The 115,343-nt window shown below is 68.8% G+C and carries 93 protein-coding genes and 1 pseudogene (2 of these 94 only partly in view); 67 read left to right on the top strand and 27 right to left on the bottom strand.

What is annotated here, in order from left to right; translation table 11 throughout:
• Together ACQHI0_RS18770 and ACQHI0_RS18765 are read left to right on the top strand one after the other, a co-directional pair.
• On the top strand, positions 1-767 hold the 3' portion of the coding sequence (locus tag ACQHI0_RS18770; RefSeq protein ID WP_427903164.1) for a LuxR C-terminal-related transcriptional regulator. 349 nt of this gene lie to the left of the window's left edge; the window shows 767 of its 1,116 coding nt (coding positions 350-1,116); its start codon lies beyond the left edge, outside the window; it ends in the stop codon at positions 765-767.
• 198 nt (positions 768-965) lie between these two features.
• A complete protein-coding gene (locus ACQHI0_RS18765; RefSeq protein ID WP_427903163.1) occupies positions 966-1,808 on the top strand; it encodes a hypothetical protein in 843 nt (280 codons plus the stop codon).
• Positions 1,809-1,829: 21 nt separating this feature from the next.
• Here ACQHI0_RS18765 and ACQHI0_RS18760 read toward each other — a convergent pair whose 3' ends face one another.
• Entirely contained in the window at positions 1,830-2,591 is a 762-nt protein-coding gene (locus tag ACQHI0_RS18760; protein WP_427903162.1) for a metal-dependent transcriptional regulator, read from the bottom strand.
• A 94-nt stretch (positions 2,592-2,685) separates the two neighbouring features.
• On the opposite strand from ACQHI0_RS18760, the gene ACQHI0_RS18755 reads away from it, so the two are divergent.
• From ACQHI0_RS18755 to ACQHI0_RS18735, 5 genes are all read left to right on the top strand, one after another.
• Positions 2,686-3,654 carry a bifunctional riboflavin kinase/FAD synthetase gene (locus tag ACQHI0_RS18755; protein ID WP_427903161.1) on the top strand — a complete coding sequence of 323 codons (969 nt, stop codon included), beginning with the start codon at positions 2,686-2,688 and terminating at the stop codon, positions 3,652-3,654.
• A gap of 127 nt (positions 3,655-3,781) precedes the next feature.
• Positions 3,782-4,051 carry a 30S ribosomal protein S15 gene (gene rpsO / locus ACQHI0_RS18750; protein ID WP_056811493.1) on the top strand — a complete coding sequence of 90 codons (270 nt, stop codon included), beginning with the start codon at positions 3,782-3,784 and terminating at the stop codon, positions 4,049-4,051.
• 429 nt (positions 4,052-4,480) lie between these two features.
• Positions 4,481-6,754, top strand: a complete 2,274-nt coding sequence (locus ACQHI0_RS18745) for a polyribonucleotide nucleotidyltransferase (RefSeq protein ID WP_427903160.1) — start codon at positions 4,481-4,483, stop codon at positions 6,752-6,754.
• Positions 6,755-7,234: 480 nt separating this feature from the next.
• Entirely contained in the window at positions 7,235-30,244 is a 23,010-nt protein-coding gene (locus tag ACQHI0_RS18740; RefSeq protein ID WP_427903159.1) for a non-ribosomal peptide synthase/polyketide synthase, read from the top strand.
• Positions 30,245-30,443: 199 nt separating this feature from the next.
• A complete protein-coding gene (locus ACQHI0_RS18735; protein ID WP_427909218.1) occupies positions 30,444-31,775 on the top strand; it encodes a M16 family metallopeptidase in 1,332 nt (443 codons plus the stop codon).
• Between the two features lie 28 nt (positions 31,776-31,803).
• On the opposite strand, the gene ACQHI0_RS18730 is transcribed toward ACQHI0_RS18735, so the two are convergent.
• A complete protein-coding gene (locus ACQHI0_RS18730; RefSeq protein WP_427903158.1) occupies positions 31,804-32,190 on the bottom strand; it encodes an ArsR/SmtB family transcription factor in 387 nt (128 codons plus the stop codon).
• Between the two features lie 107 nt (positions 32,191-32,297).
• Between ACQHI0_RS18730 and ACQHI0_RS18725 the strand changes: the two genes are divergently transcribed.
• On the top strand, positions 32,298-33,491 hold the full coding sequence (locus ACQHI0_RS18725) for an MFS transporter (RefSeq protein ID WP_427909217.1): 1,194 nt from the start codon (positions 32,298-32,300) through the stop codon (positions 33,489-33,491).
• Between the two features lie 40 nt (positions 33,492-33,531).
• Here ACQHI0_RS18725 and ACQHI0_RS18720 read toward each other — a convergent pair whose 3' ends face one another.
• Positions 33,532-33,927, bottom strand: a complete 396-nt coding sequence (locus ACQHI0_RS18720; protein WP_427909216.1) for a VOC family protein — start codon at positions 33,925-33,927, stop codon at positions 33,532-33,534.
• Between the two features lie 134 nt (positions 33,928-34,061).
• On the opposite strand from ACQHI0_RS18720, the gene ACQHI0_RS18715 reads away from it, so the two are divergent.
• Entirely contained in the window at positions 34,062-35,168 is a 1,107-nt protein-coding gene (locus tag ACQHI0_RS18715; protein ID WP_427903157.1) for an alcohol dehydrogenase catalytic domain-containing protein, read from the top strand.
• Positions 35,169-35,197: 29 nt separating this feature from the next.
• Here ACQHI0_RS18715 and ACQHI0_RS18710 read toward each other — a convergent pair whose 3' ends face one another.
• Positions 35,198-36,412 carry an MFS transporter gene (locus tag ACQHI0_RS18710; protein WP_427903156.1) on the bottom strand — a complete coding sequence of 405 codons (1,215 nt, stop codon included), beginning with the start codon at positions 36,410-36,412 and terminating at the stop codon, positions 35,198-35,200.
• 55 nt (positions 36,413-36,467) lie between these two features.
• Here ACQHI0_RS18710 and ACQHI0_RS18705 point away from each other — a divergent pair, with 55 nt between their 5' ends.
• The 8 genes from ACQHI0_RS18705 (at position 36,468) to ACQHI0_RS18670 (ending at position 43,316) form a co-directional block, all read left to right on the top strand.
• Entirely contained in the window at positions 36,468-37,211 is a 744-nt protein-coding gene (locus ACQHI0_RS18705) for an AraC family transcriptional regulator (RefSeq protein ID WP_427903155.1), read from the top strand.
• Positions 37,212-37,352: 141 nt separating this feature from the next.
• Positions 37,353-38,099: a 4-hydroxy-tetrahydrodipicolinate reductase gene (gene dapB, locus ACQHI0_RS18700; RefSeq protein WP_427903154.1), complete on the top strand. Its 747-nt coding sequence runs from the start codon at positions 37,353-37,355 to the stop codon at positions 38,097-38,099.
• 35 nt (positions 38,100-38,134) lie between these two features.
• Positions 38,135-38,593, top strand: a complete 459-nt coding sequence (locus tag ACQHI0_RS18695) for a hypothetical protein (protein ID WP_427909215.1) — start codon at positions 38,135-38,137, stop codon at positions 38,591-38,593.
• A 5-nt stretch (positions 38,594-38,598) separates the two neighbouring features.
• Positions 38,599-39,051 (top strand): flavodoxin family protein, encoded by a 453-nt coding sequence (locus ACQHI0_RS18690; RefSeq protein ID WP_427903153.1) that lies wholly within the window; start codon positions 38,599-38,601, stop codon positions 39,049-39,051.
• 115 nt (positions 39,052-39,166) lie between these two features.
• Positions 39,167-39,841 (top strand): response regulator, encoded by a 675-nt coding sequence (locus ACQHI0_RS18685; RefSeq protein ID WP_427903152.1) that lies wholly within the window; start codon positions 39,167-39,169, stop codon positions 39,839-39,841.
• Positions 39,838-41,052: a sensor histidine kinase gene (locus ACQHI0_RS18680; protein ID WP_427903151.1), complete on the top strand. Its 1,215-nt coding sequence runs from the start codon at positions 39,838-39,840 to the stop codon at positions 41,050-41,052. The genes ACQHI0_RS18685 and ACQHI0_RS18680 overlap by 4 nt, the downstream gene beginning before the upstream one ends.
• On the top strand, positions 41,052-42,077 hold the full coding sequence (locus ACQHI0_RS18675) for a hypothetical protein (protein WP_427903150.1): 1,026 nt from the start codon (positions 41,052-41,054) through the stop codon (positions 42,075-42,077). Before ACQHI0_RS18680 ends, ACQHI0_RS18675 begins: the two co-directional genes overlap by 1 nt.
• Before the next feature lie 39 nt (positions 42,078-42,116).
• Positions 42,117-43,316, top strand: coding sequence for a winged helix-turn-helix domain-containing protein (locus tag ACQHI0_RS18670; protein ID WP_427903149.1), 1,200 nt, complete (start codon positions 42,117-42,119; stop codon positions 43,314-43,316).
• Position 43,317: 1 nt separating this feature from the next.
• Here ACQHI0_RS18670 and ACQHI0_RS18665 read toward each other — a convergent pair whose 3' ends face one another.
• Positions 43,318-43,764 carry a hypothetical protein gene (locus tag ACQHI0_RS18665; RefSeq protein ID WP_427903148.1) on the bottom strand — a complete coding sequence of 149 codons (447 nt, stop codon included), beginning with the start codon at positions 43,762-43,764 and terminating at the stop codon, positions 43,318-43,320.
• A gap of 114 nt (positions 43,765-43,878) precedes the next feature.
• Here ACQHI0_RS18665 and dapA point away from each other — a divergent pair, with 114 nt between their 5' ends.
• Both dapA and ACQHI0_RS18655 read left to right on the top strand, forming a co-directional pair.
• Positions 43,879-44,787, top strand: coding sequence for a 4-hydroxy-tetrahydrodipicolinate synthase (gene dapA / locus ACQHI0_RS18660; RefSeq protein WP_427903147.1), 909 nt, complete (start codon positions 43,879-43,881; stop codon positions 44,785-44,787).
• On the top strand, positions 44,784-46,880 hold the full coding sequence (locus tag ACQHI0_RS18655) for an RNase J family beta-CASP ribonuclease (protein WP_427903146.1): 2,097 nt from the start codon (positions 44,784-44,786) through the stop codon (positions 46,878-46,880). Before dapA ends, ACQHI0_RS18655 begins: the two co-directional genes overlap by 4 nt.
• Positions 46,881-46,936: 56 nt before the next feature.
• Here the strand turns inward: ACQHI0_RS18655 and ACQHI0_RS18650 are convergent, their stop codons facing one another.
• Both ACQHI0_RS18650 and ACQHI0_RS18645 read right to left on the bottom strand, forming a co-directional pair.
• Positions 46,937-47,473 (bottom strand): hypothetical protein, encoded by a 537-nt coding sequence (locus tag ACQHI0_RS18650; RefSeq protein WP_427903145.1) that lies wholly within the window; start codon positions 47,471-47,473, stop codon positions 46,937-46,939.
• A gap of 68 nt (positions 47,474-47,541) precedes the next feature.
• Positions 47,542-47,934, bottom strand: a complete 393-nt coding sequence (locus ACQHI0_RS18645) for a DUF4189 domain-containing protein (protein ID WP_427903144.1) — start codon at positions 47,932-47,934, stop codon at positions 47,542-47,544.
• Between the two features lie 286 nt (positions 47,935-48,220).
• Here ACQHI0_RS18645 and ACQHI0_RS18640 point away from each other — a divergent pair, with 286 nt between their 5' ends.
• The 5 genes from ACQHI0_RS18640 to ACQHI0_RS18620 all read left to right on the top strand — a co-directional run bounded on the left by ACQHI0_RS18640 (position 48,221) and on the right by ACQHI0_RS18620 (position 56,005).
• Positions 48,221-50,788, top strand: a complete 2,568-nt coding sequence (locus tag ACQHI0_RS18640; protein WP_427903143.1) for a DNA translocase FtsK — start codon at positions 48,221-48,223, stop codon at positions 50,786-50,788.
• A 105-nt stretch (positions 50,789-50,893) separates the two neighbouring features.
• Positions 50,894-51,706 carry an ABC transporter ATP-binding protein gene (locus ACQHI0_RS18635; protein ID WP_427903142.1) on the top strand — a complete coding sequence of 271 codons (813 nt, stop codon included), beginning with the start codon at positions 50,894-50,896 and terminating at the stop codon, positions 51,704-51,706.
• 54 nt (positions 51,707-51,760) lie between these two features.
• On the top strand, positions 51,761-52,756 hold the full coding sequence (locus tag ACQHI0_RS18630) for an ABC transporter substrate-binding protein (RefSeq protein WP_427903141.1): 996 nt from the start codon (positions 51,761-51,763) through the stop codon (positions 52,754-52,756).
• A complete protein-coding gene (locus tag ACQHI0_RS18625; RefSeq protein WP_427903140.1) occupies positions 52,756-54,828 on the top strand; it encodes an iron ABC transporter permease in 2,073 nt (690 codons plus the stop codon). Before ACQHI0_RS18630 ends, ACQHI0_RS18625 begins: the two co-directional genes overlap by 1 nt.
• Positions 54,829-55,027: 199 nt before the next feature.
• Positions 55,028-56,005 (top strand): TerC family protein, encoded by a 978-nt coding sequence (locus ACQHI0_RS18620; RefSeq protein ID WP_427903139.1) that lies wholly within the window; start codon positions 55,028-55,030, stop codon positions 56,003-56,005.
• 55 nt (positions 56,006-56,060) lie between these two features.
• Here ACQHI0_RS18620 and ACQHI0_RS18615 read toward each other — a convergent pair whose 3' ends face one another.
• Together ACQHI0_RS18615 and ACQHI0_RS18610 are read right to left on the bottom strand one after the other, a co-directional pair.
• A complete protein-coding gene (locus tag ACQHI0_RS18615) occupies positions 56,061-56,345 on the bottom strand; it encodes a YciI family protein (RefSeq protein ID WP_427903138.1) in 285 nt (94 codons plus the stop codon).
• 27 nt (positions 56,346-56,372) lie between these two features.
• Positions 56,373-56,939, bottom strand: a complete 567-nt coding sequence (locus ACQHI0_RS18610; protein WP_427903137.1) for an amino-acid N-acetyltransferase — start codon at positions 56,937-56,939, stop codon at positions 56,373-56,375.
• A gap of 255 nt (positions 56,940-57,194) precedes the next feature.
• Here ACQHI0_RS18610 and pgsA point away from each other — a divergent pair, with 255 nt between their 5' ends.
• The 5 genes from pgsA to pspM all read left to right on the top strand — a co-directional run bounded on the left by pgsA (position 57,195) and on the right by pspM (position 60,964).
• A complete protein-coding gene (gene pgsA / locus ACQHI0_RS18605; RefSeq protein WP_427903136.1) occupies positions 57,195-57,830 on the top strand; it encodes a CDP-diacylglycerol--glycerol-3-phosphate 3-phosphatidyltransferase in 636 nt (211 codons plus the stop codon).
• Positions 57,827-58,333, top strand: coding sequence for a CinA family protein (locus ACQHI0_RS18600; protein WP_427903135.1), 507 nt, complete (start codon positions 57,827-57,829; stop codon positions 58,331-58,333). The genes pgsA and ACQHI0_RS18600 overlap by 4 nt, the downstream gene beginning before the upstream one ends.
• Before the next feature lie 91 nt (positions 58,334-58,424).
• Entirely contained in the window at positions 58,425-58,865 is a 441-nt protein-coding gene (locus ACQHI0_RS18595) for a helix-turn-helix domain-containing protein (RefSeq protein WP_427903134.1), read from the top strand.
• 197 nt (positions 58,866-59,062) lie between these two features.
• A complete protein-coding gene (gene pspA / locus ACQHI0_RS18590) occupies positions 59,063-59,881 on the top strand; it encodes a phage shock protein PspA (protein ID WP_427903133.1) in 819 nt (272 codons plus the stop codon).
• Between the two features lie 216 nt (positions 59,882-60,097).
• Positions 60,098-60,964 carry a phage shock envelope stress response protein PspM gene (gene pspM, locus ACQHI0_RS18585; protein WP_427903132.1) on the top strand — a complete coding sequence of 289 codons (867 nt, stop codon included), beginning with the start codon at positions 60,098-60,100 and terminating at the stop codon, positions 60,962-60,964.
• A 173-nt stretch (positions 60,965-61,137) separates the two neighbouring features.
• Here the strand turns inward: pspM and ACQHI0_RS18580 are convergent, their stop codons facing one another.
• Entirely contained in the window at positions 61,138-62,625 is a 1,488-nt protein-coding gene (locus ACQHI0_RS18580) for a carboxylesterase/lipase family protein (protein ID WP_427903131.1), read from the bottom strand.
• A 67-nt stretch (positions 62,626-62,692) separates the two neighbouring features.
• The gene (locus tag ACQHI0_RS18575) at positions 62,693-63,388 is read right to left on the bottom strand and encodes a maleylpyruvate isomerase family mycothiol-dependent enzyme (protein ID WP_427903130.1); all 696 of its coding nucleotides are present in this window, start codon (positions 63,386-63,388) and stop codon (positions 62,693-62,695) included.
• Positions 63,389-63,543: 155 nt separating this feature from the next.
• Here ACQHI0_RS18575 and ACQHI0_RS18570 point away from each other — a divergent pair, with 155 nt between their 5' ends.
• On the top strand, positions 63,544-63,711 hold the full coding sequence (locus ACQHI0_RS18570) for a hypothetical protein (RefSeq protein WP_427903129.1): 168 nt from the start codon (positions 63,544-63,546) through the stop codon (positions 63,709-63,711).
• A 24-nt stretch (positions 63,712-63,735) separates the two neighbouring features.
• Complete coding sequence (locus ACQHI0_RS18565; RefSeq protein ID WP_427903128.1) at positions 63,736-64,446, top strand: PIG-L deacetylase family protein; 711 nt, start codon at positions 63,736-63,738, stop codon at positions 64,444-64,446.
• A gap of 11 nt (positions 64,447-64,457) precedes the next feature.
• On the opposite strand, the gene ACQHI0_RS18560 is transcribed toward ACQHI0_RS18565, so the two are convergent.
• On the bottom strand, positions 64,458-65,150 hold the full coding sequence (locus ACQHI0_RS18560; RefSeq protein ID WP_427903127.1) for an HD domain-containing protein: 693 nt from the start codon (positions 65,148-65,150) through the stop codon (positions 64,458-64,460).
• A 115-nt stretch (positions 65,151-65,265) separates the two neighbouring features.
• Between ACQHI0_RS18560 and ACQHI0_RS18555 the strand changes: the two genes are divergently transcribed.
• From ACQHI0_RS18555 to ACQHI0_RS18545, 3 genes are all read left to right on the top strand, one after another.
• Positions 65,266-66,417: a glycosyltransferase gene (locus ACQHI0_RS18555; RefSeq protein ID WP_427903126.1), complete on the top strand. Its 1,152-nt coding sequence runs from the start codon at positions 65,266-65,268 to the stop codon at positions 66,415-66,417.
• Positions 66,418-66,706: 289 nt separating this feature from the next.
• Positions 66,707-66,898, top strand: coding sequence for a DUF3046 domain-containing protein (locus ACQHI0_RS18550; RefSeq protein WP_378920194.1), 192 nt, complete (start codon positions 66,707-66,709; stop codon positions 66,896-66,898).
• A gap of 7 nt (positions 66,899-66,905) precedes the next feature.
• Entirely contained in the window at positions 66,906-68,126 is a 1,221-nt protein-coding gene (locus ACQHI0_RS18545; protein WP_427903125.1) for a tetratricopeptide repeat protein, read from the top strand.
• Between the two features lie 7 nt (positions 68,127-68,133).
• Here ACQHI0_RS18545 and ACQHI0_RS18540 read toward each other — a convergent pair whose 3' ends face one another.
• On the bottom strand, positions 68,134-68,649 hold the full coding sequence (locus tag ACQHI0_RS18540; protein ID WP_427909214.1) for a CGNR zinc finger domain-containing protein: 516 nt from the start codon (positions 68,647-68,649) through the stop codon (positions 68,134-68,136).
• A gap of 129 nt (positions 68,650-68,778) precedes the next feature.
• On the opposite strand from ACQHI0_RS18540, the gene ACQHI0_RS18535 reads away from it, so the two are divergent.
• From ACQHI0_RS18535 to ACQHI0_RS18480, 12 genes and pseudogenes are all read left to right on the top strand, one after another.
• Positions 68,779-69,240 carry a VOC family protein gene (locus ACQHI0_RS18535; protein ID WP_427903124.1) on the top strand — a complete coding sequence of 154 codons (462 nt, stop codon included), beginning with the start codon at positions 68,779-68,781 and terminating at the stop codon, positions 69,238-69,240.
• Between the two features lie 45 nt (positions 69,241-69,285).
• Entirely contained in the window at positions 69,286-70,167 is an 882-nt protein-coding gene (locus ACQHI0_RS18530) for a pyridoxamine 5'-phosphate oxidase family protein (RefSeq protein WP_427903123.1), read from the top strand.
• A gap of 21 nt (positions 70,168-70,188) precedes the next feature.
• Positions 70,189-70,638: a nuclear transport factor 2 family protein gene (locus tag ACQHI0_RS18525; protein ID WP_427903122.1), complete on the top strand. Its 450-nt coding sequence runs from the start codon at positions 70,189-70,191 to the stop codon at positions 70,636-70,638.
• Between the two features lie 172 nt (positions 70,639-70,810).
• On the top strand, positions 70,811-71,848 hold the full coding sequence (recA, locus tag ACQHI0_RS18520; RefSeq protein ID WP_427903121.1) for a recombinase RecA: 1,038 nt from the start codon (positions 70,811-70,813) through the stop codon (positions 71,846-71,848).
• Positions 71,849-72,272: 424 nt separating this feature from the next.
• Positions 72,273-72,821 (top strand): annotated as a pseudogene (locus ACQHI0_RS18515) (regulatory protein RecX); the annotation flags it as partial.
• Positions 72,801-73,184: a hypothetical protein gene (locus ACQHI0_RS18510; RefSeq protein WP_427909213.1), complete on the top strand. Its 384-nt coding sequence runs from the start codon at positions 72,801-72,803 to the stop codon at positions 73,182-73,184. The pseudogene ACQHI0_RS18515 and the gene ACQHI0_RS18510, both read left to right, overlap by 21 nt.
• Positions 73,185-73,452: 268 nt before the next feature.
• The gene (locus ACQHI0_RS18505; protein ID WP_427909212.1) at positions 73,453-74,103 is read left to right on the top strand and encodes an ABC transporter permease; all 651 of its coding nucleotides are present in this window, start codon (positions 73,453-73,455) and stop codon (positions 74,101-74,103) included.
• Positions 74,096-75,265: an ABC transporter ATP-binding protein gene (locus ACQHI0_RS18500; RefSeq protein WP_427903120.1), complete on the top strand. Its 1,170-nt coding sequence runs from the start codon at positions 74,096-74,098 to the stop codon at positions 75,263-75,265. Before ACQHI0_RS18505 ends, ACQHI0_RS18500 begins: the two co-directional genes overlap by 8 nt.
• A 145-nt stretch (positions 75,266-75,410) precedes the next feature.
• Complete coding sequence (locus tag ACQHI0_RS18495; protein ID WP_427909211.1) at positions 75,411-76,184, top strand: ABC transporter permease; 774 nt, start codon at positions 75,411-75,413, stop codon at positions 76,182-76,184.
• On the top strand, positions 76,181-77,161 hold the full coding sequence (locus ACQHI0_RS18490; protein ID WP_427903119.1) for a glycine betaine ABC transporter substrate-binding protein: 981 nt from the start codon (positions 76,181-76,183) through the stop codon (positions 77,159-77,161). The genes ACQHI0_RS18495 and ACQHI0_RS18490 overlap by 4 nt, the downstream gene beginning before the upstream one ends.
• A 173-nt stretch (positions 77,162-77,334) precedes the next feature.
• Positions 77,335-78,195, top strand: coding sequence for a 3-hydroxyacyl-CoA dehydrogenase (locus ACQHI0_RS18485; RefSeq protein ID WP_427903118.1), 861 nt, complete (start codon positions 77,335-77,337; stop codon positions 78,193-78,195).
• Positions 78,196-78,232: 37 nt separating this feature from the next.
• Positions 78,233-79,996, top strand: a complete 1,764-nt coding sequence (locus tag ACQHI0_RS18480; RefSeq protein WP_427903117.1) for an oleate hydratase — start codon at positions 78,233-78,235, stop codon at positions 79,994-79,996.
• A gap of 58 nt (positions 79,997-80,054) precedes the next feature.
• On the opposite strand, the gene ACQHI0_RS18475 is transcribed toward ACQHI0_RS18480, so the two are convergent.
• The 4 genes from ACQHI0_RS18475 to ACQHI0_RS18460 all read right to left on the bottom strand — a co-directional run bounded on the left by ACQHI0_RS18475 (position 80,055) and on the right by ACQHI0_RS18460 (position 83,303).
• A complete protein-coding gene (locus ACQHI0_RS18475; RefSeq protein WP_427903116.1) occupies positions 80,055-80,945 on the bottom strand; it encodes an amino acid ABC transporter permease in 891 nt (296 codons plus the stop codon).
• Positions 80,942-81,613: an amino acid ABC transporter permease gene (locus tag ACQHI0_RS18470; RefSeq protein WP_427903115.1), complete on the bottom strand. Its 672-nt coding sequence runs from the start codon at positions 81,611-81,613 to the stop codon at positions 80,942-80,944. Before ACQHI0_RS18470 ends, ACQHI0_RS18475 begins: the two co-directional genes overlap by 4 nt.
• An 88-nt stretch (positions 81,614-81,701) precedes the next feature.
• Positions 81,702-82,538 (bottom strand): glutamate ABC transporter substrate-binding protein, encoded by an 837-nt coding sequence (locus ACQHI0_RS18465; RefSeq protein WP_427903114.1) that lies wholly within the window; start codon positions 82,536-82,538, stop codon positions 81,702-81,704.
• Positions 82,539-82,574: 36 nt separating this feature from the next.
• A complete protein-coding gene (locus ACQHI0_RS18460; protein ID WP_427909210.1) occupies positions 82,575-83,303 on the bottom strand; it encodes an amino acid ABC transporter ATP-binding protein in 729 nt (242 codons plus the stop codon).
• Between the two features lie 292 nt (positions 83,304-83,595).
• On the opposite strand from ACQHI0_RS18460, the gene miaB reads away from it, so the two are divergent.
• Together miaB and ACQHI0_RS18450 are read left to right on the top strand one after the other, a co-directional pair.
• Positions 83,596-85,101 carry a tRNA (N6-isopentenyl adenosine(37)-C2)-methylthiotransferase MiaB gene (gene miaB, locus ACQHI0_RS18455; RefSeq protein WP_427909209.1) on the top strand — a complete coding sequence of 502 codons (1,506 nt, stop codon included), beginning with the start codon at positions 83,596-83,598 and terminating at the stop codon, positions 85,099-85,101.
• 83 nt (positions 85,102-85,184) lie between these two features.
• A complete protein-coding gene (locus tag ACQHI0_RS18450) occupies positions 85,185-85,784 on the top strand; it encodes a hypothetical protein (RefSeq protein ID WP_427903113.1) in 600 nt (199 codons plus the stop codon).
• Positions 85,785-85,842: 58 nt separating this feature from the next.
• Here the strand turns inward: ACQHI0_RS18450 and ACQHI0_RS18445 are convergent, their stop codons facing one another.
• A complete protein-coding gene (locus ACQHI0_RS18445; RefSeq protein WP_427903112.1) occupies positions 85,843-87,222 on the bottom strand; it encodes a DUF349 domain-containing protein in 1,380 nt (459 codons plus the stop codon).
• Between the two features lie 263 nt (positions 87,223-87,485).
• Between ACQHI0_RS18445 and ACQHI0_RS18440 the strand changes: the two genes are divergently transcribed.
• The 7 genes from ACQHI0_RS18440 (at position 87,486) to ACQHI0_RS18410 (ending at position 94,402) form a co-directional block, all read left to right on the top strand.
• On the top strand, positions 87,486-88,247 hold the full coding sequence (locus ACQHI0_RS18440; RefSeq protein WP_427903111.1) for a hypothetical protein: 762 nt from the start codon (positions 87,486-87,488) through the stop codon (positions 88,245-88,247).
• A gap of 3 nt (positions 88,248-88,250) precedes the next feature.
• Complete coding sequence (gene miaA, locus ACQHI0_RS18435) at positions 88,251-89,189, top strand: tRNA (adenosine(37)-N6)-dimethylallyltransferase MiaA (protein WP_427903110.1); 939 nt, start codon at positions 88,251-88,253, stop codon at positions 89,187-89,189.
• Complete coding sequence (locus tag ACQHI0_RS18430; RefSeq protein WP_427903109.1) at positions 89,186-90,022, top strand: TrmH family RNA methyltransferase; 837 nt, start codon at positions 89,186-89,188, stop codon at positions 90,020-90,022. The genes miaA and ACQHI0_RS18430 overlap by 4 nt, the downstream gene beginning before the upstream one ends.
• Before the next feature lie 44 nt (positions 90,023-90,066).
• On the top strand, positions 90,067-90,948 hold the full coding sequence (dapF, locus tag ACQHI0_RS18425; protein ID WP_427909208.1) for a diaminopimelate epimerase: 882 nt from the start codon (positions 90,067-90,069) through the stop codon (positions 90,946-90,948).
• Positions 90,949-91,120: 172 nt separating this feature from the next.
• A complete protein-coding gene (hflX, locus tag ACQHI0_RS18420; protein ID WP_427909207.1) occupies positions 91,121-92,554 on the top strand; it encodes a GTPase HflX in 1,434 nt (477 codons plus the stop codon).
• A gap of 127 nt (positions 92,555-92,681) precedes the next feature.
• Positions 92,682-93,545 carry a lysophospholipid acyltransferase family protein gene (locus ACQHI0_RS18415; protein WP_427903108.1) on the top strand — a complete coding sequence of 288 codons (864 nt, stop codon included), beginning with the start codon at positions 92,682-92,684 and terminating at the stop codon, positions 93,543-93,545.
• A 110-nt stretch (positions 93,546-93,655) separates the two neighbouring features.
• Positions 93,656-94,402, top strand: a complete 747-nt coding sequence (locus ACQHI0_RS18410) for a pirin family protein (RefSeq protein ID WP_427903107.1) — start codon at positions 93,656-93,658, stop codon at positions 94,400-94,402.
• On the opposite strand, the gene lexA is transcribed toward ACQHI0_RS18410, so the two are convergent.
• Complete coding sequence (lexA, locus tag ACQHI0_RS18405) at positions 94,399-95,037, bottom strand: transcriptional repressor LexA (RefSeq protein WP_266295581.1); 639 nt, start codon at positions 95,035-95,037, stop codon at positions 94,399-94,401. The two genes, ACQHI0_RS18410 and lexA, sit on opposite strands and share 4 nt — an antisense overlap.
• 308 nt (positions 95,038-95,345) lie before the next feature.
• Here lexA and ACQHI0_RS18400 point away from each other — a divergent pair, with 308 nt between their 5' ends.
• The 3 genes from ACQHI0_RS18400 (at position 95,346) to nrdR (ending at position 97,950) form a co-directional block, all read left to right on the top strand.
• Positions 95,346-96,032 (top strand): hypothetical protein, encoded by a 687-nt coding sequence (locus ACQHI0_RS18400; protein WP_427903106.1) that lies wholly within the window; start codon positions 95,346-95,348, stop codon positions 96,030-96,032.
• A gap of 193 nt (positions 96,033-96,225) precedes the next feature.
• Positions 96,226-97,419: a hypothetical protein gene (locus ACQHI0_RS18395; protein WP_427903105.1), complete on the top strand. Its 1,194-nt coding sequence runs from the start codon at positions 96,226-96,228 to the stop codon at positions 97,417-97,419.
• Positions 97,420-97,476: 57 nt separating this feature from the next.
• On the top strand, positions 97,477-97,950 hold the full coding sequence (gene nrdR / locus ACQHI0_RS18390; protein WP_101466624.1) for a transcriptional regulator NrdR: 474 nt from the start codon (positions 97,477-97,479) through the stop codon (positions 97,948-97,950).
• Positions 97,951-98,060: 110 nt separating this feature from the next.
• Here the strand turns inward: nrdR and hrpA are convergent, their stop codons facing one another.
• Positions 98,061-102,293, bottom strand: a complete 4,233-nt coding sequence (gene hrpA / locus ACQHI0_RS18385; protein WP_427903104.1) for an ATP-dependent RNA helicase HrpA — start codon at positions 102,291-102,293, stop codon at positions 98,061-98,063.
• A gap of 316 nt (positions 102,294-102,609) precedes the next feature.
• Here hrpA and ACQHI0_RS18380 point away from each other — a divergent pair, with 316 nt between their 5' ends.
• Both ACQHI0_RS18380 and ACQHI0_RS18375 read left to right on the top strand, forming a co-directional pair.
• Positions 102,610-103,251 carry a Pr6Pr family membrane protein gene (locus ACQHI0_RS18380; protein WP_427903103.1) on the top strand — a complete coding sequence of 214 codons (642 nt, stop codon included), beginning with the start codon at positions 102,610-102,612 and terminating at the stop codon, positions 103,249-103,251.
• Between the two features lie 54 nt (positions 103,252-103,305).
• A complete protein-coding gene (locus ACQHI0_RS18375; protein WP_427903102.1) occupies positions 103,306-104,529 on the top strand; it encodes an aspartate aminotransferase family protein in 1,224 nt (407 codons plus the stop codon).
• A 123-nt stretch (positions 104,530-104,652) separates the two neighbouring features.
• Here ACQHI0_RS18375 and ACQHI0_RS18370 read toward each other — a convergent pair whose 3' ends face one another.
• On the bottom strand, positions 104,653-105,369 hold the full coding sequence (locus ACQHI0_RS18370; protein ID WP_427903101.1) for an RNA polymerase sigma factor: 717 nt from the start codon (positions 105,367-105,369) through the stop codon (positions 104,653-104,655).
• A 290-nt stretch (positions 105,370-105,659) separates the two neighbouring features.
• Between ACQHI0_RS18370 and ACQHI0_RS18365 the strand changes: the two genes are divergently transcribed.
• A complete protein-coding gene (locus tag ACQHI0_RS18365; protein WP_427903100.1) occupies positions 105,660-106,565 on the top strand; it encodes an IS5 family transposase in 906 nt (301 codons plus the stop codon).
• 130 nt (positions 106,566-106,695) lie between these two features.
• Here ACQHI0_RS18365 and ACQHI0_RS18360 read toward each other — a convergent pair whose 3' ends face one another.
• Together ACQHI0_RS18360 and ACQHI0_RS18355 are read right to left on the bottom strand one after the other, a co-directional pair.
• On the bottom strand, positions 106,696-107,070 hold the full coding sequence (locus tag ACQHI0_RS18360) for a YciI family protein (protein ID WP_427903099.1): 375 nt from the start codon (positions 107,068-107,070) through the stop codon (positions 106,696-106,698).
• Positions 107,071-107,160: 90 nt separating this feature from the next.
• Positions 107,161-107,658 carry a GNAT family N-acetyltransferase gene (locus tag ACQHI0_RS18355; protein WP_427903098.1) on the bottom strand — a complete coding sequence of 166 codons (498 nt, stop codon included), beginning with the start codon at positions 107,656-107,658 and terminating at the stop codon, positions 107,161-107,163.
• Positions 107,659-107,853: 195 nt separating this feature from the next.
• Here ACQHI0_RS18355 and ACQHI0_RS18350 point away from each other — a divergent pair, with 195 nt between their 5' ends.
• On the top strand, positions 107,854-108,462 hold the full coding sequence (locus tag ACQHI0_RS18350; RefSeq protein WP_427903097.1) for a DUF5134 domain-containing protein: 609 nt from the start codon (positions 107,854-107,856) through the stop codon (positions 108,460-108,462).
• 58 nt (positions 108,463-108,520) lie between these two features.
• Positions 108,521-109,870 (top strand): RskA family anti-sigma factor, encoded by a 1,350-nt coding sequence (locus tag ACQHI0_RS18345; protein ID WP_427903096.1) that lies wholly within the window; start codon positions 108,521-108,523, stop codon positions 109,868-109,870.
• Positions 109,871-109,886: 16 nt separating this feature from the next.
• Here ACQHI0_RS18345 and ACQHI0_RS18340 read toward each other — a convergent pair whose 3' ends face one another.
• The 3 genes from ACQHI0_RS18340 to ACQHI0_RS18330 form a co-directional block, all read right to left on the bottom strand.
• Entirely contained in the window at positions 109,887-110,588 is a 702-nt protein-coding gene (locus ACQHI0_RS18340; protein WP_427903095.1) for a PhzF family phenazine biosynthesis protein, read from the bottom strand.
• Between the two features lie 150 nt (positions 110,589-110,738).
• Positions 110,739-111,278 carry a carboxymuconolactone decarboxylase family protein gene (locus tag ACQHI0_RS18335; protein ID WP_427903094.1) on the bottom strand — a complete coding sequence of 180 codons (540 nt, stop codon included), beginning with the start codon at positions 111,276-111,278 and terminating at the stop codon, positions 110,739-110,741.
• A 44-nt stretch (positions 111,279-111,322) separates the two neighbouring features.
• Positions 111,323-111,910, bottom strand: a complete 588-nt coding sequence (locus tag ACQHI0_RS18330) for a peroxiredoxin (protein WP_427903093.1) — start codon at positions 111,908-111,910, stop codon at positions 111,323-111,325.
• Between the two features lie 80 nt (positions 111,911-111,990).
• On the opposite strand from ACQHI0_RS18330, the gene ACQHI0_RS18325 reads away from it, so the two are divergent.
• The 3 genes from ACQHI0_RS18325 to ACQHI0_RS18315 all read left to right on the top strand — a co-directional run bounded on the left by ACQHI0_RS18325 (position 111,991) and on the right by ACQHI0_RS18315 (position 113,963).
• Positions 111,991-112,899: a hydrogen peroxide-inducible genes activator gene (locus ACQHI0_RS18325; RefSeq protein WP_427903092.1), complete on the top strand. Its 909-nt coding sequence runs from the start codon at positions 111,991-111,993 to the stop codon at positions 112,897-112,899.
• Between the two features lie 114 nt (positions 112,900-113,013).
• Positions 113,014-113,244 carry a hypothetical protein gene (locus ACQHI0_RS18320; protein WP_427903091.1) on the top strand — a complete coding sequence of 77 codons (231 nt, stop codon included), beginning with the start codon at positions 113,014-113,016 and terminating at the stop codon, positions 113,242-113,244.
• Positions 113,245-113,354: 110 nt separating this feature from the next.
• A complete protein-coding gene (locus ACQHI0_RS18315; RefSeq protein WP_427909206.1) occupies positions 113,355-113,963 on the top strand; it encodes a serine protease in 609 nt (202 codons plus the stop codon).
• A gap of 11 nt (positions 113,964-113,974) precedes the next feature.
• On the opposite strand, the gene ACQHI0_RS18310 is transcribed toward ACQHI0_RS18315, so the two are convergent.
• Entirely contained in the window at positions 113,975-115,063 is a 1,089-nt protein-coding gene (locus ACQHI0_RS18310) for a helix-turn-helix transcriptional regulator (RefSeq protein WP_427903090.1), read from the bottom strand.
• A gap of 186 nt (positions 115,064-115,249) precedes the next feature.
• Here ACQHI0_RS18310 and ACQHI0_RS18305 point away from each other — a divergent pair, with 186 nt between their 5' ends.
• A protein-coding gene (locus ACQHI0_RS18305) for a biotin transporter BioY (protein ID WP_427903089.1) crosses the window boundary here: on the top strand, positions 115,250-115,343 show its start. 509 nt of this gene lie beyond the right edge of the window; the window shows 94 of its 603 coding nt (coding positions 1-94); it begins with the start codon at positions 115,250-115,252; its stop codon lies beyond the right edge, outside the window.

Raw genomic sequence — 115,343 nt, 5'->3', positions numbered from 1 at the left:
CGCGCGGTTTCGGTGACGAGCTGCGGGCCGTGCTGCGGGTGGACGGGCAGGGCTGGGGCCAGGTCAGTCTGTTCCGGGAACGCGGCAGGGCGGCGTTCGCCGCGGCTGATATCGCTGTGCTGCAAACACTCTCGGCCCCGATGGCCCGCCGCCTGCGCGGTTTCGCCCGCCCTTCGACCGCGAGCTCGGAGGGCAACCACGCACCCGGTCTGCTCCTGTTCGGCGCCGATGGCACACTGCTCTCGGTGAACGACGAGGCCCGTGAGCTGCTCGCGCTGATGCCGCCTGGCCCGTCCACCACCACCGCCGCCGGTCTCGCATTGCCCTTGCCTGTCTGGATTCTCAGTACCGCCGGACGCGCACGCCTCACCGGCGACAGCGCCCGCATTCGCATCCGCACCCTGACCGGGCAGTGGCTCGTCTGCCACGCCTCGTGCCTGCGCGACGCGAACGGCGAACCGAGTACGACGGCGCTGGTGATCGAACACGCGACCCCGTCGGACGTCGCCGCACTCGTGGTCGCGGCCTATGAACTGACCCGCCGCGAACTCGAGGTCACCGAACTGATCGCGGCGGGGCTGTCCACCGCCGCCATCGCCGGGCACCTGCTCGTCTCCGCGCACACCGTGCGCGACCACGTGAAATCCATCTTCGACAAAACGGGTGTCACCAGCCGTGGCGAGCTCGTCGCGGCCCTGTTCACCGAATACCGGCAACCGGCGGCCGAATCGGTCACGCTCCGTGTCCTCGACGGCCGCGCGAGCTGAGCTCCTGGCGTCGGACCCCACCGAATCGAACAGGGCGCCACGTCGGGGTACCCGGCATCATCCGGCCTGCCAGATGCCGAGTCACCGGATTGCGGTGGCGGAACCGGCCGGGTGTCAGGGGTGGTGGACGCAGAGTTAACGACCTGCTCGGATCGGGCGATAGCGAGGTTGTACAGCTTGCGCGTCGGAGGGCAGACCATGACCGCGATCGGGAAGACCTGGATCGGCGTCGTCGCCGGTGCGACGCTGTTGCTCGCGGCCTGCGGGGGCGGTGATCCGCAGACGTCGGCACCGAGTTCGGTGCGCCCGACGATCGCGAGTTCCGCACCGATATCGGTCGCCACTCCCAGCGCGGCTCCGGCCGTTGTACCCGGCGGTCCGCCGTCCGGTACTTCTGCCGGCGGCCAGTCGAATTCCGCGCTTGCCTCCACCACTCCGGCGGCCACCGCCCGGCCGCCGGAACTCGCGACCGGTACGGTCGTCCTGAACACCGTGACCCTGTCCGGGATTCCCGTTCCCGGTGTGCCGGTACACCTTTCGCTGCAGCAGCCGTGTGATCCGGCGAGCAACGACATCCCCGTCGGCGAGACGGTGGAAACGCTGCGTCGCGACGGTGTCACCGATGAGCAAGGCCGGGCGGCTTTCGTCACCGAAATCGGTTGCTATCGCTTCGGGATGAGCGCGCCCTTGGGAACGAATCCTGTTCCCGAAGGGATGCACACGTTGTTCCTGCTCACCCCGGGCGGCACCGCTACCGGTCAACTCCGCTTCCAGGACACCACCCCCGAACCGGCTCCCGCCTGCGCCGAATCCACGATCGAAACCGAACTCGGCGTCGATCCCGGACCCGCCGCCACCATCCCCGACTGCGACGGGCAATGGGCCGTCATCCGCTGGGACACCCCGGGCGACAACCAGCGCGTCATCACCCGCACAGCGGGAACCTGGACCACCTACGTCCGGTTTCCCCACGACACCTGCTGGTCGAGTGCCTCCGCCGATGGCGTACCGGACCGCCTCCGCGCCTACTTCAACTGCTGATCCGGAACCACCTCGCGTGAGCTATGCGGTGAGCCAAATAGCTTCGGCGGCAAGGGTTCCGAGTTCGGTGGGGGAGTCCGCCGAGGCGATGCGCACGGCGATGGTGCCGGCGAAATCGCGGCGCTCCTCGACGGCGATGGCGGTGTCGAGGGCGATCCCGACGGAGTCGAAATAGCGCAGCATGGCGGGGTCGGAGTCGGAGATGCGGGCCACCCGGCCGGATTCGCCCGCGGCGAAGTCGCTGAGCTGGCGGGCGGGCGGAGTGGGAACGGCACCGTCGACCGACGGGATGGGATCGCCGTGGGGGTCGCGGTCGGGATGGCCGAGTTTCGCGTCGATGCGGGACATGAGCAGGTCCGAGACGGCGTGTTCGAGGACCTCTGCCTCGTCGTGGACCTCGTCCCAGCCGTAGCCGAGTTCGTTCACCAGGAACGTCTCGATCAGCCGGTGGCGGCGCACCATCGCGACCGCGGCGCGCCGGCCGTGTTCGGTCAGGGTGATCGCGCCGTAGCGGGCGTGCTCGACCAGCCCCTGGTCGGTGAGCTTGCGGACCGCTTCCGACACCGTCGACGCCGACACGCCGATCCGCTCGGCCAGCAGTTTCGTCGACACCTTCTCCTGCGACCACTCCTGGGCGGTCCAGATGACCTTCAGATAATCCTGTGCCACCGCCGACAGTTCCGGGGCGATCGTGGGGCTGAGTTCGGCCTGCTCGGCGGGCTGCGTCAGCGCGCTACGGGTCGCGACATCTCGTTTGGCTGGCACATCACCAATGTTAGGCATCCCTGGCCCGAATGACACATCGACGAACGGCGCACCGGCGATCCGCCTCACACCGGAATTCTGTTCGCGCACCGCTTTGCGTAGGCTTCGCTCTGTGCAGAGATGGCGAAGTCTCGACGACGTGCCCGCGGACTGGGGGCGTTGCGTTCTCACGATCGGCGTGTTCGACGGGGTACATCGGGGGCACGCGCAGCTGATCAGCCGCGCGGTCGCCGCGGCGGACAAGCGTGGCGTTCCCTCGGTCCTGATGACCTTCGATCCGCACCCCATGGAAGTGGTGCGACCCGGTTCGCATCCCGCACAGCTGACCACCCTGACCCGCCGCGCGGAGCTGGCCGAGGAACTCGGGATCGACGTCTTCTGCGTGATGCCGTTCACCCAGGAATTCATGAAGCTCACCCCGGGCGAATACGTCCACAACCTGCTGGTCGAGCGCCTGCACGTCACCGAGGTCGTGGTCGGCGACAACTTCACCTTCGGCAAGAAGGCCGCAGGCACCGTCGACACGATGCGCGACCTCGGCGAGCGGTTCGGCTTCGAGGTCGACGGGGTGACCCTGCTCGGCGAACACGCCGTCACTTTCTCCTCCACCTATATCCGCGCCTGTGTCGACGCGGGGGATATGGCCGCCGCCGCCGAGGCGCTCGGGCGCCCCCATCGCGTCGAAGGTGTCGTCGTGCACGGTGACGGGCGTGGTCGCGGGCTCGGTTTCCCGACCGCCAACGTCGCCCCGCCGATGCACGCCGCGATCCCGGCCGACGGGGTGTACGCGGGGTGGTTCACCGTGCTCGGCGCGGGCCCGACGATCGGTCAGGCCGCCCCCGGCGAGCGCGCGATGGCCGCGATCTCGGTCGGCACCAACCCCACGTTCTCCGGTCGCTCACGGACCGTCGAAGCGTTCGTCCTCGACGGCGAGGCCGACCTCTACGGCCAGCACGTCGGTGTCGATTTCGTCGAACAACTGCGCGGGATGCGCAAATTCGACACCATCGACGATCTGGTCGAGGCGATGGGCCGCGATGTCGAGGCCGCGCGCAAGGTACTCACCGCCGCCGATGCCTAAGGCCGATTCGGTAGCGCGTTCGAGCGTCCGGTAAAGTGGCTCCTCGGGTTTGCTGCGGTCCGCGGTGGCGCCCATCCCGGGTAACCGGACCTTCGAGCGCGGAACTGAAAAATAGGAGTCGAGCCACATGGCGCTGACCACTGAGCAGAAGTCGGCAATCCTCGCCGAGTACGGCCTGCACCCCACCGACACCGGCTCGCCGGAGGCGCAGATCGCGCTGCTGTCGAAGCGGATCTCGGACCTGACCGAGCACCTGAAGCAGCACAAGCACGATCACCACACCCGCCACGGCCTGCTGGCCCTGATCGGTCGTCGTCGTCGCCTGTCGAAGTACCTGCAGGCCAACGACATCAACCGCTACCGTTCGCTCATCGAGCGCTTGGGTCTGCGTCGCTGATCTGAATCAGACACGCCTCCTCGTAGAGGCGGTCGACACCTGGCCAACGAGAAGAAGTACACTTCTTCTCGTTGGCTATTCGTGTATTCGGGGACCATCGGGTTCCCGGCTGCATTACAACATGTGACAGCCGTATGCATCCGTCCGCGTGGCGTCGGTCTTCGGTAGTGGCCTTTCGGCAGGCGTTGTTCTCGCCGCCGTCGGGCTTCGATCGATGATCGCCTCCGCGTTGCCCTATTTGTGGAATGTTCCAGCGTGGAATGTTTCAGCCAAGGGGACACGGCCGGGTGCTGCGCGTGGACGCCAGGAGGGTTTCCACGTGTCCGTGTCCGGTACGGCTGACGACAGCTGGGTTCGCGCCCACCAGGGGAAAAGTACGCCTGGAAACGGCAGCGCGACCAGCGAGACGAGAGGTCGAGAGAAGAAAATATGACGCAGACAACTGAACGCCCTTCGACTGCGGTCGAGGTCGAGCCCGGAGTTTTCGAATCGGTCGCGCTGATCGACAACGGTAGCTTCGGCACCCGCACCATCCGCTTCGAGACCGGCCGTCTGGCCAAGCAGGCCGCGGGTTCCGTGGCCGCCTACCTGGACGACGAGACCATGCTGCTGTCGGCGACCACCGCGGGCAAGCACCCCAAGGACCAGTTCGACTTCTTCCCGCTGACGGTCGACGTCGAAGAGCGCATGTACGCCGCGGGCCGCATCCCCGGCTCGTTCTTCCGTCGCGAGGGCCGCCCCTCCACCGACGCGATCCTGACCTGCCGCCTGATCGACCGGCCGCTGCGCCCGACCTTCATCGACGGTCTGCGCAACGAGATCCAGGTCGTCGTCACGGTCCTGAGCCTGAATCCGGCCGACCTCTACGACGTGGTGGCCATCAACGCCGCCTCGGCGTCGACTCAGCTCTCGGGCATCCCGTTCTCCGGCCCGATCGGTGGCGTCCGCGTCGCCCTCATCGGTGGCCAGTGGGTCGCGTTCCCGACCGTCGAGCAGCTCGAAGGCGCCGTGTTCGACATGGTCGTCGCGGGCCGCGTCACCGACACCGGCGACGTCGCCATCATGATGGTCGAGGCCGAGGCCACCGACAAGGTCATCGCGCTGATCGAAGACGGTGCGCAGGCCCCGACCGAGGCCGTGGTGGCCGAGGGTCTGGAAGCCGCCAAGCCGTTCATCGCGCGCCTGGTCCGCGCCCAGGCCGACCTGGCCGCGCTGGCCGCGAAGCCGACCCAGGAGTTCCCGCTCTTCCCGCCGTACGGTCCCGACGTGTTCGAGGCTGTCGAGGGCACCTCGAAGGTCGAGCTGAACCAGGCGCTGAGCATCGCCGACAAGCAGGCCCGCGAAACCAAGATCGACGAGATCAAGGCCGAGGTGCTCTCCCGTCTGGGTGAGGACTTCACCGGTCGCGAGAAGGAGCTGGGTGCCGCGTTCCGCTCGGTCACCAAGAAGCTGGTTCGCCAGCGCATCCTCACCGACGGTTTCCGCATCGACGGTCGCGGCCTGGCCGATATCCGCCAGCTGTCGGCCGAGGTCGACGTGATCCCGCGCGCCCACGGTTCGGCGATCTTCGAGCGCGGCGAGACCCAGATCATGGGCGTCACCACCCTCGACATGGTGAAGATGGCGCAGCAGGTCGACTCGCTCGGCCCGGAGACCTCCAAGCGCTACATGCACCACTACAACTTCCCGCCGTTCTCCACCGGCGAGACCGGTCGCGTCGGTTCGCCGAAGCGTCGCGAGATCGGCCACGGCGCGCTCGCCGAGCGTGCGCTGATGCCGGTGCTGCCCTCGCAGGAGGAGTTCCCCTACGCCATCCGTCAGGTCTCGGAGGCGCTGTCCTCCAACGGCTCCACCTCGATGGGTTCGGTCTGTGCCTCGACGCTGTCGCTGCTCAACGCCGGTGTGCCGCTGAAGGCGCCGGTCGCGGGTATCGCCATGGGCCTGGTCTCCGACACCATCACCAACGACAAGGGTGAGGACGAGGTCCGCTACGTCGCGCTCACCGACATCCTCGGCGCCGAGGATGCCTTCGGCGACATGGACTTCAAGGTTGCCGGCACCCGTGACTTCGTCACCGCCCTGCAGCTGGACACCAAGCTCGACGGCATCCCCTCGCAGGTGCTCGCCGGTGCGCTGAACCAGGCGCACGACGCCCGCACCACCATCCTGGACGTGATGGCCGAGGCCATCACCGATCCCGACGAGATGAGCCCCTACGCCCCGCGCGTGACGGCCATCAAGATCCCGGTCGACAAGATCGGTGAGGTCATCGGGCCCAAGGGCAAGATGATCAACCAGATCACCGAGGAAACCGGCGCCAACATCTCCATCGAAGATGACGGCACTGTGTTCGTCGGTGCGACCGATGGGCCCTCGGCCCAGGCCGCGATCGACATGATCAACGCCATCGCCAACCCGCAGCTGCCCAAGGTCGGCGAGCGCTTCCTCGGCACGGTCGTCAAGACCACCGCCTTCGGTGCGTTCGTGTCGCTCCTGCCGGGCCGCGACGGTCTGGTGCACATCTCCAAGCTGGGCAACGGCAAGCGCGTGGCCAAGGTCGAAGACGTGGTCAACGTCGGCGACAAGCTGCGCGTGGAGATCGCCGATATCGACAACCGCGGCAAGATCTCGCTCGTCCCGGTCGAAGACGAGGCCGCCGCCGAGCCGGCTGCCGTCGAGGAGACCACCCCCGACGCCGAGTAAGCGTCGCCGCTCCACCTGACTGCCGAAGCCCCCGCCGTTCGCACGGCGGGGGCTTCGTCGTCTCCGGACTTCTCGTGACCTGGGTCACGTTGATGCAACGTTGGTGCAACGTTATTTCACATAGTGTGGTCGGACACAGTAAATACTCGCCGGTATCGAGATTTTGACTGAATCTGGTCCGGTTTATTATCGAAACGAATACGCTTCTCATCGTCTACGGACGCGTTTGGTGTCGGGGTTGACGATGGAGGTCGGGAGATAACCGAGTCATTGCTGGTTGCGTGGCGGCGAGCCGGATTGCCGCGATCGTGTCATAGCCGATCGCGCTGAATCCGGTGTGAGCGGGTGGATTTCGGGCAGGGTGCCCGAGGTTGGCCACCCCGCGCCGATCCACCCCACCCCGGTCGCGAGCCGGGGAGTTCCGAGTGTATGTGCGGTCGCGTGGCGTTACCCGCGGCCGGTAATGGAAGGCAGTGTGCGATGACCAACCCCACTCCGGCGCGCGCCGAAACAGAACAGCTGGCAGCGCTGGTGGCGACGGTCGCGGCGATGGATCCGGCGCGGATCGCGGTCGAGTTCGACGGTGCCGCGGTGTCCTATGCCGAGCTCGATGCCCAGCTCACGCTGATGGCCGAGCTCACCGGTGGGGCGCTGGACGCGGACTCGCTCGTACAGGTGGTGCTCGCCGAGTTGTTCCCCGGCGTGGTCGATGCGGCCGAGGGGACCTTCGGGGTGCTGCTGGATTCGCTCGCGGGTGATGCGATGGCGGCGCTGGGGATGGAGGAGGTGGCGGCAGCGACGCTGGTCGACCGGTTGGCCGCGCAGGTGGCGCGGACGCCGGATGCTGTCGCGGTGCAGTTCGGTGACGTGGTGCTGACCTACGCGGAGTTCGATGCCAGGGTGCGGGTGCTGGCGGCGCGGTTGGTCGAGTTGGGCGTCGGGCCCGAGGCATTGGTCGGGTTGGCCGTGCGGCGCGGTGTGGAGTTGATCGTCGCGGTGCACGCGATCGTGCGCGCGGGTGGCGCGTATGTGCCGCTGGATCCGGATCATCCGGTGGAGCGGTTGCGCTATGTGCTCGAGGTGGCGCGGCCGGTGGTGGTCGTGACGCGTGCGTGTGATGAGCCCGATCTCGGCGATGTGCCGGTGCTGCGTACCGATGACCTCGATTGGTCGGCGGCGTCCGGCGAGGTGGATTCGGGGGTGCGGGCGGGTAATACGGCCTACGTCATCTTCACCTCCGGTTCCACGGGCCGGCCGAAGGGTGTGGCGGTGACCCACGGGGCGATCGTGGCGAACCTGGATTGGCGGCAGCGTAGGTACGGCATGACCGATGCCGATGTGGTGGTGCAGAAGACGCCCTTCACCTTCGATGTGTCGGTGTGGGAACTGTTCTGGCCCTTGCAGATCGGGGCTCGGCTCGTTGTGGCCGAACCGGGACGCCACGGTGATCCCGGGTATCTGGCGGCGTTGATCGCGCGGCATCGGGTCACCGTGACGCACTTCGTGCCGTCGATGCTGGCCGCGTTCGTCGGTGAACTGGGTCCCGACGTGGATCTGTCGTCGCTGCGGATGGTGTTCGCTTCGGGTGAGGCGCTGCCCGGCGCCACCGCCGCGCGGCTGCGGGCGTTGTCGTCGACCGCGTTGCACAACCTGTACGGGCCCACCGAGGCGGCTGTCGATGTCACCGCGCACGAGGTGACCGCGGCGGACGAGGTGTCGGTGCCGATCGGTGGCCCGGCCGACGACACCGGGCTGTTGGTGCTCGACGAGAATCTCGATCAGGTGCCCGTGGGGGTTGTCGGCGAGCTGTACCTGTCGGGTGTCCAGTTGGCGCGCGGCTATGTGGCGCGGCCAGGGTTGACCGCTGACCGGTTCGTCGCCAATCCCTACGGCGTGGCCGGTGAGCGCATGTATCGCACCGGTGATCTGGTGCGGGAATCGCGCGGTGAGCTGGAATATTTGGGGCGCACCGACTTTCAGGTGAAGCTGCGCGGGCTGCGGATCGAGCTGGGGGAGATCGAGGCCGTGCTGGCCGCGCATCCTCGGGTGGGTAACGCGGCGGTGGTGCTGCATCGGCATGCCGCCGGCGAGGCGCTGGTCGGTTATGTGGTGAGCGTCGACGGTGCGGTGCTCGACGAAGCCGAGTTGGTCGAGCACGTCAAGGCGTCGATGCCGGAGTACATGGTGCCTTCGCTGCTGACGCAGCTGGACGCGATGCCGATCAATGCCAGTGGCAAGCTGGATCGGAAAGCATTGCCGGAGCCCGACTTCCGGGTCTCCACCGTCGAGTACCGGGAGCCGCGCACGGCGACCGAGCGTGCTGTCGCCGCGTTGTTCGCCGAGCTGCTCGAGGTGGATGCCGTCGGCCTGGACGACGACTTCTTCCGGCTCGGCGGCAACTCGCTGATCGCCACCCGTGCCATCGGCCGCCTGCAGGCGAATTTCGGTGTGCGGGTCGATGTTCGTGACTTCTTCGACAGCCCTACTGTCGCGGTGCTCGCGAAGCTCGTCGAGGGTGGGGTGGTCGATGATCGGCCCGCACTCGTCGCGGGGCCGCGCCCGGCAGTGGTGCCGTTGTCGCCGGCGCAGCAGCGGATGTGGTTCCTGAACCGGTTCGATCCGGCGACCGGGGCGTACAACATTCCGATCGCGGTGCGGTTGTCCGGCGCGCTGGATCATGCGGCGTTGCGGGTGGCGGTCAGTGACCTCATCGCGCGGCACGAGGTGCTGCGTACGATGTACCCCGAGGTCGACGGGGTGGGGACGCAGCGGGTGCTCACGCCTGCCGAAGCACTCGAATGGCTTGTTGCCGAATCGGACTCGGAGGCCATCGCCGGTGGTGCCGATGGCATCGGTCGGTCGGTCGGCGTCGATGGTTCTCTCGCGGCTGGGAGTGCGGGCGTCGGGATCGGTACGGCTGACGCGCGTCGGCAGGGCCACAGCGGGGTGAGCGACTCGAATCCGCCGAGGGCGTCGATGCTGCTCGAACCCATCCGCGTTGGTGCCCAGGAACTTCCGGACGCTGTGGCCGCCGTGATCCTGCGTGGGTTCGATGTCACTGCAGCTCCACCGGTGCGCGCGAGACTGTTCGAGGTCGACGGCGATCACGTGCTGGTGCTGGTGGTGCATCACATCGCCTCCGACGGTTGGTCGGCGGGGCCGCTGGTGCGCGACACGATGGCCGCCTACTACGCGCGCACCGAAGGGGTTGCGCCGCAGTGGACTCCGCTGCCGGTGCAGTACGCCGACTACACCCTGTGGCAGCGGGCGGTCCTCGGCGCGGAAGGCGACGTCACTTCGCAGGCCGGGCGTGAGATCGCGTTCTGGCGTGCGGCTTTGGCCGGGCTGCCGGATGAGTCGAGCCTGCCGACCGACCGACCGCGCCCGGCCACCGCGTCGATGCACGGCCGCAGGGTCGAGTTCGAGCTCGAACCGGATATCGTCGCGGCGCTGAATACTGTTGCCGCGGAACAGGGTGCGACGCTGTTCATGGTGTTGCACGCGGCGCTGTCGGTGCTGATCGCGCGGCTGTCGGGCAATACCGATGTGGCGATCGGCAGTCCGGTCGCCGGCCGTGGCGCCGCGGAACTCGACGATGTCATCGGCATGTTCGTCAACACCGCGGTCCTGCGTACCCAGGTGCGCGGCGCCGAGCCGTTCACCGACCTGCTCGGCCGCGTCCGCACCGCGGATCTGGCCGCCTTCGACCACACCACGCTGCCGTTCGAGCGGCTCGTCGAGGTGCTCGCGCCGCCGCGTTCGGCCGGTCGCCACCCGCTGTTCCAAGTGGCGCTGTCACTGCAGAACCTGCCGCCGACGAGCTTCGAACTGCCCGGTCTGCGCGCTGCCGCCGTCGACCTGCCCTATGACATCGAGAAGTTCGATCTCTCACTGACCCTGCGTGATTCCGCTGCCACGGGCTTGTCCGGCGAATTCTCCTACGCCACAGATCTGTTCGACGAGCAGACCGTCACGCGCATGGTGGCCCGTTTCACCGGGCTGCTCGCCGCGATCGCCGCCGCTCCGCAGACCCCGGTCGCGGATCTGCCGCTGCTGATCGACACCGAACTCGCCGAGCTGACCGCCCGCACCGGCGGCCCGTCGAACCCCGCCCCGCTCCTGCCGCAGGTGCTTTCCCGTGCCGCCGCCGACCTCACCGCGATCGCGATCCGCGACGGCGCCCGCACGCTGACCTACGGCGAGCTCGACGCCACGTCCACGCACTTGGCCGCGCGGCTCGCCGATCTCGGTATCGGCGCGGGTGACCTTGTCGCCGTGAGTATTCCGCGTTCGGCCGACTCGATCACCGCGATCTGGGCGGTCGTGAAGTCCGGCGCGGGATTCCTCCCGGTCGACCCGAACTACCCCGCCGACCGTATCGCCCACATGCTCTCCGATTCCGGTGCGGCAGCGGGTATTACGACGGAGGCTGTGTCGGCGGATCTGCCTACCTCGGTGAATTGGCTCCTGCTCGACCACACAGCACCCACGGTAGGTGATGCGGCGCAGGCGCGCCTCGGTGCCTCCGCACGTCCCGGTGACAGCGCCGTCGGTACCGGTGGTGGCAACAGCGCCGGCACCCCTCCACATGCCGACGTAGCGGATTCCCGTACGGGCGGCGCAGCACGTGGCCGCGCGGCGGGTGGGCGGGCGGTGGATCCGCTGGATCCCGCGTACGTCATCTACACCTCCGGCACCACCGGGCTGCCCAAGGGCGTGGTGATTCCGCACGGTGCGGTAGCGGCGTATCTGCCGGTGCAGGCGGGGCGGTACCTGGCGTCGGCGGATGCGCGGGTGCTGCATGTGGCATCGCCCTCGTTCGATATCTCGGTGGCCGAGCTGCTGCTGACCGTGACCGAGGGGGCGACGATGGTTGTCGCGCCCGCCGGGGTGTTCGGTGGGGCCGAGCTGGGCGAGTTGCTGCGGGTGGAGCGGGTGACCCATGTGGTCATCACGCCGTCGGCGTTGGCGACCGTGAACCCGCGGGGGCTAGACGAGTTGCGGGTGGTGGTGGTCGGTGGCGAGGCGTGCCCGCCGGAACTGGTGGCGCGGTGGACTGCCGCGATTCCGGGGCTGGTCTTCCGTAACGGTTACGGGCCGACGGAGACCACCATCGTCACCAATATCAGCGAACCGCTCGGTGCGACAACAGCTGTCACCCTCGGCGCACCGGTGGAGGGCACGACCGAACTGGTGCTCGACGAGCGGCTGCGGCCGGTGCCCGCCGGGGTCGTCGGCGAGCTGTACATCGCCGGTGCGCAGCTGGCGCGCGGCTACCACCGCAGGCCCGCGCTGACGGCGGGACGGTTCGTCACCAATCCCTACGGCGCACCCGGCGAACGGATGTACCGCACCGGCGACACCGTGCGCTGGGTCCGGCGTGACGGCTCGTTCGATCTGGAGTACCTGGGCCGCAACGACTTCCAGGTGAAGGTGCGCGGGTTCCGGATCGAACTCGGCGAGATCGACGCGGTCCTCGCCCGTCATCGGACGGTGGATTTTGCCGCCACCATCGGGCACCGCACCGATGCCGGTGCGACCCTGTTGGTCTCCTATGTGGTGCCCGTCTCGGGTGCCGTGATCGACACCGCGACACTCATCGCGCACACGGCCGCGCATCTGCCCTCGCACATGGTGCCCGCCGCGGTCGTCACCCTCGACGCCGTGCCGCTGACCCCCGTCGGCAAGCTCGACCGGACCGCACTGCCCGTGCCCGTCTTCGAAGCCGCCGCCTACCGGGCGCCCGAAACCGCTGCCGAGCAGGTGGTTGCCGCGGCCTTCGTCGAGGTCCTCGGCCTGGACCGGGTCGGCCGCGACGACGACTTCTTCGATCTGGGCGGAAACTCGCTGCTGGCCACCCGGTTGATGGCGCGCATCGGCACCGACCTCGATATCCGCATTCCCGTCCGCCAACTCTTCGACACCACCACGGTGCTGACGCTGGCGGCGGCCGCCGGCCGTCTGCGTGGCACGGGCGCCGGCCCCGCGCTGGTGGCCGGTCCGCGGCCCGATCCGGTCCCGCTCTCACCGGCCCAGCAGCGCATGTGGTTCCTCAACCGTTTCGACCCCGGTTCGGCCACCGACAACATCCCGATGGCCGTCCACCTCACCGGCGACCTCGACATCACCGCACTCCAGGCGGCGATCGTCGACGTACTCGGCCGCCACGAAGTCTTGCGCACCCGCTACCCGGAACTCGACGGCAACGCCGTCGCCGAGATCCTTCCGGCGACCGGCCTGCTTCCCGACGTGCACCCGCGCATCACGGAGACGGCCGACCTGTCCGACGCCGTTCGCACCTTCGCCGCCACCGGTTTCGATCTCACCGTCGACGTTCCGATCCGTGCGGCCTTGTTCCGCGTTGCCGCGAATACCGATGCGGCACATGATGGGTCGGCCGGACCCGGCATCGACCGTGCGAGCCACGGTCGGCCGGCGACAGCCCTCGGTGCCGTGGAACAAGTCGACGCGACGGACCCGACCGGGTCCGCTGCGGAATACGTGCTGGTCATCGTGTTGCATCACATCGCGGCTGACGGGTTCTCGTTCGGGCCGTTGATCCGGGACGTGCTCACCGCGTACGGGTCGCGGGCCGCTGGGGTGGCGCCGCAGTGGGCGCCGTTGGACGTGCAGTACGCCGACTACGCCGTCTGGCAGCACGCGGTGCTCGGCGATGCGGCCGATCCGGAATCGATGGCGGCGAAGCAGCTCTCGTATTGGCGCGACGCCCTGACCGGGGTGCCCGAGCAGTTGGAGCTGCCGACCGATCGGGTCCGGCCTGCGGTCGCTTCGCGGCGTGGTGCGACGCACGGGATCGAGATCGATGCCCAAACACACCACGCGCTGACGGAATTCGCTCGTGCGCACGGCATCACGGTGTTCATGGCGGCGCACGCGGTGTTCGCGGTGCTCCTGGCACGACTGTCGGCGACCACCGATATCGCGATCGGCACACCGGTGTCGGGCCGTGGTGAACGCGCACTCGACGATCTCGTCGGCATGTTCGTCAACACCCTCGTCCTGCGCACCGAGGTGAGGCCCGCGACCCCGTTCAGCACACTGATCGCCCAGGTCCGCGACACCGACCTCGCGGCATTCGGGCACGCCGACGTGCCGTTCGAGCGCCTGGTCGAGATCCTCGATCCGGTCCGCTCCACCGCCCGCAACCCCCTGTTCCAGGTGATGCTGTCCCTCAACGAGGACACCCCGGGCAACCTCGTCCTCCCCGGCCTCACGGTCGCGGGCTTCGACCTGCCCACCGGCGTCGCGAAGTTCGACCTCGAACTGACCCTCACCGAACATCACGACGGCAACGGCACTCCCACAGGCATGTCCGGTGCGTTCCTCTACGCTACCGACCTGTTCGATGCCGCCACCGTCGCCGATTTCGCCACCCGCCTCGAGCGCCTGCTCGCCGCGGTCCTGGCCGACCCGAACCGCCCCGTGGGCGACATCGAAATCCTCGACCACACCGAGCAGACCCAGTTGCTGACCACCTGGAACGACACCACCGCCGACCGCGACCACACCGCGACGCTCGCCTCCCTCTTCGCCGACCGGGTGGCCGCCGCACCGCAGGCGATCGCGGTGGTCGTCGACACGGATTCGTCGAGCGCGATTTCCCGGCTCGAACTCGCGGCAGCCGATGCGATCGCCGCGCACCGCGTCGGGTCCGCGGCGCACGAGGTGCCCGGCGGTGGCGCTGTCGATTCCTCGGCAGCGGTGGAGCTTTCGTACGAGGAGTTCGGTGGGCGAGTCGCACGGCTGGCCCGCCATCTGATCGGGCTCGGGACCGGTCCTGGCTCGCTGGTCGCGGTGGCGATGCGCCGTGGTGTGGAGCAGTTGGTCGCTGTCCACGCGGTGCTGGCGGCCGGTGCCGCGTATGTGCCGGTGGATCCGGATCACCCAGCCGAGCGGACCGCCTTCGTGCTGGCGCAGACGGCACCGGCCTGCGTACTGACCGTCACCGGAAGCGTTGCGGCGGTGGGGAAGCCGGTGCTGAAGATCGATGCGCTCGACCTGTCGGAACTGTCCGGCGACCCGATCACCGATGACGAGCGGACGGCACCGCTGCGTCCCGAGCATCTCGCGTACGTGCTGTTCACCTCGGGCTCGACCGGCCGGCCCAAGGGCGTGGCCGTGCCGCACAAGGCCGCGGTGAACCAGCTGCAGTGGCTGCAGCGGCAATACCGGCTCGGCGCCGACGACGTGGTGCTGCAGAAGACGCCGTTCACCTTCGACGCGTCCGTGTGGGAACTGCTGTGGCCCTTGCAGGTCGGTGCGCGGCTGGTGCTCGCCACCGCCGACGGGCATCGTGACCCGGCATACCTGGCGGCGGCCACCGTGCGTCATCGGGTGAGCGTTGTCCAGTACGTGCCGTCGGTGCTCGCCGCCGTGCTCGCTGAACCGGTGTCAGCGCAGGCGGATTCGCTGCGATTGGTTTTCGCGGGCGGTGAAGCGCTGACGACCGACCTGGCACGTCGCGTCCGTGCGAGCACCGGCGCGACGGTGGTGAACCTGTACGGCCCCACCGAGACCGCCATCCAGGTCACGACGCACCAGGTAGGCGACGAGCGGGGAGCATCGGTGCCGATCGGTGTACCCGTTGCCGATTCCCGCGTATACGTGCTGGATTCGCGCCTGCACCCGGTTCCGGCCGGTGTCCCGGGTGAGTTGTATGTGGCGGGCGCGCAGCTCGCCGACGGCTATCACGGCCGCGCCGACCTCACCGCCGAACGTTTCGTCGCCAACCCCTTCGCCACCGGCGAACGCCTGTACCGCACCGGCGACCTCGTCACCTGGCGGACCGGCGCCGACGGCCCCGCCCTGCAGTACCTCGGCCGCACCGACTTCCAGGTGAAGCTGCGCGGCCTGCGCATCGAACCGGCCGAAATCGAAGCCGCGATCGCCGCTGTTCCCGGTGTGCGTCGCGTCGCCGTCATGGTCCGCTCGGACGAAGGCCGACCCGATCAGCTCGTCGCCTACGTGGTCCGTGCTGCCGGTGCGTCCCCGGTCGCGGGAACGGGCAGTGCTGTATCCGCCGACCTGGATGCCGCGATCGCCGCGGCGCTGCCCTCCTACATGGTCCCGGGCGCCTATGTATTCCTCGACGAGTTGCCCGTCAACGCCTCCGGCAAGCTCGATCGCCGGGCACTGCCCGCGCCGCGATCGCGGCAGCTCGACTACCGGGAGCCCGCCACCGTCACCGAGCGGATCGTCGCCGCGACCTTTGCCGGGGTGCTCGATCTCGACCGGGTCGGCGCGGGTGACGACTTCTTCGCGCTCGGCGGCAACTCCCTGCTGGCCACCCAGGTGGCGGCGCGACTCGGTGCCGCGCTCGATGCTCGGGTGCCGGTGCGGGAACTGTTCGAGGCGAGCACCGTCGACGGACTCGCGCGGCGGCTGGATGCGCTGCGTGGCACCGGTAGCAGGCGCGGGCCGGTGGCGGGTCGACGCCCGCGACGGATTCCGCTCTCGCCTGCGCAGCAGCGGATGTGGTTCCTGCACCGCTTCGACCCGGACTCCGCCGCGTACCACATTCCGGTCGCGATCCGGCTCAGCGGCGAGCTCGACGCGCGAGCGCTGCGTGGTGCGCTGGGTGACCTGATCGCCCGGCACGAGACATTGCGCACCACCTATCCCGAATTCGACGGGCAGGCAACGCAACTCGTCGGCCCGGCGTTCGTGCCCGGCCTCGCCGTCACCGATGTCGATGATGTGGCGGCGGCGGTGGTCGCGGTGCTGGCCGGCGGTTTCGACATCACGACCGAGGTGCCGGTGCGCGCCGCGCTGCTTCGGGTCGCGGCGACCGAACATGTGCTGGTGCTCGTCGTGCATCACATCGCGGCCGACGGCTGGTCGATGGGCCCGCTGACCCGGGATCTGGTGGCGGCCTATGCCGCTCGCGCGGCGGGGGCGCAGCCGCGGCTGCCCGCGTTGGCCGTGCATTACGCCGACTATGCGCTGTGGCAGACCGAGGGGCTCGGCCGTGCCGACGACCCGGACGCGCCACTGGCCCGCCAGCTCGGCTACTGGACGGATCGACTCGCTGGCTTGCCCGACGTCTTGACGTTGCCCGCCGACCGGCGCAGGCCGCTGATCGCCACCAACCGGGGCGCCACCTTCACCTCCACCCTCGGCGCCGATCTGCATCGCGGGATCGAGGAGCTGGCTCGCGCGCACCGCGCCACCCCGTTCATGGTCCTGCACGCGGGGCTCTCGGTGTTGCTTGCGCGGCTCTCGGCCGGTGCCGACATCGTCGTCGGTACACCTGTGGCCGGGCGCGGTCATCGCGAGCTCGACGACATCGTCGGCATGTTCGTCAACACCCTCGTGTTGCGGGCGCGGGTCCACCCCGATGTTCGCTTCGCCGATCTGCTCGACGAGGTTCGCGCGGGTGATCTCGATGCCTTCGACAATGCCGACGTGCCGTTCGAGAGCCTGGTCGACGCGCTGAATCCGGCGCGCTCCCAAGGATATTCACCGCTGTACCAGATCTCCCTGGCATTGCAGAACCAGCGCAGGACCGCGTTCGAACTGCCCGGCCTCACGCTGTCGGGGCTGCCCCTGCCCGACGCGCCGATCGAAGTGGATCTGGACTTCACCTTCGTCGACCGTTTCGCGCCCGACGGCGCGCCCGCCGGTCTCGACCTCGAACTGCGCTACGCCACCGACCTTTTCGATGCCGACACCGTGGCGGCGATGGTCGCAATGCTCGAGCGGGTGTTGCGGGACGCGGTCACCGCCCCCGAGACCGCGGTCGGCGACCTGCGGTTGCTCGCCGCTGCCGACGAGGCCACGCTGCTGGCGGGCCCGCACGGTGCGGTGGTTCCACTCGACAGCGCACTGGCCGAACTGGGCGTGCGCGCCCCACTCGCCGCTCACCTGCTCGACGCCGCGGCCGCACGCGATCCGCGGGCAGCGGCGGCGATCTTCGAAGGTGCCGAGATCACCTACGGTGCGCTCGCGGCCAGGGCCAACCGGCTCGCGCGCAGATTGATCGACTGCGGCGTCGGGCCGGAAACGCCGGTGGCCGTCGCGGTTCCGCGCAGCATCGAACTGCTGGTGGTGCTGCACGGCGTGCTCGCGGCCGGTGGTGTGTACGTGCCGATCGACGCGGCCCAGCCGGCCGAACGCATCGGGCAGGTGCTGGCGACTGCCACGCCACGCCTCGTCGTGGTCGCGTCGGCCGGTGATCTCGATCATGTGGACAGCGGTATCCGATCCGCTACGGCCTCAGTGCATTTCGCCGCCGCGTCGCGTTCCGGATTCCCGGTGCTCACCGTCGCACAGCTCGAGGACCCGACGCAGGAGACCGTCGCGGGTGGCCCGCTCACCGATGCCGAACGTCTCGCGCCGCTGCACCCGGAGCACCCGGCTTATGTGCTGTTCACCTCCGGCTCCACCGGCACGCCGAAGGGTGTGCTGATCTCGCATCGCGCCGTTGTCAACGAAATCGCTTGGCTGCGTGGCGAATACGCGATGACCGCAGCGGATCGCTTTCTGCAGCGCGCGCCGCTCACCTTCGACGTCTCGCTCTGGGAACTCCTGGCTCCCGCGCTGCTCGGTGCCCCGCTGGTGCTGTTGCGTCCCGGCGGCCATCTCGACCTGGCCTATCAGGCGCGAACGGTACGTGAGCAGGGCGTCACCATCATGGAGATCGTGCCGTCGGTGCTGGCCGCGATGCTCGCCGAAGGGCTCGGCGAGGCGCTGAGCGGGCTGCGGATGCTGCACGTGGGCGGCGAGGAACTGCCCGCCCCGCTGGCGGCCGCTGTGCTCGCCGCGATTCCCGGCGAGCTGCACAACACCTACGGCCCGACCGAAGTGGCTATCACCAGTACTTTTCAGCAGATCACGGCACCGGTCGAGCAGACCGAGCTGCCCATCGGCAGGCCGACCTGGAACGTGCGCGCGTATGTGCTCGACGAGCGTTTGCACCCGGTGCCCAGTGGCGTCGCGGGAGAGCTGTACCTCGCGGGTGCGCAGCTGGCCCGGGGCTACCTCGGCAGGCCCGATCTGACGGCCGACCGCTTCGTCGCCGATCCGTACGGTGCCGACGGCGGGCGAATGTACCGCACCGGCGACCTCGTTCGGCGCGATCGCGCGGGAGCGCTGATCTACCTGGGCCGCAACGACTTCCAGGTTAAGATCCGCGGGCTGCGAATCGAGCTGGGCGAGATCGAGGCCGCGCTCGGCGACGCACGCGGCGTCACCCACGCGACCGTACTTCCTGCCACCGACGACGCCGGACGTCAGTGCCTGGTCGGCTACGTCGCCGGCGCTGTCGACACCGTGGCTGTGCGTGCGCATGTCGCGGGCCGGGTGCCCGCGTACATGGTCCCCACGCACCTGGTCGTGCTCGATACCGTGCCGCTCAACTCGGCGGGCAAACTCGACCGGACCGCGCTGCCTGCCGCCGACCTGTCCACCACCACCGAGTACGTGGCGCCGCGACCGGGTGCGCAGACCGCGCTCGCCGGTGTGATCGGCGAGCTACTCGGGGTGGGGCGCATCGGCGCCAACGACGACTTCTTCGCGGTCGGTGGCAATTCGCTGCTCGCGATGCGTCTGGTCGCCCGCGTCAACGCGGCCCTCGGCAGTGCGCTGGACGTGCGCGATGTGTTCGACGCCCCGACCGTCGCCGGACTTGCCGAGCGCGCGGGCACCGGCCGCGAACAGTTGCCGCCGCTGACCGCCGTGCGCCCGCGCCCGGAACGAATCCCGTTGTCACTGGCCCAGACTCGGCTGTGGTTGCTGAATCGCATCGATCCCGAATCCGCCGTCTACACGCTGCCGATCGCGTTGCGCCTGACCGGCGACCTCGACACCGACGCCCTGTGGGCGGCGCTCGCCGATGTGCTCGACCGACACGAATCGCTACGCACCATCTTCCCGGAAGACGCCGACGGCCCGACCCAGATCGTGCTCCCGGCCGACCAGATGACGCCCGAACCCATCGTCGCTACTGTCGCCGAGACCGATCTGGCAGAGGCCGTGCGCGCCGTCGTCGGCGCGGGTTTCGACCTCACGGCCCAGCCGCCGCTGCGCGCCGCGCTGCTCCGTCGAGAGCCGAAGGACCGGTCGGAATCCGGGTCCGACCTGCGCGATGAGCTCGCAATGGGGAGCCGGGTGACCGGTGGGGCCGAAGTCATCGCTACGGCTATCGCCGCACCCGGGCGTGGTGCCATGGCGGGCGAGGTCGAGCATGTTCTGGTGCTCGCGGTGCATCACATCGCCGCCGATGGTGTGTCGACCACGCCGCTGGCGCGCGACCTGATCGGCGCCTACGCCGCGCGCGCGGCGGGACTCGCTCCGGTGTGGGAGCCGTTGCCGGTGCAGTATCCGGACTTCACCCTGTGGCAGCACGCCGTGCTCGGCGATGCGGCCGATCCGGAGTCGCCGCTGGCGCGGCAGCTGGCGCACTGGCGTGACGAATTGGCCGGGGCCGCACCGGTTCTCGACCTGGCGACGGACCGGCCTCGGTCCGCCGTGCGCACGGGTGTGGGTGGGGCCGTCGGGTTCGATGTGCCCGCCGAGGTGGTGGCGGGGATCGAGGCGCTGGCTCGTCGCCATGGGGTGTCCACCTTCATGGTGGTGCACGCGGCGTTCGCGGTGTTGCTGTCCCGTCACGGTGCTGGTGCGGATGTTCTGGTCGGCACTCCGGTTGCCGGGCGGGCCGACGCGGCGCTCGACGATCTGGTCGGCATGTTCGTCAACACTCTCGTGTTGCGGACCGCGGTCGACGGCGGCGCCGGATTCGGTGAGCTGCTCGCCGAGGTACGGGCCGCCGATCTGCGGGCTTTCGCGCATGCGGATCTGCCCTTCGAGCGGCTCGTCGACGAGCTGAATCCGGTTCGCTCCACGTCGTATTCGCCGATCGTGCAGGTGATGCTGGCATTCGAGCATCGCGACGACACCATCATCGAGCTGCCGGGGCTGCGGATCGACGAGTTCGCTCTGCCCGCGGCGACAACCCAATTCGACCTGTCGCTGGCGATCGACGAGATCGTCGATGCCGCAGGGGAACCCGGGATGCGCGGCTGGCTGCGCTACGCCACCGATCTGTTCGACGCCGACACCGTGGCTGCGTTCGGTGCGCGGTTCGTGCGGGTGCTGAGCGCTGTTGTCGCCGATGACGCCATCGCGGTCGGCGAGATCGATCTCATGGATGCCGCGCAGACCGCCCAGCTCGTGGCGTGGAATGACACCGCCGCCCCGCTCGACACCGACGCGACCCTGGTCTCGCTGTTCGCCGCGCAGGCCGCGCGCACCCCCGACGCGAGTGCCCTCGAGTTCGAGGGAGAGCGGGTTACTTACGGCGAGTTCGCGGTTCGTGTCGCCCGCCTGGCGCGATGGCTGATCGCCGAGCAGGTCGGTCCCGGCGCCGTCGTCGGTATCGGGCTGCGGCGCGGCATCGAGCTGCTGGTTGCCGTCTACGCGGTCCAGGCGGCAGGCGCCGCCTATCTACCGCTGGACCCCGACCACCCGGCGGACCGAATCGCCGACATCCTGGCGACCGCGGCCCCGGTCTACGTGCTGGCCGCCGCCGACTTCCCCGATACCGAGCCCGGCACGCGCATTGTCGAACCCGGCACGCTCGACCTGTCCGGGTTCGCTCCTGACCCGGTGACCGATGCCGACCGGATCCGGCCGTTGCGTGGCGCGGACTTGGCGTATGTGCTGTTCACCTCCGGCTCTACCGGTAAGCCCAAGGGGGTCGCGGTTACCCACACCGCGATCGTCAACCGGTTGGTCTGGATGCAGGACGCCTACCGGCTCGGTAACGCTGACACCGTGCTGCAGAAGACGCCGATCACCTTCGACGTGTCGGTGTGGGAGCTGTTCTGGCCCTTGCAGATCGGCGCGACCCTGGTGATCGCGCGCCCCGACGGGCACCGTGACCCGGCCTACCTGGCCGAGGTCATCACCCGCACGGGTGTCGGCGTGGCGCACTTCGTGCCGTCGATGCTGGCGGCCTTTCTCGCCGAACCGGCTGCCGCCGGCTGTGTTTCGCTGCGGCAGGTGTTCGCTTCCGGTGAGGCGCTGCCCGCGGCCGATGCTCAGCGCCTGCGCGCGCTCATTCCCGGTGTCGCCGTGCACAACCTGTACGGGCCGACCGAGGCCGCGGTCGACGTGAGCTTCCACGAGGTCACCGACGCCGACACGGTCACGGTGCCGATCGGCGCCCCGGTCGCCAACACCGCCCTGCACGTGCTCGACGCCCGGCTGCGTCCCGTTCCCGTCGGCACACCGGGTGAGCTGTATCTGGCCGGTGTCCAACTGGCGCGCGGTTACCTCGCCCGGCCCGACCTGTCCGCCGACCGCTTCGTCGCCAACCCGCTCGGTGCCCCGGGTGAGCGCATGTACCGCACCGGCGACCTCGTGGTCCGCACCCGCTCGGGCGAACTGGAATACCTGGGCCGTACCGACTTCCAGGTGAAGCTGCGCGGCCTGCGCATCGAACTGGGCGAAATCGAAGCGGTCCTCAGCGGTCTCGACACCATCGACCGAGCGGTGGTCACCGTCCGCGACGACGGCGTCGGCGCCTATCTCGCCGCCTACCTCGTCCCCGCGGTCGGCGCTGCGCTCGACCTCGATGTCGTGAAAGCTGCGCTACAGCAGGCGCTTCCGGCCTACATGGTGCCGAGCGCGTTCGTAGTTCTCGGTGAGTTCCCGGTCAATGCCTCCGGCAAGCTCGATCGGCGGGCACTCCCCGCGCCGGAGCTGGTCGCCCGTGAATTCCGTACCCCGGCGACGCCGTCGGAGCAGTTGGTGGCGGGGATCGTCGCCGAGGTGCTCGGTGCCGAACTGGTGGGTGCCGATGACGACTTCTTCGATCTGGGTGGGAACTCGCTGATCGCGACCAGGGTCGCCGCGCGGCTCGGGGCGGCGTTGAACCGGCAGGTGCCGGTGGCGCGGATCTTCGAGACACCGGTGGTGTCCGCGTTGGCCGCCGGGCTCGATGCCGAGGGTGGTGTGGCGCGCGTGGCGCTGGTGGCGGGGGAGCGGCCTGCTTCGATTCCGCTGTCGCCCGCGCAGCAGCGGATGTGGTTCCTCAATCGGTTCGATCCGGATTCGGCCGGGTACAACGTGCCGATCGCGGTGCGGCTCAGCGGCGTGCTCGATCTCGACGCGCTCACCGCCGCGGTGGACGACCTCGTCGGTCGGCACGAAGTGCTGCGTACCTACTACCCCGAGACCGCCGACGGTCCGGTACAGCGGATCCTGCCCGTCGCCGAAGCCGGTGTGGCACTGCGGATCCAGGACATCGCCGCCGAGGAGATCGTCGATGTGGTGACGGCGCTGGCCGCCACGACCTTCGATGCCACGGCGGGTGTGCCGTGGCAGGTGGTGCTGTATCGGATCAGCGCCGACGACGCTGTGCTGGCCATGGTCGTACACCACATCAGCGCCGACGGGTCGTCGATGCCGCCACTGGTGCGTGACCTGATGACGGCCTACCTCGCCCGCCGCGACGGTGCCGCACCACCGTGGGCGCCACTGCCGATCCAGTACGCCGACTACGCGCTGTGGCAGCGGGCGGTGCTCGGTGACGAAGCCGATCCCGATTCGGTGGCCGCCCGCCAGCTCGACTTCTGGCGCGGCGAACTCGCCGACCTGCCCGATGAACTCGCGTTGCCGCTGGACCGGCCGCGTCCGGCGGTGCGGACCCTCGCCGGTGGCACCGTGCCGGTGCGCCTGGACGCCGGCACGCACGCCCGACTCAGCGCGCTGGCCAGGGAGTCCGGTGCCACACTGTTCATGGTCGTGCACACCGCGTTCGCGGCGTTGCTCGGTCGCCTCTCCGGCAGTGCTGACATCACCGTCGGTACGCCGGTCGCCGGGCGCGGTGAGGCCGCACTCGAAGACCTGATCGGCATGTTCGTCAACACGCTGGTGTTCCGGACCCGCCTGCGTGCGGGGGAGTCGTTCCAGCAGTTGCTGATTCGTCAGCGCACCACTGATCTGGCCGTGTACGCCAATGCCGAGGTGCCGTTCGAACGCCTCGTCGAGGTGCTCGATCCGACGCGCTCCACCGCACGGCATCCGCTGTTCCAGGTCGGCTTCTCGTTCCAGAACTTCGAGCGTGCCGAACTGGCGCTGCCCGGGATCACCGTGTCGGGACTGGACACCGAGAACACGCTGTCGCAGTTCGATCTGCACCTCATCGTCAGCGACGAGTACGCCGACGGTACGGCCGCGGGCGTCACCGGCGTACTCACCTACGCCCACGACGTGTTCGACACCGAGACCGCGCTGTCGATCGCCCGACGGCTGGAACGGCTGCTCACCGCGGTAGCCGCGTCGCCGCACACACCGCTGGACGCCGTGGATGTACTCGAACCCGCGGAGCGGACCCGCATCCTCACCGAGTGGAATGCCACCTCCCACGAAACCGGCAGCGGAACAACACTGCTCACTCCGTTCCGTGCGCGGGTCCGGGCGAATCCCGATGCGACAGCGGTCGTGTTCGAGCACGCCGCACCGACCTACGCGGAACTCGACATCCGGGTCAATCGCCTGGCCAGGCACCTGATCGCCGAAGGCGTCGGGCCCGACGTGCTGGTGGCGCTGGCCATCCGGCGCTCGATCGACTTGGTCGTCGCCATGTACGCCGTACTCACCGCGGGTGGTGCCTACGTGCCGATCGACCCGGACCACCCAGCCGACCGCATCGCCCAGGTCCTCGACACCGCGCGCCCGCACCTGGTCCTCACCACCGCAAGGGACCGCTACGACGGGTCGGCGCCGACCGGCACCTCGCTCGCCGGATCGGCATCGACGGCCGGCGCCGAATCCGATGCGTCGTTTGCCGCCGCAACCGCTGGGACATCGTTGCGCGCGACCGGGAGTAATGGGGGATCGTCGGCTCCGGGTGCCGCCGACAACGCCACGACGGATGCTTCGCCGAGCAGAATCATCGTGCTCGACAGCGTGGACCTCGCTCGCTACCCGGGTCATCCGGTCCTGGAGACCGAACTCCGCACCCCCCTGCGGGATTCGAACCTCGCCTACGTCCTGTTCACGTCCGGCTCGACCGGCAAGCCCAAGGGTGTGGCGGTGAGCCGTGCCGCGGTGCGCAACCAGATCGCGTGGCTGATCGAGCACTACGAACTCGACGGCGACGACGTGTACCTGCAGAAGTCGGGGGCCGGATTCGACCTGTCGGTATGGGGGTACTTCGCTCCGCTCGCGGCGGGGTCGACACTGGTGCTCGCCACACCTGATGGGCACCGTGACCCGCTGTATCTCGCCGAACTTGTTGCCGCGCACCGGATCACCGTCGTCGACTTCGTGCCGTCGATGCTGGCGATCTTCGCCGCGCACGCCGACGCTCAGCAGTTGACGAGTCTGCGGCTGGTCCTCGCGATCGGTGAGGCGCTCACTCCGGAGACGGTCGGCGCGCTGCGTGCGAAATCGTCGGCGGCGGTGCACAACCTGTACGGGCCGACCGAGGCCGCCGTGTCGGTGACGGCGTGGCCCGCCGAAGGTGCGACGGGCCAGACGGTGCCGATCGGTGTGCCCGCGTGGAATTCGCGCGTGTATGTGCTCGACGAGCGGCTGCGCCCGGTCGCACCGGGCGTCGCCGGTGAGTTGTACCTGGCGGGTGAACAGCTCGCGCGCGGGTACCTCGGCCGCGCCGACCTCACGGCGGACAGGTTCGTCGCGGATCCGTTCGCCGGTGCGGACTCGGGTCTCGATCTGGCACGGGCCGGCGCGGACTCGTGCCTGGGCGGCGCGCGTTCCGTCGGTGCCGGCGGCGACAACGGTCGCCGGGGTGGGCGCATGTATCGCACCGGGGACCTGGTGAAGTGGACTCGCGACGGCGTGCTGGTCTATCTGGCGCGCATCGACTTCCAGGTGAAGTTCCGTGGCCAGCGCATCGAGCTCGGTGAGATCGAAACCACGTTGCAGGGGGTGGATGGCGTCAGTCAGGCGGCGGTAGTCGTCTCGGCGAGCGCGACCGGCGATCGGCTCGTCGGCTACGCGGTGCCCACACCGGGCGCCGAGCTGGATCCGGCGGCGCTGCGGTCGGCTGTGGGCGCGGTGTTGCCGTCGTACATGGTGCCGTCGGCGATCGTGGTGCTCGACGCGTTCCCGCTCAACACCTCGGGCAAGCTCGACCGAAAAGCCCTGCCCACACCGGAATTCGTGGCGCGACCGTTCCGGGCGCCGATCAGTGCGGCGCAGCGGGCGGTGGCCGAGGTGTTCGGCGACGTGCTCGGGCGCGAGCGGGTCGGCCTCGACGACGACTTCTTCGAACTCGGCGGCAACTCGCTCATCGCCACCCGGGTCGCCGCCCGCCTCGGCGCGGCATTGTCGACCCGGGTGCCGGTACGGACCTTGTTCGAAGCGACCACCGTGGCCGACCTGGCGGCCGTGCTCGCGGTGCGGGCGGGCAGTGGTGCGGGGATCGCGCTGACAGCAGGCGAACGACCGGCACGGATTCCGCTGTCGGCGGCCCAGCAGCGCATGTGGCTGCTCAACCGCCTCGATCCCGCGTCCGCCGCCTACAACATCCCGATCGCGGTGCGGCTCACCGGCGATATCGATGCGGCAGCGCTGGCCGCCGCGGTCACCGATGTGCTCGACCGGCACGAGGTGCTGCGCACGGCCTATCCGGCGATCGACGGGATCGGGCACCAGGCGGTGTGGGAATTCGTGCCTACGCCGGTGGTGGAGACTGTCGATCCGATCGCGGTACCGGCGATCGTCGCGGCCGAGATCGGGCGCGGATTCGACGTCACCGTCGCACCGCCCGTGCGGGTACGCGTATTGCGCTGTGCGGCTGACGAAGTCGTGTTGGTGGTGGTGATCCATCACATCGGTGCCGACGGGTTCTCCGCCGGGCCGCTGCTGCGCGACACCACCGCCGCCTATCTCGCCCGCCGCCAGGGGGGCGAACCCGGTTGGGCGCCACTGGAAGTCCAGTACGCCGACTACACGCTGTGGCAGCGGGCGGTGCTCGGCAGCGAGGACGACGCCGAGGCGGTCGCCGCACGGCAACTGCGATTCTGGCGTAGCGAACTGGCCGGGCTGCCCGGGCTGCTCGAACTGCCCGCCGACCGGCCACGTCCGGCCGTCGCCTCGCATCGCGGTGCGAGTATCGAAAGGGTTGTGCCGCAGTCGGTATGGCAACGGGCCGGTCAGCTGGCACGGCGCGCCGACGTCAGCGAGTTCATGGTCGCCCACGCCGCGCTGGCGGCATTGCTCGCACGGCTCAGTGGCACCGGCGACATCGCGATCGGCACCCCGGTGGCCGGTCGCGGTGAGCGGGCCCTCGACGATCTCGTCGGCATGTTCGTCAACACGCTGGTGCTGCGCACCGGCGTCGACCCCGCCGCCTCGTTCACCGCGCTGCTGCGGGAGACCAGGCGAGTGGACCTGGACGCTTTCGAGAACGCGGAGGTGCCCTTCGAGCGGCTCGTCGACGTGCTCGACCCGACCCGTTCGACCGCGCACAGCCCGCTGTTCCAGGTGATGCTGGCCTTCCAGAACCTGGCCACGAGCCCGGTCCAGGTGGTGCTGCCCGATCTCACGGTGACCGGACTCGACGCCGACGCGGCCGTCGCCAAGTTCGATTTGGACCTGGTTCTCGCCGGCACCGCCGACGGTGGTTGCGCGGTGAGCCTGACCTACGCCACCGACCTGTTCGACGCCGCGACGGCGGCCCGCATCGCCGACGGCTACGTTCGCATGCTCGACGCGGTCACTGCCGATCCGGCGAACGCGGTCGGCGATGTCGACCTGCTGACCGACGCCGACCGTCGACTGCTCGGCAGTTGGGGTGACACTGCCTCTCCGCTCGGCGGAGCGGGTATCTCCGAGGCGTTCGACCGCCAGGTCGCGGCGACACCGGACGCCGTCGCGCTCATCGACGGTCACACCGTCCTCACCTACGCCGAGTTCGCGGCACGGGTGAACCGGCTCGCCCGGCAGCTGATCGAACACGGTGTCGGGCCGGATCATGCGGTGGCGGTGGGAGTCCGGCGCTCGGCCGACCTGCTGGTCGGCGTGTACGCGGTGCTGGCGGCGGGTGGCACCTACGTGCCGATCGATCCCGATCATCCGGCCGAGCGGATCACCCGCATCCTGCGGATCGCGCAACCGGTCTGCGTGCTCACCACCAGCCGCGACGCCCCCGATCTCGTGCTGCGCGGCCATGATGTGATCACGCTCGACACGGTCGATCTCGAGCGCTTCCCGGTCGGGCCGATCGCCGACGCCGAGCGGGTGTCGCCGTTGTCGCCGGAGCACACCGCGTATGTGATCTTCACGTCCGGTTCGACCGGCCTACCCAAGGGCGTCGGTGTTGCGCATCGCGCGATCGTCAACCAACTCGACTGGCTGGCACAGTGTTTCGAGTTCGCCCCCGGTGACACCGTGCTGCACAAGACACCGACGACCTTCGACGCCTCGATCTGGGAATTGCTGCTGCCGCAACGGGTGGGCGCCCGCACGGTCATCGCCAGGCCCGGTGGACACGGGGACCCCGCCTACCTCGCCGCGCTGATCGCCGAACATCACATCGACACAGTGCAATTCGCACCCACGCTGCTCGCGGCCTACGTGGCGCACCTGCGGGAGTCGGCCGCTGATGGCAACGGCGTCGCGGGCGGGTCGCCGCGGCGGGTGTTCGCGGGCGGCGAAGCCTTGCCCGCCGCGCTGGCACAGCAGGTGCGCGTGCTGACCGGTGCGCAGGTGGTGAACCTGTACGGGCCGACCGAGACCGCGGTGCAGGTGAGCTCGCACGTGGTGACAGCGGACGACGTCGTGACAGTGCCGATCGGTGCGCCGGTGTCGAATACGGGGCTCTATGTGCTCGATGCCCGGTTGCGGCCGGTGATCCCCGGGGCGACCGGCGAACTGTACGTCGGTGGTGCGCAACTCGCACACGGGTACGTGGGCTCGGCCGCGCTGACCGCGCAGCGGTTCGTGCCGGATCCGTTCGGTGCGTCCGGTGCGCGGATGTATCGCACCGGCGACCTCGTTCGGATGCGTGGAAGTGGCACTCCCGCACTGGAATACGTCGGTCGTGGCGATTTGCAGGCGAAGCTCAACGGTCAGCGCATCGAACTGGGCGAAGTCGAAGCCGCGCTGCAGCGCAGGCCGGGGGTCGCGCAGGCTGCGGCCGCCGTGATGTCCGGGGTGGGCGCGGATCGGCTGGTCGCCTACGTCGTCGCCGCGCGTGACCAGGAGTTCGATCCCGGTGCGGCCGGCGCCGACAGCGTTGCTGACGCAACTGCGCAGCAGGGTGGTTCGCGCTTCGATGCCGCCGCCCTGCGGGTGGCCTTGGCGGCGGACCTGCCCGGTTATCTGGTGCCCGCGGTGGTGCTCGAGCTGGATGCGTTGCCGGTCAACACCTCCGGCAAACTCGACCGAGGCGCACTCCCGAGACCGGAACTGCGCCAAGCTACCTACCGGGCGCCGATCACCGAGACCGAGCAGCTCGTGGCGGGTGCGTTCGCTCGGGTGCTCGGCCTCGAGCGAATCGGCATGGACGACAACTTCTTCGACCTCGGCGGGAACTCGCTCACCGCGGTCCAGCTGTCCTCGCGACTGAGCGAGGCGCTGGGCGGCACGGTGCCGGTGGCGTGGTTCTTCACCGACCCCACGCCGGCTGTCGTCGTGGAACGCATTCGGGCCGAGGACAACACGGCTGACGACGCGTTCGCGGTCCTGCTACCGCTGCGCGCGAGCGGCACCGGCGCACCGCTGTTCTGCATCCACCCGGTGGGCGGGGTGTCCTGGTCGTTCGCCGGGCTGACCCGCCACCTCGACCCGCAGCGCCCGATCTACGGGTTGCAGTCGCCGGCCCTCACCGCCCATGAACCGCTGCCCGCCACCATCGACGCCTGGGCACGGCGCTACCTCGCGGCCATCCGCGAAGTACAACCGGAAGGGCCGTATCACCTGCTCGGCTGGTCGCTGGGTGGGCTGCTGGCCCACGCCGTCGCCACCGCCCTGCAGGCCGACGGCGCGCAGGTCGCGCGGCTGGCCATGATGGACAGCTGGCTCGGCGACGGACCCGGACACACCCCGATGCCCACCGTCGGCGACCTGCTCGGCGGCCTCGCCGGTGACGATCTCGCGTTCGACGCCGACGGTCTCGCCGCCGCGGCCGCGGGCATCGGCGGACCACTGGCCGCACTCGACCGTGCCCGCATCGCCCGCATCATCGAAGCCGCCACGGCCTCGATGCGGATGGTCGACGACTACCGGCCGCGCACCTTCGACGGCGACCTCGTCTACTTCGCGGCCACCGTCGACGACCCGACGGGATCGCGCGGAGCGGCGAGCTGGGCAGGCGCGATCGGCGGCACCGTGCACCGGCACGGCATCGACGCCACGCACTGGGCGATGGCGGGCGAGGCGGCGCTGGCCCGGATCGCGGACGTCCTCGACGGGACCGAATCCGACGCACCCGGGTTGGCGAGCGAGGGCCCGACGACGAGGGCCGATGCGCGGGCGGGGGCGGTGGGAGCATAGAATCGCGGAGCTGGCCGTCGTGCCCGCTGCCGGCACAACGAGGCATGACGCGCACGTCGCCAGTACCCGTTTCGAGAGGTTGAGGAACCATGCCAGCACAGCCGTCCGGTGGGATCGGGTGACGAGGTCCAAGCACACCGGGTCGGATACCAACTCTGATGAGGACACCGCAATTGGGGATCGGGTGACGAAACCGAAGTTGACCGAGTCGAGTACCGAACCCGCTGACGATGTCTCCACCAACGGTGGGGTGCGTCGCACCGTGCTACCCGGTGGCCTGCGCGTGGTCACCGAACACGTGCCCGGCGTGCGCTCGGCGTCCATCGGGGTGTGGGTCGGCGTCGGTTCGCGCGACGAAGGCCCGACCGTGGCCGGCGCCGCGCACTTCCTCGAACACCTGCTGTTCAAGGCGACGCCGACGCGAACCGCCCTCGATATCGCCCAGGCCATGGACGCGGTCGGCGGCGAACTCAACGCCTTCACCGCCAAAGAACAGACCTGCTATTACGCCCACGTCATCGACGAAGATCTGCCGCTGGCCGTCGACCTCGTCTCCGACGTGGTGCTCAACGGTCTGTGCCGCGCGGTCGACGTCGACGTGGAGCGCCAGGTGGTCATGGAAGAGATCGCGATGCGCGACGACGACCCCGAGGACCTGGTCGCCGATTCCTTCCTGACCGCCATGTTCGGCGACCACCCGATCGGGCGCCCGGTGATCGGCAGCGTCGAATCGATCGAGAACATGCAGGCAGCGCAGTTGCGCGGCTTCCATCAGCGCCGCTACCGGCCCGAACGCATGGTGGTCGCGGTCGCGGGCAATGTGGAGCACGAGCGGGTCGTGGAACTGGTGCACCGCGCGTTCGGACCGCATCTCGACACCGCCGCCGAACCCGCGCCGCGTCGCGAAGGCAAGTTCCGCGCGCAGGGCGCACCGGGGCTGATCAGGATCGATCGGGACAGCGAACAGACCCACCTCGCATTCGGGGTGCGGGCCTTCGGCAGGCACGAGGGCCAGCAGCGCTGGCCACTGTCGATCCTCAACACGATCGTCGGTGGGGGCCTGAGTTCCCGTCTGTTCCAACGCATTCGGGAAGAGCGCGGCCTCGCGTACTCGGTGTACTCGAGCGTCGACACCTTCGCCGACACCGGGGCCTTCTCGGTCTCGCTCGGCTGCCAACCCGAAAATCTGGGTCAGGTCACCACTTTGGCGCGCGACGTGCTGGAGGATGTCGCGGTCAACGGTGTCACCGACGCCGAATGTGCCAGGGCCAAGGGCTCTTTGCGGGGTGGGCTGGTGCTGGGTCTCGAGGACTCGGCCTCCCGGATGAACCGGATCGGGCGCAGTGAACTCAGCTACGGCAACCATCGCAGTGTCTCGGCGACCCTGGCCCGCATCGACGCCGTCACCACCGACGAAGTCAGCGAGATCGCCCGCACGCTGCTCGCCCGTCCCTACGGTGCGGCGGTCTCTGGCCCGTACCAGCGCACCCGCGACCTCCCGGCCTCGGTGCGCAAGCTCGTCGAGCGCTGACCTGAACGACTACCCGCGCCGGTACGGCTCACTGGCCGTCGTGGGCAACCGGGTCTTGGCGGTCGGGCGCGTGGACGGCCTCCTCGGACGCGCCCGCGCGGTTGGCGGCGTCGACGATCGAGGGGAGTAGGCCGGGAAGGGCGCGCTCGATGGCGTCGGCACGCAGGTTCTGGAAGGTCTGACCGTCGATGGTCAGGCGTTCGATCAGGCCTGCTTCGCGCAGGATCTTGAAGTGGTGGGTCGCGGTGGATTTGTTGATCGCGTCGTAGAGGGCCGCGCAGCGGATGGGGGCGGCGGCGTTGCTCAGGCGGCGGACCATTTCCAGCCGGACGGGGTCGTGCAGGGCGCCAAGGACGGTCGGCAGCGCGGCGACGGGTATGGTCGGCGCTGCCGCAATATCTTTAGCCTGTGTCATGAATTACCTCACTGGGGGTTTGATAGTCATCATACTCGGCGTAGCCTGAGTCTCGTTCGATGGTTATCAAACTCTGCTGATGGGGGCAGGAAGTGGCAGCGACAACGATGGCGCCGGTCGAGGCCGGGCAGCGCTGGGCGTACGGGCTCGTCCTGGCGGCGAGTGCGGTGGCGCTCGGGGTTTCCGGGGCGCCCGCGCCGCTCTATGGCATCTATGAGACCGAGTGGCACCTGTCGCCGCTGACCACGACCATGGTGTTCGCCGTGTACGCCTTCGCGGCGCTCGGCGCGGTGCTGGTATCCGGGCGGATCTCCGATGTGGTCGGCCGCAAGCCGGTGATGATCGGCGCCTTCGCCACCATGATCCTCGGGCTGGTCGTGTTCCTGCTCGCCGATTCGGTCCCGATGTTGTTGCTGGCCAGGGCATTACACGGCGCGGCCGTCGGCGCCACGGTCGTCGCGGGTGCCGCGGCGCTGCTGGATCTGCGGCCCGAGCGTGGTGCGCGATCGGGGCAGCTCAGTGGTGTCGCGTTCAACGTCGGCATCGCCGTCGCGGTACTCGGCACCGCGGTGCTGGCCCAGTACGCGCCGTCGCCGCTGCGTACACCGTATGTAGTGATCACTGTCGTGTGCCTGGCCGCGGGCGCCGGCATTCTCGCGCTGCGTGAACCGCACACCGCTCGGGTGAAGTCCCGGATCACCATTTCGAAACCGTCTGTCCCGCAAGAGATCCGGTCCGACTTCTGGTTCTCGGCGATCGGTGTGATGGCCGCCTGGTCGGTGCTGGGCGTATTGCTGTCGCTGTACCCGTCGCTGGCCGCGGCGAAGACCGGCATGCACAACCTGGTGTTCGGTGGCGTCGTGGTGGCGAGCACCGCGCTGTCGGCCGCCCTGGTCCAGCTGCTGGCCACCCGTATTCCGGCCCGTCGCGCCGCGATGATCGGCGATCTCGGCATGGCGGCGTCCCTGCTCGCCACGATTCCGGCGCTGGCCACGAAGCAGCCCGCGGTCGTGGTGCTCGCGGGTCTGATCCTCGGCGCCACCTTCGGGCTCGGTTTCGGTGGGTCGCTGCGCCACCTCTCCGAAGTCGTGCCGCCGCATCGCCGTGGCGAGACGATGTCGGCCTTCTACCTGCTGGCCTATTCGGCGATGGCTTTGCCGACCTTGGCCGCGGGTTGGGCGGCAACGACCTGGGGCCTCACCACGGTGTTCCCCTGGTTCATCGTGACCGTCGCGGTGGCGTGTGTGGGTGCGGCGCTGCTCGGCCTGCGCGGGACCCGCGCGGCCGCGGAACTCGCGTAATCGCGGACAGGCCGGTCCCGGCAGGGACCGGCCTGTGTGACTACGCGGGCCAACCGCCGTAGGGAACGGTGATCAGTTCCAGGAAGTGGCCGTTGGGGTCGAGGAAGTAGACGCCGCGACCGCCGTCGTTGTGATTGATCTCGTTGACCCCGTGTTGCTGGGGGTCGGCCCAGTGGTCCAGCCGGTAGCGCTGGATCTTGGCGTAGGCCGCGTCGAACTCGGCCTCCGAGACCAGGAACGCGTAGTGCTGGGGCTGGATCTCGGAAATGAACGGCGGCACCTTCGCGAAATCGAAGGCGGCACCGTGTTCGAGGGCGATCGGAATGAACGGCCCCCACTCTTTTCCGACGTCCAACCCGAGGATGTCCGCCCAGAACTCGGCGGTTTCCCGATTATCGTGACATCCGACAATGGTGTGATTGAACTGCACTGACAGGGGATTTCTCCTTGTTCGTGATGGCACCGACCCTGGGCTCGGTACGAGGCGGCCGACAGGAGCACCATCACCGAGATCGAGGTTAGCGACAGATCCCGGAACCTGTAAAGGGCTCTCGCGGTAGCGTCGCGAGCATGAAGATTCGTGGAGCCGTTCTGGAACGGATCGCCGACCCGGCGCCGTTCGCCGATTCGCAGCCGATCACCGTCTGCGACCTGGAGCTGGCCGAACCGGGCCCCGGTGAACTGCTGGTGCGGATCGAAGCGGCCGGGCTGTGCCATTCGGATCTGTCCGTGGTGGACGGCAATCGGGTGCGTCCGGTACCGATGCTGCTCGGCCACGAGGCCGCCGGAATCATCGAATCGGTGGGTGCCGGCGTCACCGATGTGGCGCCAGGGCAGCGGGTCGTGATGACGTTCCTGCCGCGCTGTGGTGACTGCGCGGGCTGTGCGAGCAACGGGCGCACGCCGTGTGGACCCGGCAGCGTGGCCAACAACGCGGGCGAACTGCTCGGCGGCGGGCGACGGCTCACCCGCGACGGTGAGGTCGTGCAGCACCACCTCGGCGTTTCGGGGTTCGCGACGCACGCGGTGGTGGACCGGCGCTCGGTCGTGCCGGTCGACGACGATGTGCCGCCGGAGCTGGCGGCGGTGCTCGGCTGCGCGGTGCTCACCGGCGGCGGCGCGCTGCTCAACGCGGCGAAACCCGGTGCGGGAGACCGGATCATGGTGGTCGGGCTCGGCGGAGTGGGAATGGCGACGGTGCTGGTCGCGGTCTCGCTCGGCCTCGGTGACGTGATCGCCGTCGACACGGTTCCCGAAAAGCTCGCGCTCGCCCGCGAATTCGGTGCGACGGTAGCGTGCACGCCGGGCGAGATCGCCGAGCAGGGCGTCATAGCCGACGTAGTGGTCGAGGCGGCGGGCAACGTACGCGCGTTCGAAACCGCGGTTGCCGCAACGGCACCCGGTGGCGTCACCGTGACGGTCGGCCTGCCCGCCCCCACTGCCACCGCCACCGTCTCCCCCCTGGCACTGGTCGCGCAGGGTCGCACCATCATCGGCAGCTACCTGGGCTCGGCGGTCCCCGCCCGTGACATCCCCGAGTACGTGCGGATGTGGCGCGAGGGCAAGCTGCCACTCGAACGGCTCGTTTCCTCGCGCATCGGCCTCGACCAGGTGAACCAGGCCATGGACGACCTTGCCGCGGGCGCGGCGCTACGACAGGTCATCGTCTTCGACTGACAGCCTGCGGGGCTGCAGGCTGGTGGCGGTCAGACAGGGTCCTTCACGAACGATCGCGCGTCCGAGTGTGTATTTCGGCGCAAATCGACGGTCGACTCCGCCGAAATGGGTGTCGGCGTGACGGGTTCGGGCAGGGTGCGGAACAACAACCAGCTCAGAGCGGGCATCGAGATCAGCGGTATCAGTGCGGTTTGCAGGGAGGTCGCGTCAGCGATGCCGCCGATGAGAGGGCTGGCCAGGCCACCGATGCTGACGGTCAGGCCGAGCGTGATCCCGCTTGCGGTGCCTGGGCGCGTGGGAAGGTAGTCCTGACCGAGGGTGACTTGCAGGGAGAAGGGAACGTACATGCCCACGGAGGTAGCTGCGACGAACAGGAACATCGCGGGGCCCGGGACGAACACGATCCCGGCGATGGCAGCGATGGTGAGCAGGTAGGACCAGCGGGCAACGATGACGCGATCCCAGCGGTCCGCCAGCCTGCCGCCCAGCACCGAACCCACTGCGCCGCCGAGGTAGAGCACGAACAGGGCTGCGGTGCCTGCGCCCGCGCTCCCGTCTTGCCGTTGCTGTGCGTAGAGCGCGATGAAAGTGCTCAGGCCGACGAAGGCGATGGACCGGAAGGCAACGGCCAGCGACAGTTTCACAAACGATGCCTTGTCGTCGCTACCGACGGCGATGCCCGAGGCCGTGGGAGCCGGCTTGCGCAGTGCGCGCAGGACAGGCAAGCACAGCACACTGCCTGCCAGCGCCGGCGCCATCAGCAGGGGCGACAGGCGCAGACCGCCGAGCACGGCGACGGCCGTGACCATGAGTGGCGCTGCCGCGAATCCCAGGTTGCCGCCGAGGGCGAACCAGCCCATGGCGCTGTGACTTCCCCGGCTGACGAGCCGTGCGACGCGAGCGGATTCCGGGTGATAGGCGGCAACGCCGACCCCGGACACCGCCACGAACGCCAGTGTCAGGGCATAGGAGCCACTCAGCCCGCTGAGCGCGATGCCGAGTCCGGCCAGGATCGTGCTGACCGGAAGAAGCCACGGCATGGCCCAGCGGTCGGTGAGCAGACCGAACACCGGCTGGGCGACTGAAGACAGCAGTGACGCGGCGAGGACGATGCCCGATACCGCGGCGTAGCTGTAGGCGTGTTCGGCGACGAAGAACGGAACGAGTGCGGCGACCGCACCTTGGTAGATGTCCACGCAAGCGTGACTGGTCGAAAGCAGGATGATCGATCGATTCTTTGCCACGTCCACCATGCTCATCCAGCAGCATCGTGTCGCGCTTCCGATAAACTGCCATCTGATGACGGAAATCCGCCACGTGCCGAGAGCGCCGACCCGCGCCCAATGGTTGGTACCCGGCGGCGCCATCGACGCGCATCGGCACGATGACCACCAAATCGTGTACGCGGGTCGCGGCGTATTGGCCGTGACAACCAGCGCTGGTACGTGGATCGCACCGAGCACCCGCGCAATCTGGGTTCCCGCGGGCACCATGCACGCGCATCAGGCGCACGGCGAACTCGAACTGCACCTGGTCGGCCTTCCAACCGCGGGCAATCCGCTCGGCTTGAACGAGCCCACCGTGCTCACAGTCGGCCCCCTCCTACGGGAACTGATCCCCGCCTACACGCGCGACCCAGACGACGACAGCCCCGAACGTGGACGACTCCGCGCGGTACTGCTCGATCAACTGCGAGCCTCGACCCAACAGCCTCTCCATCTGCCCACGCCGACCACCCCTCAACTGCGCGCAGTGTGCGAGATCCTGCACGCGAACCCGGCTGACGACCGAACACTGGCCGCTCTCGGCAGGCACGTCGGTGCGAGTGACCGCACCCTGTCGCGCCTCTTCAAAGCCGATCTCGGCATGAGCTTTCCGCAATGGCGCACCCAACTGCGCCTGTACAGAGCCCTGGTCCTGCTCGCCGAGGACACTCCGGTAACCACCGTGGCACACCTGTGCGGTTGGTCCTCGGCCAGTGCGTTCATCGATGTCTTCCGCCGCACCTTCGGACACACCCCCGGAACGTTGCGAGCTCGCTAGTGTCCGACCGCCGTTCGCTCGAGCCCACGATTGCTCGCTCGTGACTGGCGTGGTGATCAGGGCATCGAGGTCGGCGCCGCGGTCGGGTTGGGTGCTCGATAGGCTTCGAGGGGCAATGCGAGTCGAGGACGAGGAGATGCGGTGACCATTCGGGTCGGAGTGCTCGGAGCACGCGGCAAGGTCGGGCAGGCGATCTGCGCGGCGGTGGAGGCGGCGCCCGAGCTGGAGCTGGTGGCGCAGGTCGACAAGGGTGACGCGCTCGAGACGTTCACCGAGGCCGGGACCCAGGTGGTTGTCGACTTCACCCATCCGGATGTGGTGATGGGCAACCTGAAGTTCCTGATCGAGAACGGTATCCACGCGGTCGTCGGCACCACCGGTTTCGACGAGGTTCGCCTCGCCGAGGTGCGTGGGCAGCTGGCGCAGCGGCCCGAGGTGGGGGTGCTGATCGCGCCGAACTTCGCCATCGGCGCCGTGCTGTCGATGCGGTTCGCCGAGCAGGCGGCGCGGTTCTTCGACTCGGTCGAGGTGATCGAGCTGCACCACCCGAACAAGGCCGACGCGCCTTCTGGCACCGCCTACCGCACCGCCGCGGTGATCGCCGCCGCGCGCGCCGAGGCCGGAGTCGGGATCAGTCCCGACGCCACCACCACCGAACTCGAGGGTGCTCGCGGCGCCGACGTCGACGGGGTGCGGGTGCATTCGGTGCGGCTGGCCGGACTGGTCGCCCACCAGGAGGTGCTGTTCGGCACGCAGGGCGAGACCCTCACCATCCGCCACGATTCCATCGACCGGTCCTCGTTCGCGCCGGGCGTGCTGCTCGGTGTCCGCGAGATCGCCGGACGCCCGGGTCTGACCGTCGGGCTCGACCCGTTCCTCGATCTGTGAGCGACTCCGACACGCAGCGACCTGACCGGCAGGTGATGAAAACCGTTGCGGTCGTTGTGTTCCTGGTGATCGCCCTGCTGTACTACTTTGTGCGGCTCGGCGGCCTTGCCATCGCCTACATCGCCGACGGCGGGTTCGCGGGGATCACGATCGGCATCGGCATGCTGTTGCTGCCGGTGGTCGGGGTCTGGATCCTGTGGGCGACATTGAGCGCGGCGTTCGCTCATCAACGCCTGGCCCGGCGGATCCACGAGGAGGGCCTCGAGGTCGACACCTCCGACCTGCCGCGTCGCCCCTCCGGCCGGATCGAACGCGACGCGGCCGACGCGCTGTTCGCACAGATCAAGACCGAATGGGAAGCCGACCCCGACAACTGGCGCTCCTCCTACCGGCTGGCCCGCGCCTACGACTACGCCGGTGACCGGGGCCGCGCCCGCGACACCATGCGCCGCGCGGTGGCCCTGGAAAAGCTGGAACGCGACCCGGGAGAATAGCGATCATGGCCCGGTTGCTGATCATCCATCACACCCCGTCGCCGCACACCCAGGCGATGTTCGAAGCGGTCCTCGCCGGGGCGAGCGACCCGGAGATCGAAGGGGTCGAGGTGGTCCGCAGGGCCGCGCTGGCGGTGACCGCCGTCGACGTGCTCGAGGCCGACGGCTACCTGCTCGGCACCCCGGCCAACCTCGGCTACATGAGCGGTGCGCTCAAACACGCCTTCGACACGATCTACTACCCCTGCCTCGACTCGACCGGTGGGCGCCCCTACGGCCTCTACCTGCACGGGAACGAGGGAACCGAAGGCGCCGAGACCGGCGTGGAGCGGATCACCACCGGGTTGGGGTGGCAGCGCGCGGCCGAGTCGGTCGTCGTGTCGGGACCGCCCAGCAAGGCCGATCTGGAGAAATGCTGGGAACTCGGTGCGACCGTCGCCGCTGGTCTGATGGACTGAGGCGCCCCCGCCCCGAATATTGGTGGGCTGACATGGGGGCTCGGGATGCGGTAGAACTCGAGACCGAAGTGTTGCGGGCTGGCCGCGGTGGGTGTTCGAGGATGGGGAGTGGTCGGTGAGCGAGTTGGAGCAGACGCACGCGGTGCGACGGGTCGGGCTGGTCGAGGACCACGAGTCAGTGGCGATCGGGCTGGCGGCCATGCTCGGCCCCGAACCCGATCTGGAATTGGTGGCGGTGGCGGAGTCCGTTGCCGGGCTGCTCGCCGAGACGACCGATCTCGATCTCGTGGTCCTCGATCTGCGGCTGCCCGACGGATCATCGCCCGAGGACAATGTCACCGCGCTGCGCGACCGGGGGATCGAGGTGCTGGTGTTCACCGGCGCCGACAACGCCTTCCTGGTCCGCTCCGCCGCCAAGGCAGGCGTGCTGGGCGTGCTGCGCAAGTCCGAGAGCGTGGCGACGGTGGTCGCGGCGGTGCGCCGGGCCGCGTCGGGCGAGCAGGTGGTGACCACCGACTGGGCCGCCGCCATCGACGGCGATCCGAAGCTCTCCGACGTCGGGCTCAGCCCGCGTCAGGAGGAAGTGCTGATGCTGTACGCCTCGGGGGAGAAGGCGTCGCGGGTGGCCCGGCTCACCGGGCTGTCGGAACAGACCGTGAACGACTACCTGGGCCGCATCCGGCAGAAATACGCCGATGCGGGCCGACCAGCACCGACCAAGACCGATCTGTACAAGCGGGCCGTCGAGGACGGGTGGCTGCCCGTGCCGGAGAGGCAGCAACGCACGTGAGTGATCTCGCGGTCGCGACGGCGCCCGCACAGGTCGGCGACGTGGAGTTCTCGCGGGCGGCGACCGACCAGATCCTGCGCAGGCTCGGGCTGTGTATCGGGACCGGCGCGATGATCGTGATGGTGCTGGAGCTGCCCGCGATCCTGGTGCAGCCGGTCAATCAGTCGGTATGGCCGGAAACGCATCTGCTTGGTGCCTACCTGGTGTTCGCGGCGCTGGCGATCGTGTCGGCGCGCGGTCCCGTGGCCGCGATCCGGCGCACCGCCGCGGTGGCCGCCCTGTGCTACCTCGCGGCCACCCTGGCGACGCCGCTGGTGTATTCGGTGGTAACCATCGGTTCCTTCGCGTCCTGGCCCTACCGCGGGATGGCGGTGGGCGTGATGGCCGCGGGCCTGGCCTGGTCACGCCGTGGTGCGGCCGTCTTCGGGGCGTTGCTCGCCGTGGCGACCAGCGTCTCGAATGCCCTTGTGGTGCCGGACAGTTCGACGTGGGCCCTGTTCGGTGACATCACCCGCGGACTCGGCGTCGCCGCGCTGTTCCTGTGGTGTGTGGTGTACGCGCGCGCCGCGGCCGAGCGGGTCGACCGGGAAGCGGTCCGGCAGCGCAGCCGCGCGGCGGCGGTCGCGGCGACCTCGGCCAGGGAACGCGAGGGCGCGCGGTTCGCGGCGCTCATCCACGACGCGGTGCTCTCCACGCTGCTGGAGGCCTCGCGGGCGCAGGAGTCCTCGTCGGTGCTGCGCAATCAGGCCGCGCGCACCCTCGAACAGCTCGAGCAATCGCGGACCGTGCCCGAGATCGACCATCTCGACGCCGCCGCGACCATCGAATTCCTGCGTGAAGCCGTGCGCGAGGTGGCGGCCGAGGTCCCGGTGCAGGTGTCCTCGCGGCGCGCGGCCGATCTGTGCCTGCCGATAGACGCCGCGCAGGTGCTCGGTGCCGCGCTGACGGAGGCGGTGCGCAACAGCTTGCGCCACGCCGACGTCGCGGGTCGGACGGTGCGGCGCGGTGTGTCGGTCACGATCGCGACGGGCGGCATCCGGGTGGTGCTGTCCGATGACGGTGCCGGGTTCGATCCGGCGCGGGTCTCGGCCGATCGGATGGGGATCGCGGGCAGCATCCTGGGGCGGATGCGCGCGCTCGCCGGTGGCGCGGCCTTCGTGGAATCGGCGCCCGGCGCGGGGACCGTGGTGACTCTGGTGTGGGGTAGTTGATGGTCGATCGTGATCTGCCGTTCGCGATGCGCGATCTGTTCGGGCTCAGCGACGGCACCGCATGGCTGTTCGTGGTGATCTTCGAGGCCACCATCGTGATGTATCTGCGGGTGAACTTCGATATCGCGCCCCCCGTGGCCGCGTTCGGCGCACTGGTGCTGATGACCGTGGCGGCGCTGGTGGTGCTGGTGTTCCCGGTGGATCCCCTGCCGTGGCCTGCCACGATCTTCGTGGCGTGCGCCGGCCCGGCCGCGATGGCGATGACGGTGCCGTGGCTCGAGAGTTCGACGGGGTTCGCCCACCAGCTCTGGACCGCCTATCCGACCTCGTATCTGCTGGCGATGCTGGTGCTGCGCGGGCGGATCATGTCGGCCTGGCTGGGGGTCGCGGCGGCCGCGACGGTGCTGGTCACGATGGGTGCGTTCACCAGCTGGTCGCCCGAGACGGTGGTGCGCGCGCTGACCCCGGTGGCCACGGTCGGCGCGGTGACAGTGTTCATGTCCATCGTGGCGCCCACTCAGCGTTCGCTGCGCGAGCTGCGCAGCGAGGCCAATCGCCGGGCGGCGACGGAGGCCGCGCTGGCCGCCGCCAACGCCGAGCGGGATCGTCAGCTGGGGGCGCTCGATCGGGTGGCGGGGCCGCTGCTCGCGCGCATCGCGGCGGGGATCGAGCTCACCGACACCGAACGCGAACAGTGCAGGCTGCTCGAAGCGGAACTGCGCGACGGGCTGCGGGCGCCGCAGCTGGTCACCGAGCGGCTCAGCGCCGCTGCGCGCGGGGCCCGAGCGCGGGGGGTCGAGGTGACTCTGCTCGACGACGGCGGCTTCCGCGGGGTGCCGGAATGGGTGCGCCACAACGTGATCGAGGCGGCGGTGGACGAACTCGACATGGCCGGAGCAGGTTCGGTGACCGTGCGTGTGCTGCCGGTCGGCAGGCGCTGGGTGGCGACCGTGCTGGCCGCCGCGCCGGGCGGGGATCGGCGGACCGAGATCGACACCGCGGGCGAGGTCCGGGTCTCCACCTGAGGCCCAGTTCTTGTCGGACCTCTGTGCCAGGCTGAGGCAATGCAGCGGATGAATGCGGCGCAGGCCCGTCGAACGGCGCTGGCCGCGCAGGGCTTCGGCAAGCGAAGGCCCACCAACCCGAAGCGTCGGGCCGTGCTCGATGTGGTCGCCAGAACCCGTCTGCTGCAAATAGATTCGGTCTCGGCGGTGGTGCGGGCGCACTACGCGCCGGTGTTCAGCCGGATCGGTCCCTACGATCGCGGCCTGCTCGACGGCGCCGCCTGGAGTGACAGCGCGAAGGCGCGCCGGGGGCTGGTGGAGTACTGGGCGCACGAGGCCGCGCTGATCCCGGTCGCCGACTGGCCGTTGATGCGCTGGCGGATGGCGGAGTACCGGCACGGGCGCTGGTCGGGGATGCGCAAGGTCGTCGAACGTAATCCCACGCTGGGCAAGGACATCCTCGACGTCGTCACCGAGGTGGGGGCGGCGAGCGCGGGGGAGATCGAACGTCATCTCGAGCTGGACAAGCCGCGTCCGAAGGGCACCTGGTGGAACCTGAGCGATACCAAGATGATCTGCGAGCAGCTCTTCGCCGCGGGTGAGCTGTCCACCGCCCGCCGGGTCGGGTTCACGCGCCATTACGACCTCGCAGAACGGGTGATCCCGGCCGATGTCCGCGACCGCGAGATCGGCGAGGACGAGGCCGTGCGCGAGCTGATCCGCCGATCCAGCCGGGCCCTCGGTATCGGCACCGAGGCCGACCTGCGCGATTACTACCGCCTGGCCCGGCGCCAGAGTGCCCCGGCGATCGCCGACCTGGTCGACGCGGGCGAACTGCTCCCGGTCGACGTCGACGGCTGGGACGCGCCCGCCTACCTGCACCCGGAGGCCGCCACCCCGCGCCGGATCACCGGCACCGCACTGCTGTGCCCGTTCGATCCGCTGATCTTCTTCCGCCCGCGCACCCAGCGGGTCTTCGACTTCCACTACCGGATCGAGATCTACACCCCCGAACCCAAACGGGTGCACGGGTATTACGTTTTCCCGCTGCTCGTCGACGGCAAGCTCGTCGGCCGGGTGGATCTGCGCGCCGAACGCGCCACCGGCCGACTGCTCGCCCCCGGCGCGTTCGCCGAACCGGGCTACGCGACGGTCGAGACCGCGCGGGCATTACACGGGGCGCTGCGGGAAATGGCCGACTGGCTCGAACTCGACGAAGTCGTTATCGGCGAACGCGGCGACCTCGCCCCGCTGCTGTGATTTACCAGCCCTTGCCGCCGTATCCGCGCATCTGATCCTTCAGCGCCCCGCTGACGGCACCGGAGAGCCAGGAGTTCAGCGACTGGCCGTTCTGCTGGGCGGCCTCTTCCGCCTTCGACTTCAATTGCTCGACCAGACGGAGGGTCACCCGGCTGATATCGCCGGTCATCTCCTCGAAAGTCTGCGGTTCCTCGTCCCCCGGCGGGGTGTTCTTGCGCACGTCGGCCTTCGCGTCGGTGCCTTCCAGACGGACGTGCACGGTGCGGTCACCGAGTTCGGTACTGATCTCGGCGGCCAGTTCCGACAGCGCCGAGAGCAGCACCAGCCGGCTCGAACTCTCCACCGCGGCGGCGAGGGCGGCGGCGGTGGCCTGCGTTTTCTCGTCGCCGAGCGCTGCGGCGGCGATCAGTTCCTCGCGCAAGCGCGCGGTATGAGCATTCAGATCCATGACATCAGTGTGACGTCATATATGACATCACGCAAGGTGAAAGCCACCCACCGGCCGCCGCTTCGGACGCTAGGGTGTCGAGGCGCGTCCGGCGACCGGGTAGCCTTTCTGACCATGACGAACGGTGAATCGACGCCAACGGAGCTGCGCGCGTCCGGCACGGTAGGTGTCGCGATGGTGACCCCCTTCAGCGCTGCGGGCAAGCTCGACGTCGATGCCGGTGTCGCACTGGCGGCACACCTGGTCGACCGTGGGGTCGACCTGCTGATCATCTCGGGCACCACCGGCGAATCGCCGACCACCACCGAAACCGAGAAGGCTGATCTGCTCCGCGCGGTCGTCGACGGTGTCGGTGACCGGGCCACGGTGGTCGCGGGTGCGGGTACTTACGACACCGCGCACTCGATCGAACTGGCGCGTGCCGCGGAGAACGCGGGCGCGCAGGGTCTGCTCGTCGTGACGCCGTACTACTCGCGGCCCACGCAGGAAGGTCTGATCGCGCATTTCACCGCGGTCGCCGATGCCACTGCGCTGCCGGTCACCCTCTACGACATTCCACCGAGGTCGGTGGTGCCTATCGCCATCGACACGATCCGGCGCCTTGCCGAGCATCCCAACATCGTCGCGGTGAAGGATGCCAAGGGCGATCTCGTCTCCGGAGCCGATCTCATCGCGACCACCGACCTGGATTTCTACTCCGGTGACGACGGACTGAACCTGCCCTGGCTCTCGGTCGGGGCGGTCGGGTTCATCAGCGTCATCGGACATCTCGTGCCGGAACGACTGCGCGAGATCCACGACGCCTACACCACCGGTGACGTGGCGAGGGCGCGAGAGATCAACGCGACACTACTGCCGCTGTACGCGGCCATGACCCGCCTGGGAGGTGTGGCGATGTGTAAGGGAGGACTCCGATTGCTCGGCATCGACGTAGGTGAGCCCCGGTTGCCCCAGCTGATGCCGACGCAGGCACAGCTGGAGGAGCTAGCGCTCGACCTGCAGGCCGCGGGGGTGTCGGCATGACCGAACCCGTAGCCCGTAAGCCCCGTCGCCGTGCGGCATCACGTGCCGCCGGTGCGCCCGAGCCGACACCTGTGGAGAGTGTGCAGGCCGCGGTGAAAAAGGTGGCGCCGGCGAAGGCCGCTCCCGCGCAGGAGCAGGCGATCGCCGAACCGATCGCCGAGATCACCGCGGAGGCCGACCTGGTCGGTGCCGCTGAAGCGGGCACCGACGTGGTGAACGCCGCCGAGGAACGCGTCACCGCGAAGAAGACGGCGCCGCGCCGTGCCAGGACCAAGCAGGCCACCGAGGCCAAGGGCAAGGTCGAGGCCAAGGCCAAGCCCGCCGCCGAGCAGTCCCGCGGCGGTGGCCGTGGCAGGCAGGGTGGCGGTCGCGGTCGCGGTTCCGCGCCGGTGGCCGAGCCGCGCGAGAAGGCCGCCCACGACAAGCTGGGCGCGCCGCCGAAGCTGGTGAAGAACGGCCTTCGCCTGTTCGCACTGGGCGGCATCGGCGAAATCGGTCGCAACATGACCGTGTTCGAATACGGCGGCAAGCTGCTGATCGTCGACTGCGGTGTGCTGTTCCCCGAGGACCAGCAGCCCGGTGTCGACCTGATCCTGCCGGACTTCGGGCCCATCGAGCACCGGATGGACGACGTCGAGGCCGTCGTGCTCACGCACGGCCACGAGGACCACATCGGCGCCGTGCCGTTCCTGCTGCGCCTGCGCCAGGACATCCCGGTGATCGGCGCCAGGTTCACCCTCGCGCTGGTCGCGGCCAAGGCGCGCGAACACCGCCTGCAGCCCAAGCTGCGCGAGGTCGCCGAGGGTGAGACCACGGTGCACGGCCCGTTCGAGCTCGAGTACTTCGCGGTCAATCACTCGATCCCCGACGCGCTCGCCGTCGCGATCCGCACCCCCGCGGGCGTGGTGCTGCACACCGGTGACATCAAGCTCGACCAGCTGCCGCTCGACGGCCGCCTGACCGACCTGGCCGGCTTCTCGCGTCTCGGCGACGAGGGCGTCGACCTGTTCCTGGTCGACTCGACCAACGCCGAGGTCCCCGGCTTCGTCACCCCCGAGCGCGAGATCGGTGGCGTGCTCGACAATGTCATCGGCAAGGCCACCAACCGCGTCATCGTGGCCTCGTTCGCCAGCCACGTGCACCGCATCCAGCAGGTGGTCGACGTCGCGCAGAAGCACAACCGCAAGGTCTGCTTCGTCGGTCGCTCGATGGTCCGCAACATGGAGATCGCGCAGGACCTCGGCTACCTGACGGTGCCCGACAATGTCGTGGTCACCCTCGACCAGGCCGCGAACCTGCCCGGCAACCGGATGGTGCTGATCTCCACCGGATCCCAGGGCGAGCCGCTCTCGGCGCTGTCGCGGATGGCGCGTGGCGAGCACCGCCAGATCAACATCCGGGCCGACGACCTGGTGGTGCTGGCATCGTCGCTGATCCCCGGTAACGAGAACTCGGTGTTCGCGGTGGTCAACGGCCTGGCCCGGCTCGGTGCGACCGTGATCACCCAGCAGAGCGCGAAGGTGCATGTCTCCGGACACGCCTCCGCCGGTGAGCTGCTGTACCTGTACAACGCGGTGCGCCCGACCAATGCGATGCCGGTGCACGGCGAATGGCGGCACCTGCGCGCCAACGCCGCGCTGGCCATCGCGACCGGTGTGCCCGAGGAGCGGGTGATGCTGGCCGAGGACGGCGTGGTGGTCGACCTGGTCGACGGCATCGCCTCCATCGTCGGCCGGGTGCCGGTCGGGCACGTCTACGTCGACGGCCTGTCCGTCGGTGACGTCGGCGAGTCGACCCTGTCGGACCGCCTTGTCCTCGGCGAGGGTGGTTTCATCTCGATCACCATCGTCATCGACTCGACCACCGGCAAGGCGGTGAGCACGCCCGAGCTCAACGGGCGCGGCTTCTCCGACGACCGCACCGCGCTCGACGGCGCCAACGAACTGGTCGAGGCGGAGCTGCTGCGCCTGGCCGGTGAGGGCATCACCGACACCCATCGCATCGCCCAGGGCGTGCGCCGGGTGGTGGGTCGCTGGGTCGCCGACGTCTACCGTCGTCGCCCGATGATTGTGCCGACAGTCGTCGCCGTCTGATCCGCTGATAGCCGAAAACCGCCGGGCGACAACGTCGCTCGGCGGTTTTCGTTCGTTCAGGCCTGGCAGGCCGCGGAGTCGAGCTTGGCCGACTTCACGATGTTGCAGGTGAACTCGTGGGACACCCGCCAGCCGCCTTCGGCCGCTACGAATTCCACCGTCGCGCCCTTGACCGGGCTGCCGTCGATGGTGACGTCTGCCGGTGCGGTCACCTTGCCGTCGGCAGGCGCGCCGACGCTGGTGATCTTGGCCGTGACATTGTTCTTCTTCGCGGCCTCGACGAACTTGTCGACCAGGTACGGGTCGCGCTCGGCATCCTCGATGAAGGCGGCCTTCTCGTCGTCGGTCAGCTGACCGGCCAGCGCCTTGTCGAGGCGGGCGTTGAGCTCCTCGACGGTCGGCGCGGGCAGGTTCGGCACGGTGGTGGTCATCGGCGCGTCACCGTCCTGGGTGCCGTCGACCTTCTTGCCGTCCTCGAACCCGGCACCGGCGGTCGTCGTCGGCGCGGCGGTGGCGGGCTCGTCGCTGCTGCTGCACGCGGTCAGGCCGAACGCGGCGGCGGCCACCGTCAGGGCGGCCGCCGTTCTGAACATGCGGTTGTTCACTGATCTCCCCAAAAAATGAAAAGGTGTCGCCGGAGTGATTCTCCGGCGAGTGGCGACTAGACCCCGTAGCCCGAGGTGCAGTTCCAGTTGATGATGTTGGCGGCGCCGCCACGGTTCGCGTTGATCGCGTTGCGCTTGGCCTCACGCAGCGACGGTGCCGACGCCCAGCTGTAGGAGCGACGCGATTCGGCGAGCGCGCCACATCCGTTGCGCCACGACACCTTCACGTCGCAACCGGCGCCCCCGCCGCTGCGCTGGCAGCCGTTGATCGCCGCCGACTCGGCCTCGGCGTAGCTGTCGTAGTTGGCGCTGATACTGGATGCGCCGTTGCGCGACAGCGCGAGCGCGCCGTAGTTGTCGGCCTGCGCGTGCGCCGGTGCGATGTGCCCCGCGAACATGGCGACGGTGGCGGCACCCAGCACGACCGCGCTGGTGAGCAATCTCTTCACTTGTAGCTTCCCCTTCATAAGCACGGGTCGACGACCCGATAGAGCGCTGTCAAGGTACCGACCGGTGTGCTGCTCGCGCCACTGTTGCGGGCCCAGAACGGCCGAAATAGAGGAGATCGGCAAGGATTCGATAAGTTCGGGTCCGCGAAACGCGGTTCCCGGCGAGATTTCCCCGCGCTGACCGGGGCGCCGCGACCTGCGCATCCAGGCCGGATAACCCCGGCAGGCGGGGTGGGACCAGTGTTGCGGATGGTCTCGGAGGTGCTCGAGCGGCTAGCCTGAGGTCATGGCAGGTAAGTCCCGCAGCACCACGACCTCTCGTGCGCGGGCGGGATCGACCAGGGGGCGCACGCCTGCGGCGCGGTCTCGTTCGGCGACACCGCGCGCGACGCCGGCCCCACGTGGACGCACCACGCCCGTCCGCAGGCCGGTCAAACGCGCGTCCAACACCGCACCGCTCGCGGTGATCGGCCGCGGTATCGGCAGTAGCTGGACCATGTTGGCGCGCGGTGTCGGCGCCACCACCCGCACGTTGAGCCGGGCCGGTGAACTGGAGCACGGGCACCGTCGCGACGGAATCGGGTTGGCGCTCATCGCGTTGAGCGCGATCATCGCCGCCGCGATGTGGCTCTCGGCGGGCGGGCCGGTCGGGCGCTTCCTCGAGGACGTCGTCCGCGCGATCGCCGGATCCGCGGCCGCGCTGGCGCCGATTCTGCTGGTCGCGCTCGCGGTGGTGCTGATGCGCACCGAACCGCATCCGGAGATCCGGCCGAGGTTGGTCCTCGGTGGGCTGCTCGTAGTGCTCCCCGCGCTGGGGATATGGCATCTGGCGGCCGGTTCCCCGACCGATGCGGAGGGGCGCGCCACGGCGGCCGGCGCGCTGGGCTATGCGATCGGGGGTCCGCTCGGGCAGGGCCTGACACCATGGCTCGCACTACCGATCCTGTTGCTGGCCATGATGTTCGGTGTGTTGCTGCTCACCGGCACCACGGTGCGCGAGGTGCCGACCAGGCTGCGCGAGTACTTCGGTCTCGGCGAATATGCCGACGGCGCCGACCCTTACGATCCGGCCAACTACGACGCCGACGGATTCCCGGTGCACCGCAACCGAACCCGTCGCCGCGGCCGCAACCCCGACGACAACTACCCGCCCGACGAGTTCGGCGGCTCCGACGCGGTCACCGAGTCGCTGGGCGAGCCGCCCCTGCGCGATGCCAAGCCGATCGAGGAACCGGGGGCGTCCGCGCAGAATGCGTCAGCCCCCGCACCGAAACCGGCGCGCAAGCGACCGGTGGCCAAGCCGGTCGACCAGACCCCGCCGCCGCCACCGGAACCGGAATTCGTCACCGACCGCGTCGTCGACGGCGACTACACGCTGCCGCCGCTCACGCTGCTGCTCGACGGCGACCCGCCCAAGAAGCGTTCCGCGGCCAACGAATCGATGATCGAGGCGATCACCGAGGTCTTGGTGCAGTTCAAGATCGATGCCGCCGTCACCGGTTTCGTGCGCGGCCCGACCGTCACCCGCTACGAGGTGGAGCTCGGCCCCGGCGTCAAGGTCGAGAAGATCACCGCGCTGGCCCGCAACCTCGCCTACGCGGTCGCCACCGAGAACGTGCGCCTGCTCGCGCCCATCCCCGGAAAATCGGCCGTCGGTATCGAAGTGCCCAATGCCGACCGCGAATTGGTGCGCCTGGCCGACGTCCTGAAGTCGCCGCACACCCGCAACGACCACCATCCCCTTGTCATCGGCCTCGGCAAGAACATCGAGGGCGAGTTCGTCTCGGCGAACCTGGCCAAGATGCCGCACCTGCTGGTGGCCGGTTCCACCGGCTCGGGTAAGTCGAGCTTCGTGAACTCGATGCTGATCTCGCTGCTGCACCGAGCCACGCCCGAGGAGGTCAGGATGATCCTGATCGACCCGAAGATGGTGGAACTCACGCCGTACGAGGGCATTCCGCACCTGATCACGCCCATCATCACCCAGCCGAAGAAGGCCGCCGCCGCGCTGGCCTGGCTGGTCGAGGAGATGGAACAGCGCTACCAGGACATGCAGGCCAACAAAGTCCGCCACATCGACGACTTCAACAAGAATGTGCGGTCGGGCAAGATCACCGCCCCGCTGGGCAGCGAACGTGTCTACCGGCCCTACCCGTACATCCTGGCCATCGTCGACGAGCTCGCCGACCTGATGATGACCGCCCCGCGCGACGTCGAGGACGCGATCGTGCGGATCACCCAGAAGGCGCGTGCCGCCGGTATCCACCTGGTGCTGGCCACCCAGCGGCCGTCGGTGGACGTGGTGACCGGTCTGATCAAGACCAATGTGCCCTCGCGGCTGGCGTTCGCCACCTCCTCGCTCACCGACTCGCGCGTCATCCTGGATCAGCCGGGCGCGGAGAAACTGATCGGCATGGGCGACGGTCTGTTCCTGCCGATGGGTCAGGGCAAGCCGACCCGGCTGCAGGGCGCGTTCATCTCCGACGAGGAGATCCAGGCCGTCGTCGAGTTCAGCAAGACCCAGGCAGAACCCGAATACCAGGAGGGCGTCACCGCGGCCAAGGCCGGCGAGGTCAAGGACGTCGACCCCGATATCGGCGACGACATGGACGTGCTGCTGCAGGCCGTGGAGCTGGTGGTCACCTCGCAGTTCGGGTCGACCTCGATGCTGCAGCGCAAGCTGCGCGTCGGCTTCGCCAAGGCGGGCCGGTTGATGGACCTGATGGAGACGCGCGGCGTGGTCGGGCCGAGTGAGGGGTCGAAGGCGCGCGATGTGCTGATCAAGCCGGACGAGCTCGACGGGTTGCTCTGGTCGATTCGGGGCGGGGACCCCGCCGCCGCCGACGACGAATAGGTAGGCCTGCGCCCCTGGGGCCCCACGCGGAACTGACGTACTACTAAGGTGTGGCTCACCTTAGTTGTAAGGTTGCGCGGTAGGTCCGACAGAGGGAGTTCGAACGTGGTGTCCGTGGGTGAGGTCCGCCTGGCAGCGAAGGACCTGGACGTCGGGCACGCGGGCAGGCCGGTGCTGAAACAGGTGGACCTGTCGCTGCGGGCCGGGGAGATCACGGTGCTGGTCGGCCCCAACGGCTGCGGAAAGTCCACGCTGCTGCGCACGCTCGCCGGTCTCCTGCCGCCGCTCGGTGGTGCGGTACGCATCGATGACGCGCCGCTCGGTTCGCTCGGCCGCCGCGCTCTTTCGCAGCGCCTGGCGTTTCTTCCCCAGTCGTCGCAGGCGCCCGCCGGGGTGACAGTTCGTGAGCTGGTCCGGCACGGCCGGTACGCCCATCGCGGCGCCCTCGCCCGGCACACCGACGAGGACACGGAGGCGATCGACTGGGCGCTCGACGTCGCCGACGCGGCGCCGCTGGTCGAGCGTCGCCTCGACGAGTTGTCGGGAGGCGAGCGCCAACGAGCCTGGCTGGCCATGGTGCTGGCGCAACGGGCAGGCGTGCTCCTGCTGGACGAACCCACCACCTACCTCGACCTGCGCCATCAGTTCGACGTGCTCGACCTCGTGCGGCGGCTGGCCATGGAGCACGGCATCGCCTGCGGCGTGGTGCTGCACGACCTGATGCAGGCCGCGGCCTACGCCGATGAGGTCGTGGTGGTCGCCGACGGCGCGATCGCGGCCGCGGGCACCCCGGACAACGTCCTCACTCCCGACGTCATCGAGCGTGCGTTCGGCCTGCGCGTGAGCGTCGTCCGTGATCCGGCGACCGGATATCTCGCCTGTTTCCCGCAGCGGGCCGGTGCCCCCGACGCTTCCTGAATCCTCGGCTTACCCAGGTTCGCCGCTTTTCACCAGTACAAGGAGAGATTCACCATGCAGAGAATGCTGCGCGCCCTGGCGACGGGTAGTTCCGTCGTAGTACTCGCGCTGGCCGCTGTCGGCTGCGGGTCAGGGACGGTCGGTGGGGCCGGGGGCGACCCGTCGGGCGGGGACAAGGCCGCGAGCGGCGCGATCACGGTCGAAACCGCGCAGGGCCAGGTCACCCTGGACAAGCCCGCGGTGAAGGTGGTGACACTCGAATGGACCTACGCCGAGGAGCTCGTCGCCCTTGGTGTCACCCCGACGGGCAACGCCGACAACAAGGGCTACGGCACCTGGGTCACCGCGAAGGGGGCGGCCCTGCCCGCGGAGGTCACCGATGTCGGCTCCCGCAGCGAGCCGAGCCTGGAGAAGATCAAGGCGCTGCAGCCGGACCTCATCGTCGTCGACAACGACCGGGCGAAGGCCAACCTGGCTCAGCTCCAGGGCATCGCGCCGGTCATGGCGTTCACCTACACCACCAACCCCCAGCTCGACACGATGAAGAAGAACTTCACCGAGCTGGCGAAGGCGGTCGGCAAGCAGGACAAGGCCGCCGAGGTGAACAGCCAGATCGACGCCAAGGCCGCCGACCTCGCGGCCCGGATGGGCAAGGCGGGCAAGGGCGGCCAGAAGTACGCGCTCGCACAGGCATTCACCGCCAACGGTGTCGCATCGATCCGGATGCTCACCGACGATGCCATCGCGCCCCAGCTGCTGAACCTCGCCGGGCTGAAGAACGGCTGGAAGGGCAAGCCGGACTCGTGGGGGATGACCACGGTCGGCGTCGAGGGGCTCACCCAGGTCGAGACGGACGCCACCTTCCTCTATGTCGCGGCCGACAAGGACAACCCCTTCACCGGCGATCTCGCCGACAACGCGGTGTGGACAGGCCTGGAGTACGTCAAGAACGGCAAGACGCTGCCGCTCGACCCGGGCACCTGGCTCTTCGGCGGCCCGCTGTCGGCCATGCACATCCTGGACGAGACCGGCAAGGCACTGAAGGTCTGATGTCCTCGGCAGCACTGGCGGCCGCGGTGGCCCGTCCGTTCGGTCGCCGCCCACGAGCTGTGCTCATGGGCGGCGCCCTGTCCCTCGTCCTGTGCCTGGTCGGTGTGGTTCACCTCGGGCTCGGCGCGTCCGGGGTGGGGCTCGGCGACATCGTGGACCTGCTCCTCGGCCACGGCGACGACCGCACCGAGGACGTCCTGCTCGGCAGCCGTCTGCCGCGTACGCTGACCGGGCTCGTCGTCGGCATCGCGCTCGGCGTCTCCGGGGCGCTCGTCCAGGGAGCGACCCGCAACCCACTGGCGGCCCCCGACACGCTCGGCGTGAACGCCGGAGCGTACTTCGCGGTGGTGCTCGTCGCCTTCACCGGCGTGAGTCTGGGTCCGCTCCCCGCCGGGGGCGCGGCTTTTCTCGGCGGCCTCGTCGCGGTGGCCCTGGTCTACCTGCTCACCAGTGGGGGCGTCATGACGCCGGGACGGGTGCTGCTGGCCGGGGCGACCATCGCCATGGCCGCCACCTCGGCGGCGGAGTTCCTCCAGATACTAGACTCACAGGCCACCCGTGGACTGTTCTTCTGGGGCAACGGTTCCCTGCTGCAGTCCGGTCTGGAACGGCCGCTCACGCTCGGCGCGGTGGTCGTCGCCGGTGCTCTGATTGCCCCGTTCCTGGCGCGCCCGCTCGACCTGCTGACCCTCGGCGACGAGACGGCCCAGGCGATGGGCGTCCGGGTCGAACGGATTCGTCCCGCGGCGTTCCTCCTCGCTGTGCTGCTGTCGGCGTCGGCCGTGTCCCTCGCGGGCCCGATCGGCTTCGTCGGACTGATCGGCCCGGTCATCGTGCGGCAGTTGGGCATCCGCGCGCACGCGCTGCTCATTCCGATGGCGGCGCTGGTGTCGGCCGTGCTGGTGCTCGGCGCGGACGCGGCCGCGCAGCTCATCGCGGCGCCCGCCGCCGCGCAGCCCTCCGAGATCCCGGTGGGCGTGGTCACGGCGCTGATCGGTGGCCCGGTCTTCATGGCACTGGCCCGCCGGGTGAGTACCGGCGACGCCGACACCGGTGCGGCCGTCGTGGTGTCCGACCGGCGTCGCGCTCCCCGGTACGCCGTCGCGCTCGGTGGCGGGCTGATCGTCCTGGCCGTCGCGATGGCCGTTTCGTTGCGGGTGGGCGACGTCCAGATCAGCTGGAGCCAGATCGGCGCGTGGGTATTCGGTTCCGCCGAGCAGATCACCGAAGCGGTGGTGTCCTTCCGGCTGCCGCGCATTCTGGTGGCGGCGCTGGCGGGGGCCTGCTTGGCGGTGGCCGGAGCGGCGGTGCAGGCGGTCGTGCGCAACCCGCTGGCCGAACCGGGGCTCGTCGGCGTGACCGGCGGGGCGTCGCTCGGCGCGATCACCGTCATCCTGTTGGTCCCGTCGGCGCCACTGGCCGCCCTGCCCGCCGCGGCGGGCATCGGTGGCGTGCTGATGCTGGCACTCGTCCTGCTGGTGGCCGGCGGCAGCGGCAGCCGGACCGGCCTCGATCCGACCCGGGTGGTCCTGGTCGGCCTCGGCGCGGCCGCCACCTCCATGGCCCTGGTGAACATCATCGTGGTCGGCGCGCAGATGAACCTCGCGGCAGCACTGGGCTGGCTCGCAGGCAGCACCTACGGTCGTGACTTCTCGGCGCTGAGCTGGCTCGTCCTGCCCGCCCTGGTCGCGGTGCTGCTCGTGGTCGTCGCTCGGCCGGTGAACCTGCTCGCCCTCGGCGAGGAACTGCCGCCCGCGCTCGGGCTCGATCTGGGACGCGCCCGGCTGCTCGTCCTCGGTGCGGGCGCTGTGCTGGCCGCGGGCACGGCCGCCGCCGTCGGCGCGGTCGGCTTCGTCGGCCTGGTCGCACCGCACCTCGCCCGCCGCATCGTGGGCAACAACACCGCGCGCATGATGCCGATGGCCGCGGTGCTCGGCGCGGTGCTCGTCGTCTGCTCGGACGCCCTCGGTCGCCGGCTGCTCGCCCCGACCGAGATTCCGGTGGGCATCGTCACCGCGCTGGTCGGCGCGCCGTACATGGTGTGGCTGCTGCACCGCACCAGGGAGGTGTGAACTCCCGCAGTCGATTTCGGTGACCGAGGGGAGTATCGGGGTCGCGCGGCGAACGGATGCATCCGACGCGCCGCCCGGGCGATGCGCAGGGCAGGCCGGATGTGTGTGGAATCATGGCGGGTAAAGACTCGGCAAAGACGACTGAAACGGACAATTCGGGCATGATGGGCGACATGAACTTTATCGATCGGACCACCACATGCAGGTGACCACGCTCGAGTGGGTGATCACCGGACTGGTGATCCTCGGCCTGTTCGTCTTCGACTTCTACGCCCACGTGCGCACCCCGCACGAGCCCACCTTCAAGGAATCGGGCATCTGGTCGGCGGTCTACATCAGTTTGGCGCTGCTGTTCGGCCTGTTCGTCGCCTGGAAGTGGGGCGGCACGTTCTCGGGGGAGTACTACGCGGGCTTCGTCACCGAGAAAGCGCTCTCGGTCGACAACCTGTTCATCTTCCTCATCATCATGAGCACCTTCGCCGTGCCACGGATCTACCAGCAGAAGGTACTGCTGATCGGCATCGTGCTGGCGCTGGTGATGCGTGGTGTGTTCATCGCGGTCGGCGCGGCCGCGATCAGCGCGTACAGCTGGGTGTTCTACCTGTTCGGCGCGTTCTTGATCTACACCGCGATCAAACTGCTGCGTGAGAGCGGGCACGAGGCCGAGCACGAGCAGAAACGCGACAGCTACATCGTCTCGCTGGCCAAACGGGTCCTGCCCACCACCGACGAGTACGACGGCGACAAGCTCGTCACCCGGATCAACGGCAAACGGGTGGTGACCCCGTTGCTGCTCGCGCTGCTGGCCATCGGTTTCGCCGACCTGCTGTTCGCGCTGGACTCGATTCCGGCGATCTACGGTCTCACCGAGGAGCCGTACCTGGTCTTCACGGCGAACGCCTTCGCGTTGATGGGTCTGCGTCAGCTGTACTTCCTCATCGGCGGGCTGCTCGACCGCCTGGTGTACCTGTCCTACGGTCTGGCCGCGATTCTGGCGTTCATCGGCGTCAAGCTGGTGCTGCACGCGCTGCACGAGAACACGCTGTCGTTCGTCAACGGTGGTGAACACGTGAGCGTGCCGGAGATCTCCACGGCGTTCTCGCTGAGCGTGATCATCGGCATTCTGGTCATCGCGACGGTGGCGAGCCTGCTGCGCACCCGCCGCACCAGCGCCTGAAAACGCCACTGCCCGGAACCGCTGCGGTTCCGGGCAGTGCTGTGTTCATGGCCGGTTATTCGGCGAAGGCGCCCATCACCGGCAGCCACTCGACCACGCGGACGGCGTCGATCAGGCCCAGCTTCGCGAACGGATCATTGCTCAGCAGCTCGGTCAGCGAGTGCGCGTCCTCGGCGCGGAACAGCAGCAGCGCGCCCGAACCGTCGGGGTAGGGGCCGCTGGTGAGTACCGTGCCCGCGTCGACGAGCGCGTTCAACCAGCCGCGGTGCTCGGGCCGGTTGGTCGCGCGGTCGGCCGCGGTGGACTCGGAATAGGTGTAGTGGACAGCGAAGATCGGCACAGTCGATCACTTTCTCGCGAGGGTTTTCTACAGGGTGAGCAGCATGCGGGTGTTGCCGAGGGTGTTGGGTTTGACGAAGCTGAGGTCGAGGAACTCGGCGACACCGGTGTCGTAGGAACGGCACATCTCCGCGTACACCTCGGCGGTAACCGGCGTGCCGTCGATCTCGACGAACCCGTGCCTGCCGAAGAAGTCCACCTCGAAAGTGAGCACGAACACACGCTGCAACTGCAGTTCACGGGCGACGGTCACCAGGTGCTCCACCACCGCGCCGCCGACACCGCGGCCCTTGACGACGGGATCGACTGCGACAGTGCGCACTTCGCCCAGATCGGCCCACAGTACGTGCAACGCGCCGCAGCCGACGACCTGTCCGTCGAGCTCGGCGACCCAGAATTCCTGCACCGATTCGTACAGCGTGACCAGGTTCTTCTCCAGCAGGATGCGGCCCGCGTACTCGTCGACCAGGCGCTTGATCTCGGGGACATCGGAGGTTCGCGCTCGTCGGACGACCACGCCGGAAACAGGCGCCACAGTGGGCGCGACAGGATGCGCGTCGCTGGTCGGACTACTCGAGGGTCCCCGTGAGGTCATGGGTGCACAGTAGTCGGCCGGGTTACCGATAGTCTGAACATGTGCCGCACATCCTGTCGTTCCGCTCTTCGCATCGCGCCGGGCTCCGCGACCGGATCGCGTGGCACCGATCGTGCGAGCAAACAGCTCGCGAAACCGTTGGATTTCGGCGCAGTGCCGGTGAGTGCCGAGAGGGCAGCACATGAACGGTCAGCGCCTGGAGGCGGTAGCTCGCGTGGCCACGGAAGGCGCCCGGTCATGCCAAGAGGACAGGGCATGAGCGTGCGACCCGAAGAGATCGATCGTGGGTCGAGTGCGGTGACACCGATGCACGGGGTGGCGGAGACCCCGGTTCCGCTGCTCAATATCGCCAATGTGCTGACCATCGCGCGCATCGTGCTGGTGCCGTTGTTCGTGCTGGCGCTGTTCGCCGAGGGCGGGCACGACACCCGCTGGCGCGTCATCGCCGCGGCGGTTTTCGGCCTGGCCGCGATCACCGACCGCTTCGACGGGCAACTGGCCCGCAAATACGGATTGGTCACCGATTTCGGGAAGCTCGCCGACCCCATCGCGGACAAGGCGCTGATCGGGGCGGCTCTGATCGGGCTCTCGGTTCTCGGCGATCTGCCCTGGTGGATCACCCTGGTCATCTGCGGCCGCGAAGTCGGCATCACCCTGCTGCGGCTGGTGGTAGTGCGGCGCGGCGTGATCCCGGCGGGACGCGGCGGCAAGCTCAAGACGCTGGTGCAGTCGGTGGCGATCGCGCTGCTGGTCTTGCCGCTGTCCGGCATCTACGCCACCGCGGGCATGTGGCTGATGTACCTGGCTGTGGCGCTCACGGTGGTCACCGGCCTGGATTACGTGGGGCAGGCGGCCAGAGTATGGCTGGCGGGTGGACGGTCGCGCGCGTGAGCGACCCGCTCGTCGACGGAGCGCCGGTCGCCGAACTTGTCACGGCGCTGAACAGCGCGGGTCAGACCGTGGCCACCGCCGAATCGCTCACGGCCGGTCTGCTGGCCGCCACAGTGGCGGGCGTTCCCGGTGCGAGCGCGGTGCTGCGAGGCGGTTTGATCGTCTACGCCACCGACCTCAAAAGCCGTCTGGCCTGCGTCGACGACAACCTGCTTCGCACCGAGGGACCGGTCGCCGCCTCGACCGCCGAACAGCTCGCCGTGGGGGCTCGCGAGCAGTGTGGCGCGGACTGGGGTGTCGGATTGACCGGGGTCGCCGGACCCGATTCCCAGGACGGGCATCCCGTCGGCACGGTATACCTCGGGTTAGCCGGTCCACAGCACAGCGAAGTGGTCCGGTTGAAACTGCACGGAGACCGGTGGACGATCAGACTCGGTGCGGTGCACAGTGCGGTGCGGGAGTTGCTGCGTTGTGTGCAGTCCGGCTCGGTGAGTGTGAAGTAGCCCGGTTCGGGAACCACCGGTCCATGCTCGACGTTGTGCCAGAAAGAGGTGAGCACCGCTACGGCGGTGACACGAGGTGGAGGAGAACGAGATGACGCTGCTGCGGGAGGCAATCGGGGACAGTCTGCGGCGTGCGCGTCTCGCCCAGCATCGAACGCTGCGCGAGGTGTCTACCTCGGCGCGCGTGAGCCTCGGCTATCTGTCGGAAGTGGAGCGCGGCCGCAAGGAAGCCTCCAGTGAACTGCTCGCCAGCATCTGCGAGGCACTCGACGTGCCGCTCTCGCGCGTGCTGTGGGACGTGAGCACCCTGATGGCGGGCGCCGACGGCTCCGCGCCGCGCGAACCCGCGCTGACCGGCCCCGCCGCCGAGCGCGAGCCCGCCGCGGCCGAGCCCATCGCCGCTGCCGAACCCGCCGCGGGCGAGGCAACCGCCTCCGCCGAACAGGGCCCGCGGATCGGCATCGCCGAAGACACTCGCATCGTCATCCCGGCCCCGAGGGCCGAGATGCTGGTACTGGTGAAGGGAATGTGACGCGGCGAACCCCGCGCATGCCGCGCGAGACGCTGCACACCGCTGGTGAGAACGGATAGATTCTCATCAGGCGTCGATCGGTCCGGCTTACCGCCGGTCCGGGTGCCGCATGGTGAAGGATAAGCACGTATCTGGTGCGTGACGGTCGCGTACCACCAGTCGCACGAGCGACGCACAGATGGAGGCGGGATCAATCGATGGCTAATCCGTTCGTGAAGGCCTGGAAGTACATGATGGCCCTCTTCGACTCCAAGATCGAAGAGCATGCGGATCCGAAGGTCCAGATTCAGCAGGCTATCGAGGAGGCGCAGCGTCAGCATCAGGCGCTGTCGCAGCAGGCGGCATCGGTGATCGGGAACCAGCGTCAGCTGGAGATGAAGCTGAACCGCCAGCTCGACGAGGTCGAGAAGCTCAACGCCAACGCCCGTCAGGCCGTCACCCTGGCCGATCAGGCGCAGGCCGCGGGCGACACCGAGAAGGCGATCCAGTACACCAACGCCGCCGAGGCGTTCGCCGCCCAGCTGGTCACCGCCGAGCAGTCGGTGGAAGACCTCAAGGTGTTGCACGATCAGTCCCTGCAGGCCGCCGCACAGGCCAAGAAGGCGGTCGAGCAGAACGCGATGATGTTGCAGCAGAAGGTCGCCGAGCGCACCAAGCTGCTCAGCCAGCTCGAGCAGGCCAAGATGCAGGAGCAGGTCTCGGCGTCGCTGCAGCAGATGGATTCCACCCTGTCCGCGCCGGGCTCCACGCCCAGCCTGGACGCCGTGCGCGACAAGATCGAGCGCCGCTACGCCAACGCGCTCGGTTCGGCCGAGCTGGCGCAGAACACGGTGCAGGGCCGCATGATGGAGGTGCAGCAGGCCAGCGTCCAGATGGCCGGGCACAGCAAGCTCGAGCAGATCCGCGCCTCCATGCGTGGTGACGCGTTGCCCACCGGCAACGCCAACTCGGCGATCAACCCGGCGCAGCCCCAGGCCGCACCGGCGCCGAACATCGACAAGGGCCAAGCGCTGTAATATTGGAGCGCTGGCGCGCTCGAGTTCGCGGCCCCTTGTGTCCCGTCGATCAGGCACCGTTGCTTGCTCCTTCGTCGCCTACGCAACGGCACCTGATCGACGGGACGGCCGCGAACCGCCGCTTCGCGGCGGACCCTCCTCGAGGTCGGGTCGTACGGGGCTGGGAAGTCCAGCATCGATACCCGGGGTGTGCTCGTGCGGTGGAAGGATGAGGGGATGAAGGGCAATACGCGGCGCGACCGTGTCGAGATCGTTGATCCGGCGACGATCGCGCAGGTCGGGTCGGTGCCCGCGACTCTGCGTGGGGTCGGTGAGCAGGCACTGGTCGCGGTGCGGCGCTGGGCCGACCCACGCGAACGTGAACTGCGGCGTCGACGCCGGGTGCGCAGGCGCAGTTTTCAGCTCGGTACAGCGTCCGGCATCACCACGGTCGGTGCGGTCGGCTTGGCCGTGATCTCGGCGCCCGCCTGGGCGGTCGTGGTGATCGGTGGTGGCGCGATCGCGTTCGTCACCGGTACCGCGCTCACCGCCCGCCGCTACCTGGAACTACGCGGAAAGCCACTGCCCCAGGCGGCTTTCGTCGCCCGCAAATCGCCCGGCCTCCGTTCGGCCGCCCGCGCACCCATCCAGCGGCTGATCCGCGCCGAACGGGCACTCTACGACCTCGGTGCCCAGATCCAGCGCACCCGCCGCCTCCCGGAAGACGAACTGCGCGACCTCCTCGAAACAGCCCGCTCCGGCGCGGCCGCCCTGCACGCGCTGGCCGCCGACGTGGTCGCCATGGAACAGGCCGCCGACACCGTCGGCCGCGCCAACCCCGACACCGTCGCCGCACTGAAAACCACCGTCGTCGGCGTGCTCACCCGCCTGGAAACCGGCGTCGTCGAATACGAACAGCTCGTCGCCGCCGCGGCCCGCATCCTCGCGGTCCCAGAGGACTCGGTGCTGGCCTACCAGTTCAACGGCATCGTCGCCGACCTGCGCGAAGCCGCCGACCGGCTCGACGGCTGGGCCCAGGCGCTCACCGAAATGGCCGACCAGGGCCCCGACTTGTTCACCAGCGGAACGGATTCCACCCGCTAGCCCACCGCTGAGCCGCCGCTCCAGCCGTCAGCGATTCCACAGTCGGCACGAAGCCCTCGAGGCGTAACGCCCAGGCGCCCGTACTCCGGCGATGCACATCATCGGACCACCGCAGTTCCAACCCACCAGCCCGGTCGGCACGCTGGTTCGGAACGTGGCGTGCCGACCGGAGGTCAGGCGATCGACTGGCGCAGTGCCGCGAGTTCGGTGGGGCGTGGGTCGGTGACGGTGGTGGATTCGGGGATGTCGAAGACGCGGACGTTCTTCTCGTCAGTGGTGAACGGCGCCCATCCGGTGGTGCCGTCGGTCGCGAAAGAGACCCAGGCGGCGTGCATTTCGTCGGCCAGGGATTGCGGCGGAGTGGTGCCGGTGAGGGAATGGGCGTCTTTGACGGTGTCGAAGACGAAGGGGATTTCCAGGACGTGGCAGGCGCCGAGGCCGGGAAGGGCGGTGGGCCAGCCGAATTCGTAGACGCTGGTGGGGGCGGTGGCGGCGTTGGCCTCGGCGAAGTCGTAGGTGCCCGCGCGGAAGGTCAGGTCGGTGAGGACCGCGTTGAAGATCTCGGCGGGGGTGGCATCGGGGCGCTCGGCCGAATACGCCTGGGCGACTGCGGGATCGATGCCGTAGCGGGTGAGGACGAAGGGGAGCGCGTCGGCGGTGACAGCGGCGGCGAGGCCGGCGGGGACGGTGAAGAAGCGGAACTCGTCGGCGGTGGTACCCGCGATGAGGGGGACCGCGCGGTCCGGGTGCGCGCGCAGCACCTCGGTCGGTGGGCCTTCGACGATGTCGTTGTCGGTCACCGGGAACAGGCTCATGATGCCGCCGCCCAATCGGATCACCGATGTACCCCACCGCTCTGGATCGGGATCGGTCATCAGGGCGAGCCCGACGGCGTTCTGCGCGGCGCACAACTCAGCCGGTCCCAGCTTTCCGAAATCCGCTGCGGTAGGCGAGATTCCGAGTTCGGCGGCCAGCGCCGCGGACACCTTACGCGCGTCCTCGGGATCAGCGGCGACCACACCGTTGCCGCTCTGCATGATCGCCCGGCGGAACAGGCCGGCCGTCTGCGGTGCGGCGATCAACGCCGCCACGCTCATCGCGCCGGCGGACTCACCGAAGATCGTGACATTGCCGGGGTCACCACCGAAGGCGGCGATGTTCTCGCGCACCCAGCGCAAGGCGAAGATCTGGTCGTGCAGACCGCGATTCGACGGAGCGCCGGCGATCTCGGCGAATCCCGACACCCCGAGGCGGTAGTTGATCCCGACCATGATGACACCGTCGCGGGCGAACGCCGTCCCGTCGTAGATCGGCTTCGCGTTGCACCCGCGGGTGAACGCGCCACCGTGGATCCACACCAGCACCGGCAGACCGGTGGCGCCGGGATCGGGCGTCCAGACGTTCACGTTGAGGTACTCGTCGCCGGGAATGCCGTCGCTGCCGATCAGCGCCTCGGCATACGCGGGATACGGCGTCTGCGCGCATGTGGCGCCCATCTCGGTGGCCTCGCGCACCCCTGCCCAGGCGGGGGCGGGTTCGGGCAGCTGGAAACGCTTCGGCCCGACCGGTGCCGCCGCGTACGGCACGCCGAGGAATCGCGTGACCCCGGCCTCGGTCCGGCCCCGGATCGCGCCGCTCGTGATCGTGACGATCGGTTCCATGAAAATCCTCCTACGCGCAGTGAGCCCCGATTATGGACGTTTGTCCGGGTCGCCGTCGGTCGTTTGCCTACGGAACGAGTGGTCCGGCCAGCACGCGTTCGCCCGCGGCGCGGTCGCCGTCCCAGGTGAACTCGGAACCATCGGCGGATGTGCGCGCCCACAGGGCCAGGAGCAGGTCCGATGCGGTGCCCGCGAGCTCGGCGACGGGCTCGCTGGGACCGTACGTCCAGGTACCGCCGGTGTCAGTGGCACGCAGCCGCAGCGCCACCTCGGGTTCGACCGCGAGGCCGCGGTGGATCATCCGGGGTGCGAACAGTTCGAACACCTCGTCGATGCCGTCGACGGCGAGATCGGCGTCGAACGGATCGGCCGTGCCGAGGGCGTTCTGGCCGTCCCACAGGTGCATGAGCGTCTCGTGGGCGCGGCGCCGCCGCCAGAAGCCGACGGTGCGCGGCATGGTCCGGGTGAAGGTCCACGCCTGCTGGTCTTCGTCCGCGGACAGCGCGGTCGCCATCGCGTCGGCGGTCGTCTCGTACCACTCCCGCAGGGCCACCGGATCTTTCGGCGCGGGCTCGCCCTCGAAATCGCCGCGCAACTCGGCCACCGCGGTGACCACCCACAGATTCCCGCGCCCGACATGGTCGACGAGGTCGTAGACCGTCCAGTCCCCGCAGGACGGCACCGGTGCGGCGAGATCGACATCGGGGGTGATCAGCTCTCCGAAGGTGGTGAGCTTCGCGCACAGCAACGCCAGGTAGTCCATGCCGATCACGGTAGCCCGGATGCGCAGCCGGTCTCGGGGTGAACCCTGATCTACACCCGGATATCGGCGCTGACCTGGTGGTCTATCGGTCGATCGGTGGGAGGATCGACGGTGTCGGATCGCTGGATGGCGGTCGTAGAGGTGAAGGAGTCGTCATGGTCTTGAAAGTCATCGGCATCGTGGTTGTCGCGGTGATCGCGTTCTGGATTCTCGGTGCCCTGCTCGAGGCATTGATGCCCATTCTCGTGATCGGGGCGATCGGCACCGGCGTGTACCTGCTGTACAAGGCGGTGTCGGGGAGCGACAAGACCCCGATCAGTTAGTCGCGCAGTGGTTAGCATGGCGGGGTGGAACAGGTACCCGAGGACTGGCAGCGCGGTCTGGTGATCGTCGCGCACCCCGACGACATCGAATACGGCGCCGCGGCGGCGGTCGCGCGATGGACGGGGCAGGGCAAAGACATTCGCTATCTCCTCGTCACACGCGGTGAGGCCGGGATCGCCGGGATGCCGCCCGCGCAGGCCGCGCCGTTGCGGGAGATCGAGGAGATCTCGGGAGCGCGCGAAGTCGGCGTGCACACCGTCGAATTCCTCGACCATCCCGACGGCCGCATCGAGGAAGGCCTCACCCTGCGCCGCGAACTGGCGGCCGCGCTGCGCAGGCACCGCCCGGAGATGGTGGTGCTGTTCAACTTCGGCGACACCTGGGCGCCGGGAATGGTCAACAGTGCCGATCACCGGGCTGTCGGCCGATCGGCGATGGACGCGATCTCCGACGCGGGCAACGAGTGGATCTTCCCCGAACTCGCCGATCTGGCACCGTGGTCGGCGCGCTGGGCGGCCGTCGTCGGCCCGGCCGCCACCCACGCTGTCGATGTGAGCGCTCATCTGGAGCAGGCGCGCGCGTCGTTGTCGGCGCATCGGCGCTATCTGCAGGTGCTGAGCCCGGTGCCGGTGGCAGAGCAGGTGCGCGAGATCGTCACGTTCGCAACGGGTCCCAAGGAAGGGTTTCCCGCCGCGCACGCGGTCGGCTTCGAATTGTTCACCTTCGCCGGCTGAACGGGCGTCGGTCAGCGCGCGCGGGCCGCGACGCGTTCGACAACAGGTCGCCAGGCCTGCAGGGGCGCAACGCGCAGGCCTACTACCTTGCCCGCGTCATCGGCCTTGCGGAGCGCCAGGGCGGCGGTGAAATCGGTGTCGAGGCGAAACATTTCGGCCTCGGCGGGCGTCATCGGGCCGCCCTGTGCGATGAGCGTGCGCCGACTCGACGCCGACAGGGCGGCGGCATGTCTCGAATCCGTCGCTACCAGAAAGCGTTTCGCGGTCACGTGGAGTTCCATCAGGCGAGCCACTCGGGCGCCGAGCAACCCGCGCACCGCTTGGGCGCCGTGCGTGCCGTGGCCCGCGTCGTCGCCGGGGACCAGGACGTGGCCGATGTCGTGCAGCAGGCCCGCGACCTGGAGCTGTTCGTCATCGGGGAAGTCGCGGCGCAGCAACTGCGCGCACTGTCGATCGTGATCGAGGATGTCGACGGGGTCGCCGGTACGGTCGGCGGTGTCCCAGGCATCGGCGCACTGCTCGAGCAGTACGAACAGGTCGTCGACAGTGTCGATCGGAGCCGACCGCGCGGTACCGGCTCCCTCGATCGCACAGGCGACCGGGAAGGACCGCACCGGATCACTGCTGCCGGAGCCGCTGGGCGTGAGGGGGTCTGGGCAGCCGGGCTCGCCCGGTCCGGTGGAGTGGGGGCTGTCGGGTAGCACGTGATCGCTCCTGCCGGTTTCGCTCGACGTAGTGGTGCGGCGGTCAAGGTAGCGCAGAAACCGCGGTTCGGCTGTTCGAGGTGGCTGGGGCCTGGGGATATGGCAGGGTGGGCGGATGCGAATAGCTGTGGTGGCCGGGCCCGATCCAGGGCATGCGTTTCCCGCGATCGCGTTGTGTCTGCGATTGCTGGCCGCGGGCGACGAGCCCGTGTTGTTCACCGGACCGAGATGGCTCGATCAAGCACGCGCCGCGGGGATCAACGTGCGCAAGCTCAAGGGCCTCGCGCCGCGCCCGACCGACGACGACACCGACGCGGGTGCCCGGATCCACGATCGCGCCGCCCACATCGCCACCGAGAACCTGCCCGAACTGAGCGCGATGCTGCCCGACCTGGTCGTGTCGGACGTCCTGACCGCGGGCGGCGGCATGGCCGCCGAACGGCTGGGGCTGCCGTGGGTCGAACTGTCACCGCACCCGCTCTATCTGCCCTCGAAAGCGTTGCCGCCGATCGGCAGTGGCCTGGCGCCGGGGGAGGGCGTGCGCGGTCGCATGCGCGACGGGGTGTTGCGCACGATGACCGCGCGCGCGGTCCGCAACGGCCACCGTCAGCGTTCCGCGGCCCGCGAAACCATCGGCCTGCCCGCCGAGGATCCCGGCCCGACCGCGCGCCTGGTCGCCACCTTGCCCGCGCTGGAGATGGACCGCCCCGACTGGCCCGACGACACTCACGTCGTAGGACCGCTGCTGTGGGAACCCACCGACGCCGTACTTCCGCTGCCTCCCGGCGCTGCCCCGCTGGTGATGGTGGCGCCGTCGACCGCGCACACCGGTGTGGCCGACATGGTCGACATCGTCGTGTCGGGCCTGACCGGACTCGGTGTGCGCGCGGCCATCTCGACCCTGGACACCCCACCCGCGGACCTACCGGATTGGGCCACCGCGGGCCTCGGCCGCCAGGACGAACTGCTCACCCACGCCGCGGTCGTCGTCGGCGGCGGCGGACACGGCCTGCTCGCCAAATCCCTGGCGGCGGGCGTGCCGGTGGTGACCGTCCCCGGTGGCGGTGACCAGTGGGAGCTGGCCAATCGTGCGGTGCGGCAGGGTAGTTCGGTGCTGGTGCGACCACTCACTCCCGAGGCGGTCGGTGCCGCGGTGCGGCAGGTACTCGACGACCCCGCCTATGCCGAAGCGGCTCGTCACGCCGCCGCCGGTCTGGCGGAGGTCGATGACCCGGTCCAGGTCTGTCACGACGCCGCCAAACAGTAAACGTCCTGTCGGACGTTTGCTCTCGTCGGCCGCTCGCGGATCAGCGGGCACGCGCGGGTCGGCCACGCCGCCGGTCCGGCGGAGGAGCGGACCTCGTCCAGGTCTGGCATGCCGCCAAGCGGTGGTCCGCCACCGCGCTCTGAGTGTTGCTCCGGCGGGCTCACTCGGACCCATCACGGCCCTCGAGCACCTGCGGAGGAAACGATCCTGGGTGTTGCCGGGTGCGGTGGAGAAGGGGCCGCGAGCGGGGCACTGTCGGCTGTTACTCAGCGCGAGTATCTTGGGCAACGTGCGATTGACCGAATTCCAGGAGCTGATGCACACCGAGTTCGGCGTGGCGCGCGCCGACGCCATGCTGACCGATCACGTGATACCCCAACTGGGGCGTACAGGCGCGGTCGCGATCGACAGCGGTGTCGACCCGCGCGACGTGTGGCGAGCATTGTGTGCCGACTTCGACGTACCCCCGAATCGGTGGTGACCAGGCCATGGCCGTGACAGCGGAGAACTCGGACACGCGACCGTATCGGTTCGACGAGCGGCTGCGGATGGTCCCGGTCGACCCCGAGACCCTCGCGGTCAGGGTGGCCCTCGCCGCCCCCGGCGATTTCCCCGGCTTTCGCAGGCTCGGCATCGCGTTGATGCTGCTCGGACGCCACGACGAGGCTCTCGACCGGCTCGATCAGGCCCTCGAACTGGCCGATACCGAGCGGCGCCGGATCACCGTCTGGATCAATATCGCCGATGTCTACCGGTACCAGGGCGAACCGGCGCGCGCGGAGATCCTCTACCGCCGGGCTCTGGAGGCCAGCCGCGCGCTCGATCCCGATCTCGTCTCCTTCGCTGCCCATCACCTGGGCAAATCCCTTGCCGAACAACACCGCCCGGCCGAGGCGCGCCAACTGCTCAACGAGGCCATGCGGCTGCGGGTGGCCGACGGCGAATCCGAACTCATCGAATCCACCCGCGCGGCGCTGGATCACCTCGACGAATTGGCGCTGCCGCTGCCGCCGGTGATCGAGGAGCTGCTCGGACCGGTGCCCGCGTGGTCGGATGAGCACGAGGGCCGCGACGGGAATCTGGTGCGGTCGGGCGGGTACTGGATCAAACGTGGCCCGCGCGCGGTGGCCGAGCACGCGCGGCTGACCTGGTTGCGCGACAACGCCATCGCGGTGCCCGCGGTGGTCGCCTTCGCGGAGGACGTCCTCGTGCTCGCCGATGCCGGCGGAGCTCTTGCCGCACAGACTGATTCGACCGAGACCGGTGCGCAGATGGGCCGGGCGCTGCGCGCGCTGCACGATCTTCCGGTGGCGGACTGCCCCTTCGGCGGTGGTCTCGACGACACGCTGGAGCGGGCGCATCGCAACGTGGTCGAAGGTTTCGTCGACACCGCGGATTTCGATGACGATCACCGTGACCTGTCACCTGCCGCGATCCTCGAGCAGCTACGCGATCAGCGCCCGGCCGCCGAGGATCTGGTCGTCACCCACGGCGATTTCACGCCGGGCAATGTGCTCACCGGTGGCTTGCTGATCGATGTCGCCGCACTCGGGCCCGGCGACCGCTATCGCGACCTGGCGCTGGCCGAGCGCGACCTGACCGGCGACTTCGGCATCGAGGCGGTCTCGGCCTTCTATGCCGCCTACGGCCTGACCGAACCGGACCGGGTGAAGCTCGACTACTACCGGCTGCTCGACGAATTGTTCTGACGCCCGCTCAGGTGGTCTTGGCGTAGTGCCGCGCGGCCTTGGTGCGATTGCCGCAGGTGGCCATCGAATGCCAGCGCCGGGTGCCGTTCTTGGACGTGTCGTAGAAGAACAGCACACAGTCGGGGTGCGCGCACTGACGGATCCGGTGCGGTGCCTCGGCGATCAGGTACAGCAGATTGTCGGCGGCGAGCCAGCCGGGTAACCACGCCGGGTCGGCGACCTCGGGGAGGTCGCGCGGGCCCGCGTCGGTGAGTTCGCGGCGGATGCGGCCGTGGTCGAGGACCCGATTCAGGGCGAGGTGATCGGCGCGGGTGACGGCGTCGTGCACGGCATCACGTGCGGTGTGCAGTGCGGTGAGGGTGCGCTCGTCGACGGGCACGCGATCGGCGAGTCCGAGGAGTTCCAGCCAGGTGCGCAGCCCGTCGAGGTCGGCGAGCAGATCGCCGGGTTCGGCGCCCGCCCACCGGGTGTTGAGCAGGTCGAGAGCGGGGGGTTCGCCGGTGTGCGGACGGGGATCGCGCATGCCAGAGGTTACCAACACGACCCTCCTAACTGTCTAAAAGTAATTCAAGGGTTGACGAAGGGGGTGCCCTCATTCTATGTTCTAACTGTTAAAACATCGATAGACAGTTATTCATTCCAGGAGGAAACCATGACCACCGTCGCCGCACCTGTGCTCACCACCGGTCACATCGGACTCAACGTCGCCGACCTCGACCGCTCCGTCGACTTCTACCGCCGAGGCCTCGGCTTCGAACAGCTCGGCAGTGGCGCCGAGGGCGATCGCCGCTGGGCCTTCCTGGGCCGCGACGGTGCGCTGGTACTCACGCTGTGGCAGCAGAGCAGCGGCGAATTCTCCACCAGCACACCGGGTTTGCATCACCTGTCGTTCCAGGTCGACGGTGTCGAGACGGTGCGCGTCGTCGAAGCGGCGCTGCGCGCGCTCGATGCGGAGTTCTTCCATGACGGTGTGGTCGCGCACGGCGAGGGCGCGTCCTCCGGCGGCATCTTCTTCGCCGACCCCGACGGCATCCGCCTGGAAGTCTTCGCCCCGCTGGGTGCCGACACCGCACCTGCCCCGGCCGGGCCTGCCCCGACGTGCGGGTTCTTCTGATTCGCACGCCCTTTCACGTCATCGACCAGTAAGGATGGGGATCTCATGTTCCATGCCGGAGAGCAGGCCGTGCAGCAACGGATGGGACAGGCCGAAGTGGCCGCCCGCGTCGGCCGTTCGATTCGCGCCGAGATCCCGGCGGTCGCCGCGTCCTTCCTGGCCGACCAGTCGATGGTGGTGCTCGGCGCCGCCGATCCGGCGGGGCACCTGTGGGCGAGCCCGCTCACCGGTCCCGCCGGGTTCGTGCGCGCTGTCGGTGACGCGACCATCGACATCGACACGCGACCCGAGGACGCCGACCCGCTCTCGGTGGCGCTGACCGGCGAGGCCGAGGTCGGGTTGATCGCCCTGCAACCGCAGCGCCGACGGCGGATGCGCGTCAACGGCAGGTCGGCGGTGCGCGAGGGTGGGGTGCGGATCACCACCGAACAGGTCTACGCGAACTGCCCGAAGTACATCTCGCGCAGGCAGATTCGGGAAGTGCAGGCGCCCGGGTCACCCGGGCCGGTGCGCCGCGGCACGGCACTGAGCACCGCCGCGGCCGAGATGATCGCCGCCGCCGACACCTTCTTCATCGCCACCGCCGATGCCGACGGGCATGCCGACGCCTCCCATCGCGGCGGCAATCCCGGTTTCCTGCAGGTGCTTTCACCGAACCGTTTGCGCTGGCCGGACTATCGCGGTAATTCGATGTTCATGACACTGGGTAACCTCGTGGTGCAACCGCGCTGCGGGCTGCTCGTCGCCGACTGGTCCTCCGGTGCGCTGCTCCAGCTCACCGGCCGGGCCGAGCTGGTCTGGGACGCGGCGGCATTCACCGCTGGTGCGCAGTGTGCCGTCGACTTCACCATCGAGCAGGTGATCGAACGCCCCGGCGCGCTCGCTGTGCGGTGGGGTCTGCCCGAACTCTCCCCGAACAATCCCTGATCTCCCCGAAAGGCCTGTCCCATGCGACCTCCGCTGCCACCCTTCGATCTCGAATCCGCGCGCGCGAAGGTGCTCGCCGCCGAAAATGCCTGGAACACCAGGGATCCCGAGCGGGTCGCCGCCGCGTACACCGAGGATTCGGCATGGCGTAACCGCGACGAGTTCTTCACCGGTCACGCCGCGATCGTCGACTTCCTGACCCGCAAGTGGGCGACCGAGAACGGCTATGTCCTGCGCAAGGATCTGTGGGCCTTCCACGACAACCGGATCGCCGTGCGTTTCCAGTACGAATGGCACGACGAGTCGGGGCAGTGGTGGCGTAGCTACGGCAACGAGCAGTGGGAGTTCGCGGCGGACGGGCGGATGGCGCGGCGAGAGGCCAGCATCAACGATGTGCGCATCGAGGAATCGCAGCGGCGGATCCTAGGGCCGCGCGCCGAGGGCGACGACTCGGTGCTGCCGCAGCACTGACGCGCCGTTTCGCTGCCGGATTGCCGGTCTGAGCGGCCGCTTCGCGTGTTGCCGGGCGCGTCGCTTGACTCGAATGGGTGTTCGACTAACCTGGGCGCCAGAACTTGTCGGTGCCGGCCTCTACTGTGGGCGCCAACCAGAGAGACACTCACCTCGAGAAGGGGCACACATCATGGCACCGCAGGCCTACGATCGCGACAAAGCGCTGGAACTGGCACTGGCGCAGGTGGAGAAGAGCTTCGGTAAGGGCGCGGTCATGCGCCTCGGCGAGGAGACCCGTCAGCCGATCGCCGTCATCCCCACCGGCTCCATCGCGCTCGACGTCGCGCTCGGCATCGGCGGGTTGCCGCGCGGTCGCGTCGTGGAGATCTACGGCCCGGAATCCTCGGGTAAGACCACCGTCGCGCTCCACGCGGTAGCCAACGCCCAGGCCGCGGGTGGTGTCGCCGCCTTCATCGACGCCGAGCACGCGCTTGACCCCGACTATGCCCGCAAGCTGGGCGTCGACACCGACGCGCTGCTGGTCTCCCAGCCCGATACCGGTGAGCAGGCGCTGGAGATCGCCGACATGCTGGTGCGCTCCGGCGCCATCGACATCCTCGTCATCGACTCCGTCGCCGCCCTGGTGCCGCGCGCGGAAATCGAAGGCGAGATGGGCGACAGCCACGTGGGTCTGCAGGCCCGCCTCATGAGCCAGGCGCTGCGCAAGATGACCGGTGCGCTCAGCAACTCCGGCACCACCGCCATCTTCATCAACCAGCTGCGCGAGAAGATCGGCGTCATGTTCGGCTCGCCGGAGACCACCACCGGTGGTAAGGCGCTGAAGTTCTACGCCTCGGTCCGCCTGGACGTGCGCCGCATCGAGACCCTCAAGGACGGCAGCGACGCGGTCGGCAACCGTACCCGCGTGAAGGTGGTCAAGAACAAGGTCGCCCCGCCGTTCAAGCAGGCCGAGTTCGACATCCTCTACGGCCAGGGCATCTCCAGGGAGGGCTCGCTCATCGACATGGGTGTCGAGCACGGCTTCGTCCGCAAGTCCGGCTCCTGGTACACCTACGAGGGCGACCAGCTGGGCCAGGGCAAGGAGAACGCCCGCAAGTTCCTGCTGGAGAACAAGGATGTATGCGACGAGGTCGAGAAGAAGATCAAGGAGAAGCTGGGCATCGGCGCCGTACTGACCGCCGAGGCCGACGCGCCCGCCGACTTCTGAGCCGATGACCACGCCGAGCCCCGGCGGCCACCGCGATCCGGCCGACCCGGTCGAACAGATGCGCAGGCAGCTGGCTCGCCTCGGTATCGAGGTCGAGCCCGAGCCGGTGACAGCGCCCGCGAGGGGCCGCGGCAGGGGCACGGCCGATGGACTCGTCCGGTCGGCTCGTGACAAGCGAGCCGACCAGGACGCGGAGAGGATTCGGTCGGGTGCGGGCGATCCGCAGCGCGCGCACCCGACCGGATTCACCGATGGTGACAAACCACCGCATTTCGCTGCGCGGGTTGGTGATGATCATGAAGAGTGGGGGAGCGAGGGCCGGCGACGGCCCCGCGGCGCACGACGCGAACGCAAGTCCGCGCGGCGCGACGAAGTCTCCCTGTCGACCGTCGTCGGTGGTGACGACGGACGGCAGGCGGATCCGGTGGCGGCCGGATCCCAGCCGGGAGAGCCCGACAGGCGGGCCGGCGCACGCCGGCTCGCCCCGGGCGACCGTCCCGATGCGACCCTGGAACAGGCCAAAGATGTGTGCCTGCGATTGCTCTCGGTGCGTGCTCGCAGCCGCGCCGAACTGGAGAAACGCCTCGGCGAGAAGGGCTTCCGCCTCGAGGTGACAGCGGCCGCCCTCGAACGGTTCACCGAAGTCGGCCTGATCAACGACGCCTCTTTCGCCGAACAGTGGGTGCACGAACGCCACACCTACTCCGGCCGTGGCAAGCGGGCGCTCCAGCGTGAGCTGCGCGAGAAGGGCGTCGCCCCCGGCGACGCCGAACAGGCGCTGTCGATGGTCACCGACGATGCCGAACATGCCCGCGCCGCCGACCTGGTCCGCCGCAAACTCCGCACCCTCCCCTCGGACCTCGACCGCGACAAGGCAGTCCGACGCCTCGTCGGCATGCTCGCCCGCCGCGGCTACGACCAGTCCACCGCCTTCGCTGTCGCCACCGCGGAACTGGACGAAGCGGGGTTCGAACGCACCCCGCCTCGCCCCGCTCGCGCTGCCTCCGAGAGCGAGCAGGCGGCCCATCCCGACGAGGCAGGCGGCCCGTGGCGGACACGCCGCTCGCTGTCGCGCGGTGCTGGTTCGGCGGACGCCGGTGCAACCCTCAGTGATACAGCCGAATCGGATACCGCCCGCCGTTCGACCGGGCGCCCGACTCCTGGCGACGAACAAGATGCGATCGACCTGGTCCGTCGCAAGCTCCGTTCCATGCCCGCAGACCTGGACCGCACCAAGGCCACTCGCCGCTTGGTCGACATGCTCGCCCGCCGCGGATACAGCCCATCCACGGCTTTCGCCGTGGTGAAAGCGGAGCTGTCGCAGGCGGATCGGTGAGCTTCGCCCGGATACGACCGGTCCGGGCGGCGGCTCTTGCCGGATCGGTGGTGCGACAGGTTTCGGCTGCGGAGACCGGCGCCGAACTGCCGCAAGAGCTGTACGCGGCGCGTAGGATGATCTCGCTCGGCGAAACCTGGTTTCGCGCAAGTTGATTCGCCGCATCGCCGAATCATGCGGTGTGGGGACGGGATGTTTCACCCCGATTCGGGTGGGAAATCCGGGGAGCAGGGCCGTAGGCGGCCGCCGAACGACGGGGAGGTGGACCCTGGACGCGTTGTGGTCGTTCGTGGTGAACCGGCGGGAGCAGTTGCTGGTCGATTCGTATCTGCATGTGTCGGCGGTGGTGCAATCGTTGGTGCTGGCAACGCTGATCGCGGTGGCGCTCGGGGTGCTGGTGTACCGGAGTCCGCTCGGGTCCGCGGCCGCGACCGCGACAGCGGGGGCGATTCTGACGGTGCCCTCGTTCGCGTTGCTCGGATTGCTGATTCCGTTCCTCGGGCTCGGTGTCGGGCCGACGATCGTGGCCCTGGTGCTGTACGCGCTGCTGCCGATTCTGCGGAATACGGTGCTCGGGTTGTCGTCGGTGGATCCGGCGGTGACCGACGCCGCGCGCGGTGTCGGGATGAACCGGTTGCGGCTGCTGACCAAGATCGAGCTGCCCCTTGCCTGGCCGTCCATTCTCACCGGCATGCGGGTCAGTACCCAGATGATCATGGGCATCCTGGCGCTGGCGGCCTATGCGAAGGGCCCCGGCCTCGGCAACGTGATCTTCTCCGGGCTCTCCCGCCTCGGCAGCCCGAACGCGGTGCCGCAGGCGCTCACCGGCACCGTCCTCATCGTCGTGCTCGCACTCGCACTCGACGGCGTCCTTGTTCTGCTCGGACGGCTCACTATTCCGAGGGGAATTCGTGACTGACATCGCAACCACCGAGGCGCCAGGCGCTGCCGCGGTCTCCGGGGTCGAGATCGTCCTCGACCGGGTCACCAAACGCTATCCCGAACAGCCCGAACCCGCGGTCGACGAGGTCTCCATGACCATCCCGGCCGGGGAGATCGTGGTGCTGGTCGGCCCGTCCGGCTGCGGCAAGACCACCACCATGCGGATGATCAACCGGCTGATCGAACCCACCTCGGGCACCGTCACCATCGGCGGCCGCGACGCGAGTGCGATCGACGCCGACGAATTGCGCCGCGGCATCGGCTATTCGATCCAGCAGGCCGGCCTGTTCCCACACATGACCGTCGCCAAGAACATCGCCACGGTGCCCGGCCTGCTCGGCTGGGACCGCCGCCGCACCGCCGAGCGCACCGACGAGATGCTCACCCTCGTCGGCCTCGACCCCGACACCTACCGCAACCGCTACCCGCGCCAACTCTCCGGCGGACAGCAGCAGCGCATCGGTGTGGCCAGGGCGCTGGCGGCCGACCCGCCGGTCCTGCTCATGGACGAACCCTTCGGCGCGGTCGACCCGATCACCCGTGCCCTCCTGCAGGACGAATTGCTCCGCCTGCAAGCTGAACTCGGCAAGACCATCGTCTTCGTCACCCACGATTTCGGTGAGGCCGTGAAGCTGGGCGACCGCATCGCCGTCCTCGGGGACCGCTCGCGCATCCTGCAGTACGACACCCCCGCCGCGATCCTGGCCGCCCCCGCCGACGAGACGGTCGCCGGGTTCGTCGGCGCCACCGCCACCATCGACCGCCTCGGCCTCGCCGTCCTCGCCGACCTCGACCTGGACCACGGCGTCACCGTCACCGACGACAGCACCCCCACCGCCTTCACCACCGCCCTGCGCGACGCGGATCGCACCTGGGGCATCGTGCTCGACCCGCGACGACGCCCACTCCGGCGAGTGACGACAGACGAACTCGCCCACGCGGATTCACTGCGTGACCTCGGCACCCCGATCGGCACCACCCTTCCCGCCGACGCCACCCTCCAAGACGCACTGGCCGCGCTGCTCACCGAACGCACCGCCTCCGCGGTCGTCGTCGACAACACCGGCACCTACGCCGGAACAGTGACCGTCGACACCCTCGTGAACCACCTCGCCGCAACCGAATCGGCGTCGGCATGATGACCGAGCGGCATCGCGGCGCGAGCACGCCCGAACTCGCGATGCCCCGCGGCGGAGCAGTTCGAGATCCTGCCTCGGCAGCAGGGCTTCAGCAGGGGCGGAGGGCTCCACAGTGACGAATACTGTTTCGGTTACCTCGCGTTCGATCGTCGACGTCCCCGCAGTCACCGCTGCCCCCGCGGCCCAGCGGCGTGCCGAATACCTCCGCCTGCTGGCCCAGCCGGTGATCGTGCTGATCCTCACCGTCGGGGTGCTCGTCTGGGCGTTCCGGCGCGATCTCACCGTCACGCAGCAGGCCAGTATCAGCGTGAGCAATGTCGCCCAGGTGACCTGGCAGCACATCCTGATCACGGCAGCCGTGGTGCTCATCGTCGTCGCGGTGGCGGTGCCGCTCGGCACCTTGCTCACCCGGCACCGATTCCGCCGTCTCGCACCGCTTTTCGTCGGCATCGCCAATATCGGGGCGTCGGCGCCCGCGATCGGCCTGATCGTGCTGTGCTATCTGGTCACTCGCACCACCGGGTTCTGGGTGGGTGTCGCACCGATCGCGGTCACCGCGCTGCTGCCGGTGCTGCGCAACACCATCCTGGGCTACCAGCAGGTCGACCCCGACCTGATCGACGCGGGCCGGGGACAGGGCATGTCGGCCGGACTCGTCCTGCGCCGCATCGAGTTCCCGCTCGCCGTGCCCTACATTCTGGCGGGCTTGCGAACCTCCCTGGTGCTGGCCGTCGGCACGGCGACCCTGTCGTTCATGGTGAGCGCGGGTGGACTCGGCATTCTCATCGACACCGGCTACAAACTGCGCGACACCGTGACCCTGACGCTCGGCGCGGTCCTCGCGGTGGCGCTGGCACTGTTCGTCGACTGGCTGGGCGCACTGGCCGAACAGTTCCTCGGCCCGAGGGGGTTGCGGTGAGGTGCATCGGACTGCTGCGCGGGCTCGCCCCCGTTCTGAGCGTGCTGGTACTCGCGAGCTGCGGTCTGCAGTCGGGTGGTTCGGTGCCACTTCCCGTGGGGCCGGGCAGTATCCAACCGGTGCCCGAGCTCGACGGCGTCGCGGTGACAGTGGGCTCCAAGGACTTCACCGAGGCCAACATCCTCGGCTACATGATCGAATTCGCACTCACCGCCGCGGGTGCGCAGGTGCGTGACCTGACCAATATCCAGGGCTCCAACAGCCTGCGGGACGCGCAACTGAACGGCCAGATCGATATCGCCTACGACTACACCGGCACCGGCTGGATCAACTACCTCGGCAAGGAGAAGCCGATCCCGACCGAGGCCGCCCAGTTCGAGGCGGTCCGCGACGCCGACCTCGCCGAACACGACATGGTCTGGGCGGCGATGGCGCCGATGAACAACACCTACGCTCTCGTCACGAGCAAGGGCACCGCCGAGGAGACCGGGGTACGCACGCTGTCGGACTACGCGGAACTCCTCGCGAAAGATCCCGGCGCGGCTGCCACCTGCGTCGGCACGGAATTCAACGTGCGCCCGGACGGCTACCCCGGCCTGGCAGGCGCCTACGGCATCGACCTCGGCAAGGCGCAGCGCCAGATCGTCCAGGACGCCCTGGTCTACCAGGCCACCGCCGACGCGAAACAGTGCCGCTTCGGCTCGGTCGCCGCCACCGACGGCCGCATCCCCGCCCTCGAACTGGTACTCCTCGAAGACGACAAAGCGTTCTTCCCGAAGTACAACGCCTCCCTGGTCATGCACCGCGCCTTCGCCGACGCCAACCCGAAGGTCACGGAGGTGATGGCCCCGATCTCGGCCCGCCTCACCAACGAGGTGATCACCGAACTCAACCGGCAGGTCGACATCGACGGCCGCGAACCCGCCGACGTCGCCCGTGACTGGATGGTCGCGGAGGGCCTCGTCACCACCGGCTGATCCACCGCGGCGGTTTGCCGAACTGTTACCGGCGACTTGTCTGAGATGTCCGGAACGCGCGGGTCGCTCACACCACTGCCTCAGCTTCTCGGGCCATGATGGACGGCGGTAGAGACAACCGGAAACCGCGACGCGCAGCGGTGGGGGCCGCGTCCAGACTGGGAGGCCGACCCATGACCATCGAATTCCGCAAGGTGACCCTCCTCGGAACGGGGGTGCTCGGATCCCAGATCGCCTTCCAGACCGCGTTCCACGGGTTCGACGTCACCGCCTACGACATCGATGACGCGGCGCTCACCGCCGCGCGCACCCGATTCGACGGACTCGCCACCGTGTACCAGCAGGACGTGGCAGGCGCCGACGCGAGCAACACCGCGGCGACCGCGGCGGGCATCACCTTGACCGCCGACCTGGCCACCGCGGCGGCCGAGGCGGATCTCGTCATCGAGGCGGTGCCGGAGGTGCTCGCGATCAAGCGCGACCTGTACGGCAAGCTCGGTGCGCTCGCGCCCGAACGCACTGTGTTCGCGACGAACTCCTCGACGCTGCTGCCCAGCGACATCGTCGACTACACCGGGCGCCCCGATCGTTTCCTGGCACTGCACTTCGCCAACCACGTGTGGAAGTTCAACACCGCCGAGGTGATGGGCACCGAGCAGACCGATCCGGCGGTATTCGGTGCGGTGGTCGAGTTCGCGAAGGCGATCGGCATGGTGCCGATCGAATTGCACAAGGAGAAGGCGGGCTACGTCCTCAACTCGCTGCTGGTGCCGTTCCTGAACTCCGGAATCGAGCTCGCGGCGGGCGGATACGCCGAACCGGCCGCCGTCGACGAGACCTGGCGCATCGCGACCGGCGCGCCCATGGGCCCATTCCAGATCCTGGACATCGTCGGCCTGACCACCCCGTACAACATCCTGGTCAACGGCAGCGACGACCACAAGAAGCTCGCGGCCTGGCTGAAGGAGAACTACATCGACAAGGGCAAGCTCGGCGCCGCCACGGGAGAGGGGTTCTACCGCTACACCGCTTAGTCCCGCTCGACCTTGCTGGATCGGACAGAGGAGTCGGATGTACTACAGCAGTGGCAATTACGAAGCGTTCGCCCGTCCACGCAAACCCGAAGGGGTAGAAGGCAAATCGGCCTGGTTCGTGGGGGCCGGGCTTGCCTCCCTCTCGGGTGCGGCGTTCCTCATCAGGGACGGGCAGATGTCCGGGGACAAGATCACCGTCCTGGAGCGGCTGAAGCTGCCGGGCGGCGCGCTCGACGGGATCAAGGAACCGAAGAAGGGTTTCGTCATCCGCGGCGGGCGCGAGATGGAGAACCACTTCGAATGTCTGTGGGATCTCTACCGTTCGGTGCCGTCGATGGAGATCGAGGGTGCCAGTGTGCTCGACGAGTTCTACTGGCTCAACAAGGACGACCCGAACTTCTCCTTGCAGCGGGCGACGGTGAAACGCGGTCAGGACGCGCATACCGACGGCCTGTTCACCCTCACCGATCGCGCGCAGAAAGACATCGTGAAGGTGTTCCTCGCCACCCGCGAGCACATGGAGAACAAGCGCATCGACGAGGTGTTCGGCCCGGATTTCCTGGCGAGCAACTTCTGGCTGTACTGGCGCACCATGTTCGCGTTCGAACAGTGGCACAGTGCGCTCGAGATGAAGCTGTACCTGCACCGTTTCATCCATCACATCGGTGGCCTGCCCGACTTCTCCGCGTTGAAGTTCACCAAGTACAACCAGTACGAGTCGCTGGTGCTGCCGCTGTATCGGTGGTTGCTCGACCAGGGCGTGCGGTTCCGGTTCGACACCGAGGTCACCGATGTCGACTTCGACATCAGCGGGCCGCGCAAGCAGGCCACCCGGCTGCACTGGGTGTCCGAGGGCGTCGACGGCGGGGTCGACCTGACCGCCGGCGATCTGCTGTTCGTCACCATCGGTTCGCTCACCGAGAACTCGAACGAGGGCGACCAGCACACCCCGGCCGTGCTCGACGAGGGCCCGGCGCCGGCCTGGGATCTGTGGCGGCGGATCGCCGCCAAGGACCCCGCGTTCGGTCATCCCGAGGTCTTCGGTGGTCACATTCAGCAGACCAAGTGGGAGTCGGCCACGGTCACCACTCTCGACGAGCGGATTCCCCGCTACATCCAGAAGATCTGTAAGCGTGACCCGTTCAGCGGCAAAGTGGTCACCGGCGGCATCGTGACGGCGAAGGACTCGTCCTGGCTGATGAGCTGGACGGTGAACCGGCAGCCGCACTTCAAGCAGCAGCCCGCCGACCAGATCGTGGTGTGGGTGTACGCGCTGTTCGTCGACCGTCCCGGCGATTTCGTGAAGAAGTCGATGCAGGACTGCACCGGCGCGGAGATCACCCAGGAATGGCTGTACCACCTCGGGGTGCCCGAGGCCGAGATCCCGGAGATGGCTGCCGACGCGGCGACGTGCGTGCCGGTGATGATGCCGTACGTGACCGCGTTCTTCATGCCACGTCAGGCCGGCGACCGGCCGGACGTGGTGCCCGCGGGCGCGGTGAACTTCGCCTTCATCGGCCAGTTCGCGGAGACCACCCGCGACTGTATCTTCACCACCGAGTACTCGGTGCGCACCGGCATGGAGGCGGCCTACACGCTGCTCGGTGTCGAGCGGGGAGTGCCGGAGGTCTTCGGCTCGACCTACGACATCCGGGCGCTCCTGGCGGCGACGAGCCGATTGCGCGACGGCGAGGAGGTGAGCCTGCCCGGCCCGGAATTCGTCCGTGATCGCCTGCTGAAGAAGCTGGACGACACCGAGATCGGGCCGCTGCTGCGCGAATTCGGCCTCATCGGCGACTAGGGAGACAACGAGCGGGGCCCGATCCGATCGGACCGGGCCCCGCTCGTCGTGTGCGCGCCTACTTCTTGGTGATGTCGACGCCCGGCGCGGCGTCGGTGAGGATCGAATCGGCGGCCAGCACCGCGCCACCGCTCTTCTTCCGCGACCGCAGCCGCTTTTCGAGGGTGGTGGCCAGGAAACTCAGCGCCATGTTGAGCGAGATCATGATCACCGCGACGACGATCAGCGCGGGGATCGGGTTCGAGAACGATGCGCCGATCTGCGCACCGGACCGCACCAGCTCCACAAAGGTGATCTGGTAGCCCAGCGCGGTGTCCTTGAGGACAACGACCATCTGCGACACCAGCGCAGGCAGCATCGCGGTCACGGCTTGCGGCAGCAGGATCAGCCGCATCAGCTGGTTCTTGCGCAGACCGAGTGCGACGGCGGCTTCGGTCTGGCCTTTGGGCAGCGACTTGATGCCTGCTCGCACGATCTCGGCGATGACCGCGGAGTTGTAGATGATCAGCGCGATGACTACCGCGGCCAGCGCGAGCTGATCGGACGGGAACAGGTCGTAGTCGGCGAAGATCGCGAACAGGAAGATCATCAAGATCAGCACGGGGATCGCCCGGGCGAGCTCCACGATCGTGCCCGCGACACCGCGCACCCACGCGTGATCGGACAGGCGCAGGATCCCGAAGATCATGCCGAAGATCACCGAGCCGATGATCGAGATGACGGCAGCGGTGAGCGTGCCTTCCAAGCCGGGCAGGATATAGGTTTCCCAGACCTCGGACTCGAGGAACGGTTCCCACTTGGCCGCCGTGAACTGGTCTTTCTCGGCGAACGCGTCGTAGAGCCACCAGCCACCGCCGACCAGCGCGACCACGACAAGGACCGAGTACAGGTTGTGACGCAGCCGCGCGCGGGGCCCGGGAGCGTCGAAGAGAACCGAAGCGCTGCTCATCGTGCCACCTCGTAACGCTTGGCCAGCCAGCCGAAGAACAGGCCGGTGGGCAGGGTGAGGATGACGAAGCCGAGCGCGAAGATCGCCCCGATGGTGAGCAGCGCGGCCTCGCTCTCGATCATGTCGTTCATCAGGTACGCCGCTTCGACCACGCCGATGACCGAGGCGACGGTGGAGTTCTTGGTCAGCGCGATCAGCACACTGCCCAGGGGCGCGATCACGGCGCGAAACGCCTGGGGCAGCACGATCAACCGGAGGTTCTGTGCGAACCCGAAGCCCAGTGATCGCCCTGCTTCGGACTGGCCGAGCGCGACAGTGTTGATGCCCGAGCGCAGCGATTCGCACACGAAGGCCGCGGTGTAGATGCTGAGGCCGATGATGGCCCACCGGTAGTTGATGACCTTGATGTCACCGCTGCCCAGTGTCCACCCCAGGGTGGTATAGAGACCGATCGAGGTGAACACCAGGATCAGCGTGAGCGGGGTGTTGCGGAATACGGACACATACGCCGCGCCGACCCATCGCGCGACCGGGATCGGCGACACGCGCATGCCGGCGACGACGGTACCGATGATGAGCGAACCGATCGCCGAGAAGAAGGTGAGTTTGATTGTTACCCAGAACGCATCGAAGATTCGGGATTGATACGTCGAGATCAGGTCGAACACGGACGCGCGTCCTCCGATCGGTGTGAAGGCCAGCAGGGCAACACCGCGTCGGTGACCAGGAAGACCAGGTCACCGACGCGGTGGTCGATCAGTAGCGGTCGACGGTCGGCGGCGCGGGAACCGCGAAACCGGTTCCCGCGAAGTTCTTCTCCTGCGCGGCCTTCCACGAACCGTCATCGATCATCGCCTGGATGGCGTCGTTGACCTTGCCCCGAAGCTCGGTATCGCCCTTCTTCAGGCCGACGCCGTACTTCTCGGTGGTGAAGGTCTTGTTCACCAGCTTGAAGGTGCCCGGCGACTGCGCCGCGTAGCCGGCGAGGATCACGTTGTCGGTGGTGACCGCGTCGATCGCGCCACTGCGCATCGCCTCGATGCACAGCGAGTAGGTGTCGTAGGTCTGCAGCTGCGCCTGCGGGTAGTTCTTCTCGATGTTCTGGGCCGGGGTGGAGCCCTTCACCGAGCAGACCTTCTTGCCCGCCAGCGAATCGGGGCCGGTGATGTCGGTGTTGGCGGCGGGCACCAGCAGATCCTGGCCCGCGATGTAGTACGGGCCGGCGAAATCGACCTTCTCCTTGCGCTTGTCGTTGATCGAGTAGGTGGCCACGACGAGGTCGACCTGGCCGTTCTCGATCAGCGTCTCGCGCTGCGCCGACGGCGCTTCCTTGAAGGTGACGTTCTCCGGCTTCACCCCGAGCTTGTCGGCGACGTACTTGGCGACGTCGACATCGAGGCCGCTGTAGGTGCCGTCGGTATTGCGCAGGCCGAGACCAGGCTGGTCGAACTTGATGCCGACGGTCAGCTTGCCGTCCTTGGCGTTCTCCAGAGCCGACTTGTCGCTACCGCCACCACAACCCGCGGTGACGGTGACTGCCAATGCCAGTGCCGCTGCGCCGATTCCGACGCGCATCGCACGATTGATCCTCATGGGTTTCCTTCTCCTTGTGACAAATGGTGCTGCGAGTCAGTGACTGAGAATCTTGCCGAGGAAGTCCCGGGCGCGGTCGGATTTCGGTGCGGTGAAGAATGTTTCGGGCGCGGAGTCTTCGACGATCTCGCCGTCGGCCATGAACAGCACGCGGTCGCCCGCCCGGCGCGCGAAGCCCATCTCGTGGGTGACCACGAGCATGGTCATGCCTTCCTTGGCCAGTGCCACCATCACGTCGAGCACCTCGTTGACCATCTCGGGGTCCAGGGCCGAGGTCGGCTCGTCGAACAGCATCACCTTGGGGTCCATCGCCAGCGAGCGCGCGATGGCCACTCGCTGCTGCTGACCACCCGAGAGCTGAGCCGGGTACTTGTCGGCCTGGTTGGCGATGCCGACCCGCTCGAGCAGGGACATGGCGTGCTTGCGCGCCTCGTCCTTCTTCTTTCCGCGCACCTTCGTCGGCGCCAGCATGACGTTCTCGAGGATGGTCTTGTGCGCGAACAGATTGAACGACTGGAATACCATGCCGACATCGGCGCGAAGCGCGGCCAGCGCCTTGCCCTCGGCGGGCAGTGCGATGCCGTCGATGGCGATGTCACCGGAGTCGATCGGTTCGAGGCGATTGATGGTGCGGCACAAGGTCGATTTCCCCGAACCCGACGGGCCCAGGACGATCACGACCTGCCCACGGGGCACTTCGAGGTGGATATCGCGCAGGACATGGAGATCACCGAAGTGTTTTTCCACGCTGCGCATCGAGATCATCGGCGGAGCAGCGACAGCGGCTGCGGCGTCGGCGGTCCCGGTCGCGGGTGCGGCGTCGTCGGTCATGGTGAGAAACCTTATGTCCAATCTGGAGAATTGCCCGGCTTTCGAAGACATGCCGTGACGGCACGCCGAAACGACACCTGCTGGTAACCCGGCGGCTGCCCGTTACCTTTGCGTATTATCACGCGAACGCAACCGTGACGCGCGTCACAGTCAGGGCTGCCCGTACCCTGGACGGGTGGATTCGACAGTTCAGGACGCGACTGAGGGCGCGACGCAGCGCAGCTCCGTGACGCAACGCAGCTATGAGGTTCGCACATTCGGCTGCCAGATGAACGTGCACGACTCCGAACGCCTGTCCGGGCTGCTCGAGGACGCGGGCTATACCAAGGCCGCCACCGGGGAGACGCCCGATCTGATGGTGTTCAACACCTGCGCGGTGCGCGAGAACGCGGACAACAAGCTCTACGGCACGCTCGGTCAGCTGGTCCCGGTCAAGCAGGGTCGCCCGGGCATGCAGATCGCCGTCGGCGGCTGTCTGGCGCAGAAGGACCGCGAGACCGTCGTACGCAAGGCGCCCTGGGTCGACGTCGTGTTCGGCACCCACAACATCGGCTCGCTGCCGGTGCTGCTCGAGCGGGCCCGCCACAACGACGAAGCCCAGGTGGAGATCCTCGAATCACTCGAGGCGTTCCCCTCGACCCTGCCCGCCAAGCGCGAGTCGGCGTACGCGGGCTGGGTGTCGATCTCGGTGGGCTGCAACAACACCTGCACGTTCTGCATCGTGCCCTCGCTGCGCGGCAAGGAAGTGGACCGCCGCCCCGGCGATGTGCTCGCCGAGGTGCAGGCACTGGTCGACCAGGGAGTCCTGGAAGTGACGCTGCTCGGTCAGAACGTGAACTCCTACGGCGTGAACTTCGTCGACCCCGAGCAGCCGCGCGACCGGGGCGCCTTCGCGCAGCTGCTGCGCGCGACCGGACAGATCGAGGGCCTCGAACGCGTCCGGTTCACCTCACCGCATCCCGCGGAGTTCACCGACGACGTCATCGAGGCGATGGCGGCCACCCCGAACGTCTGCCCGCAGCTGCACATGCCGCTGCAATCGGGTTCGGATCGGGTGCTCAAGGCGATGCGCCGCTCCTACCGCAAGGAGCGTTTCCTCGGCATCATCGACAAGGTGCGCGCCGCGATGCCGCACGCGTCGATCACCACCGACATCATCGTGGGCTTCCCCGGCGAGACCGAGGATGATTTCCTCGAGACCCTCGACGTGGTTCGCCGCGCCCGCTTCACCAGCGCGTACACCTTCCAGTACTCCAAGCGTCCCGGCACCCCGGCCGCCGAGCTGCCCGATCAGCTGCCGAAGGCGGTCGTGCAGGAACGTTTCGAGCGGCTGATCGCGCTGCAGGACCAGATCTCCTGGGAGAACAACAAGGCACTCATCGGTACCGAGGTGGAACTGCTCGTCGCCGAGGGCGCGGGCAAGAAGAACGCGGTGACCGCGCGGATGAGCGGACGCGCGCGCGACGGTCGGCTGGTGCATTTCCGTCCCGGTGACGTGACCGGTATCCGTCCTGGTGATGTCGTCACCGTCGACATCACCGAGGCGGCCCCGCACCACCTGATCGCCGACAGCGCGGTGAAGTCGCATCGGCGCACCGCCGCCGGTGACGCACACGAACGTGGCATCACGCCCAAGACCGCGCCGATCGGGGTGGGACTCGGGCTGCCCCGGATCGGCGCACCGGTGGTCGAGACGGTCGAGAGCGGCTGTTCGACGGGCTGCTCGTCGTGAGCGGCTCTACTACTGGTCGTAGTGGGTCGGATGCGAACGACGATTCCGGTGATGGCACAGTGGGACCCGCCAACGATCAGCCTGTGGACAGGAGCGGACACGCGGTGAACCCGGCGCGCAACGACCAGGACTTCGAACAATTCCGCGGTGAACTCGACGCCGTCGAACGCCGCATCGCCGGTGAGATCGACCCCGGCGCGCGGGCGCTGGTGGTAGCGGGTGCGGTCTTCGCACTGCTGATCTCGCTGGTCCTGCCGACCGCGGGCACCGCGCGCGGCTTCGACATCCTGCTCAACACCGACGCCGCGGGCGTCGAACACATCGGCCTGCCCTCGCGCATCTTCGTGTGGCTGGTCATCGTCTTCGGTGTCGGCTTCTCGCTGCTGGCGCTGACCACCCGTCGCTGGGTGCTGGCCTGGATCGCCTGCGCGGGCTCGGCCGTCGGCTCGGTGTTCGGCGTCCTCTCGATCTGGCACCGCCAGACCCCCGGCCTCGGCAACTACCAGGGCGCAGGCCCCGGGATCGGCCTGATCCTCGGCACCCTCGCGATCATGGTCCTCACCTTCCACTGGGTCCGCGTCGTCTGGAGCCGGACCGCCGTGCAACTCGCCGCCGAAGAGCAGCGTCGCACTGCGGCCCGCGAAGCCGAAGACCGCGACCGCAAGCGCCTCACCGGCGAATAGTCTTGGGAGACAACGAAACCCCCGACCGTAGCGGTCGGGGGTTTCGTTCGCTTCTCACTCACAAATTGCTGACGGCGCCTTCTGCCGCCTCGGCCCATTCGCGCCACTGCTTGGCCTGCTCGAGTGCCTTCTCCGCGTCGCGCTTCTTGCCCGCCGCGGTGGCCTTGGCGGCCTGCTCCTCGAACTGGGCGACCCGCTCGCGGAACTGCGCGGCCCGCGCGACAGCCTCGGGGTCGGAGCGGCGCCACTGCTGATCGGCGGCGTCGCGGACCCGCTTCTCGATGGCGCGCAGCTTGGCTTCCAGTTCCTGCATGCGTTCGCGCGGGACCTTGCCGATGGCGTCCCACTTGTCCTGCAGCTCGCGCAGCGCGTTGCGGGCGGCGTCGACGCCGTTGGCCGGGTCGATGTGCTCGTAGGCAGCGAGGAGTTCCAGCTTGGCGGTGGCGTTGTGGTCGAACTCGGCGTCGCGCTCGGAGACGGCGGCGTTGCGCGCGGCGAAGAACACGTCCTGGGCGCTCTTGAACCGTCGCCACAGCGACTCGTCGGCCTCGCGCGGTGCGCGGCCCGCGGCCTTCCACTCCGAGAGCAGGTCGCGGAACACCGCGGCCGTGCCGGTCCAGTCCGTCGAGTCGGCCAGTTCCTCGGCGCGCACGCACAGCTCTTCCTTGCGCGTCTTGGCGGTGGCGCGCTCGCGGTCGAGGTCGGCGAAGTGGGCGCCGCGACGGCGGTTGAACGCCTCGCGGGCCTTGGAGTAGCGCTTCCACAGCGCGTCGTCGACCTTGCGATCGACACCGCGGATCGACTTCCACTCGTCGAGGATCTCGCGCAGCCGGTCGCCCGCGGCCTTCCACTGGGTGGACTCGGCGGCGATCTGCTCGGCCTCGGCGGCGAGGGCTTCCTTGCGCTCGGTGTGCTCGTGGCGGGCGCGGTCCTTCTCCTCCTTGGCGTGCGCGGCGGCTTCCTCGGAGTGTTCGGTGATCGCCTGCAGCCGGGCCGCGAGGCCGTCCAGATCGCCGATCACAGCCGCGGTCGGCAGCGTCTCGGCCAGTGCCAGCGCGGCGGCCTTGGTCTTGCGGGCATCGGCGCCCGCGGCCAGCCTGGCCTCGAGCAGGGCGACCTCGGTCGCGAGATCGTCGAAGCGGCGGCCGAAGTGTTCGAGGCCCTCGGCGGCGTCGCCCGCCTGCCAGGAGCCGACGATCCGTTCGCCCTCGGAGGTTCGCACCCAGGCCGTGCCGTCCTCGTCGACGCGACCCCACTTGCCCGGGTCGGTGGCGCTCGGCACGATCACGGCGTGCGGATGCGGCTGGTCGGGGCCCGGCGCCGGTTTCACGGCATGCGGTTTCGGCGGACGCGGAGCATTCCCGCCGGGCTTGGGGGTACCGGAGGGTCGCGGGGCCGGACCTGGGGTGGGCTTCGCGGTTCCGTTGCTGTCGGTCATTGCTCTCCGTCCCTGCCGCGCGTCACGGCTGCCTGGTTACGCCCTAGCACATCCCATTGAACCCGGTTCGAGCCGCGGAAACTATCGATCCGGAGGATCGAAAAGCGGATTTCCTGGGATTTCGTCCCGGACGACGTGGGTAGTCGCACCTGAAAACACTAGCAATCTCGGCGAGCATCCCGACGCCGGACACTCGCAGACCGCCGCACGCCTGTGCCGCGCCGGATGCGGGCTCGCGTGCGCGCTGCGGCTACGGTTACCGCGTGTTCTCGATTGCGGCCCTGGTCCCGTCGCCGCCGATGCTGGTGCCCGAACTGTGTGGGCGAGTCCCGGTGTCCGGCAGCGATCCCGACGATCCGATCGTGGTGCTGCGTACCGCCGCCCTCGCCGCCGCGGCCACCCTCGCCGCGACCGCCGATCGATGGATCGTCGTCGGGGTCGGCAGCCATGACCGGATCTACGGTTGCGCGACCAGGGGGACGTTTCGTGGGTTCGGTGCCGATGTCGTCGTCGGGCTCGGTCCGGCAGGTGCGGAGCCCGGTCCAGCAGACGCCCAGCTTCCCCTCCCGGTGCTGATCGCCGGATGGTTGCGGGAGCAGGTCGCGCCGGGGATCTCGGTGCGGGCACGGCTGTTCGCCGCCGACGCCACGGCCGCCGCTTGCTCCGAGGCAGGACGGGCATTGCGCGCCGAGCTCGACAGCGAGCGGGAGCCGTACGGGGTGCTTGTCGTGGCGGACGGTGCCGCAACCCTTACGGTCAAGGCGCCGGGCTATCTCGACGAACGGGCCCCCATGGTTCAGCACGATCTCGACGCCGCCTTGCGCTCGGGTTCGCGGGCCGGGTTGGCCGCGCTGGAGCCGGACCTGTGCGCCGCGCTGCTCGTCGACGGGCGGGCCGCCTACCAGGTGCTCGGCGGTCTGTTCGCTGCTGATCCGGTCGATCCGCAGGTACGTACGCTGTACCAAGACGCACCTTTCGGCGTCGGCTACGACGTGAGCGTGTGGCAACCAGGGACAGGAAGGTGACCAGTGTCGACTAGACCGATCGCGGTCGTCGGTCCCACCGCCACCGGCAAGTCCGACCTCGCACTCGACCTGGCACAGGAACTCGACGGCGAGATCGTCAATATCGACGCGATGCAGCTCTATCGCGGGATGGATGTCGGCACCGCGAAACTGCCGCCCGACCAGCGCCGGGGCATCGCGCACCATCTTCTCGACGTCCTGGATGTCACCGAGACCGCGAGCGTCGCCGCCTACCAGAGCTCGGCCTGCGCCCTCGTCGACGACATCATGGCGCGCGGGAAAACCCCGGTCATCGTGGGCGGCTCGATGATGTACGTGCAGGCCCTGCTCGACGAGTGGGATTTTCCCGCCACCGACCCCGCGGTGCGCGCTCGCTGGGAAGCAGTGCTCGCCGAGGGTGGTGTGGTGGCGCTGCACGCCGCCCTGCGGCAGGCCGACCCGGTCGCCGCAGCCACCATCCTGGCCACCGACGGCCGACGCATGGTGCGCGCGCTCGAGGTGGTCGAACTGACCGGCCGCCCGTTCGCCGCCTCGGCTCCGACCATCGGCACCCCACGCTGGAACACCGCGATCCTCGGCGTCGACCGCGAGACCGCCGCCCTGGACGCCCGCATCGAAACGCGCACCGCCCTGATGTTCGACACCGGTCTGGTCGACGAGGTCCGCGGCCTCCGCGACGTCGGCCTGCGTGAGGGCCAGACCGCCCGCCGCGCCATCGGCTACGCCCAGGTGCTGGCCTACCTCGACGGCGAGTACGACCTCGACCACGCCCGCGAACGCACCCTGATCGGCACCCGCCGATACGTGCGAAGACAGCGGTCGTGGTTCCGCCGCGACCCCAGGGTGTCCTGGGTCGACGGCGCCGATCCCGAGCTCGCCGCGACCGCGCTGGGCAAGCTCCGCGCAGCGAACACCGAACAGACAGGACGAACAGCGCAGTGACGCGACGAGTGAGTACCCGCAACGCCTCGGTACAGGTGTGGGAGGCGTACCTCAACAACCGGAGCAAACGGTCCCGTGACGGCCGGTTCCTCGTGCAGGGCGTGCGCCCGATCACCCAGGCGCTGGCCAACGACTGGCCCCTGGAAACGCTGCTCTACCGGCTCGGCGGCCCAGAACTGTCGAGTTGGGCGCGCGAGGTCCTCGACACCGCCGACGTGCCGCAGGTCGGCCTGGTCCCCGAGCTCATGGCCGAGCTGGGCGAGAAGACGGCGAGCGCGCCGGAGATCGTGGCGGTCGCGGTATCGCAGCAGCCCGACCTGGCCGACTACGAGCCCGGCGAACCAGGGGAGGACGCGCCGATCGTCGTCGTGTTCGACCGTCCGAACTCACCCGGCAATCTCGGCACCCTGATCCGCTCGGCCGACGCCTTCGGCGCGTCCGGGGTGATCGTCACCGGCCACGGCGCCGACCAGTTCGACCCGCAGGCCGTGCGCGCCTCGACCGGATCCCTGTTCGCCCTGCCGGTCCTGCGCGCGGCGGGCCCCGGCCAGGTGCTCGAATTCCGGGACCGCCAGGTGGCTCGCGGCATCCCCACCCGCGTCGTCGGCACCGACGAACACGCGCCGGGCACCATCTACGACCACGACTTCACCGAGGCCACGATCCTGGTCGTCGGCAACGAGACCACCGGGATGAGCTCGGCCTGGGCCGACGCCTGCGACGACCTGGTCACCATCCCGATGGGCGGCACCGCGAGTTCGCTCGGCGCACCGTCGGCGGGCGCGATCAGCCTCTACGAGATCGCCAGGCAGCGTCGCACGTTCGCCCGGTAGTACACCCGATCGCGGCGCAGAGGAGAATGGCGGACGTGTCCGACATCGAATTCAGCAAGGGCCACGGCACCCAGAACGACTTCGTGGTGCTGCCCGACCTCGAGGTGCGCCTCGATCTGACCGCCGACCGCGTCGCCGCGCTGTGTGACCGGCAGCGAGGGCTCGGCGCCGACGGTGTGCTGCGCGTGGCGAAGGCCGGTGCGCTGCTCGGCACCGGTGTGCTGGACGCGCTACCGGCAGGTGTCGGTGCGGACGACTGGTTCATGGACTACCGCAATGCCGACGGTTCGATCGCGGAGATGTGCGGCAACGGGACCAGGGTCTTCGCCCACTACCTCAACTCCACGGGCCTGGAAACCCGCACCGAGTACGTCGTCGGCAGTCGTGCGGGCGCCCGTCCGGTGGTCGTGCACTCGGCAGGCCCCACCGAGGGCGAAGTCACCGTGGACATGGGAGTCGTGCGCGAACTCGGCCCCTCCACCGCCACGCTGGCCGGCTGGGCGCTGGCCGGAGTCGGCATCGATGTCGGCAATCCGCACCTGGCCTGCGTCGACGAGGGCCTGACCGTCGACGCGCTCGCCAAGCTGGACCTGAGCGTGTCGCCCGGTTTCGACCCCGACCTCTTCCCGCACGGTGTGAACGTCGAGATCCTCACCGCACTCGACGCCGACAACGCCGTCGACATGCGCGTGTACGAACGTGGTGTCGGCGAAACCCGTTCCTGCGGAACCGGAACCGTCGCCGCGGCGGCCGCCGCGTTGACCGCGGCGGGCGTGGCGGTCAGCACCGAATCCGGCGAGGTGACGGTGCGGGTGCCCGGCGGGCAGGTACGGGTGACCTTCGCCGGCGGACGCGCCTGGTTGCGCGGTCCGTCGGTGCTCCTGGCCTCGGGAATTCTGACGCGGCAGTGGTGGGACGCCCAGTAGCACCGATAACCGCGTGCACGCTGTCACCCGGACGTGGCAGCATGGAGAACGTATGACGAAACCAGTAGAGCCCACAGAATCCACATCGGCCGAGCACACCAGTGCGGCCGATCCCGACGTCGCCGCCGAGCGCGGTGACGTCGACGATGCGCTGGCCCGCCACGCGGCCCGCATGAAACAGCCTGGTTGGGCGGCCGAACCGACCAGGGGTGAGATGCAGCTCGACGAGCGCTCCTCGCTGCGCCGCGTCGCCGGGTTGTCCACCGAGCTCACCGACATCACCGAGGTCGAATACCGCCAGCTGCGCCTCGAGCGCGTGGTGCTGGTCGGTGTCTGGACCACCGGCAGTTCCACCCAGGCCGACGCGAGCATGGTCGAACTGGCCGCGCTCGCCGAAACCGCGGGCTCGGAGGTCCTCGAAGCGCTGATCCAGCGCCGCGACAAGCCAGACCCGGCCACCTATATCGGTTCCGGCAAGGCCGAAGAGCTGCGCACGGTCGTCCTCGATACCGGCGCCGACACCGTGATCTGCGACGGTGAACTCACCCCCGCGCAGCTCACCGCGCTGGAGAAGGTCGTGAAGGTGAAGGTCATCGACCGCACCGCGCTGATCCTCGATATCTTCGCCCAGCACGCCACCTCCCGCGAGGGCAAGGCCCAGGTCGCGCTGGCGCAGATGGAGTACATGCTGCCCCGCCTGCGCGGTTGGGGTGAGTCGATGTCACGTCAGGCCGGTGGCCGGGCGGGTGGCGCCAGCGGTGGCGTCGGCACCCGTGGTCCCGGTGAGACCAAGATCGAAACCGACCGCCGTCGGATCCGCGAGCGGATGGCCAAACTCCGCCGCGAGATCCGTGAGATGAAGACCGCGCGCGACACCATGCGCGCCCGCCGCAGCGAGAGCGGCGTGCCGTCGATCGCGATCGTCGGCTACACCAACGCGGGCAAGTCCAGCCTGATGAACTCGCTCACCGGCGCGGGCCTGCTCGTGCAGGACGCGCTGTTCGCCACCCTCGACCCGACCACCCGGCGGGCCGCGCTCGACGACGGCCGCGAGATGGTGTTCACCGACACCGTCGGCTTCGTCCGGCACCTGCCGACCCAGCTGGTCGAGGCCTTCCGCTCCACCCTCGAAGAGGTCACCGGCGCCGACCTGCTGCTGCACGTCGTCGACGGCGCCGACCCGCTGCCGCTCGAACAGATCAGGGCGGTGCGCGAGGTGATCACCGATGTGATCAAGGAGCAGGGCACGCAGGCGCCGCCGGAACTGCTGGTGGTCAACAAGATCGACGCCGCCGACCCGAACGAGCTCACCCGGTTGCGCGGCATGCTGCCGAACGCGGCCTTCGTCTCCGCGCAGACCGGTGCCGGCGTGGAGGAGTTGCGCGAGCGGCTCTCCGAGGTGCTCGGCGGACTCGATGTCGACATCAGCGTGCTGCTGCCCTACAGCCGCGGCGACCTGCTGGCCCGGATCCACGCCGACGGCCGGATCGTCACCGCCGACCACGAGGAGGGTGGCACCCGGGTTCGCGCGCGCGTGCCGCACGCCTTGGCGGCGGCACTGTCCGAGTACGCCCACTCCGGTCCGGCCGAGCCGGCGGTCAGCTGATCTTTTTCGCTGATTTGCCCGCCGGTTGCGGACAAATGTCGATGCGACACAGGGATTTTCGAACGCTATGGTCGAATATCGACAGCAGGAGGGTGTTATGTCGAACGACCATCAAGGTACGGAAATTGTGAGGAAGAACAAGGGCGCGGAGGGCGCCCCTGTTCTTTCGGATGGCGCGCCGTTGAACCCGGCGCCGAGTGAATGGGATATCCGCGCGTTCGAGGCGCTGTTCGCGCCGGTGCGGATGTGGACCAGCCCGAAGTTCTACGGCCTGGACAACATTCCGGCCGAAGGGCCGGTGCTGATCGTGGCCAACCACAATCTGCTCGGCGGGATCGACGCACCGTTGATCATGCCGGCGATCCTGCGCGAGCGCGGCAGGCTGGTGCGCGGCCTGGCCGAGCATGTGCTGATGGTGCCCGGCGTGCGGGATTTCCTGCATCACTTCGGTGCGGTGCGTGGGACGCGATCGAACTGCCTGGCGTTGCTCGAGCGCGGGGAAGCGGTGGTGGTGTTCCCCGGTGGTGGCCGTGAGGCGATCCGCCGCAAGGGCGAGAAGTACGAGCTCAAGTGGGACGGCCGCACCGGTTTCGCGCGGATGGCGATCCAGGCGGGCGTGCCGATCGTGCCGCTGGCGATGATCGGCATCGACGATGCCTACGACATCGTCTTCGACGGTCAGCACCCGGTGATGTCCCCGCTGCGCTGGACGTGCCGACTGCTCGGGATCAATCCCGAGCTCAGTCCGCCGCTGGTCAAGGGCGTCGGTCCGACCCCGTTGCCCCGCCCGGAACGCTTCTACTTCTCGGCGGGCGCGCCGATCGACCCCGCGCCGTGGATGGACGCCGACGACATCGACGGTGCGTCCGCCGATCTGCGCGATGTGGTGCGCAAGGGTCTCGAGGAAGAACTGCAGTTCCTGTTCAACGAACGCGAACGCGATACCGGGCGCACCCTGGTCGGCCGCCTGCGCACCGTGCTGCCCTGGTGACCGGAACCCGCTGATCGGCTGATCGGCGCCGGGGCACGCACGGAATGCCCGCGGCGCCGATCTCGTTACCCAGTTATACGGACTAGGGTCCGGATAATGAGAGGGTGACGATGACCGTGACGGAGCAGCTGCAGGTTGTTCGCGGCACCGACCGCAGGCGCTGGCGCAACGAATGGCTCGATTCACGACAGTCGTTCCCCGCCACCGGCAACTTCGTGCTCGAGGACTACGCGCACGGACTGCTGCTCGTGCACAACGAGGACATCGTCGACCCCGGCGAGGGTTTCGACACCCATCAGCACCGCGACACCGAGATCCTCACCTGGGTTCTGGAAGGCACTGTGGTGCACCAGGATTCGACCGGCAACGCGGGTCTGATCCATCCAGGCCTCGCGCAGCGGATGAGCGCCGGTACGGGGATCCTGCATTCGGAGCGCAACGGCGCCGGGTACCGGGAGAAGCAGCGCCTGCACGTCGTGCAGATGTGGATCCCGCCGGACATCACGGGCCTCGCCCCGAGCTACCAGGAACTCGACATCGAGGGTGAACTCGCCCGCAACACGCTGGTACCGGTGGCATCGGGCATGCCGCGCCATCGGGGCGAGGCGGCGATCGGCATCGGCAACCGCGACGCGGCATTTCACGTCGCGCGACTGGATCCGGGTCAGGCGATCACCGTCCCCGACGCGCCCTACGGTCACGTTTTCCTCGCCCGTGGCACCGTCGACTACGAGGGCTTGGGCACCCTGGAGCAGGGCGATGCCGTGCGCCTGACAGCGACGGGCGGTCACCGCATGATCGCGGTGACCGCCGCCGAGCTGCTGATCTGGGAGATGACCGCGACCGCGCGCCGCTAGACCTTGCGGATGACGGTGACGACCTTGCCCAGGATTTGCGCGTCGTTGCCAGGGATCGGCTCGAAGTGCGGGTTGTGCGGCATCAGCCACACGTCCTTGCCGCTGCGCTTGAAGGTCTTCACGGTGGCCTCGCCGTCGATCATCGCGGCGACGATGTCGCCACCCTCGGCGACGTTCTGCTGACGGACCACGACGAAGTCGCCGTCGCAGATGGCCGCGTCGACCATCGACTGGCCGACCACCTTGAGCAGGAACAGTGAACCCTCGCCGACGAGCTCGCGCGGCAGTGGGAACACGTCTTCCACGGCCTGCTCGGCCAGAATCGGCCCACCGGCGGCGATCCGGCCGAGGACCGGGACGAACGTCGGTGTCGGGCGGCTCGGGTCGACCTCATCGGTCTGCTGGGGCAGCGTGGTGACCGAGCGGACCGCCTCGTCGAGCCCGCGGACATTCACCGCGCGCGGCCGATTCGGATCGCGGCGTAGATAGCCCTTGCGTTCGAGGGCGCGCAGTTGGTGAGCCACCGAGGAGGTGGAGGTGAGACCGACCGCGTCGCCGATCTCACGGATGCTGGGCGGATAGCCCCGTTCGGTCACCGAGGACCGGATGACATCGAGGACCGTGCGCTGACGCACGGTGAGATCCGTTCCGGATCCCGATGTGACGGTGCCGGTGCCGCTTTCGTCACCCGTGTCGTCTGTGTGGGTCACCGTGTCCCGCCCTTCTGAGTTGTCGAATTCGCTCTCTCGAGGCTAGTCGTGCCACGCCGAACTATCAAACATCTGTTCGAGCATGTCGGGCGTTTCGTGCTGACAGCGGCGCCGGGATCTGGTAGAAATCGAACATCAGTTCGTCGCACAGGTGTTCGAACAGCGGGAGGCATCGCCGCCTCACCAGTACTTTCTCTCAGCAGCGGAGCACACCACCCCCGGAGGTTCTTCCGATGAGCACAGCAACCAGCGCCCTGCGTTCCTTCGACCCCACCGCGGCCACGGAGCCGCCGCTCCGCCGGCGCCGGACCGCCCGCGCCCCACGACCTTTCGCCTTGGTCCGGCCGACTGCATCCCCTCCCGCGAGCGACGAATCACGGACGGTCGACACGTCGTCGGCCGCGCACTCTGCCCCGCCACGTCCGGTCGCCACGCCGCCCGCGGATGTCACCCGCAGTACCGTCCGATCCGGCGTGTTGAGTGCGCCCGTGAACAACCCGTCCACCGATCTCGTGTGGGCACCGCGCCGCATCGAACTCACCGACGCCGAACTCGATCTCGCCTTCGCCACCGTGCCGCGCAGCGAACCGGCGCGTCGCACCCGCGAGATCGCCCGCCCGTCGGCGGATCGCAGCCCACAGCACCGCGCGCCGCGCAGCGAACTCTCGCTCTACGCGCGCGGTCCCGTGCGCACCGGCCGTGCCGAGGGTGCGCATCCGCTGCGCCGAGTCGAACAGGCCAAGGCCGGGTTCGCCGCGCTGGCCGTGACGGCGCTGGTGACCGCGCTGATCGTCGTCGCCTTCCTCGGGCTGGCGCACGTGCGCGCGGGAAGTTTCGTCGACCACGTCGACTCGACGGTGCCCGGGATTTCGGAGCAGGCGGGGGTGCCGTCCGACGCGCGGTTCACGTCGGGTCGATGAGTCGAAAACAGCTGCGCGGATAGGTCTTCGGGGAGGATTCGGCAGCGTGCAAGATCGTCGGTATCGACGAATCACACCCCTGAACTAGAACACGTTGCTACGGTGGCGACCATCCTGAATCGGGGCGGGGGCCCTGGTCGAACCCGGATGCGAGGTCTCGGTGCGGCGCTGCTCGTTCGCTCTACTGCTCAGTGTGGTGCTCAGTGCCTTGCTGGCGCCCGCCGCGCACGCGGTTCCGACTTACACCGAATACCTCGATCTGCCTTCGCTCAACGGTGACGGCGAATACGGTGGCGGCTTGCACCCGATGCTGCCGCTGGCCGAGCCACCCCTGCGCGACGCACTCACCCAGGCGCGGGCCGACGGCATCGACCCGGCGCGGTATGCGACGCTGCTGCACCAGTATTGGCTCGTCGTCGCCACCGGGAACGCCGCGATCGACCTCGAGACCTGGGCGCCCGAGCGTGGCGTCGCGGCCAACTCCGCCACCTTCAGCCTGGTGTACGTGAACTATTTCCGGCTCGCCGCCGCCCGCGCCGATCTCTACTGGGCAGGCATGGCGGGCATCGCCGGTGCCTCCTTCGCCGCGGGCTTCTTCGACGTCGGCGATGTCGGCTCCGTTGTCTCCCTCGGTGGCATCCACCAGCTCGGCAATACCGTCGCCGACCTGCTTCGCGCCACCCCGCCGGAACTGCTCACCGGCGTCCCGTCCGATATCACCGGCCTGGCCACCCTCGGTCCACGCCTGACCGCCGCCGATCTGGTCTGGTACCAGACGCGACTGATGATCATGCAGAAGCACATCTTCATCGACCTGGTTCCGATGCACGAGGCCTATCTCGCGCACGGAATGGCAGGCATCGACGAACTGCACGCGGCAGGCCTGATCGGCGACGGCATGCTGGCGGCGTGGCGGGGGATCGACGGCGGCACCGAAGCGGGTCGCGCCGACGCGCTGACCGCCATGGCCGATCGGGAACAGAACGAGATCATCGCCGACCAGTGGGATGTGACGGCGAGTGGCCGCGACGGGATGGGCAGGGTGCTCACCTACGTGACGACGGTCGCGGGCAAGCCCGCCGTCCCCGGCACGCGCGCGCCCGGTGTGTATGCCCCGGTCACGGTGTGGTCGCCGATCGCCGCCGGGAGCCCGCTGGGGTTGCGGATGCCGCTGCCCGCGTTCAACTGGGCCGACCGCGACACCCGCTGGGACTACATCGCCGCCGACCTGCTGCCGCGTCATCTCGAGCTCGCCACCGCCACGGCCCGTGCATCGGCGGTGTATCGCGAGCCGTTCGCCGCCAAGCTCGACCGTGGCCGGATGCTTGCCCGCTTACCTGACATCATCACGGACCTGACCACGCAGTGGCAGGTTGTGCCATCCTGAGCGGTATCCTGTCAAGAGCCATGGAATAGAAATGCGCATCGACGAAGGAACCCTCGGATGCATTGCCCGTACTGCCGACACCCCGACTCGCGCGTCGTCGACTCGCGGGAAGCCGAGGAGGGCACCGCGATCCGTCGCCGTCGTTCCTGCCCGAGCTGTGGGCGCCGGTTCACCACGGTCGAGACCGCGATCTTGTCGGTGGTCAAGCGCAGTGGCGTGACCGAGCCGTTCAGTCGCGAGAAGGTGATTGTCGGTGTCCGCCGGGCCTGCCAGGGCCGTGAAGTCGACGACGACGCCCTGAACCTGCTCGCCCAGCAGGTCGAAGACGCGGTGCGTGCCAAGGGTTCTCCCGAGGTACCGAGCCATGAGGTCGGCCTCGCCATCCTCGGCCCGCTGCGCGACCTCGACGAAGTGGCCTATCTGCGCTTCGCCTCGGTCTACCGATCCTTCACCAGCGCAGCTGATTTCGAACGTGAGATCACCGAGATGCGCGCGGCCCGCGCGGCTGCGGCTGTCGCCGCGACCGACTGAGCTCCGGCGCGACATCGGCCCGCCGCCGCGTATTCGGACGCTTCTCGGCCCGCCGCGCGATCCCTCGGCCGACATGTTCGAGCGGCGAAACCCCCACGCCCGCAGCGGATTCAGCGGCGGATCGAGCTGATCGCCTTCTCGATGCGCTTGGCTGACACCGGATAGGGCGTGCCCAGCTTCTGGGCGAACAGGCTGACGCGCAGTTCCTCGATCATCCACCAGATCTCGGTCACCTCGCGCGCGTTCTTGCGGGCCGGGGGCAGCGCGCGGACAAGCTTGTCGTACGCGGCGAGCATCCGGTCCACCTCGACCATCGCCTGCCGGTCGCGCACCGCCGAACCCGGCAGTGATTCCAGCCGCTGGGCCGCGGCGAGGAGGTAGCGCGGGAGTTCGCGCAGCCGCACCCGGCCCCACTCGGCGACGAAACCGGGGAACAGCAGGTCGTCGAGTTGCTGACGCACGTCGTCGGCGATATCGGTTTCGAGGGTGTCGGCGAGCGCGGCACGCGCCTGCTGGGCGGCGGCCAGTACCGGCACGACGGTGCGGATCAGCGCGACGACCGCCGTGGACAGTTGTGGGCGCACGGCCGCCACCAGCTTGTCGAACTCCGCGGGCGAGCGAACCGGGCCGCCCGCCTTGGCGATCAGTTCGTCGGCGGCGGCGACGCGGCAGTCCTCGACCAGCTTGTCCAGGGAACCGTCGGGATTCTGGCTCAGCGCCAGCCGATCGCGGGCAGGCAGCCCGGCGGTGACCGCGCGCGTCGAGGTGGGAATCGCGGCGAGCAGCAGCGTACGCACACCCGCGCGCATCGCGGCGGCCTGCTCGCTGGGTGAGCTGAGCACGCGCACCGCCACACCCTCGCCCTCGGGGACGAGCGCCGGGTATCCGGTCACCGTCTGACCCGCGACTTCGCGGCTCACGGTCGGCGCGACCGAGCCAAGCGATTCCGTAGTCCACACTGTCGCGGGTGCGCGTTCCGCACCTGCGGTCGCACGCGCTACCGACGCCGAAACCTGGTCGGCCAGTTGTGCTTTGAGCTGCTGGAGGCTCTTGTTCTTGGCGAGCACCTTGCCGGCCTGATCGACTGCGGCGAAGGTCATCCGCAGATGATCGGGCAGTGCGGCGGGGGAGAGGTCGTCGGCGGCGATGGTGACCGAACCCAGTCGGGACAGTTCCCGTGACAGCCCGGTGCGCAGCGGTTCGGCGCGCGGTGTCAGCGCGCGCAACGCCGCGGCGGCGAAGTCGGGCGCGGGAACCACCGCGCGCCGCAACGTTTTCGGGAGAGTCTTGATGAACGCGGCAGCGAGTTCTTCGCGCATGCCGGGCACCAGCCAGTCGAAGCCGACCGCGCGCACGTGCGCGAGCTGCTCCACCGGGATTCGCGCGGTCACGCCGTCGTCGTCTTGGCCCGGTTCGAATTGGTAGGTCAGCGGGAAGCTGAGTTCGCCTTGGCGCCAGGCATCGGGGAAGTCGGTCGGGTCGAGCGTGGCGACACCGGCATTGACCACGGTGTCGGTCGAGAAGTCCAGTAGCGCGGGGTCTTCGCGTTCGGTCTTGCGCCACCAGCTGTCGAAATGGCGCACCGACACGATGTCGGCGGGGATGCGCTGGTCGTAGAACTCGAACAGCACTTCGTCGTCGACGAGGATGTCGCGCCTACGCGCCCGATGTTCGAGGTCGGCCACATCGTCGATCAGCGCGCGATTGCGGGCGAAGAACCCGTGCCGCGTCTGCCATTCGCCCTGCACCAGGGCGTGGCGGAGGAACAGCTCGCGCGACAGTTCCGGGTCGATGCGCCCGAAGTCGACGGGTCGCCCGGTCACCAACGGCACGCCGTACAGCGTCGCGCGCTCGTAGGCCCGCGCCGAACCGCGCTTAGCCGACCAATGCGGTTCGGAGTAGGTGCGTTTCACCAGATCGCCAGCGAGCCGTTCGGCCCACTCCGGCTCCACCTTCGCCGCGATCCGGCCCCACAGCCGCGAGGTCTCCACCAGCTCGGCTGCCATCACCCAGCGCGGCGCCTTCTTGGCCAGCGACGACCCGGGGAAGATCATGAACTTCGCGTTGCGCGCCCCGAGGAACTCCCGCGACTCCGCCTCGCGCACACCGATATGCGAGAGCATGCCCGCCAGCAGTGACTGGTGGATCTGCGCACTCGGCCACGGCATCGCGTCGTCATCGGAACCACCAACGGCTTTCGCGGAGGCCGCACGCGGGGCACCGTCGCCGCCCCGCCGAGATCGTCCACCCGCCTGGCGCGTGCCGTCCCCCTGGATGTCCGCACGGTCGGGGGTGGCGTTCGTTCCGGAACCGGCGGTCGAGTCCGCCACCGCCCGTGGGGAATTCCCGCGGCCGCGACCACGGCGTCCACGATTGCCGCCGCCTTCGGCGGGTGCGGTGCGCCGATCGTCGGCTGACTCGCCAGTCGTTGTGGTGTCGGAGTTCCCGCGGTTGCCGCCCGCATCGTTCCAGCCCATGCCGCGGGCGATGGTGCGCAACTGACCGTGCAGGTCCTGCCACTCCCTGATCCGCAGGTAATGCAGGAACTCGTCGCGACACATCCGCCGGAACTGGTTGGACGAGAGCGACTTCCGCTGCTCGGTGAGGTAATCCCACAGTCGCAGATAGGCCAGGAAGTCCGAGCCCTCGACAACGAAACGCGCGTGCTGGGTGTCGGCAGCCTGCTGATGCTCGACGGGACGTTCGCGGACATCCTGAATCGACAGCGCCGCGACGATGATCAGCACCTCGTCGAGACAACCGTTGCGCTGGGCTTCGACGAGCATCCGCGCCATTCGCGGATCCACCGGCAGCTGCGCCATCTCCCGTCCGATCGGCGTGAGCGTGAGGTGCCCGCCCGAATCGGCTTCGCCATCAATGGTTTTCGAACTCCCGTGCGCCAGCGCCCCGAGTTCCTCCAGCAGGGCGATGCCGTCGCGAATGGCCCGGCGATCCGGGGCCTCCACGAACGGGAAGCTCTCGATATCGCCCAGGCCGAGCGCCGTCATCTGCAGGATGACCGCGGCGAGGTTGGTGCGCAGGATCTCCGGCTCGGTGAACGCGGGCCGCGCCTCGAAATCGTCCTCGGAGTACAGCCGGATACAGATGCCGTCGGCGACGCGACCACAGCGACCCGAGCGCTGGCGCGCCGAGGCCTGCGAGACCTCTTCGATCGGCAGCCGCTGCACCTTGGTGCGCATCGAATAGCGCGAGATACGGGCCGTACCGGGGTCGATGACGTAGCGGATGCCCGGCACGGTCAGTGAGGTCTCGGCGACATTGGTGGCCAGCACCACCCGGCGACCGGTATGCGGGGCGAACACCTTGTGCTGGTCGGCGGCCGACAATCGCGCGTACAGCGGCACGATCTCGGTGCGGGGGAGTTTCAGGTCGCGCAGGGCGTCGGCGGTGTCGCGGATCTCGCGTTCGCCCGACAGGAACACCAGCACGTCACCGTCGCCCTCGGCGAACAGTTCGACGACCCCGTCGGCGATGGCATCGGTGGGATCGCGGTCGACGACGCGGGTGTCCTCGTCGTCGTCATCGGCGGGCAGTTCCAGCGACAGCGGGCGATACCGCAATTCCACCGGATACGACCGACCCGACACTTCGACGATCGGCGCGGGCGTGCCCTGCGCATCGGCGAAGTGGCGGGCGAACAGTTCGGGATCGATCGTCGCCGAGGTGATGATCACCTTGAGATCGGGCCGCCGCGGCAGCAACTGTTTCAGATACCCGAGCAGGAAGTCGATATTGAGGCTGCGTTCGTGGGCCTCGTCGATGATGATCGTGTCGTAGCGGCGCAGCATCCGGTCGCGCTGGATCTCGGCGAGCAGGATGCCGTCGGTCATGAGTTTGACCAGCGTGCGATCCGACGCCTGATCGGTGAAGCGGACGGTATAGCCGACCACGTCACCGAGTTCGGTGCGCAGTTCCTCGGCGATGCGTTCGGCCACAGTGCGCGCGGCGAGCCTGCGCGGCTGGGTATGCCCGATGGTGCCGCGGATTCCCCGACCGAGTTCGAGGCAGATCTTCGGGATCTGGGTGGTCTTGCCCGACCCGGTCTCGCCGGCCACGATCACGACCTGGTTCGCGGCGATGGCGGCGGCGATGTCGTCGCGGCGCGCGGAAACGGGAAGTTGCTCGGGGTAGGTGATCTGCGGAAGCGCCGCGCGGCGATTGGCCACGCGGGTCTCGGCGGTGGCGACCTCGGCCTCGATGGCGGGCAGGTCGTCGGGGCGCGCACGGTCGAGCTTGCGCCGGATCCGGTGTTCATCGCGCAGCGAGACCTCCGCCAGGCGGGTGCGCAGCGCGCGGGTTCCGGTGCTAGCTGTCCTGGTCATTGCGCTTACCAGCCTAGCGAAGCCCGCCACCGGATTTTTCCGCGAGTCCGACGTCCGATCGCGACGCGACCACCGAACTCCCGCTCGAGCTCGGCCGATCGTGCGAAGATCCCGGCATGAGCGGTCAGGTACGGATGTAGCGACGCACGGCGTCTGAGCATGCCGAATGAAGCGGGCATGAGCGGGTCGATGCGCGGCGGGGAGGCGGCTCGCGTCACGAGGTAGATCCGAGCACCCACTGAGGAAACAGCATCAGCGCCAGGGCGCGGCAGCTCTCGTATCCACGTGGGCGCCCCGCAGTTCCGGAGGAGACAGCATGAGCGCATCGGTGAATACGGCGTGGTGGATCAGGGCGTACCGGATCGGGTTCGGGCTGCTCGGCATGCTCGCCCTGCTGTGGATTCCGATCCGCAATATCGACTCGGCGACCTTCTCACTCACCAACTACCTGAGCTACTTCACCATCGAATCCAACGTGCTGTCGGTGATCGTGCTGCTCGTCGGCGGCACCCTGGCCCCACAAAGCCAACGCTGGCAGACCTTCCGCGGTGCCGTCACCCTGTACATGCTGATCACGATGGTCGTCTACGCCATCCTGCTGGCCGATGTCGACGTGATGCTCACCGACAAATGGATCAACGACGTCCTGCACCGCATCGTCCCGCTGGTCCTGCTACTGGACTGGCTGTTCGTCCCGATGGCGAAACGCCTGCGGGCCACTCCCGAACTGGTCGGCCTGTGGTTGATCTTCCCGGTCGCCTATGGCGTCTACAGCCTGATCCGTGGCCCGATCGTCGACTGGTACCCGTACCCGTTCATCGACCCTCGGAGCCAGGGCTATGTGTCGCTGACGATCGGGCTGGTGGTGTTGCTGGTGGTGTTCGTCGTGCTCGCGGTAGCCATGGCATCGCTGGGGGACCTGCCTGCCCGGTGGCGCGAACGTAAGTCCGCGGACTGAGACAGCGGTGGGCCCGGTGCGCGCGCGCCGGCCGGGTGGGGTAGATGTGGACCTATGAATGCGCTCTGGCATGGATTCGCCGATATGGGTGCCGTCAATCGTGACGGCGCGTTCGTTGTCGCTCGCGGCGAGGGCGCTTACGTCTTCGACAGCGCGGGTAAGCGGTACCTCGATGCCACCGCCGGGCTGTGGTTCGCCAATGTCGGGCACGGTCGCGGCGAGATCGCCGACGCCGTCGCCGACCAGTTGCGCACCATCGCGCACTACTCCAACTTCGGCGACCTCACCGAAGCGCCCACCCAGGAACTCGCCGAGAAACTGTCGTCGATCGCTCCCGTTCCCGGCAGCAAGATCTTCTTCACCTCCGGCGGGTCCGACTCGGTGGAGACCGCGGCCAAGCTGGCCCGCCGCTACTGGCACGAGCAGGGCCGCACCGACAAGAAGATCCTGGTCGGGCGCCGGCTGGCCTACCACGGCATGCACTACGCGAGCACCGCGCTCGGCGGTCTGACGCCGAACAAGGAGGGCTACGGCGTGCTGGTGGACGACACCCGCACCGTCGAGTGGGACGACGCGAAGTCCCTGCTCGCCCTGATCGAAGAGGTCGGCGCCGAGCGGATCGCCGCGTTCTTCTGCGAACCGATCATCGGCGCGGGCGGGGTGTACCTGCCGCCCGAGGGCTACCTGGCCGAGGTCCGCCAGATCTGTCGTGACCACGACATCCTGTTCGTCGCCGACGAGGTCGTCACCGGTTTCGGCCGCATCGGCGGCTCCTGGTTCGCCTCCACCCGCTTCGACCTGCGACCCGACCTGATGACCACCGCCAAGGGCCTCACCTCCGGCTATCTCCCCATGGGTGCTGTCTTCATCGCTCCCCACCTGGCCGAGCCCTTCTACGCAGGCGGCACCTGGTTCCGCCACGGCTACACCTACGGCGGCCACGCCGGTGCGGCCGCCGCGGCCCTGGCCAATCTCGCCATCGTCGAACGCGAGGGCCTCCTCGAGGAGGCCGCCCGCCTCGAGTCCACCCTGCACACCGCCCTGGCCCCGCTGGCCGATCATCCTCGCGTCGCCGAGGTGCGCAGCGGTCTCGGCGCGGTGGCGGCCGTGCAGCTCGCCGATCCGTCCGAGGGCCCTGCCCTGGTGAAAACCCTGCGCGAACACGGAATCTCGGGTCGTGCCGCCGGTGCGGGCGCCATGCAGATCTCCCCGTCGTTCGTCATGACCGACGCCCAGGTCGCCGACCTGGCCGCGGGATTCGCCCGCGCCCTCGGCTGATTCGGATCGACACCGGGCCCGTCGGCGAAACTCGCCGGCGGGCCCGGCGTCGTGCGGGCCGGCCCGCTCTGCCCACCGGTTCGGTGGTGATCGGCGCGGGCAATCGCATCACCGGCAACGGTCTTACGCCTGCGCTGAGCCGACATCCCGCGCGTCGTCGGCGGTGATGCCGGTGAGCCGAATGATGCGGGTGTTGAGGTAGCGCTGTTCGGGGATGCCGGCGGTGAGTTGTGCCGCGCGGCGGTAGCTGTCGAGGGCAGCGGGGTGGTCGCCGATCAGTTCGAGCAGGTGGGCGCGGACCGCGTGGGTGCGGTGGTGGCGGGCCATCACCGGGTCGTCGAGTAGGGAATCCACCAGTGCCAGGCCTTCTTTCGGGCCGAAGGCCGTACCGACGGCGACCGCGCGGTTGAGCGTGACGATCGGGCTGGGGGCGACGCGGTCGAGCATGGCGTACAGGACGGTGATCTGGCGCCAGTCGGTGCTCGCCCAGGTCGGAGCCTCCGCGTGGACCGCCGCGATCGCCGCCTGGAGCTGGAATCGGCCGACGTGACCGCGTGGCAGTATCCGCTCCAGGAGCGCGACACCCTCCGCGATCATCGATGGATCCCACTGTGTCCGGTCCTGCTCGGACAACGGCACCAGCTCGCCGTCGCGCATCCTGGTCGCTGACCGGGCGTGGGTGAGCAGCATCAGGGCCAGCGCGCCGGTGACTTCGTCGTGGTCGGGGATCGCCGCGTGGAGCTGGCGGGTCAGGCGGATGGCTTCGGCGGCCATCGTCGGGTCGACGAGCGTGCCACCGGCCGAGCGGGTGTGTCCCTCGGCGAACAGCAGGTGGCACACGTCGAGGACGGCTCGATCAGTCGTCGCGACGCGACCCTGATGAGCCAGCCGCGCGGGTTGGCCGGCACACCCTCGCGGGGCCACTGGGTGGTCGCCGCGGCGGCCGCTTCCTGGGCGGCGTCCTCGCAGTCACCTAGGTTCTGTCTCGAAATGAGTGATGGGGTGGCACCGCGCAGCGGCGCCACCCCATCAGCATGTTCGACCGAAGCTGTTGCCCGCGTTGGCATATAGGTGAGGCCTCCGGTATTCGGATTAGCGACCAAGCAAATCTGAATAGCACCGGAGACCTCGTGGCCAGCCTAGCGGTGGCGGGGCGAGCGGACCTGACCGATGCCCAGTGGGCGAGGCTGGAGCCGTTGCTGCCCCGCGGTAAGAAGGCGGGACGCCCGCCGAAATGGACGAAACGCCAGCTCATCGACGGGATCCGGTGGCGGTGTCGTGTCGGGTCGCCGTGGCGAGACGTTCCGGCCGAATACGGGTCCTGGCAAGCGGTGTATGGACTGTTCCGCCGGTGGCAGCGGGCCGGGTCATGGGCCGCGATCATGCGATCGCTGCAGGTCCAGGCCGACGCAGCTGGAGTGATCGACTGGCAGATCAGTGTGGATTCCACGATCGCGCGGGCTCACCCGCATGCTGCTGGCGCCCGCCGCGACAGCGGCGGGCAATCCGAACCACCGGCCGGTCCAGGGGAATCCGAGCCGGCCGATCACGGGCTGGGGCGTTCGCGGGGCGGGTGGACCAGCAAACTGCATCTGGCGTGTGACCAGGGCTGCCGTGTGCTGTCGGTACTGGTCACCGCAGGTCAAGCCGGTGACAGTCCGCAGTTCACCGCAGTGCTCGATGGCATCGAGGTGCCGAAACTCGGTGGCGGGCGGGCACGAGTCCGCCCTGAGCGGGTGTTGGCCGACAAGGCCTATTCCAGTCGAGGTAACCGGGAATGGTTGCGCCGTCACGGGATCAGGGCAACGATCCCGGTCCCTGCCGATCAGGTTGCGCACCGTCGCCGTCGTGGCAGAGCCGGTGGTCGGCCCCCGGCGTTCGATGCGGTGCTCTACCGTGACCGCAACGCTGTCGAGCGGGGTATCAATCAGCTCAAACAGCATCGTGCGGTGGCTACCAGGTTCGACAAACTCGCTGTCCGCTACCAGGCCACGATCCATATCGCGGTGATCAACCAGTGGCTCAGGCACTCGTGAGAGCGGGCCTGCGGGCCGCCCTCACGACTTCGAGACACTGCCTAGGTCGCCGTGCCTGCGCAGCAGCGCGGCCAGAATGTGCGGCGCCTCCTGTCGCCACACGTGTTCGACCGCGCTCGCGTCCATCGGCTCAGCTCATGGCCGGGCGCAGTTCGACGGTCTCGCCCGGGCCGGCGAACTGCGCGGCGATCTCCTCGGCCCGCGCGTGATCCTCGACATCGATCAGGAAGAACCCGGCCAGATGCTCCTTGGCTTCGGAGTAGGGACCGTCGGTGACCAGCGGCTTGCCGTCGTCCCAGCGATACAGTCGCGAGGATTGCGGCGCACCGAGCGCCTCGCCGCCCACCAGTTCGCCCCGCGCGCTCATCTCGCCGAGCAACGCCTCGAAATCCGCGGTGATCCGGTCGCGTTCTGCCGCGGGCAGCGCCTGGAATTCGGGCAGGTAGTCGCCGGTCGGGTGGCCCCACGGCTGGGGGTTGGAGTGGATCAAGATCACGTACTTCATCGTGGCTCCTTCGCGCTCGCGGATGCGTCCCGATGACCCATCCTCACCGGAAACGTCGGAGCCGACCACGCTGTGTCGACATCAGCGGGATCAGGACGGATCCAGCGGCAGGGTGAAGTATCGGCTCAGCGGGTCGGTGGAGTAGGTGCCGAACGGGCCGCATTCGACGAACCCGTGGCGCAGGTAGAGGCGGCGCGCGGGAGCGAAGAAGTCTTCGGCGCCGGTTTCCAGGCTCAGCCGCCGGTACCCGCGTTCTCCGGCTACCGCGACCAGGTGGGCGAGCACTGCGGCGGCTACACCACGGCCGGTGTAGCCGTCAGCGGTGCGCATGGACTTGATCTCGGCGTGTTCGGCGTCGAGTTCCTTCAATGCGCCGCACCCGACGAGGTCGGCACCGGCCCACGCGCTCCACACGGTGACCGCGGGATCGCGCAGGGCGGTGAGGTCGAGGGCGTGCATGCTGCAGGCGGGAGTGGTGTCCGCCATTTCCGCGTGGTGAGCGGCCAGCAGGGCTCTGATGTCCGCGCCGGCGAGATCATCGGCCACGACGCGGAGCTGGTCGACCTCAGCAGTCGGGTTGTCTGTCATGTGTCCAGTTTGGCGGTCGATGCTCACGTCTATCGACTCGGGTCGGCCTCTGATGAAGTGATCTCGCCGTGCTCAGCGCACGGGGTGCGGCGGCGGACTCCGGTTGCCGCGGCCGCCGTGCGGCGGCGCGATGCGATCCCCTGACCGCGGAAAACGGCCCGAGGGCACCGCTGTGGTGCGAGCATGGTGGTGCGGGTGTCGACTCGAAAGTGGTGGGGTGTGGCCGATTTCGTGGAGCAGTATGCGTACGTGCGGTGGCCGGTGGTCGCCGCGTTCGTCCTGGCGTCGCTGATCGTGGCGACCCGGTTGACCAGGCGACCGCCACCGGCGCACCGGGTGGACACCGCGTCGGACAGCGCGCACCTGCTCATGTGCCTGGTGATGCTGGCCATGCTGGTGTTCCCCGCCGCCACCGACCCGCACGCGATGCGCGGGCTGCTCACCGCCCTGACGGTCGCTTTCGCGATCCTGCTCGCCGAACGCACCGCGCAATGGCGCGCCGGATCGGCCCCCGACGGCGTGCTGGCACTGGGTTATCACACCGTCGCCGCCGCGGCGATGCTCTACGCGATGGCCGGGCACGGGGCGATGCACACGGCAGCGGGCGCGAGCTGGCCCGCCGTCGCGCTGGCGGTGCTGTTCGGGCTGGACGCGCTGCTCGCGCTCGGTACCGTCGGTCACCGATCGCGCTGGCACCGCTTCGTTCATCCGGCCGGCGCGCACCCGCTGACCTCGGCGCTGGTGCCCCATGTGGTGATGGATATCGGCACCGCGTTCATGCTGATCGCCGCGATCGGCCGGTGAATACCGATCCACAACCGCCCGCGCTGCGAATTGCCTTAGTGCGGGCAGGAATTCGACGATGAGTGGGCAGCGCGGTCCCCAACCGCCGCCGGGGTCGCGCGGCGGCGGTCCGCGGACACCCGCGATCGTGGCCGGCGCCGACGATCGCGAGGAGATGCGTGCGCTCTATCGCGCCACCGGCGCCGCCGCGTTCGGATTGGCCCTGCGGGTGCTGCACCGTCGCGGTGCCGCCGAAGATGTTGTCCGCGAGGGCTATCGGCGTGCGAGGGCGGCCCAATGGATCGTCGACGATGACGGCGCGGACAACGAATCCGAGTCCAGCTCCACGGAATCCGGCGCCGACACCGCGCCGACGCGTCCCGGGCCGGATCTCGGGACACCATGGGGCCGTTCGGCGTTCGTCGCGACCGAACAGCGATCCGATCTGACCCCCCACACCTACGGTTCGATGGACGTGACGTTCGGTCGCGGCGTCGTCTACACCCACGACGGTTCCCGCCTGCCCGACCGCGCGGACGCGGGCTCTCGGGCCGCGGCACCGGATCACCTCGGCGCCGGCTATCCGAAGTCTGGCGACGAGGGCACCGATGACGAAGGCCGCGGCTACCCCGGTCGTACCGCGGACCACGGAGCCCATGCCGACCCTGGCACAGGCCATGCCGGTCCGGACCTTCTCGGTACGGCGCAACCGGGCTCGGGCCACCTCGATCCACAGCGATCAGGCGCGCACCTCGGCATCGATACCGAACATCTCGGGATGGACCGAGCGCCCACCGGCAACGCCAACGGCACCTCGGCGTTCACCCACGACCAGACCTGGTTACTGGCCCAGATCCATCGCCTTGCGGTCCAGCGACTGCGCGTGGACCGACGCGGCGACGACATGCCGTGGCTGGCGGCCGCCGCCAGACTCGGCTTCGACGACCCACTCGACAGCCGCTGCGAAATCTTCGTCCTCGCCTACTACGGCGGTCGCACCTACCGTGCCATCGGCCGCGAGCTCGGCCTGCGCGTACCGATGGTCACGAGACTGCTGGCCGAGAGCATCGAAAGACTCGCCGACCAGCGGATCGACCGGTGGACGGCCAGGCAGTCGTGGTGCCCACCCGGTTCGGTGCTGTCCCTGGCCGACGCCTACGCGCTCGACGCGGTCGCCGAGATCGAACACCACCACATCGAGAGCAAACTCACCGCCACCACCCCGAACAGCCTGTCGCAGTTCGCCGCCCGCGTGCGCGGCGTCCACGAAGTGCTCGCCCAGCTGGCCGCCGACGACCAGCACACCCCGCCCCGCAACCTCGAAACCCGCATCCTCGCCGATCTGGGCACCAGCGCACCGCAGCGGCGCGGCCACTGGACGACCAGACCGCCCTGGCTGCGCCGCTTCGGCGGTCCACCGGAGGCTTAGGCGTCCCCCGTGCTCGTCAGAGCACCACCACGTGGTCTTCGGCGACCCGGCCACCAAGGCGAACCCACCCGTCGGAGTCCCATTCGGTGTAAAGCTGGGAGCCCTGCCCCTGCGTGATGATCAGTCCGCGCCGCAATTGCCCGGTCAGCGCGACCGCGGCCGCCCCCGTTGCCTCGTCCTCGGCGATGCCCATCGCGGGGGCGAACATCCTGGACCGCACCGCCCCGCGTGCCTCGTCGGTCCAGGCCCAGAAGTAGTGCTGGCCCTCGGTGAAGTCGACGGGCGACAACGCCGCCAGGTCCTCGGCCGAATTCACCTGCTGGAAGTCGAATTTCGGCGCCCACTCGGCACGCGCGGTGATCCAGGTCAGCCCGTCGGTCTGGGTGACGGCCACCGGCCCCGCCTGCACGCGCAAGGTGTGCACCGGCGTGCGCTGCACATCCAGCCACCACGCGGTGCCGACGGTGGGATGCCCGGCGAAGGGCAACTCGATGGCGGGTGTGTAGATGCGGACGTCGGCGACGCCGTCGACAGGGTCGGACACCACCGTGGTCTCGCTGAACCCCAGCCGGGCCGCCAGCTCCTGCTTGTCGAGGGCGACGACATCCCCCGCGCGGGCGATACCCAGCGCGTTGCCGAGATTTCCGGCCGGATCGGTGAACACTCGGACGACCTCGACCTGGATGTCCGGGGCATCGGGCACATCGTGTGCATTCATGATCGCGAGCCTACCGGGCCGTTCATCTGCGCCGACCGCACCGCGAGACCGGCGACCGTGTCCACTACCGACGGCAGCGGCCCCGACCCGGAATCCGGATCGGGGCCGCGCAGTGCCTGGAAAAAAGCAGTGCCTGAAAATGCAGCCGAATCAGACCGCGGCCGTTGCCAGCGCCTCGGTCGAGGCCACCGCCTGGCCGACACCGGCCACGATCGCCGCCGCCCGCAGCGACTCGAAGATCACCTCGCGCGACACACCGGCCTCGCGCAGCGTCTTCTCGTGCGCCTCGAGGCAGTGCGCGCAGCCGTTGATCGACGACACCGCGAACGACCACAGCTCGAAGTCGGCCTTGTCGACGCCGGGGTTGCCGATGATGTTCATCCGCAGACCGGCGCGCAGATCGTCGTAGCGACCCTCGAGGAACGCCTTACCGCGGTAGAACACATTGTTCATGCCCATGATCGACGCGGCACCCAGCGCGGCGTCGTACGCCTCGGCCGAGAGCACGTCGGCGGCCTCTTCGGCGATCTCGCGCAAGGTGGTCGCCGAACGGGTGGCGGCGGCCGACGCCAGCAGGGTGCCCCACAGTTGCTGCTCGTTGAGCACCGTGGTGCGTGCCAGCGAGGACAGATTGAGCTTGAGGTCCTTGGCGTACTCGGGAAGAGAGTTCTTCAGGTTCTCGATGCTCATGACAGTGGGGCTCCTCTGGGATGTTTCGGTGGGGAAGGGGTGAATCAGACTCTGGCCGAAAGGAGTTCGCCCGCGTCGATGGTCGGGTCGCCCTTCTTCCAGTTGCAGGCGCACAGCTCGTCGGACTGCAGGGCGTCGAGCACGCGCAGCACCTCGTCGACATTGCGGCCGACCGAACCGGCGGTCACCGAGACGAACTGCACCTCGTTGTTCGGATCGACGATGAAGGTGGCGCGATCGGCGACCCCGTCGGCGTTGAGAACGCCGGTGGCGGTGGCCAGTTCACGCTTGAGGTCCGACAGCATCGGGAAGGGCAGGGTCTTGAGATCCTCGTGCTGGGCGCGCCACTGGAAGTGCACGAACTCGTTGTCCACCGAGGCGCCGAGGACCTGGGTGTCGCGGTCGGCGAACTCGTCGTTCAGCTTGCCGAACGCGGCGATCTCGGTGGGGCACACGAAGGTGAAGTCCTTGGGCCAGAAGAACACGATGCGCCACTTGCCCGCGTGGTCGTCGCTGGTGATCTGGGTGAAGTAATCGTCGGGCTGCTGCGCGTCGACCTTGGAGAGATCGCCTCCGATGACGGCCTTGAGGTTGTATGCCGGGAACTGGTCGCCGATGGTCAGCAGAGCCATGCTTCGTCTCCTCATTCGTGGTGTGGTTGATGTCAGCGTACTGAAAGGTAAAGCCGATTGCTGCCCGTATACTGATAGGTGTGAGTGATCAGACTTATCAGCCAACCCTGTCGCAGCTGCGTGCGTTCGTCGCCGTCGCCGAATACCGGCATTTCGGCACCGCCGCAGCGCGTTTGACTGTGAGTCAACCCACGTTATCGCAGGCACTGGCATCACTGGAAAACGGTCTCGGGCTCCAGTTGATCGAGCGCAGCACCCGCCGGGTGCTCGTCACCGCGGCCGGGATGCGGCTGCTGCCCCAGGCCATGGCGACGTTGGAAGCGGCCGATCGATTCGTCGCCTCGGCGACCGGCGACACGCTCGGTGGCACGTTGCGCGTGGGCATCATTCCGACCGTGGCGCCCTATGTCCTGCCCGAGCTGCTGCCCGAGTTACGCCGCAAACTGCCCGGGGTGCTGCCCCAGGTGGTCGAGGACCAGACCGCGCGGCTGCTCGACGGGCTGCGCACCGGCGTGCTCGATGTGGCGGTGCTCGCGCTGCCGACCGAGGCGAGCGGTCTGGTCGAGATCCCGCTCTACAGTGAGGAATTCGTCCTGGTCACCCCGCGCGGACACGAGCTCGCCGGCCGCACCGACCTCGCCGCGCCCGCGCTGGCCGACCTGCCGCTGCTGTTGCTCGACGAGGGCCACTGCCTGCGCGATCAGACCCTCGATCTGTGCCGCTCGGCAGACGTACAGCCCGGCACGGTCGGCGACACCCGCGCCGCTTCGCTGACCACGGTGGTGCAATGCGTGGCGGGCGGGCTCGGCGTCACGCTGATCCCGGAGATGGCCGTGGCGGCCGAAACCGCGCGCGCGAGTCTGGACACCGCCCGCTTCGCCGACCCCGCGCCGGGTCGCACGATCGGGCTCGCATATCGAGGGTCATCCGCGCGGGCCGCGGATTACGAATACCTGGCAGCGGTCATCCGGTCCAAGCGTCCTTTCTGATTTCATTCGTTCGAACGACGTAATTCCCGACCGCCGGTGCTGTTCTTGATAGCGGTGACGATCCCGATTCGGGACCGACACAACTCGAAGTCTCGACAGTCGAAGGAATGCGTCATGTACAAGATTCGTTCAACCGTCGCGGTGCTCGCTTGTGCGCCGCTGATCGCCCTAGGTGCCGGCGTAGCCGGCGCAGCACCCGCGCCGGCCCCCGTCCCCGTCGCACCGGTGCCTGTTCAGGTCGAGCCCGTCGTCTTGTCGCCGTTCATCACGATTCCCGGCGCGCTGGTGACGTGTGTTCCGTTGCTCGTAACCCTGCCCATTCTCTACCCACTGTGCGTGGTCTGAGGAGATACATGCTGAACAAGAGGATCGACCGAGACACTCCCGTACTCCGGTACGGGAGTGTCTCGACCGTTTCGGGTCGATGGACCATTGTCGCTGCCACGCTGCTGCTGATGTGGGCGACTCTCGGATCCGCGCAGGCCCAAGCGCCGGTGACCCTCGGTGGTGGATCGGGCATCGTCTTCGACGAGGGCTCGACCTGCACACTCACCACCATCGGTTACGACGGCGCAGGTCAGCTGGTCGGTTTCACCGCGGCACACTGTGCGGCCGAAGGCGCGGGAGTCTCCGCGGAGGCCGATCCCGGTGCCGGACCCGTCGGCACCGTCGCGTTCACCAATCCTGACTACGACTACGCGGTCATCACCTTCGACGCGGGCCTGGTGAATCCCGTGAACCAGGTCGGTGCCACGGCGATCACCGGTGTCGGACTGCCCGCGCAGTTCCCGGCCGTGGCGTGCAAGGAGGGACGAACCACCGGACAGACCTGCGGTCTGGTCTATGGCGATGTCTTCGGCGGCGCCAGCTGGACGCTGACGCAGATCTGCGTGATCGTCGGTGATTCCGGTGCGCCCGTGGTGGTCGGAAATACCCTTGTCGCCATTGTCAACGGCTATATCGCGGTGCCGTGCCTCGGCCCGCAAGTGGGCGCCAATTTCACCCGAATTCTCGATGATGTGAATGCCCGCGGCGGCGTGGGGGTGGGATTCCACCCGATTTAAACGGACAAAAGTCACTGCGCCGAAATCGCGGTGGTCGATAACAACCGGACCAATTCGGCCTGCCGGTGTGTTTTCGTCTTGGCGAAAATGTGCTGCAAATGTGTCCGGGCGGTGAATACCGAAACGGAGAGTTGCGCGGCGACGGCGGGGAGTCCGTCGCCGCGCAGCACACCGAGTGCCACCGATACCTCCGCCTCGGTCAACCCGTACAGCTCGTGCAGCACGCCCGGATCCGGTGTCGGTTCGTGATCCGGATCGGTGATCACCACGAGCGCGGCCCCCGGCCACTGCCCGTTGCCGGAGTGGGTATCCAGCGGGGAGATCCGCAGGATCAGCGACCGCTTGCCCGACGGCCGGGCCACCGCCACGTTCCCGCCGCCGGACGCCGACCCGGCGGCCTCGTCGATCAGCTGCCGCAGCTGGTCCTGCAGGCGTGCCGAGCCGGCCCGCACATGTCCGAACGAATCCACCGTCAGCCCGTCGCATTCCCGCGCGATGCGCTCGGCCGCCGCGTTGGCGAACACCAGGGCCGTATCGGCGGTGACGATCATGACACCGTGATGAGCCTTCGCCAGGGCCGCGAGCGCGAAGGCGCGTTCGCGTGCCATCGTGACCAGCTTCGCGCGAGTATGCAATGCGCTGCGCAGATGCGGGACGAGCACGCGCAGCAGAACCGGGCCGCCCGGCTGGTCGGTGACCGCACGGTGGTCGGCCATGGTCAGCGACAGCCATGACGACGGCAGATCGCCGGTGAGCCGGGCGATGAAGCTGTTGGCCAGGCCGTTCGCTCGCACGGCCCTGCCGCTGCCACCGTTTCCGTACTCGAACAGTTCTTCGCCGGTCGCGCAGGCACCGACCGGTAGCCAGCGCATGCGGGCGGCGACCGCGGCCAGCTGGCTGTGCACCTCGGTGGCGGTGATCGCGCCCGCGGAGTTGACCTCGACGTCGCCGCGTGCCGGATCGGCGATCACGAGAAAACCGTGCATCGCGTCGAAGGTATCGGTGAGCTGGCGAACCACCCCATCCCAGCGGTCCGGCTCGATGCCTGCGGTGTGTATATCGGCGATCAAGTTCGAAAAGCGTTGTAGCGCAATCGACATGACTGGCCTTCCTCGGGCACCGATCGCGCGCACGATGGTGTCGTACGGCGCGTGCCATCCGAGTTGTTCCAACCTGTAGAGCGTAGTCGATCCAGCGCGGGGGCGACATCCTCCACTGTGTCGTCCGGTTGCGGCGCCTGCCTGATCACCTGTTACTTTGAACGTTGTTCAATTCTGCCGTGAAGGATGCTTGCCGTGCCTGAAGTCGAGAAGAATGCGAAGCCGGTGACCGGGTTCGCCGCACGGGACATGGCCCAGATCGCGGTGTTCGCGGCCCTGA

Source organism: Nocardia sp. FBN12 (assembly GCF_050320175.1).
GTDB lineage: Bacteria > Actinomycetota > Actinomycetes > Mycobacteriales > Mycobacteriaceae > Nocardia.
The sequence above is the reverse complement of the archived record's forward strand: the minus strand, read 5'-3'. Positions and strand labels throughout refer to the sequence as shown.

Coding starts and splice junctions, on each gene's coding strand:
- ACQHI0_RS18765 (WP_427903163.1), top strand. CDS start 966: ATGACCGCGATCGGGAAGACCTGGATCGGCGTCGTCGCCGGTGCGACG.
- ACQHI0_RS18760 (WP_427903162.1), bottom strand. CDS start 2,591: ATGCCTAACATTGGTGATGTGCCAGCCAAACGAGATGTCGCGACCCGT.
- rpsO (WP_056811493.1), top strand. CDS start 3,782: ATGGCGCTGACCACTGAGCAGAAGTCGGCAATCCTCGCCGAGTACGGC.
- ACQHI0_RS18745 (WP_427903160.1), top strand. CDS start 4,481: ATGACGCAGACAACTGAACGCCCTTCGACTGCGGTCGAGGTCGAGCCC.
- ACQHI0_RS18740 (WP_427903159.1), top strand. CDS start 7,235: ATGACCAACCCCACTCCGGCGCGCGCCGAAACAGAACAGCTGGCAGCG.
- ACQHI0_RS18730 (WP_427903158.1), bottom strand. CDS start 32,190: ATGACACAGGCTAAAGATATTGCGGCAGCGCCGACCATACCCGTCGCC.
- ACQHI0_RS18725 (WP_427909217.1), top strand. CDS start 32,298: ATGGCGCCGGTCGAGGCCGGGCAGCGCTGGGCGTACGGGCTCGTCCTG.
- ACQHI0_RS18715 (WP_427903157.1), top strand. CDS start 34,062: ATGAAGATTCGTGGAGCCGTTCTGGAACGGATCGCCGACCCGGCGCCG.
- ACQHI0_RS18705 (WP_427903155.1), top strand. CDS start 36,468: ATGACGGAAATCCGCCACGTGCCGAGAGCGCCGACCCGCGCCCAATGG.
- ACQHI0_RS18695 (WP_427909215.1), top strand. CDS start 38,135: ATGAAAACCGTTGCGGTCGTTGTGTTCCTGGTGATCGCCCTGCTGTAC.
- ACQHI0_RS18690 (WP_427903153.1), top strand. CDS start 38,599: ATGGCCCGGTTGCTGATCATCCATCACACCCCGTCGCCGCACACCCAG.
- ACQHI0_RS18675 (WP_427903150.1), top strand. CDS start 41,052: ATGGTCGATCGTGATCTGCCGTTCGCGATGCGCGATCTGTTCGGGCTC.
- ACQHI0_RS18670 (WP_427903149.1), top strand. CDS start 42,117: ATGCAGCGGATGAATGCGGCGCAGGCCCGTCGAACGGCGCTGGCCGCG.
- ACQHI0_RS18665 (WP_427903148.1), bottom strand. CDS start 43,764: ATGGATCTGAATGCTCATACCGCGCGCTTGCGCGAGGAACTGATCGCC.
- dapA (WP_427903147.1), top strand. CDS start 43,879: ATGACGAACGGTGAATCGACGCCAACGGAGCTGCGCGCGTCCGGCACG.
- ACQHI0_RS18655 (WP_427903146.1), top strand. CDS start 44,784: ATGACCGAACCCGTAGCCCGTAAGCCCCGTCGCCGTGCGGCATCACGT.
- ACQHI0_RS18650 (WP_427903145.1), bottom strand. CDS start 47,473: ATGTTCAGAACGGCGGCCGCCCTGACGGTGGCCGCCGCCGCGTTCGGC.
- ACQHI0_RS18640 (WP_427903143.1), top strand. CDS start 48,221: ATGGCAGGTAAGTCCCGCAGCACCACGACCTCTCGTGCGCGGGCGGGA.
- ACQHI0_RS18630 (WP_427903141.1), top strand. CDS start 51,761: ATGCAGAGAATGCTGCGCGCCCTGGCGACGGGTAGTTCCGTCGTAGTA.
- ACQHI0_RS18625 (WP_427903140.1), top strand. CDS start 52,756: ATGTCCTCGGCAGCACTGGCGGCCGCGGTGGCCCGTCCGTTCGGTCGC.
- ACQHI0_RS18620 (WP_427903139.1), top strand. CDS start 55,028: ATGCAGGTGACCACGCTCGAGTGGGTGATCACCGGACTGGTGATCCTC.
- ACQHI0_RS18610 (WP_427903137.1), bottom strand. CDS start 56,939: ATGACCTCACGGGGACCCTCGAGTAGTCCGACCAGCGACGCGCATCCT.
- pgsA (WP_427903136.1), top strand. CDS start 57,195: ATGAGCGTGCGACCCGAAGAGATCGATCGTGGGTCGAGTGCGGTGACA.
- ACQHI0_RS18595 (WP_427903134.1), top strand. CDS start 58,425: ATGACGCTGCTGCGGGAGGCAATCGGGGACAGTCTGCGGCGTGCGCGT.
- pspA (WP_427903133.1), top strand. CDS start 59,063: ATGGCTAATCCGTTCGTGAAGGCCTGGAAGTACATGATGGCCCTCTTC.
- pspM (WP_427903132.1), top strand. CDS start 60,098: ATGAAGGGCAATACGCGGCGCGACCGTGTCGAGATCGTTGATCCGGCG.
- ACQHI0_RS18580 (WP_427903131.1), bottom strand. CDS start 62,625: ATGGAACCGATCGTCACGATCACGAGCGGCGCGATCCGGGGCCGGACC.
- ACQHI0_RS18575 (WP_427903130.1), bottom strand. CDS start 63,388: ATGGACTACCTGGCGTTGCTGTGCGCGAAGCTCACCACCTTCGGAGAG.
- ACQHI0_RS18570 (WP_427903129.1), top strand. CDS start 63,544: ATGGTCTTGAAAGTCATCGGCATCGTGGTTGTCGCGGTGATCGCGTTC.
- ACQHI0_RS18555 (WP_427903126.1), top strand. CDS start 65,266: ATGCGAATAGCTGTGGTGGCCGGGCCCGATCCAGGGCATGCGTTTCCC.
- ACQHI0_RS18545 (WP_427903125.1), top strand. CDS start 66,906: ATGGCCGTGACAGCGGAGAACTCGGACACGCGACCGTATCGGTTCGAC.
- ACQHI0_RS18540 (WP_427909214.1), bottom strand. CDS start 68,649: ATGCGCGATCCCCGTCCGCACACCGGCGAACCCCCCGCTCTCGACCTG.
- ACQHI0_RS18535 (WP_427903124.1), top strand. CDS start 68,779: ATGACCACCGTCGCCGCACCTGTGCTCACCACCGGTCACATCGGACTC.
- ACQHI0_RS18530 (WP_427903123.1), top strand. CDS start 69,286: ATGTTCCATGCCGGAGAGCAGGCCGTGCAGCAACGGATGGGACAGGCC.
- ACQHI0_RS18525 (WP_427903122.1), top strand. CDS start 70,189: ATGCGACCTCCGCTGCCACCCTTCGATCTCGAATCCGCGCGCGCGAAG.
- recA (WP_427903121.1), top strand. CDS start 70,811: ATGGCACCGCAGGCCTACGATCGCGACAAAGCGCTGGAACTGGCACTG.
- ACQHI0_RS18485 (WP_427903118.1), top strand. CDS start 77,335: ATGACCATCGAATTCCGCAAGGTGACCCTCCTCGGAACGGGGGTGCTC.
- ACQHI0_RS18480 (WP_427903117.1), top strand. CDS start 78,233: ATGTACTACAGCAGTGGCAATTACGAAGCGTTCGCCCGTCCACGCAAA.
- ACQHI0_RS18475 (WP_427903116.1), bottom strand. CDS start 80,945: ATGAGCAGCGCTTCGGTTCTCTTCGACGCTCCCGGGCCCCGCGCGCGG.
- ACQHI0_RS18465 (WP_427903114.1), bottom strand. CDS start 82,538: ATGAGGATCAATCGTGCGATGCGCGTCGGAATCGGCGCAGCGGCACTG.
- ACQHI0_RS18460 (WP_427909210.1), bottom strand. CDS start 83,303: ATGATCTCGATGCGCAGCGTGGAAAAACACTTCGGTGATCTCCATGTC.
- ACQHI0_RS18445 (WP_427903112.1), bottom strand. CDS start 87,222: ATGACCGACAGCAACGGAACCGCGAAGCCCACCCCAGGTCCGGCCCCG.
- hflX (WP_427909207.1), top strand. CDS start 91,121: ATGAAACAGCCTGGTTGGGCGGCCGAACCGACCAGGGGTGAGATGCAG.
- ACQHI0_RS18410 (WP_427903107.1), top strand. CDS start 93,656: ATGACCGTGACGGAGCAGCTGCAGGTTGTTCGCGGCACCGACCGCAGG.
- ACQHI0_RS18400 (WP_427903106.1), top strand. CDS start 95,346: ATGAGCACAGCAACCAGCGCCCTGCGTTCCTTCGACCCCACCGCGGCC.
- nrdR (WP_101466624.1), top strand. CDS start 97,477: ATGCATTGCCCGTACTGCCGACACCCCGACTCGCGCGTCGTCGACTCG.
- hrpA (WP_427903104.1), bottom strand. CDS start 102,293: ATGACCAGGACAGCTAGCACCGGAACCCGCGCGCTGCGCACCCGCCTG.
- ACQHI0_RS18380 (WP_427903103.1), top strand. CDS start 102,610: ATGAGCGCATCGGTGAATACGGCGTGGTGGATCAGGGCGTACCGGATC.
- ACQHI0_RS18375 (WP_427903102.1), top strand. CDS start 103,306: ATGAATGCGCTCTGGCATGGATTCGCCGATATGGGTGCCGTCAATCGT.
- ACQHI0_RS18360 (WP_427903099.1), bottom strand. CDS start 107,070: ATGAAGTACGTGATCTTGATCCACTCCAACCCCCAGCCGTGGGGCCAC.
- ACQHI0_RS18355 (WP_427903098.1), bottom strand. CDS start 107,658: ATGACAGACAACCCGACTGCTGAGGTCGACCAGCTCCGCGTCGTGGCC.
- ACQHI0_RS18345 (WP_427903096.1), top strand. CDS start 108,521: ATGAGTGGGCAGCGCGGTCCCCAACCGCCGCCGGGGTCGCGCGGCGGC.
- ACQHI0_RS18340 (WP_427903095.1), bottom strand. CDS start 110,588: ATGAATGCACACGATGTGCCCGATGCCCCGGACATCCAGGTCGAGGTC.
- ACQHI0_RS18335 (WP_427903094.1), bottom strand. CDS start 111,278: ATGAGCATCGAGAACCTGAAGAACTCTCTTCCCGAGTACGCCAAGGAC.
- ACQHI0_RS18330 (WP_427903093.1), bottom strand. CDS start 111,910: ATGGCTCTGCTGACCATCGGCGACCAGTTCCCGGCATACAACCTCAAG.
- ACQHI0_RS18320 (WP_427903091.1), top strand. CDS start 113,014: ATGTACAAGATTCGTTCAACCGTCGCGGTGCTCGCTTGTGCGCCGCTG.
- ACQHI0_RS18315 (WP_427909206.1), top strand. CDS start 113,355: ATGTGGGCGACTCTCGGATCCGCGCAGGCCCAAGCGCCGGTGACCCTC.
- ACQHI0_RS18310 (WP_427903090.1), bottom strand. CDS start 115,063: ATGTCGATTGCGCTACAACGCTTTTCGAACTTGATCGCCGATATACAC.